At 57.5% G+C, this 115343-nt stretch carries 99 protein-coding genes, 1 tRNA gene, 1 other RNA gene and 2 pseudogenes; 43 read left to right on the top strand and 60 right to left on the bottom strand.

The annotated features are described in order from the left end of the window. The coding region (locus C4S72_RS14400; protein ID WP_200826787.1) for a 4Fe-4S dicluster domain-containing protein at window positions 1-204 on the top strand (204 nt) is incomplete at its 5' end. A gap of 139 nt (window positions 205-343) precedes the next feature. Beyond that, entirely contained in the window at window positions 344-1309 is a 966-nt protein-coding gene (locus C4S72_RS14405; protein ID WP_104003879.1) for a helix-turn-helix transcriptional regulator, read from the top strand. Between the two features lie 448 nt (window positions 1310-1757). Here the strand turns inward: C4S72_RS14405 and C4S72_RS14410 are convergent, their stop codons facing one another. Next, a complete protein-coding gene (locus C4S72_RS14410) occupies window positions 1758-2849 on the bottom strand; it encodes a porin (RefSeq protein ID WP_104004371.1) in 1092 nt (363 codons plus the stop codon). Window positions 2850-3185: 336 nt separating this feature from the next. Between C4S72_RS14410 and C4S72_RS14415 the strand changes: the two genes are divergently transcribed. After that, entirely contained in the window at window positions 3186-3608 is a 423-nt protein-coding gene (locus C4S72_RS14415) for a gamma-glutamylcyclotransferase family protein (RefSeq protein ID WP_104004372.1), read from the top strand. Window positions 3609-3673: 65 nt separating this feature from the next. On the opposite strand, the gene C4S72_RS14420 is transcribed toward C4S72_RS14415, so the two are convergent. Together C4S72_RS14420 and C4S72_RS14425 are read right to left on the bottom strand one after the other, a co-directional pair. Beyond that, window positions 3674-5521, bottom strand: coding sequence for an SLC13 family permease (locus C4S72_RS14420; RefSeq protein ID WP_104003880.1), 1848 nt, complete (start codon window positions 5519-5521; stop codon window positions 3674-3676). Window positions 5522-5932: 411 nt separating this feature from the next. Next, window positions 5933-7375 (bottom strand): NCS1 family nucleobase:cation symporter-1, encoded by a 1443-nt coding sequence (locus C4S72_RS14425; protein ID WP_200826788.1) that lies wholly within the window; start codon window positions 7373-7375, stop codon window positions 5933-5935. Window positions 7376-8074: 699 nt separating this feature from the next. Between C4S72_RS14425 and C4S72_RS14430 the strand changes: the two genes are divergently transcribed. The 3 genes from C4S72_RS14430 (at window position 8075) to C4S72_RS14440 (ending at window position 11826) form a co-directional block, all read left to right on the top strand. Beyond that, window positions 8075-8890: an amino acid kinase family protein gene (locus C4S72_RS14430; RefSeq protein ID WP_104003882.1), complete on the top strand. Its 816-nt coding sequence runs from the start codon at window positions 8075-8077 to the stop codon at window positions 8888-8890. An 11-nt stretch (window positions 8891-8901) separates the two neighbouring features. Continuing rightward, window positions 8902-9720 carry an amino acid kinase family protein gene (locus tag C4S72_RS14435; protein WP_200826789.1) on the top strand — a complete coding sequence of 273 codons (819 nt, stop codon included), beginning with the start codon at window positions 8902-8904 and terminating at the stop codon, window positions 9718-9720. A gap of 282 nt (window positions 9721-10002) precedes the next feature. Then, complete coding sequence (locus C4S72_RS14440; RefSeq protein ID WP_104003884.1) at window positions 10003-11826, top strand: ABCB family ABC transporter ATP-binding protein/permease; 1824 nt, start codon at window positions 10003-10005, stop codon at window positions 11824-11826. A gap of 269 nt (window positions 11827-12095) precedes the next feature. On the opposite strand, the gene C4S72_RS14445 is transcribed toward C4S72_RS14440, so the two are convergent. After that, window positions 12096-12290, bottom strand: a complete 195-nt coding sequence (locus C4S72_RS14445) for a hypothetical protein (RefSeq protein ID WP_104003885.1) — start codon at window positions 12288-12290, stop codon at window positions 12096-12098. Between the two features lie 599 nt (window positions 12291-12889). Between C4S72_RS14445 and C4S72_RS14450 the strand changes: the two genes are divergently transcribed. The 6 genes from C4S72_RS14450 (at window position 12890) to C4S72_RS14475 (ending at window position 18811) form a co-directional block, all read left to right on the top strand. Beyond that, window positions 12890-13897 carry a TRAP transporter substrate-binding protein gene (locus C4S72_RS14450; RefSeq protein ID WP_200826790.1) on the top strand — a complete coding sequence of 336 codons (1008 nt, stop codon included), beginning with the start codon at window positions 12890-12892 and terminating at the stop codon, window positions 13895-13897. A 117-nt stretch (window positions 13898-14014) separates the two neighbouring features. Then, window positions 14015-14548 carry a TRAP transporter small permease gene (locus C4S72_RS14455; RefSeq protein ID WP_104003886.1) on the top strand — a complete coding sequence of 178 codons (534 nt, stop codon included), beginning with the start codon at window positions 14015-14017 and terminating at the stop codon, window positions 14546-14548. Next, window positions 14538-15830 (top strand): TRAP transporter large permease, encoded by a 1293-nt coding sequence (locus C4S72_RS14460; protein ID WP_104003887.1) that lies wholly within the window; start codon window positions 14538-14540, stop codon window positions 15828-15830. The genes C4S72_RS14455 and C4S72_RS14460 overlap by 11 nt, the downstream gene beginning before the upstream one ends. Then, complete coding sequence (locus C4S72_RS14465; protein WP_104003888.1) at window positions 15830-16330, top strand: MarR family winged helix-turn-helix transcriptional regulator; 501 nt, start codon at window positions 15830-15832, stop codon at window positions 16328-16330. The genes C4S72_RS14460 and C4S72_RS14465 overlap by 1 nt, the downstream gene beginning before the upstream one ends. Then, complete coding sequence (locus tag C4S72_RS14470; protein ID WP_104003889.1) at window positions 16327-18198, top strand: AMP-binding protein; 1872 nt, start codon at window positions 16327-16329, stop codon at window positions 18196-18198. Before C4S72_RS14465 ends, C4S72_RS14470 begins: the two co-directional genes overlap by 4 nt. Beyond that, window positions 18185-18811: a glutathione S-transferase family protein gene (locus C4S72_RS14475; protein WP_104003890.1), complete on the top strand. Its 627-nt coding sequence runs from the start codon at window positions 18185-18187 to the stop codon at window positions 18809-18811. The genes C4S72_RS14470 and C4S72_RS14475 overlap by 14 nt, the downstream gene beginning before the upstream one ends. A 53-nt stretch (window positions 18812-18864) precedes the next feature. On the opposite strand, the gene C4S72_RS14480 is transcribed toward C4S72_RS14475, so the two are convergent. Beyond that, window positions 18865-19425 (bottom strand): DUF2889 domain-containing protein, encoded by a 561-nt coding sequence (locus C4S72_RS14480; protein ID WP_104003891.1) that lies wholly within the window; start codon window positions 19423-19425, stop codon window positions 18865-18867. A gap of 428 nt (window positions 19426-19853) precedes the next feature. Between C4S72_RS14480 and C4S72_RS14490 the strand changes: the two genes are divergently transcribed. Next, window positions 19854-20462, top strand: coding sequence for a TetR/AcrR family transcriptional regulator (locus tag C4S72_RS14490; RefSeq protein ID WP_200826791.1), 609 nt, complete (start codon window positions 19854-19856; stop codon window positions 20460-20462). Between the two features lie 42 nt (window positions 20463-20504). Here C4S72_RS14490 and C4S72_RS14495 read toward each other — a convergent pair whose 3' ends face one another. The 17 genes from C4S72_RS14495 to C4S72_RS14575 all read right to left on the bottom strand — a co-directional run bounded on the left by C4S72_RS14495 (window position 20505) and on the right by C4S72_RS14575 (window position 36287). Continuing rightward, window positions 20505-21452, bottom strand: coding sequence for a helix-turn-helix transcriptional regulator (locus C4S72_RS14495; protein WP_104003894.1), 948 nt, complete (start codon window positions 21450-21452; stop codon window positions 20505-20507). A gap of 58 nt (window positions 21453-21510) precedes the next feature. Then, complete coding sequence (locus tag C4S72_RS14500) at window positions 21511-22791, bottom strand: TRAP transporter large permease (protein ID WP_104003895.1); 1281 nt, start codon at window positions 22789-22791, stop codon at window positions 21511-21513. Window positions 22792-22809: 18 nt separating this feature from the next. Then, the gene (locus C4S72_RS14505; RefSeq protein WP_104003896.1) at window positions 22810-23286 is read right to left on the bottom strand and encodes a TRAP transporter small permease; all 477 of its coding nucleotides are present in this window, start codon (window positions 23284-23286) and stop codon (window positions 22810-22812) included. A 98-nt stretch (window positions 23287-23384) separates the two neighbouring features. Next, complete coding sequence (locus C4S72_RS14510) at window positions 23385-24413, bottom strand: TRAP transporter substrate-binding protein (RefSeq protein WP_104003897.1); 1029 nt, start codon at window positions 24411-24413, stop codon at window positions 23385-23387. Between the two features lie 250 nt (window positions 24414-24663). Next, window positions 24664-25656, bottom strand: a complete 993-nt coding sequence (locus tag C4S72_RS14515) for a 2Fe-2S iron-sulfur cluster-binding protein (protein ID WP_104003898.1) — start codon at window positions 25654-25656, stop codon at window positions 24664-24666. After that, on the bottom strand, window positions 25656-26684 hold the full coding sequence (gene dmpG, locus C4S72_RS14520) for a 4-hydroxy-2-oxovalerate aldolase (protein ID WP_104003899.1): 1029 nt from the start codon (window positions 26682-26684) through the stop codon (window positions 25656-25658). The genes C4S72_RS14515 and dmpG overlap by 1 nt, the downstream gene beginning before the upstream one ends. 24 nt (window positions 26685-26708) lie before the next feature. Further along, a complete protein-coding gene (locus C4S72_RS14525) occupies window positions 26709-27638 on the bottom strand; it encodes an acetaldehyde dehydrogenase (acetylating) (protein ID WP_104004374.1) in 930 nt (309 codons plus the stop codon). Between the two features lie 14 nt (window positions 27639-27652). Continuing rightward, window positions 27653-29482: a feruloyl-CoA synthase gene (locus tag C4S72_RS14530; protein WP_104003900.1), complete on the bottom strand. Its 1830-nt coding sequence runs from the start codon at window positions 29480-29482 to the stop codon at window positions 27653-27655. A 33-nt stretch (window positions 29483-29515) separates the two neighbouring features. Next, a complete protein-coding gene (locus tag C4S72_RS14535) occupies window positions 29516-30295 on the bottom strand; it encodes a 2-keto-4-pentenoate hydratase (protein ID WP_104003901.1) in 780 nt (259 codons plus the stop codon). After that, window positions 30295-31233 (bottom strand): NAD(P)H-dependent flavin oxidoreductase, encoded by a 939-nt coding sequence (locus tag C4S72_RS14540; protein WP_104003902.1) that lies wholly within the window; start codon window positions 31231-31233, stop codon window positions 30295-30297. The genes C4S72_RS14535 and C4S72_RS14540 overlap by 1 nt, the downstream gene beginning before the upstream one ends. A gap of 24 nt (window positions 31234-31257) precedes the next feature. Next, window positions 31258-32040 (bottom strand): 3-(cis-5,6-dihydroxycyclohexa-1,3-dien-1-yl)propanoate dehydrogenase, encoded by a 783-nt coding sequence (hcaB, locus tag C4S72_RS14545; protein ID WP_104003903.1) that lies wholly within the window; start codon window positions 32038-32040, stop codon window positions 31258-31260. Window positions 32041-32047: 7 nt separating this feature from the next. Beyond that, window positions 32048-32596: a 3-phenylpropionate/cinnamic acid dioxygenase subunit beta gene (locus tag C4S72_RS14550; protein ID WP_104003904.1), complete on the bottom strand. Its 549-nt coding sequence runs from the start codon at window positions 32594-32596 to the stop codon at window positions 32048-32050. 2 nt (window positions 32597-32598) lie between these two features. Further along, entirely contained in the window at window positions 32599-33945 is a 1347-nt protein-coding gene (locus C4S72_RS14555; protein WP_104003905.1) for an aromatic ring-hydroxylating oxygenase subunit alpha, read from the bottom strand. A 13-nt stretch (window positions 33946-33958) separates the two neighbouring features. After that, complete coding sequence (locus C4S72_RS14560; protein WP_104003906.1) at window positions 33959-34300, bottom strand: non-heme iron oxygenase ferredoxin subunit; 342 nt, start codon at window positions 34298-34300, stop codon at window positions 33959-33961. An 8-nt stretch (window positions 34301-34308) separates the two neighbouring features. Further along, entirely contained in the window at window positions 34309-35151 is an 843-nt protein-coding gene (locus tag C4S72_RS14565; protein WP_104003907.1) for a DODA-type extradiol aromatic ring-opening family dioxygenase, read from the bottom strand. A 6-nt stretch (window positions 35152-35157) separates the two neighbouring features. Then, window positions 35158-35442, bottom strand: coding sequence for an extradiol ring-cleavage dioxygenase (locus C4S72_RS14570; protein WP_104003908.1), 285 nt, complete (start codon window positions 35440-35442; stop codon window positions 35158-35160). Between the two features lie 5 nt (window positions 35443-35447). After that, window positions 35448-36287, bottom strand: coding sequence for an alpha/beta fold hydrolase (locus C4S72_RS14575; RefSeq protein ID WP_200826792.1), 840 nt, complete (start codon window positions 36285-36287; stop codon window positions 35448-35450). A gap of 273 nt (window positions 36288-36560) precedes the next feature. On the opposite strand from C4S72_RS14575, the gene C4S72_RS14580 reads away from it, so the two are divergent. Continuing rightward, complete coding sequence (locus tag C4S72_RS14580) at window positions 36561-37292, top strand: dienelactone hydrolase family protein (protein ID WP_160115524.1); 732 nt, start codon at window positions 36561-36563, stop codon at window positions 37290-37292. 162 nt (window positions 37293-37454) lie between these two features. Here C4S72_RS14580 and C4S72_RS14585 read toward each other — a convergent pair whose 3' ends face one another. The 3 genes from C4S72_RS14585 to C4S72_RS14595 all read right to left on the bottom strand — a co-directional run bounded on the left by C4S72_RS14585 (window position 37455) and on the right by C4S72_RS14595 (window position 39988). Next, window positions 37455-38336 carry an alpha/beta fold hydrolase gene (locus tag C4S72_RS14585; RefSeq protein ID WP_104003910.1) on the bottom strand — a complete coding sequence of 294 codons (882 nt, stop codon included), beginning with the start codon at window positions 38334-38336 and terminating at the stop codon, window positions 37455-37457. A gap of 184 nt (window positions 38337-38520) precedes the next feature. After that, window positions 38521-38757 (bottom strand): hypothetical protein, encoded by a 237-nt coding sequence (locus tag C4S72_RS14590; RefSeq protein ID WP_104003911.1) that lies wholly within the window; start codon window positions 38755-38757, stop codon window positions 38521-38523. 13 nt (window positions 38758-38770) lie between these two features. Next, window positions 38771-39988: a hypothetical protein gene (locus C4S72_RS14595; protein WP_200826793.1), complete on the bottom strand. Its 1218-nt coding sequence runs from the start codon at window positions 39986-39988 to the stop codon at window positions 38771-38773. Window positions 39989-40390: 402 nt separating this feature from the next. On the opposite strand from C4S72_RS14595, the pseudogene C4S72_RS14600 reads away from it, so the two are divergent. Together C4S72_RS14600 and C4S72_RS14605 are read left to right on the top strand one after the other, a co-directional pair. Beyond that, window positions 40391-42097 (top strand): annotated as a pseudogene (locus tag C4S72_RS14600) (amidohydrolase). A 223-nt stretch (window positions 42098-42320) separates the two neighbouring features. After that, complete coding sequence (locus tag C4S72_RS14605; protein ID WP_104003912.1) at window positions 42321-45596, top strand: SNF2-related protein; 3276 nt, start codon at window positions 42321-42323, stop codon at window positions 45594-45596. A gap of 129 nt (window positions 45597-45725) precedes the next feature. Here the strand turns inward: C4S72_RS14605 and C4S72_RS14610 are convergent, their stop codons facing one another. Genes C4S72_RS14610 through C4S72_RS14630 form a run of 5 tightly spaced genes read right to left on the bottom strand, consistent with a single transcriptional unit; the run spans window position 45726 to window position 51778 of the window. After that, on the bottom strand, window positions 45726-45956 hold the full coding sequence (locus C4S72_RS14610; protein ID WP_104003913.1) for a formate dehydrogenase subunit delta: 231 nt from the start codon (window positions 45954-45956) through the stop codon (window positions 45726-45728). After that, window positions 45956-46807: a formate dehydrogenase accessory sulfurtransferase FdhD gene (gene fdhD, locus C4S72_RS14615; protein WP_104003914.1), complete on the bottom strand. Its 852-nt coding sequence runs from the start codon at window positions 46805-46807 to the stop codon at window positions 45956-45958. Before fdhD ends, C4S72_RS14610 begins: the two co-directional genes overlap by 1 nt. Then, a complete protein-coding gene (fdhF, locus tag C4S72_RS14620; RefSeq protein WP_104003915.1) occupies window positions 46807-49677 on the bottom strand; it encodes a formate dehydrogenase subunit alpha in 2871 nt (956 codons plus the stop codon). The genes fdhD and fdhF overlap by 1 nt, the downstream gene beginning before the upstream one ends. 2 nt (window positions 49678-49679) lie before the next feature. Beyond that, on the bottom strand, window positions 49680-51269 hold the full coding sequence (locus C4S72_RS14625; RefSeq protein ID WP_104004377.1) for a formate dehydrogenase beta subunit: 1590 nt from the start codon (window positions 51267-51269) through the stop codon (window positions 49680-49682). A gap of 8 nt (window positions 51270-51277) precedes the next feature. Continuing rightward, complete coding sequence (locus C4S72_RS14630) at window positions 51278-51778, bottom strand: formate dehydrogenase subunit gamma (protein ID WP_104003916.1); 501 nt, start codon at window positions 51776-51778, stop codon at window positions 51278-51280. 114 nt (window positions 51779-51892) lie between these two features. On the opposite strand from C4S72_RS14630, the gene C4S72_RS14635 reads away from it, so the two are divergent. Then, window positions 51893-52984, top strand: coding sequence for a substrate-binding domain-containing protein (locus C4S72_RS14635; protein ID WP_104003917.1), 1092 nt, complete (start codon window positions 51893-51895; stop codon window positions 52982-52984). A 50-nt stretch (window positions 52985-53034) separates the two neighbouring features. Next, on the top strand, window positions 53035-53196 hold the full coding sequence (locus tag C4S72_RS25785) for a hypothetical protein (RefSeq protein WP_160115525.1): 162 nt from the start codon (window positions 53035-53037) through the stop codon (window positions 53194-53196). A gap of 136 nt (window positions 53197-53332) precedes the next feature. Here C4S72_RS25785 and C4S72_RS14640 read toward each other — a convergent pair whose 3' ends face one another. After that, the gene (locus C4S72_RS14640) at window positions 53333-54328 is read right to left on the bottom strand and encodes an LLM class flavin-dependent oxidoreductase (protein WP_104003918.1); all 996 of its coding nucleotides are present in this window, start codon (window positions 54326-54328) and stop codon (window positions 53333-53335) included. A gap of 158 nt (window positions 54329-54486) precedes the next feature. On the opposite strand from C4S72_RS14640, the gene C4S72_RS14645 reads away from it, so the two are divergent. Beyond that, window positions 54487-54885 (top strand): hypothetical protein, encoded by a 399-nt coding sequence (locus C4S72_RS14645; protein WP_104003919.1) that lies wholly within the window; start codon window positions 54487-54489, stop codon window positions 54883-54885. Window positions 54886-54946: 61 nt separating this feature from the next. Here the strand turns inward: C4S72_RS14645 and C4S72_RS14650 are convergent, their stop codons facing one another. Further along, window positions 54947-55126, bottom strand: coding sequence for a PLDc N-terminal domain-containing protein (locus tag C4S72_RS14650; RefSeq protein WP_104003920.1), 180 nt, complete (start codon window positions 55124-55126; stop codon window positions 54947-54949). Window positions 55127-55383: 257 nt separating this feature from the next. Here C4S72_RS14650 and C4S72_RS14655 point away from each other — a divergent pair, with 257 nt between their 5' ends. Together C4S72_RS14655 and C4S72_RS14660 are read left to right on the top strand one after the other, a co-directional pair. Next, the gene (locus C4S72_RS14655) at window positions 55384-56010 is read left to right on the top strand and encodes a YbhB/YbcL family Raf kinase inhibitor-like protein (RefSeq protein ID WP_104003921.1); all 627 of its coding nucleotides are present in this window, start codon (window positions 55384-55386) and stop codon (window positions 56008-56010) included. 98 nt (window positions 56011-56108) lie between these two features. Beyond that, window positions 56109-58628 (top strand): cation:proton antiporter, encoded by a 2520-nt coding sequence (locus C4S72_RS14660; protein WP_104003922.1) that lies wholly within the window; start codon window positions 56109-56111, stop codon window positions 58626-58628. A 15-nt stretch (window positions 58629-58643) separates the two neighbouring features. On the opposite strand, the gene C4S72_RS14665 is transcribed toward C4S72_RS14660, so the two are convergent. From C4S72_RS14665 to C4S72_RS14685, 5 genes are all read right to left on the bottom strand, one after another. Next, window positions 58644-60353 (bottom strand): GGDEF domain-containing protein, encoded by a 1710-nt coding sequence (locus C4S72_RS14665; RefSeq protein WP_146071913.1) that lies wholly within the window; start codon window positions 60351-60353, stop codon window positions 58644-58646. A 484-nt stretch (window positions 60354-60837) separates the two neighbouring features. Continuing rightward, window positions 60838-62166 (bottom strand): TRAP transporter large permease, encoded by a 1329-nt coding sequence (locus tag C4S72_RS14670; RefSeq protein ID WP_104003924.1) that lies wholly within the window; start codon window positions 62164-62166, stop codon window positions 60838-60840. Window positions 62167-62191: 25 nt separating this feature from the next. Then, entirely contained in the window at window positions 62192-62707 is a 516-nt protein-coding gene (locus tag C4S72_RS14675) for a TRAP transporter small permease (protein ID WP_104003925.1), read from the bottom strand. Window positions 62708-62721: 14 nt separating this feature from the next. Next, entirely contained in the window at window positions 62722-63759 is a 1038-nt protein-coding gene (locus C4S72_RS14680) for a TRAP transporter substrate-binding protein (protein ID WP_104003926.1), read from the bottom strand. 93 nt (window positions 63760-63852) lie between these two features. Next, window positions 63853-64239, bottom strand: coding sequence for a 5-carboxymethyl-2-hydroxymuconate Delta-isomerase (locus C4S72_RS14685; RefSeq protein ID WP_104003927.1), 387 nt, complete (start codon window positions 64237-64239; stop codon window positions 63853-63855). Window positions 64240-64558: 319 nt separating this feature from the next. Here C4S72_RS14685 and hpaH point away from each other — a divergent pair, with 319 nt between their 5' ends. The 6 genes from hpaH (at window position 64559) to hpaA (ending at window position 70291) form a co-directional block, all read left to right on the top strand. Next, complete coding sequence (gene hpaH, locus C4S72_RS14690) at window positions 64559-65362, top strand: 2-oxo-hept-4-ene-1,7-dioate hydratase (protein ID WP_104003928.1); 804 nt, start codon at window positions 64559-64561, stop codon at window positions 65360-65362. Between the two features lie 25 nt (window positions 65363-65387). Beyond that, window positions 65388-66194 (top strand): 4-hydroxy-2-oxoheptanedioate aldolase, encoded by an 807-nt coding sequence (gene hpaI, locus C4S72_RS14695; protein ID WP_104003929.1) that lies wholly within the window; start codon window positions 65388-65390, stop codon window positions 66192-66194. A gap of 30 nt (window positions 66195-66224) precedes the next feature. Continuing rightward, window positions 66225-66893, top strand: a complete 669-nt coding sequence (locus C4S72_RS14700) for a fumarylacetoacetate hydrolase family protein (protein WP_104003930.1) — start codon at window positions 66225-66227, stop codon at window positions 66891-66893. 2 nt (window positions 66894-66895) lie between these two features. Continuing rightward, window positions 66896-67678: a fumarylacetoacetate hydrolase family protein gene (locus tag C4S72_RS14705; RefSeq protein ID WP_104003931.1), complete on the top strand. Its 783-nt coding sequence runs from the start codon at window positions 66896-66898 to the stop codon at window positions 67676-67678. A 67-nt stretch (window positions 67679-67745) separates the two neighbouring features. Then, window positions 67746-69281 carry a 5-carboxymethyl-2-hydroxymuconate semialdehyde dehydrogenase gene (hpaE, locus tag C4S72_RS14710; protein WP_104003932.1) on the top strand — a complete coding sequence of 512 codons (1536 nt, stop codon included), beginning with the start codon at window positions 67746-67748 and terminating at the stop codon, window positions 69279-69281. A gap of 92 nt (window positions 69282-69373) precedes the next feature. Continuing rightward, window positions 69374-70291, top strand: coding sequence for a 4-hydroxyphenylacetate catabolism regulatory protein HpaA (gene hpaA / locus C4S72_RS14715; RefSeq protein ID WP_104003933.1), 918 nt, complete (start codon window positions 69374-69376; stop codon window positions 70289-70291). 115 nt (window positions 70292-70406) lie between these two features. On the opposite strand, the gene C4S72_RS14720 is transcribed toward hpaA, so the two are convergent. Together C4S72_RS14720 and C4S72_RS14725 are read right to left on the bottom strand one after the other, a co-directional pair. Continuing rightward, window positions 70407-71285, bottom strand: coding sequence for a transporter (locus C4S72_RS14720; RefSeq protein WP_104003934.1), 879 nt, complete (start codon window positions 71283-71285; stop codon window positions 70407-70409). Between the two features lie 311 nt (window positions 71286-71596). Continuing rightward, on the bottom strand, window positions 71597-72571 hold the full coding sequence (locus C4S72_RS14725) for a helix-turn-helix domain-containing protein (RefSeq protein WP_104003935.1): 975 nt from the start codon (window positions 72569-72571) through the stop codon (window positions 71597-71599). Between the two features lie 288 nt (window positions 72572-72859). On the opposite strand from C4S72_RS14725, the gene C4S72_RS14730 reads away from it, so the two are divergent. The 3 genes from C4S72_RS14730 to C4S72_RS14740 are packed head-to-tail and all read left to right on the top strand — an operon-like array spanning window position 72860 to window position 77159. Further along, entirely contained in the window at window positions 72860-74479 is a 1620-nt protein-coding gene (locus C4S72_RS14730; protein WP_104003936.1) for a GMC family oxidoreductase, read from the top strand. Further along, the gene (locus C4S72_RS14735; protein WP_104003937.1) at window positions 74476-75711 is read left to right on the top strand and encodes an MFS transporter; all 1236 of its coding nucleotides are present in this window, start codon (window positions 74476-74478) and stop codon (window positions 75709-75711) included. The genes C4S72_RS14730 and C4S72_RS14735 overlap by 4 nt, the downstream gene beginning before the upstream one ends. 38 nt (window positions 75712-75749) lie before the next feature. After that, complete coding sequence (locus C4S72_RS14740) at window positions 75750-77159, top strand: aldehyde dehydrogenase family protein (RefSeq protein WP_104003938.1); 1410 nt, start codon at window positions 75750-75752, stop codon at window positions 77157-77159. A 79-nt stretch (window positions 77160-77238) separates the two neighbouring features. Here C4S72_RS14740 and C4S72_RS14745 read toward each other — a convergent pair whose 3' ends face one another. Continuing rightward, window positions 77239-78015 carry a helix-turn-helix transcriptional regulator gene (locus C4S72_RS14745; RefSeq protein ID WP_104003939.1) on the bottom strand — a complete coding sequence of 259 codons (777 nt, stop codon included), beginning with the start codon at window positions 78013-78015 and terminating at the stop codon, window positions 77239-77241. Between the two features lie 188 nt (window positions 78016-78203). Between C4S72_RS14745 and C4S72_RS14750 the strand changes: the two genes are divergently transcribed. The 7 genes from C4S72_RS14750 (at window position 78204) to C4S72_RS14780 (ending at window position 86205) form a co-directional block, all read left to right on the top strand. Next, a complete protein-coding gene (locus C4S72_RS14750) occupies window positions 78204-79349 on the top strand; it encodes an aromatic ring-hydroxylating dioxygenase subunit alpha (protein ID WP_104003940.1) in 1146 nt (381 codons plus the stop codon). Between the two features lie 45 nt (window positions 79350-79394). Further along, a complete protein-coding gene (locus C4S72_RS14755; RefSeq protein WP_104003941.1) occupies window positions 79395-80447 on the top strand; it encodes a TRAP transporter substrate-binding protein in 1053 nt (350 codons plus the stop codon). Window positions 80448-80655: 208 nt separating this feature from the next. Continuing rightward, window positions 80656-81078, top strand: a complete 423-nt coding sequence (gene hpaR / locus C4S72_RS14760; RefSeq protein ID WP_104003942.1) for a homoprotocatechuate degradation operon regulator HpaR — start codon at window positions 80656-80658, stop codon at window positions 81076-81078. Window positions 81079-81279: 201 nt separating this feature from the next. Then, complete coding sequence (locus C4S72_RS14765) at window positions 81280-82710, top strand: aldehyde dehydrogenase family protein (protein WP_104003943.1); 1431 nt, start codon at window positions 81280-81282, stop codon at window positions 82708-82710. Between the two features lie 20 nt (window positions 82711-82730). Beyond that, on the top strand, window positions 82731-83948 hold the full coding sequence (locus C4S72_RS14770) for a multidrug effflux MFS transporter (protein ID WP_235009155.1): 1218 nt from the start codon (window positions 82731-82733) through the stop codon (window positions 83946-83948). Window positions 83949-83995: 47 nt separating this feature from the next. Further along, window positions 83996-84922, top strand: a complete 927-nt coding sequence (gene hpaD / locus C4S72_RS14775; protein ID WP_104003944.1) for a 3,4-dihydroxyphenylacetate 2,3-dioxygenase — start codon at window positions 83996-83998, stop codon at window positions 84920-84922. A 101-nt stretch (window positions 84923-85023) separates the two neighbouring features. After that, on the top strand, window positions 85024-86205 hold the full coding sequence (locus tag C4S72_RS14780; RefSeq protein WP_104003945.1) for a Bcr/CflA family multidrug efflux MFS transporter: 1182 nt from the start codon (window positions 85024-85026) through the stop codon (window positions 86203-86205). A gap of 569 nt (window positions 86206-86774) precedes the next feature. Here the strand turns inward: C4S72_RS14780 and C4S72_RS14785 are convergent. The 8 genes and pseudogenes from C4S72_RS14785 to C4S72_RS14815 all read right to left on the bottom strand — a co-directional run bounded on the left by C4S72_RS14785 (window position 86775) and on the right by C4S72_RS14815 (window position 95555). Continuing rightward, complete coding sequence (locus C4S72_RS14785; protein WP_104003946.1) at window positions 86775-87770, bottom strand: porin; 996 nt, start codon at window positions 87768-87770, stop codon at window positions 86775-86777. Window positions 87771-87907: 137 nt separating this feature from the next. Then, window positions 87908-89653: a SulP family inorganic anion transporter gene (locus C4S72_RS14790; RefSeq protein ID WP_200826796.1), complete on the bottom strand. Its 1746-nt coding sequence runs from the start codon at window positions 89651-89653 to the stop codon at window positions 87908-87910. Between the two features lie 64 nt (window positions 89654-89717). After that, the gene (locus C4S72_RS14795) at window positions 89718-90281 is read right to left on the bottom strand and encodes a hypothetical protein (protein ID WP_235009156.1); all 564 of its coding nucleotides are present in this window, start codon (window positions 90279-90281) and stop codon (window positions 89718-89720) included. A 66-nt stretch (window positions 90282-90347) separates the two neighbouring features. Then, window positions 90348-90503 (bottom strand): annotated as a pseudogene (locus C4S72_RS26230) (helix-turn-helix domain-containing protein); the annotation flags it as partial. A gap of 277 nt (window positions 90504-90780) precedes the next feature. Continuing rightward, a complete protein-coding gene (locus C4S72_RS14800) occupies window positions 90781-91236 on the bottom strand; it encodes a DUF3237 domain-containing protein (RefSeq protein ID WP_104003948.1) in 456 nt (151 codons plus the stop codon). A gap of 10 nt (window positions 91237-91246) precedes the next feature. Then, window positions 91247-92560, bottom strand: coding sequence for a sulfatase family protein (locus C4S72_RS14805; protein ID WP_104003949.1), 1314 nt, complete (start codon window positions 92558-92560; stop codon window positions 91247-91249). Then, window positions 92560-94503, bottom strand: a complete 1944-nt coding sequence (locus C4S72_RS14810) for a TRAP transporter permease (RefSeq protein WP_104003950.1) — start codon at window positions 94501-94503, stop codon at window positions 92560-92562. Before C4S72_RS14810 ends, C4S72_RS14805 begins: the two co-directional genes overlap by 1 nt. Before the next feature lie 59 nt (window positions 94504-94562). After that, window positions 94563-95555: a TAXI family TRAP transporter solute-binding subunit gene (locus C4S72_RS14815; RefSeq protein ID WP_104003951.1), complete on the bottom strand. Its 993-nt coding sequence runs from the start codon at window positions 95553-95555 to the stop codon at window positions 94563-94565. Window positions 95556-95679: 124 nt separating this feature from the next. Between C4S72_RS14815 and C4S72_RS14820 the strand changes: the two genes are divergently transcribed. The 3 genes from C4S72_RS14820 (at window position 95680) to C4S72_RS14830 (ending at window position 99137) form a co-directional block, all read left to right on the top strand. After that, on the top strand, window positions 95680-96609 hold the full coding sequence (locus C4S72_RS14820) for a LysR family transcriptional regulator (RefSeq protein WP_104003952.1): 930 nt from the start codon (window positions 95680-95682) through the stop codon (window positions 96607-96609). A 339-nt stretch (window positions 96610-96948) separates the two neighbouring features. Continuing rightward, window positions 96949-98115, top strand: coding sequence for a p-hydroxyphenylacetate 3-hydroxylase oxygenase component (locus C4S72_RS14825; RefSeq protein WP_104003953.1), 1167 nt, complete (start codon window positions 96949-96951; stop codon window positions 98113-98115). A 92-nt stretch (window positions 98116-98207) separates the two neighbouring features. Next, entirely contained in the window at window positions 98208-99137 is a 930-nt protein-coding gene (locus C4S72_RS14830) for a p-hydroxyphenylacetate 3-hydroxylase reductase component (protein ID WP_104003954.1), read from the top strand. Between the two features lie 221 nt (window positions 99138-99358). On the opposite strand, the gene C4S72_RS14835 is transcribed toward C4S72_RS14830, so the two are convergent. Both C4S72_RS14835 and C4S72_RS14840 read right to left on the bottom strand, forming a co-directional pair. Further along, a non-coding RNA gene (locus C4S72_RS14835) (RtT sRNA) lies at window positions 99359-99480 on the bottom strand. Between the two features lie 50 nt (window positions 99481-99530). Continuing rightward, window positions 99531-99618, bottom strand: a tRNA-Ser gene (locus C4S72_RS14840). Between the two features lie 292 nt (window positions 99619-99910). Here C4S72_RS14840 and C4S72_RS14845 point away from each other — a divergent pair. From C4S72_RS14845 to C4S72_RS14855, 3 genes are all read left to right on the top strand, one after another. Continuing rightward, the gene (locus C4S72_RS14845) at window positions 99911-100891 is read left to right on the top strand and encodes a calcium/sodium antiporter (RefSeq protein ID WP_104003955.1); all 981 of its coding nucleotides are present in this window, start codon (window positions 99911-99913) and stop codon (window positions 100889-100891) included. A 156-nt stretch (window positions 100892-101047) separates the two neighbouring features. Further along, window positions 101048-102004, top strand: a complete 957-nt coding sequence (gene corA / locus C4S72_RS14850; RefSeq protein WP_104003956.1) for a magnesium/cobalt transporter CorA — start codon at window positions 101048-101050, stop codon at window positions 102002-102004. Between the two features lie 219 nt (window positions 102005-102223). After that, window positions 102224-102787, top strand: coding sequence for a hypothetical protein (locus C4S72_RS14855; protein ID WP_104003957.1), 564 nt, complete (start codon window positions 102224-102226; stop codon window positions 102785-102787). 226 nt (window positions 102788-103013) lie between these two features. Here C4S72_RS14855 and C4S72_RS14860 read toward each other — a convergent pair whose 3' ends face one another. From C4S72_RS14860 to C4S72_RS14905, 10 genes are all read right to left on the bottom strand, one after another. Beyond that, window positions 103014-103334 carry a hypothetical protein gene (locus C4S72_RS14860; RefSeq protein ID WP_104003958.1) on the bottom strand — a complete coding sequence of 107 codons (321 nt, stop codon included), beginning with the start codon at window positions 103332-103334 and terminating at the stop codon, window positions 103014-103016. Next, on the bottom strand, window positions 103331-104338 hold the full coding sequence (locus tag C4S72_RS14865) for a GTP-binding protein (protein WP_104003959.1): 1008 nt from the start codon (window positions 104336-104338) through the stop codon (window positions 103331-103333). The genes C4S72_RS14860 and C4S72_RS14865 overlap by 4 nt, the downstream gene beginning before the upstream one ends. A gap of 786 nt (window positions 104339-105124) precedes the next feature. Beyond that, window positions 105125-106000 carry a bifunctional methylenetetrahydrofolate dehydrogenase/methenyltetrahydrofolate cyclohydrolase FolD gene (gene folD, locus C4S72_RS14870; RefSeq protein WP_104003960.1) on the bottom strand — a complete coding sequence of 292 codons (876 nt, stop codon included), beginning with the start codon at window positions 105998-106000 and terminating at the stop codon, window positions 105125-105127. 180 nt (window positions 106001-106180) lie between these two features. After that, window positions 106181-107206: an AbrB family transcriptional regulator gene (locus tag C4S72_RS14875; RefSeq protein ID WP_104003961.1), complete on the bottom strand. Its 1026-nt coding sequence runs from the start codon at window positions 107204-107206 to the stop codon at window positions 106181-106183. Window positions 107207-107400: 194 nt separating this feature from the next. Beyond that, entirely contained in the window at window positions 107401-108018 is a 618-nt protein-coding gene (locus C4S72_RS14880; protein WP_104003962.1) for a nucleotidyltransferase family protein, read from the bottom strand. Next, the gene (locus C4S72_RS14885; RefSeq protein WP_104003963.1) at window positions 108008-108988 is read right to left on the bottom strand and encodes an XdhC family protein; all 981 of its coding nucleotides are present in this window, start codon (window positions 108986-108988) and stop codon (window positions 108008-108010) included. The genes C4S72_RS14880 and C4S72_RS14885 overlap by 11 nt, the downstream gene beginning before the upstream one ends. 53 nt (window positions 108989-109041) lie before the next feature. Beyond that, window positions 109042-111417: a xanthine dehydrogenase family protein molybdopterin-binding subunit gene (locus C4S72_RS14890; RefSeq protein ID WP_200826797.1), complete on the bottom strand. Its 2376-nt coding sequence runs from the start codon at window positions 111415-111417 to the stop codon at window positions 109042-109044. Beyond that, entirely contained in the window at window positions 111414-111911 is a 498-nt protein-coding gene (locus C4S72_RS14895) for a (2Fe-2S)-binding protein (protein WP_104003964.1), read from the bottom strand. Before C4S72_RS14895 ends, C4S72_RS14890 begins: the two co-directional genes overlap by 4 nt. A gap of 429 nt (window positions 111912-112340) precedes the next feature. Further along, a complete protein-coding gene (locus C4S72_RS14900; protein WP_104003965.1) occupies window positions 112341-113894 on the bottom strand; it encodes a methyl-accepting chemotaxis protein in 1554 nt (517 codons plus the stop codon). 421 nt (window positions 113895-114315) lie between these two features. Next, entirely contained in the window at window positions 114316-115248 is a 933-nt protein-coding gene (locus C4S72_RS14905) for an AraC family transcriptional regulator (RefSeq protein ID WP_200826798.1), read from the bottom strand. Window positions 115249-115343: the final 95 nt, after the last annotated feature.

Raw genomic sequence — 115343 nt, forward strand, 5'->3', positions numbered from 1 at the left:
AACCTGCCGATCTTCGCAGAACCGGCGCAGCGCTACTGCCCGGCCGGGGTTTACGAGATCGTCGAAGAGGCATCAGGCCCGCGCTTCCAGATCAACGCACAGAACTGTGTGCACTGCAAAACCTGTGACATCAAGGACCCGGCCCAGAACATCACCTGGGTGGTACCCGAGGGAGCCGGCGGCCCCAACTATCCGAATATGTGATAGCTGGGGCGGTAAAATGAATAGCTCAGAAGCTGTTTAAAAAAATGTTACAGAGTTAAACTTTTATTAGATAAATAAAAATATCAAAACTAGCGTTTAAATTGATATTCATCTCATAACAATAATTAAGAGGTGAGAAATGACATTTTCCTTATCGCGGTTTGATCAGGAATTTATGGATGTTTCCGGGTTCGAGATATCCAATTTTCTCAAGAACAAAAGCTTTGCCGATCACCGCTTAATACAGCGCAGCAAGGGCTGCCCGAATGCTTCAAGCCTGAGGTACAAGGCGTTTGGGCCCTTGCAGATTGCAGAGTACACCAGCGGTAACGCTACGGAAGTACGCATCCCATCGCTGGATCACGCCTACCATCTGCAAATCGTGCTTTCCGGTGACGGCGTCTGTGCTTTTGATGGCCACAGTCTGCCCATGCAGGCCGGCGACTCGATCATGATGACCCCGGGGACCGAATACACCCTGGGCTACTCCAGCGATTGCATCCAGCTCAGCGTACGCATCCCGCTTGAATTCCTGCATCAGTCCGCACGGGAGTTCGGCTATTTCACCGCTGGCGGGCCAATCCGCTTTCTTCCGCGCAGCGTCAATGTACTGAACGGTGGGCCGATCAGGCACCTGCTGCGCGATATTCTCGAGTTTGATTGCACCGAAAGCAGTGAACGTGCCCAGCTGTACTATGCCAAGCTGCTGTGCAACGGCATTCTGCAAAGCCACGAAAGCGGCATCTGCCTTAATGATCGGGTCAACCCGTCCGAGCACCGTCACATCGCGCAGATTCGTAACTACGTGCTCGATCACCTGACAGAGGATATCGGCATTGGTGATCTGGTAGAGCTTTGCCGCATCAGCCGAAAATCCCTGTATAATCTGTTCGACAAAGAGACCGGGCAGACCCCGTCCACTTATATCCGCCAGTTAAAGCTCGAAACCATCTATACCGAGCTCAGCGGCGATGACCGCAATATCCGCAACGTTACCGAAGTAGCGCTGAAGTATGGCTTCACCAACCTGGGCCGCTTCTCCGCCCAGTATCGCGAACATATTGGCGAACTGCCATCCGAGACCCTGCGTCGGCAGAGCCACTGACTTTTTTTCATCAAGGCCAAGGATTGGCCACCCCTTTTTTATCCCTCCCCTTAACATCTCCTGCAGAATTAATGGCAAAAGCGATGACCCCGTGGCGATCATCCACCGAGGTTTGAACCACCACTGTGCCAGCTTCAATCGGCGCGAGAGCCCACCTTCCACCGGGGCTTTTCCCGTAGGAACGGCGCCCTGCTGCGATAACCGACTGGGGTTTTGAATCACAGCCGTGCCAGATTCAATCGGCGCGAGAGCCCACCTTCCACCGGGCCGTTTTCCCGTAGGAACGGCGCCCTGCTGCGATAACCGACTGGGGTGTTGAACCACCACCATGCCAGCTTCAATCAGCACCAGGCCGCACCTCCTAACGTATTTCCATCGGCTGCCAAATTTCAGGCAATAAAAAACCCGGGGAAGGGGTCCCGGGTTTTTTTAAGCGTTCTAAGTTAACTTAGAACTTGTACATCGCCATGATCTCAACCTGCTGACCAGCCGGACGCAGGGAGCTGCCTGCAGAGGTCGGCGGACGGTTAGCAGCGTTCTGGTCGCGGAATTCGATACCGAGATCCAGGTTTGGCAGGTAGGTGTAGATCAGGTTGACGGTAGTCAGCTTGAGGGTATCGTCATCCAGGCTGGAAGCCACTTCATCAGATTTAACCTGACCGTAACGCAGGTTACCACGCAGCTTCGGAGTGAACTTGTGGCTGATACCAGCGGAGAAGCCAGTCAGAGTAACCATGTCGCCGTTTGCGTCGACTTCCATCTGTGCATCAAGACCGCGGGAACCGTTGTAACCCCAGCCAGCGTAGATCGCAGCGCCTTCACCGGTGAAACCGCTCAGCGCCAGGCTAGTGCTGTCAGTCAGCTTGAGCTTACTGGCAACAGAGATAGCTGCACCAAAGTCAGACTCACCGTCGTTCACACCCGGAGAGGTATCTACTTCACGACCGGTCAGAGCTACGTTAAATGCATGACCACCTTCGGTACGGTAGGTGTATGCAGCCACCATATCCGGGTAATCAGCATCGTCGTACAGAGGATCCTGCAGGGTCAGACGGAAGCCTTTGTTGGCGTAATGCATTACCAGGTCAGGACGGATCGGGGCGCCGTTACCAGCGACGGTACCGATACCCAGACCGAAGAAGTTCAGCATTTCCACATCGAACGGGGCGTTCGCGAAGAACTGACCGTTCCAGGTCTGACCAACGGTGAAGTTATCAACGCTGATAGTCGCGTGACGCAGGCGCATCGCGTAGGAGCTGTCAGAGTCGTCGGTGTTGTTGTCCCAGAAGTCACCTTCGATAAAGCCACGGACCTTGTGACCTTCAATTTCACGTGCAGCGGAGAAGTTCAGACGAGTCTGACGTGCGCTGCCTTCGAAAGAGCTATCGCCGTTATCCGGATCGGTGAATACACCTTCAGCCTTGACGTAACCGCCGATGCTGAAAGTGGTGCCGTTGTATTCACCCAGTTCCAGTGCGGAAGCCTGAGAGGAGATACCGGCGACCATGACCGCCAGTGCCAGCTTATTACGAATCATCATCTGAGTTTGGCCCTCGTTATTATCGTTGTATGTTTCAACAGTAATATCCCAGAGGGCCAAAATCCGGGATATACAAATAGTGTAATCTTTGTACATTGATAAAACTTAGGGTCATTTTTGGAGTCATTTATTGGTCAAGCAGGACTATTTTCTAAATTTCTTATACCCCAAGGCAAATACCAAATAATGCAGCACCTCTTTTTTTTGAACTGGCAATAAGATTAAAGTAGAAATCGATTAAAAACTGAGAACGCTCCCAGCCTGCTACCTGGACTCGCAGCAACGGCCAAACGCCAAAATTTGGCTCTACCGACCCTGATCTGCGAAACTGGCGCCATGCTTTCTAAACCTATCCGCAAACTGTTTCTCGCCCTGGGCATCGTTACGCTGCTCGTCCCGGCATACCTCTGGTTCACCCTGCTCAGCCCCTGGGGTTACACAGCCCCCCCCGGACTTGCTCCTGTCTCGGCCGGACAGCACTCGGTGTTTGTCTACGGCACCCTGCGCTCTCCCCTGGTGCGCTGGCTGGTGATCGGGCGGAATCCGGAAACCCGCACCACGACACTGACCGGCTTTCGCAAGGAGGGGCTGGACCTGGAGACAGACTCAGGCTCCGGCGTTAACGGCGACCTTTTCCATGTCTCCGCCGATGAACTAAAGCGGCTGGATAGATACGAGCGGCTGGGTATCCGTTACAGGCGTGTGGAAATAGAACTTGGTGACGGCAGCCGGGCTTGGGTCTATCTCAGAATCCATTGAACGCGCTTCTGTGAGATAGACCCAAACCAAAGACGCTTCAGTAGATACGCTACTACGATGCTTAATCACAGCGGCCATACCCAGAACAGCAGAGGGATACTGATTACTGCGACCAGCAAAGAGACAGGTAACCCCAGCCGCCAATAGTCGCTGAAATGGAAGCCGCCAGGCCCCAGGATCAGCGTATTGTTCTGATGCCCGATCGGCGTGAGAAACGCGCAGGACGCACCGATCGCCACGGCCATCAGGAAGGCATCATCATTGACGCCGAGAGTCGCGGCGGTGCCCAGTGCGATGGGGCACATCGCAGCCGCAGTCGCGGCATTATTGACCACGCACGAGACCAGCATGGTAAGCACCAGGATCAAGCCGATCGCCACCAAAGCACTCCCCTGCGCCACATGCTCCATCAGTAATTCAGCGATCAGCGCGGCGGTGCCAGTCTTCTCAAGCACCGCTGCAACCGGCATCAGCGCCCCCAGCAATATGATCACCGGCCAGTCGATGGCATCGTAGACTGCGCGTAGCGGTAACGTGCGCATCACCATGGTTGCAAGAACACCCGCCGCAAATGCGATCGCCGTCGGTAAAACTGCGAAAGCAGCGGCCAACACCGAGGCCAGCATGATCAAAGACGCTGCCAGTGCCTTGCCGCGATCCGGAATACGTAACTCTCGCTCCGCCAGCGGCACGCAACCATTGTCTGCCGCAAAGTCACTCAGAGCTTCTTCCGCTCCCTGCATCAACAGCAGGTCACCCGGTCGGATTTTCAGGGTACGCAACCGTGTTTTCATCGGCGACCCTTCACGGGATACCGCCAGCAGGTTCAGGCCATAACGGGTGCGCAGCTGAATATCTCTCGCGGAACGCCCCTCAAGCCGTGATTCCGCGCGCACGACCAGCTCCATCATGGTCAAGCCTTCACCACTGTTTCGATCCGAGTCACGCTCTTCCTTGTCGGCACCCTCTTCCGCCTCTGCAGCATCATGCTCTGAGCTCTGCTGCTGTGACTCGCCCGCAGAGGATTCCGCCTCCTCCAGCTCCAGGCCCAGCGAACCGAGCACCCCGGCCAGCGCCTCGACATCGGCCTCGATGATCAGTATGTCGCCCGCTTGTATGCGACGCGCCGAGGTGGGGACGTTCACCCTGACCTCATTACGCACCAGACCGATAATCTGGGCGTCAACCTCCTCCAGTTCGGTCTCGATCTCGCCTAAGCGTTTTCCAGCCGCCTTGCTGCTGTCTCCAACCCGGGCTTCGGTAATATAAGCACCGGTCTCAAAACTCTCGCGGCCAGGTGGTTTACGCGCGGGCACCAGGCGCCAGCCCAACAGCGCTATAAACAGCACGCTAAGCAGCGCCACCGGCAAGCCAACCGCCGTGAAGTCGAACATGGAAAAATTGCTGCCAAGACTTTCATTTCGAAAGCCGGACACAATCAGGTTGGGGGGCGTACCTATTAATGTCGTCAGACCGCCAAGGATGGTGCCAAACGCCAGCGGCATCAACGTCTGGCCGGGCGTCAGATCCAGCCGTCCCGACAGTTGCATCGCTACAGGCATCAGCAACGCCATAGCACCGACGTTATTCATAAACCCTGACAACACCGCTCCGAGCAATGTCAGTGCGAACAGGCTCAGTGTCGCACCGGCTTTTTTCGGCAGCACGTGCCGCGCCAGCACATCGACCGCACCAGAGAACTGCAGCGCCCGGCTTAACACCAGAACGCAGGCCACCGTTACCACAGCGGGATGGGCAAAGCCGAGAAAGGCCTCATCGGCCTCGATTAGTCCAGTGACAACGCAAGCCAATAACGCACCACCGGCAACCATATCGTGGCGCCAACGGCCCCAGATGAACATCAGCATGGTTGCCAGCAGAATAATCACTATCAGCCACTGATCCTGGGTCAATTTAGCTCCTTATCTACCCAGCCCATAACGGGCGCTCAACACGCCACCTCACTTTGAGTCTTGCCTGCCTGGGCTGTCATCCAGCTCCACTTTCCCCTTAGAGCCGGGAGCGAGAACTCCTATGCTACCGACAGACATAAACTCAACAGCTGTCTTCAAAATAGCAGCTCATCACTAAATGTCTGGAGCAGACACCAGGCGGTTAGCAAAACATAGACTTGCAGCAAGTCGTCAGCAGCTCGTTACCAGGACGTAGCAGGACGCGCGCTATACCTTCATCAATATCCGGTCAGCGTGCAAAAACAGCAGCGGCAAGAAGCAGAAGCTCTGTCGGGCGAGAAAACGAAGAAGAGAAAAGAGGCAGCGCCCGGCTGAAACACCGGGCGCAAAATTGAAGATAGTGACCGGGACTCAGGCCGCTTTAGGCATCAACACCTTGTAAATCACACCACCCAACAGTGCACCCAGCAGCCAGGCGTAACCGGACAGATCGCTGAGCGCCGCCACCCAGACGGTCGCCACCGAGAATGTAGCACCAACGGCAAAGGCGATCAGGGCTGTACGGTTCCAGCCTTTCGAGTAGTAGTAGGCGCCTTGCGGATCATTGCTGTAAAGCTCAGCCACTTTCAGACGCTGCTGCTTAACCCAGTAGTAATCAACCACCATGATGCCGTACAACGGTGCCAGAGTAGCCCCCAGGGTGTTAACAAAGCCGCTGATACCCACCTCGCTGATAAAGCTGACCCAGAGGCCACCAATCACCAGGGCGAACAGAGAGGTGATCCAGCCGGCGCGCTTGAAGTCGAGCTTGGCGGGAGCCATGTTGGCGATACCGTTCACGGCAGGAATAAAGTTAGCCACCAGGTTGATGCCGACGGTGGCGGCGAAGAAGGTGATCGCAGCGATAATAGACAGAATAGTGCTGTCAGCCTTTTCGACGATCTCGGTCGGGTTAACGATCTTTTCGCCGTAGATCACTGCAGCACCAGCAGTAATCAGCAGTGCCAGCGCGGAGAATAGCACCATGTTCAGCGGCAGACCGGCCAGGTTCCCCTGCACCATCGACTTGGTGTCTTTAGAGTAGCGGGAGAAGTCACTGAAGTTGATCATCACCGCGGCGAAATAAGCCACCATGGTGCCCACTATCGCCACGAAACCTGATATCTCAGAGCTGAACGTCGGGTTTTCCGGTGCAAAGATAGTCTGCGCAGCTTCCCAGAGCTGACCGTCGGACTTCTGCCAGAGCACCACCAGCAACCCGATCATTACCGCATAAACGAAGGGACCGGCCACATTAAGGAAGGTGCCTACCCAGTTCATGCCATGGGAGAAAATCGCGATCTGAAACGCCCACACCAGCAGGAACGAGATCCAGCCCAGGGTAGTCAGACCCATGAAAGTGTCACCGCCGCTGTCTGCCCCGGTCAACGTGACAAGCAGCAGCTCCAGCGCAGTAGAGGCAAAGTAGGTTTGCGCGCCATACCAAAACACCGCGACCGTCGCCCTGAGGATCGCTGGCAGGCGGGCACCGCCCACACCCATGCTTGCGCGCGCCAGAACAGGGTAGGGAATACCGTGATCCACACCGGGCTTACCGGAGATATTGACCAGCACCATCACCAGCAGGCCGGCGGTAATCAATGCCGCAAACGCGGTGTAACCGGTTACGCCGTAAGAGATAAACAGCGATGCAACCAGTGAATAGCCAAACAGACTCTGGATGTCGTTGGCCCAGATATTAAACACCTCAAACCTTCCCCAGGTTCGTTCCTCCTTGGGAACGGGTGCCAGAGAGTCATTGTGCAGATCCATCTCAGATGAACTGGTGTTACCCCGGGACCGAGTATTTGTCATTGTGAAAGCTCTCTTCCGCCTTAGCGATGATGCTAATGTTTCAAAAAAGTAGTCACTGAAACAAATGCAACAAGCGCACCATTTTTGCACCAACGCTCAAATTAGCCCCTACAAACGACCTGTGCGGTGTCGCAAAGTGCAAAGACGACAAAAGCACGCACCGATACGATGCACTCAATGATTCCATGGCACCGCATTGGACCATCTTTGGTTCTAAACCAGCCCATTTACTGTGCAGCCAAATTCGACGCACTTCAGCCGATTGGCGGGTAACAAATCTAAGCCGGTGCTGCGGTATGCGTTACCGGGAGTAACTCTTATCTACAAAAGAGGGTGGAAAAGTAACCGTCAGGCGGGTATCAATGAGGCGCTGAGCATCAAACTATGCCCTAAAACAGATCATCAAAATCAGTGTAAAAATCAGACTAAAAAGAGCCGGGCCCATATATGAATCGAGCTGCATTATGTTATGAGCATGAATCACATTTACTTAGTAAGGGCTTTGTGATTATTTAGCTATTGTTACACGACGGTTTAACCGTTACTTGCGGCTCAAAAACCTATAACGCCCCGCCTCTAAAAAAACCTCTTATATATCAAGCTTCTGACACTTGAACAGCGGCGACAGCCATCGTTCCAGTCACGGCGTTTATGTGCCAGGGATCAGCCATCAAACACGTTCGTTAAAAGGAGGCCTGGATGGCCACTAGTACTACTGAAGAGCTCGAAGCCCTTCTTATGGAGCGGTCGCTAACCGACTCACAGCTCCTCGAGGCAGCCGAAGGCGCTGCCGATTTCCGTATCCTGCCCGATGCCAGCGTCATCAAGATTGGTGGCCAGAGCATGATCGATCGGGGCCGCGCCGGTCTTTATCCACTGCTGGATGAGGTCGCCGAAGTACGCAAGCAGCACAAGATGCTGATCGGCACCGGTGCCGGTACCCGCGCCCGCCACCTCTACTCAATCGCTGCGGGGCTGGGTTTACCAGCCGGTGTGCTGTCGCAACTGGGTTCATCCGTTGCCGACCAGAACGCCACTATTCTTGGCCAGCTGCTGGCCAAGGAAGGGATCCCCGTGGTCGACGGTGCGGGCCTGTCCACGGTGCCGCTGTCACTGACCGAGGTAAACGCCGTGATTTTCAGCGGCATGCCGCCGTACAAACTCTGGATGCGCCCTTCCGCTTCCGGCGTTATTCCGCCCTATCGCACCGATGCGGGCTGCTTCCTGCTCGCCGAACAGTTCGGCTGCAAACAGATGATCTACGTGAAGGATGAAAACGGCCTCTACACCGAGAATCCGAAAACCGCGACCAGCCCGACCTTTATTCCGAGGATTTCGGTGGATGAGATGAAGGAACGGGGGCTGCACGACTCGATCCTGGAGTTCCCGGTGCTGGACCTGCTGCAAGCTGCTCGACATATTCGCGAAGTTCAGGTGATCAACGGCCTGGTGCCGGGTAATCTGACCCGCGCCCTGGCCGGCGAACACGTCGGCACCATCATCACAGCGAGCTGAGGCCCATCATCATGACAACGAATACCATCAAGCATGTGCTTTCGCCGCTGGCACAGCAGACTTTGCAGAATAACGACCTGACCCGCCCGGTGGCCAACATCCAGCCGATCAAGCTGCTGCCCTGGCTGCAGGTCGTAAAAATTGGCGGCCGACTCATCGACCGGGGTGCAGAGGCGATCCTGCCGCTTGTCGAGGAACTGCGTAAGCTGCTGCCCGAGCACCGGTTGCTGATTCTGACCGGGGCCGGCGTGCGTGCCCGCCATGTTTACAGCGTTGGCCTGGATCTGGGCCTGCCGGTGGGCTCGCTGGCGCCGCTGGCCGCCAGCGAGGCGGGACAGAACGGTCATATCCTGGCGGCAATGCTCTCTTCGGAAGGTGTCTCCTACGTTGAGCACCCCACCGTGGCAGACCAGTTGGCAATCCACCTGCAGGCGGCACCTGCTGTCGTCGGCAGCGCCTTCCCGCCTTATCATCACCACGAGTTTCCGCACTCACGTATCCCGCGTCACCGCGGCGATACCGGTGCCTTCCTGCTGGCTGATGCGCTGGGTGCTGCGGGCCTCACTATCGTCGAGGATGTGGACGGGGTTTATGACTGCGATCCTAAAGGCGCCAACGGCAGCGAAGCCAAGCTGATCAAAGAAACCAGTGCAACGGCGCTGTACGAGTCCGATGGCTCCCTGCCGGTGGATCGAGACCTGGTTGACGTGATGCGCAACGCCAGCAACCTGAAGCGGGTCCAGGTCGTCAACGGCCTGGTTCCGGGGCGTATCACCGCCGCCTTGCGCGGCGAACACGTGGGCACTCTGATCCACTCAGGCAAAGCCTGATCGGAACTCCAAGCTTCCGTGCCCGGCGGTCATTTAGCCGCCGAGCCCGGGGCTTTTTCTTGAATCCCACCCAACGACTCCCCGGAATCCCGCCACACCTCATTGCCGCCGCAGCGCTGTAAACAAAGCAGACTTCCTGAACCTATAATCCTGAGAGTTAAGCTAAAAGAGACAGCGGTTTAGCTGTAGACTCGCCAAGCGTCACAATGACCGTCACATGAGTAAGCCCTCACCGTCTCGCTTTAGCCTTATCGCCCCGGTCAACCATACAGGAAGCAGTTCATGTCACGAGGCTCCCGCCGTCACCAGCACTCCCCATCCGCCAGCAGGGATCCGGCCGGACTGAACGAAGCCTGGGATGTGTTAAATACGATCTGGCCCTATCTGTGGGCGTTTCGTGCCCGCATGGGCATCGCCTTTGTGCTGTTGGTGCTGGCCAAGGTGGCCACGGTGACCATGCCCTGGGCGCTGAAACATATAGTCGACAGTCTCGATCGTACTCAGCACCAGATCATCGCCGTCCCGTTGTTGATGCTCGCGTTCTATGGATTGCTGCGATTCGGTTCGGTGTTTTTCAGCGAAGCTCGGGATGCCGTGTTCAGTCGTATCACCGAGCGTGCGATGCGGCGCATGGTGCTGCGGGTGTTCCGGCATCTGCATGCGCTGGAACTCGAGTTTCACCTGTCGCGCCAGACCGGCGGTATCTCAAGAGATATAGATAGGGGCGGCAACGGCTTCGGCTTTTTAATGCGGATGCTGGTGTTCAATATTGTGCCGACGCTGATCGAGATAACGATGGTCGCCGGCATCCTGCTGATCAACTTCAGCGCCTGGTACGCACTGATCATCCTGGTCAGCGTCGGCATCTATATCTATTTCACCATTACCACCACGGAATGGCGCAACCGGTTCGTGCGTGAGATGAACCAGCTCGACTCGGAAACCAACACCCGCGCCATCGACAGCCTGCTCAATTACGAGACGGTCAAATACTTCAATAACGAGCACTACGAGGCGGAGCGTTACGACGGCAACCTGGCCCGCTGGGAAAGCGCACGCCTGAAAACCCGCATGACGCTGATGCTGCTGAACAGCGGCCAGGCGCTGATCATCGCCACCGGCATGGCCTTGATGCTCTGGCTGGCGGCCCAGGATGTGGTTAACAACGAGATGACACTGGGCTCACTGGTGATGATCAACGCCTATATTCTGCAGCTGTTCATGCCGCTGAACTTTCTCGGCATGGTGTACCGGGAAATACGCCGGGCGTTGACCGATATCGAGAACATGTTCGGTCTGCTGAAAAAAGCGCCCAGCGTTAGTGACGAGCCCAATGCTCCAACGCTCAGAGTTACTGAAGGCGCCATAGAGTTCCGTAACGTGAATTTTGCCTACCATGCGGAGCGCCCGATTCTTAAGAACCTTAGTTTCAAGGTTAACCCGGGGGAGAAAGTCGCTGTGGTCGGACCCAGCGGCGCCGGCAAATCCACCCTGGCACGATTGCTATTTCGCTTTTATGACCTGCAGAACGGCGAGATCCTGATCGATAACCAGCCGATCAACCGCGTCAGCCAGCTAAGCCTCAGACAGGCGATCGGCGTAGTGCCCCAGGACACTGTGCTGTTTAACGATACGATCTTCAGTAACGTGGCTTATGGCCGGCCTGAAGCCGCGCCTGAAGAGGTCAACACCGCTATCAGGATGGCTAACCTGGACCGGTTTATTGAGGCGCTGCCCGAGGGGCCCGATACAAGAGTGGGCGAGCGTGGCCTCAAGGTCTCCGGCGGGGAAAAGCAGCGTATTGCCATCGCCCGGGTGATCCTGAAGAAACCGCCTATCCTGCTGTTCGACGAAGCCACCTCTGCGCTGGACAGCGCCACCGAAAAGGCGATTCTTTCATCCCTTAACAGCCTGGCGAAAAACCATACCAGCCTGGTGATAGCCCACCGGCTTTCGACCATCATCGATGCCGATCAGATTCTGGTAATGGATAGCGGAGAGATCATCGAACGCGGTACTCATCAGCAGCTGCTGACCATGAACGGACGCTATGCCGAGATGTGGCGGTTGCAGCAGGATAACGCTGAGGAATCGGCGCACAGCTAATGGCATGTTTTCATCCGGTTCCCGCAGAAAGTGCCATGACTCAGCGCCTGCAGGTTCAGATGTGAGATTTAACAGCTATCACTAACCAAACGCGGTTATCTAAAGCAGTTTCAGTGGATGTGAAAAGCAATTGTGTAAGATGGGGGTAAGGCTGGGTAAAGCGGAACTTATGGGGGTAGGCCCTGCGGTTATTATTATTGTTACCACCGCAGAAGATGTTGGGGAAAATCTCTTTTCAAAGGCCTCATGCATTAAAGCTTGGGGGTCGATCAGCTCTCGGTTCCCCAGGTGCTTAGCCAGGTTTCAACCTCTTTGGCCGCGGTCAGCTCCAGATCTGCCGACCGATTGTTCAGCACCGAAGTCAGGCTCGAACTGCCTGCCTGTACCGCGCCCTCAGCCTGCTGCTCAGCGTTCACGCTCTGTGATTCTTCCCGGCTCTCGGGAAATTGAAAAAGTGCGCCCATAGTTAAGTTTCCTCCTGGTTATAGAGTGCGCAATTAGACCATATAAGTAGAAAACAATACATATTTGCATCGCAATTAGCCGTCTGATTTTTAACCTGTGTCAATAAACCTTTGGTCGCTTCCCCTACAGACCGACACCCGCCCACCCGCCGGATTCGTCGTCGCTTAATCCAAGCAATGCGCAGCCGTTGCCAAGCGTTCAAGCCCTGATTCTTCCTGCTATGGCGACATATTCGCGCCTTAAGATATTGAGAAGCCGAAGAGAAAAAAGTTACCGGGCGGCATGCGCAACACTCATGTCGGAACGCTAAGCCATAGCTGCTGCCCCGGCTTTCAAATTTAGCGCTCAGCAAAGGAGGTAAGGCTTGAACGAAAGGATACACTTATGTATGTTGTTTGATGTCAAACAAGTTAATCCAATAAATATAAAAAGGATGACGTCATGACCCTAGAACACCCTGCCTCGCCACTGATGCATCTCACTACCTGCAGATGCGGCTACCCGCTTAGATCTGCCCTCAGCTAACCGATTAACTGAAGCTGCTCCAACGTACTGCTATATAAAAATAATGTGCCTCCAGGGCACCACGGAGTCTTTCATGCTGAAGAAAACCGCGCTCGCGCTTGCGTTGAATCTATCCATCGCCGCCATGGCGCAGGCTGAAACCCTGCGTTTATCCCACTGGGTACCTGCGACCCACCCGGTTCAGGTCACAGGCATTGAACCCTGGGCGAAGTCGATCGAAGAAGCGTCCGGTGGCGATCTTTCCATTCAGATCTTCCCGGCCCAGCAGATTGGCTCTGCGCCGGATCACTACGACATGGTGCGCGATGGCATTGTCGATATCAGCTGGACCAACCCTGGCTACAACGCCGGGCGCTTTCCGATCTACAGCCTGATTGAGATCCCCTTCCATATCTCCGGTGGAGCAGCCGGCGCCAAGGCGATCCATAGCTGGTACCAGGACTATGCCAAAAAAGAGATGAGTGACGTCTTCTTCTGCGCGGTAAACAGCCATGAGACCGGCGCCCTGCATTCGAAGAAGAAAATTACCCAACCCTCAGAACTGAGTGGGCTTAACATCCGCCCTGCACATGCCACCATGGCCCGCTTCGTCAGCAACCTGGGGGCTGCCCCTGTGCAGGTTCCGGCCCCTGAAGCCCGTGAAGCCATCGCCCGCGGTATAGCCGATGCGATCACCTTCCCCTGGGGTTCTATTTACGACTTCGGTATCGACAAGGAAGTGAAATATCACATGGACCTACCCATGTATGTTTCCGCCCAGGTACTGCTGTTCAACAAGGACAGCCTCAACGGCCTGAGCGAGCAGAATCGCCAGGTGATCTACGATCACTGCACACCGGACTGGTCACAGAAGATGTCTCAGGGATGGGTTGACGATGACCGTGCGGCCCGCGAGCAGATGATTGCAGATGAAGGCCACACCGTCACACGCCCCTCCGAAGAGGAGGAAGCCCTGTGGCGTGAAGCAGCAATACCAAGTCTGGATAAATGGAAGTCCGATGTCGCCGCGAGCGGTATCGATGCGGACAAAACCTACGAGGACTACCTCCAGTCGCTGCAAGAGAACAACGCAGACTACTAACTCTCAAGTACCCCCAGATACCTGTCAGGCCATACGACAGATAAACCAACAGTTAATCCAACAGGCAATCCAGCGGGCAGAGGCATTCCAGCCTCTGCCCCTGTCTGAGGATCTTTTATGAACAAGTTATTTGATAAAACCATTTCCGCCATCGAGGTGGTCGCGGCCATCCTGTTTGGTGCGGTGACGCTGCTCATCGTGCTTTCAGCCATCGGTCGCTACGGCTTTGCCACACCGATTCCGGACTCATTCGACCTCAGCCGCCTAGTGCTGGGTGTTGCCATCGTCTGGGGCTTCGCCAGCCTCGGATTTCGCGACAGCCACATCAAGGTCAGTATCACCTCCCATATCTTCAGCAAGCCAGTCACCCGCTGGATCGAGGTCTTTGCCTGGACGCTGCTGCTGATTTTTACCTCTGTGCTCGCCTGGAAAATGTTCGGCAAGTTCCTCAGCACCCACGCCAGCGGAGAAACTACCTTCGATCTGCGCATCCCGCTCTGGCCTTTTGTATTTGCGATCTGGCTCGGCCTGGTTGGCGCGATCATCACCACGCTCTATCGCATCATCCAGATCATGACCCGCAGTGACTTCTGCATTATCGAAAACTCAATCACCGGCAGCCGGGACGACGAGGTGCAAAATGACGTCTGAAGTGATTGCGATCAGCGGCTTTATCGCACTTTTTACGATGATGTTCTTCCGCGTTCCCATCGGCGTGGCCATGGGTATCGTAGGCGTCTGCGGTTTTGGCGCGGTGGTCGGCGTCAAACCGGCCATGAACCTTCTCTCACAGTCTCCACTGCGCACCATTACCGACTTCAACCTGACACTGATCCCCTTCTTTATTTTGATGGGGGTCCTCGCCACCAACTCAGGCATGTCCCGTGAACTGTTTCGCGCCGGCAACGCCTGGTTTGGCTGGATGAAGGGCGGACTCGGCCTGGCCAGCGTTGGCGCCTGCGGCGGGTTTGCGGCGATCTGCGGCTCCTCCGTCGCCACCGCGGCCACCATGACCAAGATCGCCTACCCGGAAATGAAAAAAGCTAACTACAGCGACGAGGTCGCCACCGGCGTTATCGCAGCCGGTGGCACCCTGGGCATACTGATCCCGCCGTCGGTGGTATTGGCTGTTTACGGCTTTATCACCGAGCAGGATGTGGGCGTACTGTTTATCGCAGGCCTGGTTCCGGGCCTGCTGGCCGTACTGCTTTATATGCTGGCGGTGCGCTTCTGGTATGGCCGCAGCCTGCCGGAAGGCAAAGCTTTTAGCTGGAAAGAGGGCTTTGCCTCGCTGAAAGGCGTCTGGGCCGTACTGCTGCTTTTTGTATGTGTGATCCTCGCGATCTATCTTGGCGTGGTAACCGCCACCGAAGCCGCCGCCACCGGTGCGTTTCTGACGGCGGTAATTGGCATTGCCCGCCGACGCATTAACCGCCGCTCCCTGCTGAACAGCCTGATTGAAGCCCTGCGCACGTCGGTGGCTATCTACACAATACTGATCGGCGCGATCCTGTTTGGCTACTTCCTGGCGATCACCCAGGTGCCGCAGGAGGTTGCCTCATCGCTGCTGGACCTGGGGCTCGGCCGCTTCGGCACGCTGCTGCTGATTCTGCTTTTGTTCCTGATCATGGGCTGCTTCCTGGACGCCATGGCGATGATCATTTTGATGGTGCCTATTGTCTTCCCGATCATTCAGCAACTGGGCTTCGATCCTATCTGGTTCGGCATCGTGGTTGTGATGACCGTGGAACTGGGGCTGATCACGCCACCGGTGGGGATGAACGTGTTCATCATCGACAACCTCACCAAGAACGTAAAAATTACCACCATCTTCAAAGGCGTGCTGCCGTTCGTACTGGTCGATGTGCTGCGCCTGGCGCTGATCGTGGCCTTTCCCGCTATCGTCCTCTTTCTGCCGGAGACCATGTCCTGATGGCTAAAACTGACACCAACGACAAGCTCTACGGCGAACGCCTGGACCCTTATGGCCCAAAGCGTCTGCATGATCTTGTCTCTTACCGGATCCGTCTGCTGCAGATCGCGGCGTTTAAATCCTTTGAGGGCGTGACCACCGGCTATGGCTCCATCCCTCGCTACTACGGCCTTTTGGAATTGCTGAGCAACAACCCCGGCGTCACTCACAACCGGCTCGCCGAGGCGGTGTATCTCGACAAATCCAGCCTGGTTTCGATTCTGGATATGCTGCAGAAGGAGGGCGTGATCAAACGCGAGCCCAGCGACACCGACCGCCGCGTCAAAAATCTGTTTATCACCCCAAAGGGGGCTGAGCTTCTTAACGATCTGAACCGCCATGTGACCGAGCACGAGTCGATGCTGATGGCCGGATTCAGTGATGAGGAGCGCAGCACCCTGGTAAACATGCTCGACAAAATCGATAACAACATCCGCAACAGTTGGGAGGAGCAGAAATGATAGCTGGCAGCACACCCATCCCCATGATTCGGGATATTGAAGCCCAAGGCCTGGATACCTACCTGGCTTGCCCCACCCCTTTCGAATTGATCGCTGCCAGTGCCGCAAAAACGCCCGACGCCCTGGCCATTCGCTACGTTCGTGAAACCAACCGACCGGACCGGGATGAGCTGATCAGCTACGCCGACCTGGTTGATCGTATTCAGCGCTATGCTGCGGTGTTCCGCGAGCGGGGCGTGGTGCCCGGCACCTCTGTGGCGATCCTCGGCCCACACACACCTAGCACCCAGATCGCACTTTGGGCGGCTGAACTGGCCGGCGCCGCGGCGCCGATCAACCCGATGCTCAAGGCCGACCATGTGGTCTCTATTCTGAAGGAAGCCAATGCGCGCTGTCTGCTGATCAGCCAGCCCGAAGGCGTGCCGGCCTTCTGGGATGAGCTGCACCAGGCACTCAAGGAGAACTCTGTCGATATCGAGCTGCTCTGTTGTGATAGCGAACAGCTGCTCAACGGCATCGATTGCTCACTGGAACAGGCCGCAGCTGACATCCCCTCTGGCACGACGCCTTTGGAGCCACGCCAGCCCGACGACCTGGCCGCCTACTACCACACCGGCGGCACCACGGGCACGCCCAAACTGGTCCAACACAACCATCGTAATGAAGCTCATGTCGCGGTGAGCTGTGCCCGCATGTTCGAGTTCAATGCCGACGATATTCTGGTCAACGGCTTTCCACTGTTCCATGTGGCAGGCGCCTTCGTCTATGGCCTGTCTACGCTGTCGGCAGGTGCCACGCTGTTGATCCCCGGCGCCCAGGGTATGCGTAACCGGGAGTTCCTCGGCAGCATATGGCAGCAGATTGAGGATTACGGCATTACCGCCATCGGTTGCGTACCCACGATTCTGTCGTCGATGGATGGTGTGGAACTTAACGCCGATATCTCATCGCTACGCATGCTGCTGACCGGCGGTTCTCCGCTACCGACAGAGCTCGCGGATGCTCTGGAGCAGAAGACCGGTAAACCGGTGCGCAATATCTTCGGTATGACCGAAAGCGCCGGCTGCATCGCCGTTGAGCCCCTGCATAAGGAACGCAAAGCCAAATCCTGCGGTTTTCCCCTGCCGTTCGTCGAGGCGCGGGTGGTCAAGCCCGATAATCCAATGGGACAGGGATCTGCCCTGGCTCCTGGTGAATCCGGACTGCTTATCATCAGAGGCCCCAATATTTCGGCCGGGTACAAGGATCCAAATGTCGCCGATGACAGTTTCCTTGACGATGGCTGGCTCTCTACCGGCGATATCGGCACCATGGATGAGGAGGGCCGGATATTTATTACCGGACGCAGTAAGGACATCATTATCCGCGGCGCCCACAATATCGACCCGCAACAGATAGAGAGCGCGCTGATCTCCCACCCCGCCGTCAGAGACGCGGCGGCGGTCGGCATGCCCGATACCTATGCCGGTGAGCTACCCGTTGCCTTCGTAACACTGGTCGCTGGAGCCGAGACTTCGCCTGAATCACTGATGGAACATATCAGCAGCATTATCGACGAGCCGGTCGCCATTCCTAAGGAGATCGTGATTCTTGAGGATATGCCGACCACCCAGGTGGGCAAGATTTTCAAACCCGCGCTGCGACGCATCGCCATCCGCCACGCCATCGACCTGATCGCCAGAGCGGCTGGTCTAAACGAGGAACAGTGCGAAGTCACCATCGATGACAAGCTGCGTACCCGCATATTTGTAGCTGCCGAGCATTTGGACTCTTTCAAAAAGAAACTGACCGGTATGCCGATCGATTACACAGTGACGCCCATAACAGTAACCCCGGTGAAGGAGTGCCTGACCGATGAACCCCGATAAGCTCGTGCTACATCACTGCCTGGGGTCACGCTCTACCCGTGTACTTTGGCTACTGAATGAAATCGAAGCTGATTTTGAGGTGGTTGAGCACGACTTCCCCCGGGGACTGCGTGATCCAGAGTTCAGAGCGGTATCTCCACTGGGGCGGGTGCCGGTGCTTGTCGATGGCGACCAGGTGCTCTGCGAGTCCGGCGCCATTATTCAGTACCTCTGTGAAACCCGTCAGCGCTGGGATCTTATGCCACAGATGGGCGAGGCGCTGAAGCCCGCCTGGCTGCAGTGGCTCCACTTCGCCGAAACACTGGCAACGCTGCCTGCTGCCCTGTTCCAGAACGAGGTATCAATCCCCGAAGCGGAGAGATCTCAGGCAATGCTGGAGCTTGACCGACGCCGACTCGGCAAGGCTTTGAACTATCTGGACGAGCAGTTGAAGGGACGCTCCTACCTGCTGGGCGAAAGCTTTTCCGCAGCCGATATAGCGGTGGGTTATTCGGTGTTCTTTTCCACCCGTTTCGCCTCACTTGAAGACTATCCCGATCTCGCCGAATGGTACTTACGGCTATCGCAGAGACCCGCGTTCAGGCAGTCATTTCCTGCCGAGGTCCCAGACTGAAGCACGGCCTGCTCAGATATAAAATTTGGGGCCGGTTAACCTGGCCCCGACTTTCAATGCTCACCTGATCGATGATCCGGCCAGTAGTACTCCACGGCCCGGCCCCCTTCTCGAAAACCGTGACAGGAGTTCAGCATCCGCTGCTTATCTTTATCCGAGCGCCCGTGACCCTCAATGTGATGAAGCTTGTACCCGTTGATGGTCTGAATAGCGGCAGTCGCCAGCACCGGCAGCAGTTCAGTCAGGTGGGTGCACCCAGAGACTCTTCCAATCGCAGCCCTGGCCTCATCCAGCCACCCGGAACCGATTCTTACACCAACCAACGCCTGATAGGGTGCCTCAGCACCAGGACAGTCCGAGTGAGGGGTATCGATCATGTTCGCCCGCACCTCTTTAATTAACAGACTCTCATCCACCACCAGCGTTAAGATCATGTGGTGCAGGTGATCTCCCACCGGAATATCACCGCGATCGGGCAGGTTGATAACATGGCTTTTCGTGTCGGCCAGCACAGCCTCAACCTCCCAAAGCCCATCCTCACGCAGATACCCTTTCACATCGATATTTCGATTATGCATCAACGCCCTGGCGACATTTTTTGATTGTTTGTGCATTTCTATTCCTTTATAAGCCAGTATTGATTCGCGTGTAACCTAGCACCTGGAAACATCAGGCATTTTATTAATAAACTAAAATCATGCTCGCAATTAAATATTAAATTATTTTTTGCGAAAATATCATTCAGAAAGGTTAAAACCGTACCTAAAATATAATAAATCATAAATACAGCCATAAATTTAAGATGGAAATCAATCATCCATATTAAAAATATTTTATATTTTCTTATATAATCTATTAATAAAACTCCAACTTAGCCGACATAATTATTGATAGAGCCCATCCAAAAGTGTATATTCGAGCATTGCGATTCTTGCAATTTTATGGATGAAAAATTCAACAATCGTACTTCATGGCTAAGCCCATCTCGGGCTTTAAGCCGACAACCAGTATTCGACAACGCTCTTCTGCTTCTGGGCTCACAATGACAACAAACAAACTCAGCCGCGACACCTGGATAAATGCCGCAATCAAGGTACTTGCCACAAGCGGCATCGATCAGGTTCGTGTGGACCAGTTGGCCAAGAAGCTCAAGATAACCCGTGGCAGCTTCTACCATCACTTCGACAGTCGTAAGGACCTGCTCGAGGGGATCCTGAAAAAATGGCGCCTGCGCGCCACCGAAGAGATCATAGACCGGCTGCAGCGAGGCGCCGCCAGCCCGCTTGAGCAGATCATCTACCTGATGAACCTGCCGGTGAAAGGCAGCAGCGCTGTCGAAGCCGCCTCTATCGAGATCTCGATCCGCGCCTGGGCCAGGCGCGATGCACTGGCGCGCGAATGTGTCGAAGAGGTGGACAACTATCGCCTCTCCTTTATCAAGGCGATCTTCAAAGAGCTGGGACATACCGATGTTCGTGCGGACGATCTGGCCAATCTGGTGTACGCCTACATCGTCTCTACCTCGCTGATCCACTTCGACAAAGACTACAAGCACCGTCAGGAGATGGCCGAACGTATTGCCGAATTCCTGGTCTCCAACTGCCCGTTGATGAAGTGCCCGAAGCGGGATGAACTGGCCAACAACTCTTAAATAAGATGCGACAAAAAGCGCCCCTTAGGCATCACCCTCTACCTAAGTAAGGGCGCTTCCCGTCAAACGTTTACGCATAGTCTGTGACGGCAGCTCACCGAAATACTCTTTATACTGCTGAGAAAAGCGGCCGGGATTACTGAATCCATATTTAAACGCCAGATTGGTGATATTTTCCCGGGTACTGCAGGTTGATATCTCCTTATGTGCAGCATAAACACGCACCTGCTTGAAATACTGCCCTGGTGTCATGCCGTAAAGGTCACCAAATATGGTGTAGATCTGTCGATCGCTTACACCAATATACTCAGCCAGAGCTTCAGCACTCAGGTCGCCGGTTATATTGCGCGAAATATACTCCTTGATGCTGCCGACATACTCGCCGCTGCTCGAGTCAATAAGCCTGCTCTTATGCGTAACGAAAGACTCAAGTATCAACATGCCGATAATCGCGTTGTAATGAACGCTTATCTTGTCAAACTCACCGTGTTCGGCCCGTGACAACAGCGCATCGATATAGCGGCCGATGTCGGAACTCCCACCAAAAGCCACTACCCCCTTTTCGATACTCAGACTAACGACGCTGGCCAGTATATCCATCTCAGCCAGCACCCGATTCATGCTTTCCCGGCCAAAGGAAACGAAATAGCAGAGTTCACTGGCGCTGAATGAGAGCTGCGCCCACTCTCCGGGCGACAGTAACACCGCCTGCCCGGCTACAAGTGTCTCGATGCACCCTGAACGCTCAAACCCCAACTCCCCGCTGCCGCTAAGCAGCAAAGTATAAGTTCTGGCACGTACGGTGAGCGCGTCGCTGGCCAGAGCCCCCTTGAGACACAGATGAGCAACATCACCCAGTTTACGGTAGCGAGCCTCCAAGCCGCGCCCACTGGGCGCGGCACTGATATCCAGACCCGCATACTGGCTCAGCATAGAGCGTAGAGAGTCGGCCGATACCGCTCCCCTTTTGTCAGCATTCTGGTTCAGCATAGAGATCCCTTTTTTGTTATGGCATCACCCGCGCAGGTCGATAGAAAACCTGGTTCAGTTAGCTGACCAGCACCAGGGAAACCGACGGAAACAGTACGATAATCGCCAACCGCAGCATGTCTGAGATTACAAAGGGGAACACACCCTTGAAGATCACTTTCAGGTCGATATCCGGCAGCACCGACTTCAATACGAAGACATTGAGCCCCACCGGCGGCGTGATCAGACTGATCTCGGTAGCCACAACAACCACAATGCCGAACCAGACCAGATCCATCCCCATGCTGCTTACCACCGGGTAGAACACAGGTACCGTCAGCAGCAACATGGAGATCGATTCCAGCACCGCCCCAAGCACCAGGTAGATCAGAATGATCACCAGCAGCACGCCGAGCAGACTGAAGCCCAGGCTTTCGATCCAGTCCACGATCACGAACGGGAAATTGGAGACGTTCACCAGGTTGGCGAAAATCAGCGAGCCAATCAGAATCGCGATCAGTGACACGCTGGTTGCGGCAGAGTCCTGCAGCGCCTCATGGATCTTTTTCAGATCGAAACGGCCACGCAGCGCGGTCAGCAGGATCGCTCCTACAACACCGACCGCCGCAGACTCGGTGGGAGAAAACAGGCCGAAATAGATACCGCCCAGCACCAGAGCCACCAGCATGGTGAACGCCCAGATCTGGCGTACCGCAGCAAATCGCTCTGACAGGGACTGCTTTTCACCGGAGGGACAGGATCCGGGTCGCACATAGGAGATCGCGATAATGGTCAGGCAGTACATCAGGATACCGAGCAAGCCCGGGATAATACCGGCAATAAACAGCTCACCGATATCGGTCTCGGTGATAATACCGTAGAACACCAGCGCGATGGAGGGCGGAATCAGTATCCCCAGGGTACCGCCGGCGGCGATGGTCCCGGTGGCCACATTCTGCGAATAGCCATAACGGATCATCGACGGATAGGCGATCTTCGACATGGTCGCCGCAGTGGCAAAGCTGGAACCACAGAAGGTGCTGAAACCACCGCAGGCGCCAACCGTGGTGATCGCCAGACCACCGCGCAGGTGGCCGATCAGGGCATAGGTTGCGGCGTAAAGCTCATCGGCAAGGCCTGACTTGGCAACGATATTACCCATCAGGATAAACAGCGGAATCACCGCGAATTCATAGGACAGCACCGTATCGGTGGCGATACTTCCAAGCTGGCTGAAAGCCGCCGGCCAGCCCTGGTAATAAGCCAGGCCAAACACACCCACCACACCGGTCGCCACAGCGATAGGCACCCGCAGGAACAGCAGCATAAACAGGACGACAAAAGAGATCAGCATTATCATTTTTTTAACCCACCACTCTTATTCTTCGCGCAGATGTCGCTGCGGCGCAGCCACTAACAGGCTGATCCAGGCGATCAACGCCAGAATCGCAATACCGAGAACCACCTTCCACTTGTAAACGCCCAGGAACAGGAACACGTCCCCGAACTTGTAAGACTCGTAAGACTGCATGAATACGGTCACCACCAGCGCGGTGAAGAAAGTGCATTCGATCAGATAAACCATCCAGAAAATAAAGCGCCCGAAACCGCCGAAGAAATATTTATCCAGCAGGTCAATCGTCACGTGGCTGCGTGTTTTATGGACGTGATAAAGCCCGGAATAGAACATCACCGCCAGCGAAATAGAGACCACCTCATAAGAGAAGCCAAGAGAAAAGTTGAAGATATTGCGCCCGATAACATCGACCACGATGATCAGCGCCATCAGCAGCGCAGCCAGCACGGCGACGTGGGAACAGAGACGCTCCAGAAGCTTTAGCACAGAGAAAGGCATAGGCGGCCTCTTTTATAGATCCGCAGAGGAAAATGTGAGTGGGTAAAAAGGGCTCCCTGCCCTGAGGCGCAGGGAGCTTCACAACTGCTTGGGGTTTACTACAGGGAGTCGATTTCGCTGCGGTAGAACTCCATCACCGTTTCACCATCGACGCCGTTCTCCTTGGCGACGTTAAACCACTCGGCGCGCTGAGGTGCAAAGGCCTTAGCCAGCGCATCCATCAGTTCGGGAGAAGCTTCACGATACTCGTCGCCCAGCTTGGCCTTGAGGAACTCGCGCCCTTTCAGGTCGTTTTCGTCCCAGAGCTTACCCATGCGTGCCGACAGCACCTCGCCGGAGATTTTCCGGATCGCGGCCTGGTCTTCCGGGCTGATCTGATCCCACTTGTCTTTGTTCATGATGATGAACGCCGAGTTGGAATAGAGACCGCCCGGAATGCGGGTCACATGATCCACATACTTATCGATCTTGAAGCCGGTCACGAACTCGTCAGAGAGCGCAGTGCCGTCGATAACGCCACGGGAGAGGAATTCACGCAGCTCCACCAGGGAACCGGAGATCGGCGATACACCCAGCTCCTGCAGAGCGTTGGACACCACCGGAGTCTGTACACGGATCTTCTTGCCGCTAAGGTCCTCTGGAGTGATTACCGCCTCATCCTTCATATGGATGTTGCCGCCTGAAGTCACGTGCATCGCCAGGGTAACGACGTCGCTCTGCATGCCGGTGGGCTCAAAGTACTGTTTGAAGGTACGCCAGTACGCAATGGAGCTTTTTTCAGCGTCGACGGTATCAAAAGGAAACTCGACCATTTCGGTCAGCGGGAAAGCGCCCGGCGTATAGCCGTGCGGTCCCCAGGCCACATCCGCGATACCGCTAGTGACCGCCTGGTAGTTGCGGTTCGGCGGTGCCAGAGGCTTGGCAGAGGGCTGGATTTTGACACGTCCTTCGGTAACGGTTTCGACCTGCCGGAAGAAGTCCAGCAGACCATCAACCTGGGACCAGTGGGAAGATGGGAACCACTGGTTGTATCTCAGCGTCAGGCTATCTTCCGCCAGTGCGTTACCACCGACGGTGAGTGTAATTGAAGCGCATAGAGCCGCGGCTAGGTTACGACATTTTTTCATGTCTATCCCTCATATTTATTATTTTCAAAGAGGCTTACTGCAATCAAAAAGATACAGTAATGTATCTTTTTTTCAACTCAATGTTTCGCGTTTTTATTACTACTTTATGTCTAAAAAAACGGCCAAATAACAACATGAATAAGCATCAATAAAAGACACTTATGAATGTTTTTATCAAAAACGTTATCCCGCACCGCAAAAATCCTTTTCAGCCATGCGGGAAGCTGCCTTGCCTTATTTAAAAGCAGGTTTAAAGAAAGGCATCACTATGGAAATTGGCCAGATCCAGACCGCATTTCTCCACGAAGTCCGTTCGCGCCGAGCTGACCACAATAGGCGCACCGCAGACATAGGCCTGGTGACCGGACATATCGGGGATATCGTCCACCACCGCCTGATGCACAAAGCCGGTCCGACCATCCCAGGAACCATCCTCTTCGGACAGCACCGGCACATAGGTCAGCCAGGAAAGCTCCCGCGCCCAATCCAGGCACATCTGGTGGTAATAGAGATCGGCCAGACGACGACCGCCCCAATAAAGCACCACCGGACGGGTGTTATCTTCACGCACCAGCTGCTCGATAATCGCCTTGATCGGCGCAAAACCGGTGCCACTGGCGGTCAGAATGATCGGCGTTTCACCCTCGCGGATGTAGAAGGTCCCGAACGGCCCTTCGGCGGTAAGAATCGCCTTGGCCTTAAGCTCATCGTAGATAAAGCCACTGACCACACCGCCCGGCATCTTGCGGATGTGCAGCTCGATCTGGCCGCTGTCATCGGTGGCTCCCACGGAATAGCTGCGCTTGTTGCCATCCTTCATCTGCAGATCTATGTACTGACCGGGCATACAGCGGAACTCGATACCGGGCGCCGGGCCAAGACGCAGCACCACCACATCATCCGACAGCACCTCTTTGACAAGCACACGGACCGGGAACTTCTGGATACTGATCCCTTCCAGTTCGGTGACTTCGGGAGCATCCACCACCAGATCGCTGCTTGGACGGGCCTGACACATTAGACCCGTCACACCTTCAAGATCGCTTTCGACCAGTTTGTCTTTCACCTCATCGGCATAAGCCACCCGGCCGGAGACGATGGTGGTGCGGCATTCGCCGCACTGGCCATCACGACAGCTGTGCTTGAGGGTGATGCCGGCCTTAAGGCCGGCCTCAAGTACACTCTGCCCCTCTTCGACACTGAAGCTTTTGCCGGAGGGCTCGACTCTGACTTCAACTGCCATCAGACCACCCCTTTCTGCTTCGCCATGGTCAGGGCCAGATCTTCGATCATGTCTTCCTGGCCACCCACGGTGCCACGACGACCCAGCTCTACCAGAATGTCACGGGCCGAGATGCCGTACTTCTTCTCCGCACGCTGAGCAAACAACAGGAAGGAGGAGTAAACACCAGCGTAACCCAGGGTCAGGGAGTCACGATCGACACGGATCGGCTGATCCATCATCGGCGTGATCAGGTCTTCCGCCACATCCATGATCTTGTAGAGATCGATACCGGTTTCGCAGCCCATGCGATCCAGTACCGCGCACAGCACCTCCAGCGGCGTATTACCGGCACCCGCCCCCAGGCCAGCGACGGAACCATCGATACGCGCCGCACCGGCTTCAATAGCCGCCAGCGAGTTGGCCACACCCATCGCCATGTTGTGGTGGCCGTGGAAGCCGATCTCGACGTTTTCCGGCAGCTCGGCACGCAGCAGACCGATCTTGGTGCTTACCTCATCCGGCAGCATGTAACCGGCGGAGTCGGTGCAGTAGATGCAGTTGGCGCCGTAGCCGACCATCAATTTGGCCTGCTCGAGGATTTTCTCGGCCGGCACCATGTGCGCCATCATCAGAAAGCCCACGGTGTCCATGTTCATTTCACGGGCGATGGTGATGTGCTGCTGGGAGACGTCCGCCTCGGTACAGTGGGTCGCCACACGAATGGTGGAGACACCCAGCTCCTTCGCCATTTTCAGGTGATCGACGGTGCCGATACCGGGCAGCAGCAGCGCCGAGATCTTGGCCTGTTTCATCTTCGGGATCACGGCGCCGAGGTACTCCTCATCGGAGTGTGCCGGGAAACCGTAGTTGACGGACGAGCCGCCCAGGCCGTCGCCGTGGGTGACTTCGATCAGCGGCATTCCCGCTTCATCCATCGCCGTGGCCACATCCACCATCTCTTGCAGGCTGATCTGATGGCGCTTCGCATGCATTCCGTCACGCAGGCTCATGTCGTGCAGACGGACTTTCTTACCTTGCAGATTCATTGTCTGTTCTCCTCCGTCCCAGGCTTATTTCGCGCCCGCCGGCAGTTCACGTTCCGGCAGATTGATAGCACCGTTCGCCGCTTCTTCAGCGAACATCTCAGCGGTACGCAGGCCCGCAGCGGTCATGATGTCCAGGTTACCGGCGTACTTCGGCAGGAAGTCGCCCAGGCCCTCTACTTCCATGAACATGGAGACGCGGTTGCCGTCGAAGACCGGGCCGTTAACCAGGCGATAGCCCGGCACGTATTTCTGCACCTCGGCTACCATCTGGTGAACCGACTCGGTGATAGCATCCTGGTTAGGTTCGCCTTCGGTCAGGCAGTGCACTGTGTCACGCATGATCAGCGGCGGCTCGGCCGGGTTGATGATGATGATCGCCTTACCCTTCTTGGCGCCGCCCACCTTCTCCACTGCGCCGGCAGTGGTACGGGTGAACTCGTCGATGTTCTGGCGGGTACCCGGGCCTACGGAACGGGAGGAAACCGTGGCGATGATCTCGCCGTATTCGACCGGCTGAACGCGGGAAACGGCTGCCACCATCGGGATCGTCGCCTGGCCACCGCAGGTCACCATGTTGACGTTCATCTCCAGGTTCTTGGCGTGCGCGGTCAGGTTGACCGGCGGTACACAGAACGGGCCGATCGCGGCCGGCGTCAGATCGACCATGATCACGCCCAGCTCGTTCAGCTTGCGGCTGTTTTCGGCATGGACATAGGCGGATGTGGCATCAAACGCGACACGGATATCGTCTTCGATCACCTTGTCCAAAATGCCATCGACGCCTTCGGCACAGGTTTTGATACCCATTTCACGGGCACGCTTGAGGCCTTCGGATTCAGGATCGATACCCACCATCCAGACCGGCTCGATCCACTCGGAGCGTTGCATTTTCATCAGCAGATCAGTGCCAATGTTGCCGGGGCCGATGATCACGGCATTAAGCTTCTTAGCCATATTGTTCTCACCCATTAATTGATGCTGATAACGCTCTCATGCACATCTGCGTCATAGAGCCGTTGCACATATTCGGCGCGCGTTTCTAGCAGCCGACGCTGATTCAGGTTGCTCTTATCGGTAACTTCACCCTGCTCGAGGGACGGCGGTGTCTCCAGGATCAGCGCACGGCAAACCCGCTGTGCCGAGCCTCTTGCCTGCTTCGCCATCACGACCAGTTCGTTCTCAAGTGCACTGCGCACCGCCGGATTCGCCATCAGTTGGCTTCCGGTCAGCGTGCCGTCCTTGTCGCCGGCCAGCTTGCGCATACCGGGACCCGGCACCAGCATCAGACCCAGGTAGTCCTTGTCGTGGCCGGTGACGACCGCATCGACCACCAGATCGCCCAGGTACTTGTGCACATTGGCGCGGATCGTAGCGACGCAGACCCAGGTACCGGTGCAGAGCTTGAAGTCTTCCGATACGCGACCATCGAAGATGATGCCCCGGGAGGCATCTTCCGGATCCACCAGACGCCCGGCATCACCGATGCGGTAGAAGCCCAGCTCATCAAAGGAAGCCGCGGTGGTTTCGGGGTCGTTGAGATACTCGCTGAACACGTTCGGCCCCTTGATCCGCATCTCCAGCTTGCTGCCGTTGGGCACAAAGCGGATCTGCACGCCGGGAAGTGGGATACCGATGTTGCCAGCCTTCTCAAGGCGCCAATGAACGTTGGTGTTGGCCGGCGCGGTCTCGGTGGAGCCCCATTCGGTAGTGAAGAACACGTCGTTACCGGTCTCTGCGCACATCTCCTTCAACTCATCCCAGATCGGGCCGGGCAGCGCTGCAGCGGCGTAGAACAGCATGTTGACGCTGGAGAAGAAGCTCTGCCTGAAGGCTTCATCTTCACGCAGGTAACCAAGCAGAACTTCAAAGCCCTTGGGCACGTTGAAGTAGAGGTTCGGCTTGATCTCCTTGAGATTGCGCACGCTCTCTTCGATCAGACCCGGTACCGGCTTGCCGTTATCGATATACAGCGTGCCGCCGTTTCTCAGCACCAGGTTGAAGTTATGGTTGGTACCGAAGGTGTGGCTCCACGGCAGCCAGTCGAGCACGCGCGGCGTATCGGTTTCGAGGAAGGTGTAATACTGCGCCACCATCTGCTGGTTGGAGCAGAGCATGCGCTGGGTATTGACCACCACCTTGGGGACGCCGGTGGAGCCGGAGGTCAGCATGTACTTGGCATGGCTTTCCGGCGTCAGCGCGCTGAAGCGCTCGGTTACCGCCTCGCTGGACGGCGTATTGAGCAGCTGCTCAAACGGCAGCACACCGTCGCTCTCCAGGTGATTGCGGGATGAGATAAATGTCTCGACGCCCTGGCAGGCAGCCAGCGCATCGGCGAACTGCAGCGCATCATCGGCGTAGACCGCACAGGGACGCAGCCGCTCAACGATCGACGTCAGCTTTTCGTGGGTTTTGGCCACCAGAGAGTACGCCACGGAGACAGAGGTCACCGGAATGCCGATATGCATGGCCGCCATCATGATCAGCGCGTGATCCACCGAGTTACCGGACAGGATCACCAGCGGACCACGGTCAGCCAGGCCCAAATTCAACAGCCCCTGGGCCACGCGATGCACGGAGTTGCGGAACTCTCGATAGCCCAGTGCGCGCCAGCCTTCTCCCTGGCGCTCGCCGATAAAGATCTGGTCGCCACGCTCTTCAGCCCAGCGCTCCAGCCAGTCGCCGACGCAACGCTCATACGGCTTGAGCTCGGTTTGCGACGCTACAATGAAGGAACCATCTGGCTCTTGGGTTACCGACGTTTGGGTAGCCGGCAGCGAAGCGTAGATATTTTCACCCATAACTTAACCCTTCTTTTTGTACTTGTGGGCTTCTCAGCGCGAAGTGAGTACCAGACGCTCGAGTCCTTCGAAGTCGAAAGCGATCTCACTGTTTGGCGTAATCGGCACCATCGGCGCCATGGCCCCAGACAGCACGATCTGTCCGCGCTTGACCGGCACATCCAGCTCGATGAGCTTTTTCACCAGCCAGTGAGTGGCGTACAGCGGATTACCGAGACAGGCCCGACCGACACCCTTGATCTCGCCCTGAGGCGCACTGATCGTCAGCGGCAGTTCGCCGAAGTCGACGCCGCGCGGGCTGAAGGTTTTGGTACCGATCATGTAACGCGCGGAGGATGCGTTATCCGCGATGGTATCGACGATGCCGATCTTCCAGTCGCGCACCACGGAATCAACGATCTCGATCACCGGGAAAAAGAAGTCGATCTCGGCCTGCAGCTCCATCAGCGTGAGGTCGCTACGGTCGATATCGTTTTTGAATGCGAAGCCGATTTCACCTTCGGCCTTGGGTGCGATCAGGCCGCTGGTATCAAGTACCTCGCCCTGGCGCAGCTCCATATCCGCGAACAGCACACCGTAGTCGGGCTGACCGACGCCGAGCTGCTCCTGAACCGCCTTGGAAGTGAGGCCGATCTTGTAGCCGACCACGCGACCGCCGTCATCAACGCGCGCGGCATTGACCAGCTTCTGAATAGCGTATGCATCATCCATATCGAAGTGGGGGTAAGCACCCGAGATGGGATCGATAGCGCAGGCTTCGGTTCTAGCTTTAATTATCTGCTGCGCAACAGCATTGAACTCTGAACTGGACATTAGAGGTACCTTTCTGACAGCTGGTTGACTCTCTGCAGGGACTCGACAAACTCCTTGTGCATCTCGTCGACGATGTCGAGGCAGCTCTTCACCTCTTTGGTCACGCCCACACCCTGGCCGGCGGACCAGACATCTTTCCAGGCCTTGTTGGCGGTGGAGATATCGCCGGAGAAGTCGATCACCTTGTCGTCGCCCTTGTCGTCCGGGGAGATGCCGCACTTCTCAAGGCTTGCGGTCATCCAGTTAGCCAGCACGCCGCTGACCGCCTTGGTTTCAACCACACCTTCCATGGCGGAATCGACCAGCATCTGTTTGTATTCGTCGCCAGCGAAGCTCTCATCGGCCGCGATAAAGCGGGTACCGGACACCACAAAGTCAGCGCCTGCTGCCAGCATCCCGCCGATATCATCACCGCGGGAGATGCAGCCAGCGATGCCCAGCGGCCCATCCCAGAACTCACGCACTTCGGCGATAAAGGCCAGCGGGTTATAACGGCCGGTATGGCCACCGGCGCCCTGGGTGACCAGAATCAGGCCATCGACACCGGCGGCGATCGATTTTTTCGCCATGGCCGGGGTGATGACATCGGCGTAAACCTGGCCGCCGTAGCCCTTCACCACCTCCATCACCCGAGCCGGGGAACCCAGCGCCGTGGATACGATGGAAGGCTGGTACTTGCGCACCAGTTCGATCTCACGATCGAAGCGGTCGTAGGTGGAGTGCACGATCATGTTGAACAGCCAGGGCAGTCCTTCACCGCTGAGCTCGGCGTGGATCTCGGACATCCACTCATCCAGGGTTTCAACGCTGCGCGCATTGGCCGCAGGCAGGCTGCCAACAACCCCGGCACGTGCTGCAGCGATGGCCAGCTGCGGCGACGATACGAGAAACATGGGTGCCACCAGCAGCGGCAGTCGGGTGGTATCGAAAATACTCATTATTGTTATGCTCCGGTTTATTTCTTATCTAGCGACCCAACCGCCGTCACTGTGAATGACGCAACCGGTGGTCATCGGTGACTGCTCGTTGGAGGCCAGAACAACATAGAAGGCTGTGTGATCAGCAGGCGACGCGATCCGCTTCAGCGGCACCGCATTAGCGGCATTATCGCGGAAGCCCTGGATATGGTTCAGCGGCTGCGCCCGGTCGGAGATTCCTTCCACCGATTTCATCTCGGTGTCGGTCGCTCCCGGAGATACGCCGTTCACCCTGACATCCGGCGCCATCTCGTAGGCCAACTGCTTGATCAGGCCGACCACTGCGTGTTTCGCGGTCACGTAAAGAATACCGCCACCGCCGGGATAGAAGCCGGAGTTGGACACGGTGAGCACCACCGCTCCCTTACTCTTTTTCAGCTCGGCCATCGCGGCACGAACACCGTTCATGTAGCCCATCACGTTAACGTGGAACAGCTTGTCGAAGCTCTCTTCCAGCTGTTCCGGCGCGATCTTGCGCAGCGGTACGAAGTAGTCGAACAGCGCCGCATTGCCGACAAAGATATCCAGCTTACCGAACGCAGCGACCGCTTCGGCCACTGCGCGCTCGTTATCTTCGTAACGGGTTACATCACCGTGCACCGCGATCAGCTCATCCGGGTAGGCGGCTTTCAGCGATTCCAGCTTCTCGGCGTTGATATCGAATACCGCGACCTTGGCGCCCTCAGCGATATAACGCTCCACCACGGCGCGACCGATGCCATCAGCACCACCCGAGACGAGCGCAACTTTGCTTTCTAGCGTTTTCATAGCGCCCTCACAGGAAGGTGTTGATGTTTTTGCAGCTCAGGGTCGCGTTCGGGATCAGGATCAGGCGTTTCTTCAGCTTGAAGCTGCCGCCCTCCTCTACCAGCACGTCGGTACGGCGCCCGTAGATGACATACTCTTCATCCATGCCGCGGCTACGCACGCTCTGAAACACCGAGTGGACCAGGTATTCACCGTCGGTTTCGCCGTAGTACACCTCGATATTGGAGACCTGGTGCACATTACGGGTACCCGGGTTTTCCGCCCAGGCGGAAGGCTGCTGGAAGCGCGCCACACGGCGCTGCAGGTCACGCAGCTTGTCGTCGAAGTAAGCCATGTGATCGCTGGCGTAGAAACCGTGCTCAAGCAGGTTTTCACGGCGACGGTTTTCGATGCCCGGCATCCAGTAGTGGACATCCTCGTGCATCAGCGCCAGCCATTCGTCGAACTTTTCCTCATCCAGCAGGCGGTACTCGCGAGCCAGGAAACAGGACACCTTGTGGTGCTGCTCCATGGATACCGGGCGCAGCTCAACCTGAGTCTCAGTCTGGTTTGCCATGATTATTCAACCTCCGCCTTGCCAACGTTACGATCCGGGATCTCCGACCAGCTCTTCGCATTCAGATGGTCGTACCAGTGCTGGTAGTAGGCACGGGCGTTCGCTTCGTTCAGCTGGCCCTTGTAGACGTTGCCCGGCAGATCGGTCTGTCGCTCAAGGGTGTTCATGCCCAGGCCGATATAGAGATCCTGAGCACCGGTCACCTTGCCCTTGGAGGTCTTGGTGCAGTATTCCCAGTTCTCGCCATCGTCCATCTCGAACACGCCGGTGGGCGAGAAGGTCATCATTGCGCCCTTGCGCCACTTCTCTTTGATATCGTCCGGAGCGCTCTTGTTGACCAGCACCCAGCTGAACAGCTCGATCTTGTTCGGACCGCGCGGCTGCCAGACACGGATGGTGTTCTGCCCCGCCAGGAAGGAGAAGTTCGGGAAGATGGTGCAGGAGGACACCGACGCGACCATGTTGGAGCGGAACTCGCCCAGACGCTCTGCCACAGACGGCTTGATGGTATGGACATACTTGTTCAGCGCACTCTCACCGAGTACCGCCACGTTACCGACGGTATCCAGGGCAAATTCGTAGCCGTGGCCGTTCCAGTTAACGGAGTAGGACTCTTCAAAATCGCTGACCTTGGCCACCGCACCGCCGAGCATGGCACGGGCTGCGGAGTCGTGGGTCCAGCCGGCGTGCAGGATATCGCCGACGAAGTTCTCCGCCGCGATCTTCCAGTTACATTCATAGGTAGAGCGGATGCAGCCACCGGCAAACTCGGTGCCGCCTTCCTGGTTGTCGAACAGCGCATCCAGGTACCAGGTCATCGGACCGAGGTACTCTTTCAGGGTCGGTGCTTCCGGATCGAAGGTGGCGAACACCAGCCCCTTCCAGGAATCGACCTGGGCAACTTCCTTCAGACCCCATTTGGACTTGTCGAAGTCGCTGGCTTCATAGATGCCGGACTCATGCTGACCCACCAGGTTACCGGCGGTGTTAAATGACCAGCCGTGGTAGTTGCAGATAAAGCCACGGGTGCTGCCGGACTCGGCGAAGCAGACCTTGTTGCCACGGTGCGGGCAGGCGTTAAGGAAAACCTTGATGCCACCATCTTTCTGGCGCACGACGATCACTTCGTCTTCACCCATGGTGGTGGTGATGTAGTCACCGGTCTTCGGAATCTGTGATTCGTGGGCGACAAACAGCCAGCAGCGGGCGAAGATTTTCTCCAGCTCCTGCTCGTAAATCGCCTTATCAGAGAAGATCTTGCCGGAGATACGGCCGTTCTCGATATCACAGAATTCGCTCAGATTTTCCAGGCTATCCGTAACGTCTACGGTTTTTATTATGTTGCTCATCAGTCTCTATCCTCTAACCTTTGGCAATCAGAGCCGCATCCGCCGCTTCGACGAGGGCGTAGATTTCATCGCCTTCCACCTCAACCGGGTAGGTGCGCAGATCGATTTCACAGGGGAAACCCATCGCCTTGCCGGTGGGAATATGGAACTGGCCCCAATGCACCGGGCAGACAATCAGATCATCTTCCACATCGCCTTCCGCCAGTGATGCCGTTGCGTGGGTGCACAGATCCGCCGTTGCGTAGTACTGACCACCGAGGTTGTAAACCGCGATATCACCGTGCTCGCTGTTATCGATTTTCTTAACTTCGTTTTCCGCCAGGTCAGATACCTTGCAGAGAAATACCTTATCCATCTCGCCCCTCACGCTACCTTGAGTTCAATGAATCCGAGCCCGGTCACCCACTCCGGCACCGGCTGGTATTCGACCAGATCGGTACTCACCGGATTGACGGCCGCCATGGCACACAGAAAGTTGCGGATCTCCATCGCACCGTTACCACCCTCTTCTAGAATCTCTTCATTGCTCAGAGAGGCCAGGCCATCCATATCCAGGCTGCAGCAGCTGTCGATCACGCGACGGTCGAACGCTTCGTTGACCTTGCCGGACTCCTTGGTACCGACCCAGTGACTGATGCCGCCACTACCGATCACCGCAACCTTGTCATCACCGGCGAAGGCTTCAATCGCCGCATTCATCTGCGCACCCAGCTCACGGGAACGCTCGGTGGTGATGTAGGGGTCCACCGCGCTGGCCAGATACACCGGGATCGCCGCGATGCTGCGACCGCTCAACTCTTCCGCCCGGCGCACGATCAACTGGTGCGGAATAGAGAAAGAGTGATCGGTGGTGAAAGAGCGGGCTACGGACCAGTCAAAACCGTTCTCTGCACCGTGCTCGGCGATAGCCGTCGCCAGCGCTTCGTTGTTCTCGATCTGGCCACGCTTGAGGCCAGGAAGCTGATCCAGCGGACCTTCCAGGTGACCGGTCGCGATGCAGTACTTCGGCAGGCAGGTAGTGCCAAACAGCATGTAGTGATCGTTGCCGACGATGATCACGGTGGTTGCACCACTATCCGCCAGACGCTGAGCGCAGGTTTCAAACGCGCCCCATACCTTTTCGGCTTTGTCTGCGGGCGCCGCATCACCGGCGACAAACATGACCGGATCATGCGGCACCAAAAATCCGCCAACTATCTGTGCCATATCTGCTTACCCCTTGATTGACGCTGAGTACTCGGATTCAGAGCCGAGCTTTTTGTTATAAGAAGACATCTGTCGATCGGGAGACATCTCGATCCAGTAACCCATTGTCAGCATCGGATTCACGCCAACCTCCTGGAGCTTTTTGACGTCAAACTCCAGGATCATGCGGACATCCTCGGCATCCAACGGGAAGCGGCCGAGGAACTTTTCCGGGTTTTCTTTGAATTTTTCTTTTGAGAACCGGTCGATCGACAGGCTCCACAACACCCGTTCCAATACATCTCGTTTCATCAGACTTACCCGCCAATAAAGCTGGTTACGATATTGAGAAACTTCTGTTTCTGTTCCGTCTGCACCCAGTGACCGCACTGTGCAAACACGAAAAGGTCGGCATTGGGAATGTTCTCTGCCAGGGCAAGGCCACACTGCAGCGGCACCACGCCATCCTGACGACCGTGCAGAACCAGGGTCTGGGCCTTAATGTTGCGAACTGCCTTTTCCGGGAACGCCTTGACCATGGTTTCGCCATCTTCAGACGGCTGAGGAATCAGCTTGCGCAGCGCTTCCTGGGCACCGGCACGGGCGCTGGCCTCGTAGCGGGACTGCACCAGTTCATCGGTGATCAGGCTCTTGTCGTAGGGGAAGAGCTCCATCAGCGCACGCATGTTCTCGACGGACGGCTCATACAGCCAGGCGCCAGCCAGGCCCTTGGTCTGTACGAAAGTACCTGCCGGAGTACCCAGCAGCACCAGCTTGTCGAGGCGTTCAGGGTTGAACAGCGCAAGGCCGAGGCCCACAGCACCACCGAAGGAGTTACCCACCAGGGAGGCACGATCGATACCCAGCGCATCCATGAACTCAACCAGGTGGTTCACCCAGAACTTGATGTCGTACTCGGTACCGTCTTTGAACTCGGTAAAACCGAAGCCGGCGATGTCCGGAACGATGACGTGAAAGTTCTCGGCCAACTGGTCCATGACACCACTCCAGTTGGTCCAGCCTGAAACGCCGGGGCCTGAACCATGCAGCAACAGCAGGGGCGCACCCTGGCCACATTCGAAGTAGGCAGTCTCATGACCCGCTGCCTGAACGTACTTGCGATCCGCTTCGACCATCTCTTCCTCCACACTCAACATACACAACTGTATGGCGAATATAATCACCCTATTGATGTGCGTCAATGCCTAGAGGTTTTCGAAAAAACGGTCAGACGGGCGCTTTAAAAACAACGGAAAACCACAAATAAATCTTTATATATCAAATACTTGATAAAAAACAAAAGAACTCATCAGGCTGTATTTTTCTCACCTAATAGATGAATTTTTTTATTTATTTTTTTATCCTGGCCAGACATCCACTGCAAAAGTCCGACAAAAAATACACAGATGTAGCGGGTTAAGGAGATTGTTTTGAGAACATCTATCAGTCGCACCGTCCATACAGGACTGCATTCTCATGAATTTTTCGCAACCGATGGAAAGACGAGAACTCTCGCCCTGATCTTTCCCACCTGGGCGGGTATCAGCGCATTTGAAAGGGCAGTCGCGAAGCGTCTTAACGGCATGGGGCTGGATGCGGTCATTGTCGACTACCACGGCAGTCGCACAGATCTCACCTCCATGGAGGGACGCCAAGAGGCGATGCAAAACCTGGTGGCGGACTTCGAAGCGTTGCGCCAGCATCTGCAGACACTGAAGTCAGAGATCGAGCGGGAGCTTGGCGCCTACGAGAACAAACTTAGCCTGGGCTATTGCCTCGGCGGGCTCTGCACCCTGCAACTCGGGCTTATCGATAGCGAGCTGCGCGCCTCGATCAGCTTCCACGGCCTGCTCTCTTTCCCGAAAGACCTGCCCGCCCTGACGAGCGGATGCCGCTTTTTGATCCTGAACGGCAGCGCCGACCCAATGGTGACGCGCCAGGAGATCGCAGAGACCCTGGACTACTTCGATCAAAACCAGCTCGACATGTCGTTTATCAGCTTCAGCGGAACCGCACATTCGTTCGCAATACCTGGCTCGAACAACCCTGCGGCCGGAGTCTCATACAGCCCTCTCGCGGACCGGCGTTCCTGGCGACTGGCAACCGATCTGATTGCAGAGGTCAGCGAAGCCAACAAGGCCAGTGAAGGAAAAGACGCTTAAGAGGAACCTTCAAGCAGACAGGAGGCGCCACAAATGATCAAGGCCCCAAATACGGCGTACGCTGAGGCCCCGCTTAAACATAAAGTAGGGCCAGGTACGCCTGAAAAGCTGATTTTTTCGCAGGGGTGAAGCACTGCCAGGCAGGGCCAAAACGACAGGGAGTTAACTGAAAAACGCCCGCAGTGCCCGGGCCGTCTCTTCCGGCGCCTCTTCGGGCACAAAGTGACCTGCAGGTAACGCCTCGCCACACAAGTCTTTTGCCCAACGCGCCCAGATCTCCAGCGGCGATGCCTTGCCGACCGCTCCTGCAGCGCCCCAGAGCGCCAGCACCGGCATTTCGAGCTGCCCTTTAGCGAGACTTTCCTGGTCGTGTAAACGGTCAAACAACCAGGCTGCACGGTAGTCGTCGCAGCCCGCTCGAACCACAGCAGGATTCCGGTTACTCAGCAGGTAATCTTCCAGCGCTTCCTCATCGAACTTGAAGCCAGGTTTAACCCAGCGCTGCATCAGGGCGAGCGCAAAACGGTCAGCACGTCCCTCGAGCAGCATCTCCGGCAATGGATAGGGCTGCGCCAGAAAACTCCAGTGAAACATCCCCATAAACGCCTCGCCGCTGGCTGCAAACAGATCCAGCGTGGGTATGATATCGATAACGGCAAGCCGCTTGACCGCCTCCGGATAATCAAACGCCAGCCGGTAAGCCACCCTGGCGCCGCGGTCATGCCCGGCAACATGAAAGGAATCAAAGCCAAGATGCCGCATGGTCGCAAGCTGATCCCGCGCCATCTGCCGTTTGCAGTAAAGCTCCGGTCTGGTCTCATCCAGGGGCTTCTCGGAACGGCCATAACCGCGCAGATCGGGGATCACCAGTGTAAAAGAGCGGGCCAGAACAGGCGCCACTTTCTTCCAGATCATCCGCGTCTGCGGATAGCCGTGCAGCAGCAGTAGCGGCGGCCCCTCTCCGCCCACCAGAGCATCTACGGTTATCCCATCACCAGGTACCTGCACCCGCTCGAAGCCTGCAATCACGCCATCCATTTCCATACGCCCTCCTGAGTATTTTTTCTTACAGGCTAGAGAAATCAGGCCGGCGATCTATACGCTGAGTGAAAGGTTCAGACAGTGAAAAATGGCACATTTCTGAAAACGCAGGATCACCACTGAGGAGGAATTGCACAGACCGGAAAATTCGGGACCAGGGGGTTGGTAAGCGGATCGCAAAGCCACCTTACTGCGAGGTGGCTTTCTCGATAGCGGCCGCTCTTTTTTCCGCTTCTTCGTTCATGTACTCGTTCATCTGCGCACCAAACTCCTTGACCTGCTGAGGTGTCGTCGGCACTTGCGGAGCATCCGGGGATGAAAGCGCGTCGGCCGTTTCGGATGGCTGCACAACACCGGGACCGACCTGCTTGTAAACGAGCAGACCCACCAGCAATACGGCGATCAGTAGGATAACCAGTCTCATCAGCTCTCTCCTGCTAAGGATTCATTACCCTGAAGTTCTCTTGAGCCTTTTCCTCACGTAGATCGATCAGCATCCGCTCGACCCTGCTTCCGCCCACACCGATACGTTGCGGCTCTGTGACTCCGCCCAACATCTGGGCCGCCTGCTGAAATTCGGCCCGAGCAAACTGACTGATCGCCCATACCAATTGCAGCGCAAGATCACGATTACTGCTCGCCTCTTTCTCACGAATAAGCGCCGCACAGCCATCCAGTCCGGCAAGGTTTCCTGTCGCCGCGTAAATACCCGCCACATGCAAGGCAATAAACGGATGCGCCAGCATTCCTTCGAACCGCGCTGCCAGCTCCGCTACCGCTGGAGTCAGCGGCGAGGCTTCTCCCGTTTTCAGATAATCGCGCAGTAAAAAGCCGCCGCAGTCGGCCAGTGTCAGTACCGGGCCGCAGGTGGTGGTTTCCGGGGCGCTGTAACGCTGGTAGCGCTCCCAGGCTTCATCCCGCTTACCCACCTGCCATTCGGCCAATGCCAGATGCCACTGCAGGTGCCCATACAGGGCGCCACCCTCTGCGGTCGCTTTATGCCGATCAAGCCAGGTATGAATAAGAGTCTCGGCCTCATCCGGCACACCCAGATCATGCAGAATGTGAGAATAGCCGTGGATGGTGTAGAGGGAATGAGGCCGCCGTTTCAGCGCCCGCTCCTGAACCTCCCGCCCCTGCGCCGGATCTCCCGCTTCACTGATGGCAAAACCCAAACGCGCCAGGAACGCCCAGTCATCACCCAACGTCGTCTCGGAAGCTTGAAGAATATTTAGAACCCGGGTCAGTTTTTCCGGGCCACCATAGAAAATCAGGTAGCCGGATAGCTGGGAGATGATCAGCAGATCGCCGGGATTAGCAGCAACATAGGCCTCGGTTTGCGCAAGGTTTGCGTAAGGATCGGTCAGCAAACCGATCAGGGCTTCGATATGAGCCCGCTCCCAGGGCGCCGCCTGTTGGGCCAGGAACTGGGCCTTGGCGCGCAGGTCATCAGCCGCAGGATCGTTTCCGTCCTTTGCAAGCATGTAGCGGGCGGTCATAGCCAGTGCGAAACCCGGATCCTGCTCCAGCGCCCTATCGAGCAGCTCTTTAGCGCCGGACTCGGAGCCCAGAATCCGATCTACGGCATCCAGATAATCCTGCGCCGCCTGCTCCGACTCGGTAGTGATCGCCATACCGGTACGCGGATCGTTCATACTTCGAACCTCTGCAGTTAAAGACCAACAGGATGTTAATTGGCTGTACTGGATAGCAGTGTAGTTCCCGTATAGCGGACCGACACCGAGCTGCCACGCCTTTTCAGTGGATTGAGTCCTACCTGCGCAGCAATAAGAGCAACCACTTCAACGCCGCTCCCCATCCTATTTCGACAGGCCTTTTACCTTAACTTCAGGTCAGACGCCCGTTTTCCATAAAAAACATAGGAGTTTGAGTAAAAAGCAATTTTTGGCCTTTCTGCTGATCTTGTCTAAGTTTCATAGGACCCATCATGGAGGACACCCCGCATGGTCAGCAAAGCGTACGCCCCCCTTCTTCTCGGCACTGGTCTTTTCCTTTCCGGCATAGCAGCGGCACAAGACACCGCAGATACCATCTATATGGGTGGTTCCATCCTGACAATCAACGACGCTCAACCCACCGCTGAGGCCGTAGCCGTAAAAGATGGCCAGATTCTAGCAGTCGGTGACCTGGCCGATGTCACCTCGTTTCAGACCGACGCTACTCAACTGATCGACCTGGAAGGCCGTGCACTGCTGCCAGGTTTTGTCGACAGCCATGGTCATGTGGTGATGGGCGGCATTCAGGCCCTGTCAGCTAACCTGCTTGCGCCGCCGGATGGCAAAGTTACCGATATCGCCAGCCTGTAGCAGAGCCTGCGTAACTGGGCTGAAACCAATGCCGAGGCGGTCAAACAGATCGAAATGATCATCGGTTTCGGCTACGACAACGCCCAGCTCAAGGAGCTCAGGCACCCTACCCGCGAGGACTTGGACGCCGTATCCGCCGAATACCCGATAATGATCGTGCACCAGTCAGGCCATCTGGGTGTGGCGAATTCGAAAGCGCTGGAGATGGCCGGCATCAACGCATCCACGGAGAATCCCGCCGGTGGTGTCATTCGCAGGGATAGTAACGGCGAGCCAAACGGCGTGCTGGAAGAGTACGCTTTTTTCACAACGCTGGTGCCGATGCTGTCTGAACTCGGCCCCGAGGGACTCCAGGCCTTTGCCGCGGCCGGTGCAAAGATGTGGGCACAGTTCGGCTATACCACCGCCCAGGATGGCCGCTCTTCCGGCAGCGTCGTTGAGGCGCTGAAAGCGGTAGACCAGGCCGGCAAGCTGCCGATCGACGTTATCGCCTTTCCCGACGTTCTCGAAGCCAAAGACTCCCTGGAAGCCAATGTTTCAAACGACTATACGGGCCATGTTCGGGTGGGCGGCTGCAAACTGACCATTGATGGCTCTCCCCAGGGGTTCACCGCCCTGCGTGACCGCCCCTATTACGACCCCGTGGGCGACTACCCGGAAGGTTATGCCGGCTACGCTGCGGTGACCATGGAGCAGGTACAGGATGCGGTGAACTGGTGCTATCAACATGATATGCAGGTGATCACCCATGCTAATGGCGAGGGCGCATCCGATATGCTGATCGATGCATTGAAGAGTGCGCAGCAGACCTATGGCGACCCGGGTAACCGCCCGGTGCTGATTCACGGTCAGTTCCTGCGTGAGGACCAGGTGGACAGCTACAAGGAGCTGGGCGTGTTTATGTCGCTGTTCCCGATGCACACCTTCTACTGGGGCGACTGGCACCGGGACCACACCGTCGGCCCGGTTAACGCCGAGAACATCTCGCCGACCGGCTGGGTACGTGCACGCGATATGATGTTCGGCTCCCACCATGACGCCCCCGTAGCCTTCCCCGACAGCATGCGAATACTCGATGCCACCGTTACCCGCCGAACCCGTTCCGGCGATATCCTGGGGCCTACGCAACGCGTTGACGTGATGACAGCACTCAAGGCGATGACCCTCTGGCCCGCCTGGCAGCAGTTTGAGGAAAACAGCAAGGGCAGCATCGAGAAAGGCAAGGTCGCCGACTTTGTCATCCTGTCTGCAGACCCGACCGCCATCGACCCGGAAACCCTGGATCAACTCCAGGTACTCATGACCATCAAGGATGGCGAAGTTGTCTATCAGGCCAATGGCGAGATGGCCGCGAACGCACTGCGACGCCCCCCGTTGATTGCGGACCAGGAAAACGCACATCACCTGCTGGACGCCTGGCACCAGGGAGTCAACTGAGCTGGGCCGTTCATTAACCACCCCATAACGAAAAAGGCCGCATAACGCGGCCTTTTTAGTGCACTCGATTTGCAGAGCGGATTAGCCCAAGTTCGTTATCTGATATCGCGTCAATCAGATCAATTGCTTATAGTTCATAACGTTATTGTTTACCGCAAAAGCCCCGCAGGCTACAAGCCCATCGCCTGTTTAATGGATAGAGGGAAACTCTAGCAGGAACGCTATGACACAATATGACTGGCTAAATGAAGATACTGTTCCATCCGAGGAAAGCCTGAACGGCTACCCATCAGCGCTACGCATGCCGCATAACTTCAACCGGAATACGGTAAAAGAAGTACTGAACGGCTTCCTGCTGCGCTCCAACCGTCCGTTTATCATCACCGGCTACACCTCGCTCAAACAGCTGGTTAACTTTATCAGCGAACTGCCAGACAGCTCCTATTTCCAGTTGCTTCTGGGTAATGAACCCAGCCTCTCCAGCGCCAATGCCTATAAACCGATACAGCAATCCTACCCCGAAGAGGTTGAGGCCTACTGGCTGAGCCAGGGGCTCTCACTCCGTCAAAGTCTGGCGCTGGTCAGAACTCTGCAAAAATTTGAGCTGCAAAGAGTGGAGGCTCAGTATCTCGACCTCCCCCATCGTATGCTGCACGCCAAGATCTACTTGGCGGAGGATCATGCAGCGATCGGATCATCGAACTTCTCGTTGAATGGTTTGACACGGAATATCGAAGGGAATGTCTGCTTTAAAAAGCTTGATGATGAACAAAAGAAAAATAGTTGTCCTCGCCGCAAAGACGAGACTGATCGCTATAGCGAGGTCCGCCAGTTTGCCGAAACCCTCTGGGAGGATAAACGCGCCGTCGATTATACCGATACCCTTTATGAGCTACTGAGAAAACTGCTACGTACTGCGACCTGGCCTGAATCCCTGGCACGCGCCTGTGCCGAACTACTGGAAGGACACTGGGCGGACCAGTATATCGACTCTATTACACCGATTAAGAACACGACAATCTGGCCCGCACAACGCCAGGGCGTCGCCCAGGCGCTGTGCGTTCTCGATCAACTAGGGAGTGTGTTACTTGCCGATGCCACCGGCTCAGGCAAAACCCGCCTAGGGTCGGTGCTACTGCGTGCGGTCCACGACCGGATATGGAAAAAGGGCCGCGCCCGGAACAGTGCATACACGACGCTGATCTGTCCACCGGGTGTGCGGCATAACTGGCTGCAAGAAACGACACTGCATGGTCTGCAGATACAACCCTACTCTCAGGGGCTCCTCAGTGGAAGCAAGGATAAAGGGGATGCGCAGTTGGTCGACCTGTCACTGAAACAGTCTCAGATTCTCTGTGTCGATGAAGCCCATAACTACCTGAACGAAAGCTCCAACCGCACCCGTTTTCTGCTTCGCAACATGGCCGATCATGTCATCCTGCAAACGGCTACACCGATCAACAAGGGACAGAGCGATTTGCTCTCGCTGATCAATATTTTAGGCGCTGACAACTTCGACCCGGCCAGTATCAAAGCCTTCAACCATTATCTGCAAAAAGCTAACAAAGACCCTGCGCTGAAGGAAGAGCACCTTAAAAAACTAAAAAAGGAGATCAGTCGTTTTACTATCCGGCGCACAAAGGCGGATTTCAACGCGCTAATCGATCGCGCACCGCTCGACTATACCGATGAATACCAACGTCCGTGCCGTTACCCTAAACATAATCCCTGCTCTTTCTCCACAGGAGAGTCTGATCAGGCGATCTCAATTGCCGAAGAGGTCCGCAGGCTGGCTCAGAGCCTGACAGGCATCGGCTACATCAAACGAAAAATCGCCGTTCCGCAGCATCTGAAAGATCAGTTTTCGACCAAGGAGCTGATCGACTGGCGCCTAGCCATCGCAAAGGCTGCAGCGATTTATCAGATAATGTCCCACCTTCGCTCCTCAAGAAAAGCCGCCCTGGCCCACATCGAAGGGGGAATGGAGCCGCACGCAGATCACAAAGGAATCATTCACGAACTGAAGAAAGCAGCAGGCACCCCACCGGGGTGCGCTGCCGAGATAGCGGAAAACGATATTCCGGCCTGGATCCATGATTCCAAGGCCCACAAATCCGCGTCGCTTGAAGAGCTGCAAAGATACGAAGAGATTTGCCACCTATTGAACCGCATGGATGCCAGCCGCGAATCGACAAAAGCCAGAGTACTGACAGATCTGATACAGCGGAATGGCCATCAAATCGTATTGGCATTCGACCGACACCCGGTCACTCTATTCAATCTCAAGGCGCATATAACCGAGATTGCCCCCGATATTGAAGTCATCATCGCCACCGGGAAAGTCGGAAATAAGCTCAAAATTCAACTCGAAGAACGGCTGAAGCCTAAACCCTGCGAGGAAGATAAACACCCGCTGATCGTACTGTGCTCGGACGCCATGTCCGAAGGACTCAACTTCCAAAGAGCTTCGGCCGTTGTAAACCTGGATATGCCCTCTGTTGTGCGCCTGCTCGAACAGCGTGTGGGACGCATAGACCGTATGAACAGTCTTCACGAGCGTATCGATGTTTACTGGCCGGATGATTCCAAGGCCTTTGCCCTGAGATCCGATGACAAGCTGATCGAACGCCATGGCACGGTAGAAACTCTGCTCGGCTCAAATGTTCCTCTGCCTGACATTCTAAAACGCCAGGGTAGCCAGCCCGAAGATTACCGCGCTATCGTTGATGAACACGCCAGGCATGCGGATGACTGGGATGAAATAGAGGACGCTTTCACGACTGTCAGAGCGTTAATTGGTTCTGAAGGTCTGGTTGATCAAGCTCAGTACGAACAGATCGCAAAACACGAGAGCGAAATTCAGGTTCAGCTCACCATCATCAATGACCCCAAACCCTGGGTCTTCTTCTGCATCAAAGGCAGTGACTTCAGCGCACCCAAATGGGTAATGTTTGAAGATGGTCAGCCGGGATTCCTCACGGACTTCGAGCAGATCTCGCAAAAACTATTGGCTCGACTCAAGGGGCTGCCCGCACAGTCCGAACCGATCGACCCCGAGACGCAGAAGCTGCTGGATGGCTACCTGGACAGAGTCGCCAGCATGGAAAGAACACTTCTCCCAAAGCGAAAGCAGGTCGCCCTGACGGAGATGGAAGCCGTGCTCAAGGCCTATCGTCAGGATGAGTCACTGGGGCGGCTTGATCGCGAGTACCTGGATATCTGGCTTAGGGTACTTTCCTCACCGCTGAGCCGGGAAGCATCCATTGACTGGAGCAGCATTGCCGATCACTGGCTGGATCTGATCAGACCACACTGGTATGCAGAGCTTGAATCAGGAAGGCGAAAGCGGGCGATTCTGCTCAGAGACATTCGCACAAGGTTAATCGAAGATCCCATACCCATTCAGAAAATAAGGGCAGCACTGCCGGCTGTACCTTATGCCAAAGCGATAGAGAGCAGGATTGTTGCCTGCATTATTACGAAGGCAGAGTCAGATTGAAATATGGATAGGCTGCAAACAGCCAGCTCTGTCATCCAAACAAGCATCAGAGAAGAATGTCAATCTAATCCAGTTTTAAAGCAAAAAGGCCGCAATTGCGGCCTTTACAATGTACTTGAGTCGATTGGATCAAGCTGCCTGGCTAAGCAGCTTTTCAGCTGCCAGCTTGGCAGCCGGGTGCAGCTCTTCGCCGCCCTGCTCTGTGTACTCGCCCAGCATCTGCTTCATCCGGCGTGACCAGAACTTCTGAACATGGCCGGCGATCATCTCTGCAACGGCGTTTTCATCGCCGGCGCTGATGTTGTTGATAGCGATCTGGTTGATCATCTGGACCAGTCGGTCCATTTCACTCTGCGACATTATTTTGCTCTCGCTAAGCTAATTTGTTCTTCGGTTATACCGCTCTGAGCGGCCGCGCTGGTGGTATAGACCACGTGGCGTCCGGTGCGGGCAAAGCCTACCAGGTTCATACCGGCCATCGATGCATGCTCCACGGCCAGTGCGGTAGGGGCCGATACGGCCACCAGCGTCGAGATACCCATGGCATTGCACTTGTTGACCATCTCGTAACTGGCACGGCTGGAGATCAGGACGAAGCTATCCTCATTAGCAGGATAATCATCGCGATCTTCTGCACGGGCGCCGATCAGCTTGTCCAGTGCGTTATGACGACCCACATCTTCTCTGAGCAGCAGGATATTGCCACCCAGATCACACAGAGCCGCGCCATGCACCGCGCCGGTGACGGACTGCAGCGGCTGATTCTGCCGCAGCTGCGCCAGGGCGTTTTCAATGCTCTCACCGTCTGGCAACGCCAGTGCCGGCACAGGCTTGGGCGTGGCCACCGCCTGCTGCAGCGACTCGGCACCGCAGAGGCCGCAGCCGGTGCGCCCGGCCAGGTTACGGCGATGCTCCTTGAGCTTTGCAAAGCACTCGCTGGCGATCTCGATATGCAGCTCGATGCCCAGTTTCTGCGGTACCTGCTCCACACCGTAGAGTTGCTCCGGCCGCTCGATGATCCCTTCCGACAGGCTGAAACCCAGCGCAAAGTCTTCCAGGTCCATCGGGCTTGCCATCATCACCACATGGGAGAGGCCGTTGTAAACCAATGCTACCGCGACCTCTTCCGCCAGCAGGTCCTGAGCCGTTACCGACTCAGTACCCCGACGCTGCGTGACCCTGAACGCTTTGCGGCCCGGGTTGGCGCTCATTACTGAGCTTCCGCCGCCGCGGCAGCCGCTTCCTTGAGGAAGCTCTGCTGACGTTCGTGGTTGTCGTGGAAGTTCTTCTGCCATTCAGACGGCTGAGTCACTTTCTCGACCTGCACCGCGGTCACCTTGTACTCCGGACAGTTGGTTGCCCAGTCGGAGTTATCGGTAGTGATCACGTTGGCGCCACTGTGTGGGTGGTGGAAGGTGGTGTAGACCACGCCCGGCTGCATGCGCTCGCTGACGAGGGCGCGCAGTACGGTATGACCTGCACGGCTGGAGATACCCAGCCAGTCGCCATCCTTGATACCACGCTCTTCGGCGTCGTGCGGATGCACTTCCAAGATATCCTCGTCATGCCAGGCCTGGTTGTCGGTACGACGGGTCTGTGCACCGACGTTGTACTGGCTGAGAATACGGCCGGTGGTCAGCAGCAGCGGGTAGCGGCGGCTTGAGCGCTCGGTGGTAGCCACGAACTCGGTAATCGCGAAGTGAGCCTTGCCATCGCCGATCGGGAAGTTTTCCACGTGCATGATCGGTGAACCCACCGGATGCTCGTCGTTACACGGCCACTGCAGGCTGCCTTCCTGTTCCAGTTTTTCGTAGCTGACGTTCTTGAAGCTCGGCGTCAGGCTGGCGATCTCGTCCATGATCTCGGACGGATGACTGTAGTTCATCGGGTAGCCCAGGGCGTTGGACAGCTCGACGGTCACTTCCCAGTCTTCCTTACCGGCGATCGGCGGCATCACCTTGCGAACGCGGTTGATACGGCGCTCGGCGTTGGTGAAGGTGCCGTTCTTCTCAAGGAAGGTGGAGCCCGGCAGCAGCACGTGTGCGAACTTGGCGGTCTCGTTAAGGAAGATATCCTGCACGATCAGGCAGTCCAGCGCGCGCAGCGCCTGTTCGACGTGCTGGGTGTTCGGGTCGGACTGAGCGATATCCTCGCCCTGTACGTACATGGCGCGGAATTGACCGGCGATAGCGGCATCGAACATGTTCGGGATACGCAGGCCCGGCTCATGATCGATCTCCACACCCCAGACCGCTTCAAAGCGGCCACGGGCAACCGGATCAGCCACGTGCTGGTAGCCCGGCAACTCGTGCGGGAAGGAGCCCATATCGCAGGATCCCTGCACGTTGTTCTGACCACGCAACGGGTTAACACCCACACCTTCACGGCCGATGTTGCCGGTGGCCAGCGCCAGGTTGGCGATACCCATCACCATGGTGGAACCCTGGCTGTGCTCGGTCACGCCCAGACCGTAATAGATCGCGGCGTTGCCGGCGGTCGCGTAGGTACGTGCAGCCTGACGGATGTCGGCAGCAGCCACACCGGTTACCGCTTCCATATGCTCTGGTGAATGACGCTCGTCGGAGATGAAGTCACGCCATTTGCTGTAGGCATCGCCTTCACAGCGGCTGGCAATGAATTCCTTGTCTTCCAGACCTTCGGTAACCACCACGTGTGCCAGGGCGTTGACCAGGGCCACGTTGGTACCCGGGCGCAGCGGCAGGTGCATGGAGTCGTTCAGGTGCGGCGTATCCAGCAGGTCGATATGACGCGGGTCCGCCACGATCAGGCTGGCGCCTTCACGCAGGCGACGGCGCATCAGAGAACCGAATACCGGGTGCGCGTCAGTCGGGTTGGCACCGATCACCAGCACGCAGTCGGACTGCATCACGGAATCGAACGTCTGGGTACCGGCGGACTCACCCAGAGTCTGCTTCAGACCATAGCCGGTGGGGCTGTGGCAGACGCGGGCACAGGTATCGGTGTTGTTGTTACCGAAACCGGCACGGATCAGTTTCTGTACCAGGTAGGTTTCTTCGTTGGTGCAGCGAGATGAGGTGATACCACCGATACTCTCGCGACCGTGTTCAGCCTGGATCTCTTTCAGGCGACGAGCGGCGAAGCCAATAGCCTCTTCCCAGCTGACCTCTTTCCACGGCTGATCGATAGAATCACGGATCATCGGCGCGCGGATACGGTCTTTGTGAGTCGCGTAACCAAAGGCGAAACGGCCCTTGACGCAGGAATGCCCGTGGTTCGCTTCACCGCCCTTGTAAGGCACCATGCGGACGACCTGATCGCCCTTCATTTCGGCCTTGAACGAGCAGCCCACACCGCAGTATGCGCAGGTAGTGACAACGCTGTGCTCCGGCTGCCCCATCTCGATGACGGAGTTTTCCATCAGCGTGGCAGTCGGGCAGGCCTGGACACAGGCACCGCAGGAAACACACTCGGAGTCGAGGAAGTCTTCGTTCTGACCGGCAGCGACCTTGGAGTCGAAACCGCGGCCATCGATGGTCAGTGCGAAGGTACCCTGAACTTCGGAGCAGGCACGCACGCAGCGTGAGCAGACGATGCACTTGCTGGCATCGAAGGTGAAGTACGGGTTGGAGGTATCTTTCGGCGCATCCAGATGGTTCTCGCCATCAAAGCCGTAGCGCACTTCACGCAGGCCGACAGCACCCGCCATATCCTGCAGCTCGCAATCGCCGTTGGCAGGACAGGTCAAACAGTCCAGCGGGTGATCGGAGATGTACAGCTCCATGATGTTACGACGTAGCTTGGCGAGCTTTTCGTTCTGGGTGGTCACCTTCATGCCGGCTTCGGCCGGCGTGGTGCAGGACGCCGGCGTGCCGCGACGACCTTCGATCTGCACTGCGCAGATACGGCAGGAACCGAAAGACTCCAGGTTATCGGTGGCACACAGCTTCGGAATGTTGATATCGGCCAGCGCGGCAGCGCGCATGACAGAGGTGCCTTCCGGCACGCTGATCTCAACGCCGTCGATCTCCAGGGTCACCAGTTTTTCGCTCAGTGACGCCGGGGTACCGTAGTCTTTGTTCGGATCAAAATGCTGCAACATGATCAGGCCTCCTCCAGCACGCTGTTAAGGTGCTCACTGGTTGAGTGTTTAACGAAGTCTTCCCCAAAGTGCTTAACCGCACTCTGAACCGGGAAGGGAGTCATGCCGCCCATGGCACAAAGAGAACCGTCCAGCATGGTCTCGCAGAGATCGGAAAGCAGTTCCAGATTGGCATCCACATTCTGACCGGCGTGGATACGGTCGATCACCTCGACGCCGCGGGTAGAGCCGATACGGCAGGGAGTGCACTTACCGCAGGACTCGGCAACGCAGAACTCCATGGAGAAACGCGCCTGCTCGCCCATGTCGACGGTATCATCGAACATGACCACGCCACCGTGACCGAGCACGGCGCCGACCTTGGCAAACTCTTCATAATCCAGCGGTGTATCCCACTGACTTTCCGGCAGGTAAGCACCCAGCGGGCCACCGACCTGGACCGCGCGCAGCGGACGTCCGTTACGGGTGCCACCAGCGAAATCAAACATCAACTCACGCAGAGTCGGGCCGAACGCCAGCTCAACCAGACCGCCCTGCTTCACATTACCAGCCACCTGGAACGGCAGCGTACCGCGTGAACGACCCATACCGCAGTCAGCGTAGGCCTGGGCACCCTTGTCGAGGATGAACGGCACCGCCGCCAGGGACAGTACGTTATTGACCACGGTGGGCTGACCGAACAGGCCGACGATGGCCGGCAGCGGCGGCTTGGCGCGGACCAGACCGCGCTTGCCTTCGAGGCTTTCCAGCAGCGAGGTTTCTTCACCACAGATGTAGGCGCCAGCACCGACACGCACTTCCAGATCGAAGTGGCGACCACTGCCGAGAATATCTTCACCCAGCAGGTTGTTGGCGTAGGCGCTTTCGATGGCCGCATTCAGGTTCTTGTCGGCCAGCGGGTATTCGGAGCGCAGGTAGATGTAACCCTGGGTTGCGCCCACGGCTAGACCGGCGATGGTCATGCCTTCGATCAGCATGAACGGATCGCACTCCATCACCAGGCGGTCGGCGAAGGTACCGGAGTCACCTTCGTCAGCGTTGCAGACGATGTATTTCTGCTTCTGCTGCTCCGGGGAGTTAGCATCCAGTACGGTCTGCCACTTGATGCCGGTGGGGAACGCTGCACCGCCACGGCCACGCAGGCCGGAGGCTTTCACCGCATCAACGATGCCCTGGGCTTCCAGTTTCAGTGCGTTACGCAGACCCTTGTAGCCATCATGGGCTTCATAATCGCTCAGCGACAGCGGATCGGTAACACCGGCTCGGCTAAAGGTCAGGCGCTGCTGACGCTTCAGGTAGGGAATCTCTTCAACCAGACCTACAGCCAGCGGATGAGCGGTTTCACCGCTCCAGAACTCGGCCGCGAACAGGGAGTCCACGTCTTTCACCGTCACCGGGCCATAGCCGAAACGACCTTCCGGCGTATCCACTTCAATCAGCGGATCCAGCCAGTAGAGTGCACGGGTGCCGTTGCGCACGATCTCGAGCTCAACGCCCTGCTCTTTTGCCGTCGCTTCGATAACGCGGGCAACGCGATCCGCACCCAGGGCTTTCGCCGTGGTGTCGGAAGGAATATAGATACGGGTAGCCATCGCAGCACTCATGACAACACCTCCAGCCGTTCGGTACGCAGGCCGTCGACCAGTTCGTCGAAGCTCTCCGGTGTCATGCGGGCGTAGATTTCATCACCTACGCGCACTGAAGCGCCGCAGGAGCAGTTGCCCAGGCAGTAAACCGGCTCCAGCGTAATCGCACGGTCAGCGGTTGTGCCATGGTAATCCACTCCCAGAGAGGATTTTGCATGGGCTTCCAGCGCGCGGGAACCCTGCGCCTGGCAGGCCTCAGCACGGCAGATCTCCACCACATGACGCCCTGGCTGATGGGTCCGGAAGTGATGATAAAAGCTGATCACGCCGTGTACTTCAGCACGGGACAGCTTCAGCGCGGGTGCAATCAGTGCCACCGCCTCTTCCGGCACGTAGGCGAAACGGTTCTGAATTGCATGAAGAATCGGAAGCAGCGCTCCCGGCTTTGACTTAAGCTCATCGATGATGGCTTGCGCAGCTGTCGGCTCCCAGCTAACGCTTCCCGGTGTATTCATTGTTATTCCTCCAACCGCCAAATATGAACCACACTGCATATTTTGACGGATGTATTGCTCTTATAGTGGCGGTCAAATTACCATCAGGGGCAGATATTCCAAATATGAAAAACAATGCCTATTTCAAAAACAGCGCATAAAATCGATATCGTTCCGACCTGGTCTTTTCGTGATGATCAGGGTCGCACACTCGACCCTCAGCTATTTATCCTGCTGCGACATATAGAGAAGGATAAAAAGCTCACCAGCGCCGCCGCCAAGGCCGGAATCTCCTATCGCCACGCCTGGAACCAACTCAACAAGTGGGCCGATTTTTTCGGCACCCCACTGGTGGAGCTGGAGAAAGGCCGCGGCGCTCGCCTCACCGCGCTGGGCGATAAACTGCTTTGGGCGGAGAAACGCGTTATTGCCCGCCTGGAACCCCAGCTGGACAACATCACCTCCGAGCTCAACCTGGAACTTTCCCGATTACTAGAGGGTAGTAGGCCAAGCCTGCGTTTGCATGCCAGTCACGGTTACGCCGTGGAACTGCTGCCGCGCTTCGCCCAGGGGTTTGAACTGGATCTGCAGTATCGCCATGGTCAGGAGGCACTGGCGTCTCTCGCCAGAGAGCAGTGCGATATGGCGGGCTTTCACCTGCCGGTGGAAGCGATCGATTCACAGATGCGGGCCCAGGCGCAGAAACTGCTCAAGCCTCGCGCCCATCGCATTATCCGCTTTATCACCCGTCAGCAGGGGTTGATGGTACAGCCGGGCAACCCGCTCAATATCACCTCGATCAACGATCTGGCCCGGGAGGATATCCGCTTTATCAACCGCGAACCGGGCTCAGGCACGCGGCAGCTGCTGGAAGCGCTGATGCATCGCGCATCGATTGAGGTCAACGAGTGGCTCGACAGCAGCGGCGTGGAGTACACCCACTCTGCAATCGCTGCCCATGTGGCCGCCGGCATGGCCGATACGGGGTTTGGTGTACAGGCCGCCGCCAGCCAATTCGGGCTCGACTTTATCCCGCTGGCGCAAGAGCAGTACCTGCTCGCCTGCCATCAGCGCACCCTGGGTATGCCCGCCGTCAAGACTCTGCTGAGCAACCTGCAAAGCGAAGCCTTCAGCAACGAGGTCGATAAACTCCCCGGCTACAGGGCAGAGCAAAGCGGGGAAATCTGCATGCCGGATGAGATTCTTTCCGGCGAATCCGGCATCTGATTGCTAGGCTTGGAGAAAACACGCGACCACACGGCATAGGAGAGACCCGGATGATCTACCTGACCGCGCTACTGTTTCTCGCAGGCTTAGGCATAGAGTTCGCCGGCCTGCTCGGTATGGGCTGGAGCTGGATTATCGGCGGAGCCGCCATCACCCTCATTGGCGGGGTGTTTTGGGGAATTGCGCCACGGGGTAATGAAATGGAGCATTGAGCTCTGTCTTGAACACAAAAGGTAGGAGGCGCGCCCTCGCGCCGATGGAACCCGGCACAGCAGTTATTTAAAACGCCGGTGGTTAATCGCGACGGGGGCGTCGCTCCTACGAATCAGCTTTAATCTTTCAGCGACATCAGCCCTTCAACGACATCAAAATAGAAACCGCTTCCTGGCGCTGCTGCTGATCGTAAATATCGTTGGTAAACATCAGCTCGTTCACCGGGTAGGTCTCGATAATTTTCGACAGCTTCGACCTGAGAGTCTCGGGGCCACCACTCACCTGCAACCCAAGAAAATCCTCCACACCGGCGCGCTCGCGCGGGTTCCAGAGATCATCCATCGACTCGACGGGCGGTCGCAGCCAGAGCGGATCACCGCGCAACAGCGCCAGAATACGCTGTTTAGAACTGGTGCCGATAAAGCGCGCCTCTTCGTCGCTGTTCGCTGCAATTAACGGCAAACAGAGAATCGCATAGGGCTCTGGCATCGCTTCAGAGGGCGTGAAGTTGGCGTGATACAGCTCCAGCGCATCGCGGGCATAGCGCGGAGAGAAATGCCCCGCAAAGGCGTAAGGCAGACTTTTCGCCGCCGCCAGATGAGCGCTGAACATGCTGGAACCGAGAATCCAGATATCAACCTGACTCCCCTCGCCCGGTACCGCGTGTACACGGGCATCGGGATCAACAGGACCCAGAAGCTTCTGCAGCTGCTCCACTTCCTGTGGGAACTGCTCAGCGCGCATATCGTCACGGCGCAGTGCCCTTGAGGTCAGAGGATCCGTACCCGGTGCGCGCCCAAGGCCCAGGTCGATACGGCCCGGGTAGAGCGCATCCAGGGTACCGAACTGCTCGGCAACCACCAGCGGCGGATGGTTTGGCAGCATGATGCCGCCGGAGCCGACACGCATCCGCTCGGTGCAGCCAGCCACTGCACCTATCAGTACCGAGGTAGCGGAGCTGGCGATACCGCGCATGTTGTGGTGTTCCGCCAGCCAGAATCGATGCACGCCGCTCTGGTCTGCGTGGCGTGCGAACTCGAGAGTGCCTTTCAGCGTATCCCCGGCCGTATCGCCGAGCCGCATGGGCGCCAGCTCAAGCAGGGAGAAAGGCGTTTCTTGCAGTAAATTCATGGCTCGTATCCTTATCTTAGGCTGCCATGATGCCATATCGAAAAAATACGATAAACATCAGCCGCGATACTGGCTCCCCAAGATTTTATGACCCAGACTCCAGACAGGCGCTCAAGCGATGCGTCGAAAAGAGGAAAGCCGCAGGCAAGGAGATCAGCATGAACGAGTGGATGAATCCCTGGTGGTGGATGGTCAACTCCCCTCTCAGCGGGGATGTAGACCAGTCGATTGCGCCGGTGACCCAGTGGTTTTCACCGCAGGTGGATGTCACCCTGGCGAGCAACCCGAAACTTGAATCGCTGATCACCCGCAGAGTCGCCAGCTACGGCAGCCAGTTGGGCACGCTCACCGACGCGGTGCTTGAGTTAGTGGAAGGGAAAGATTCAGAGTCGGCACAAAAGCTCAGGGAGCTGGCGGCAAAAATAGAAGAGGAGAAACAGCGTCTGCTGCTCAAGTCAGTCGGCGATCTGAAAACCTCGCTCAACGCTCTGAAGCAGAACAACCCCGAAGTCTTCGACCAACTGCTCGCAGACATCGGGGCGGAGCCGATTAAATGACAAAAATACGCAGTAGCATCTCGTAACTGGGTACTCGCTTCTGTGTCCTGGTTTTGTGGTACTAGCCTTTGGGCCCGAACAGGAACCAGAGCAACAGACCCAGCAACGGCAACAGCAGAATCACGACGATCCAAAGTACTTTGGCTCCAGTGGTCGCGTTGCTCTGTACCGTTTTAACAATAGCCAGCACATCCAGTACCAGCAGAATCAAACCAAACAGTCCTGAAACTTCTACACCCATGTTGATCCCTCTTATGCAGTTTCTGACGTTTACTTCGGGTTTCTCTGTTACCGGTTTTTAGACTAACACGCTGACCGACAGGTTCAATCGACCGCAAAAAGATCGATCCTGATCAGTATCTCGCCTATATTACAAACACTTATCCGGGTTACGACAAACCGACGCAGATGCTACATTAGCTAAGCAGCCTGCGGCGCGCTCGCGCAGGAACTCTACCCAAACGCTTCAAGGACCCGAGAACTTTAGGTGGATAATTCATGAAGATCTTCAGTAATAGTTTCAACAACGGTGAAACCATTCCCAGCCGTTACTGTTTTGCGCGCATCGATCCGGATACCCACGTGACCCTGGCGGAAAATCTCAACCCGCACCTTATCTGGAGCGAGTTTCCCGAAGGCACCAAGTCCTTCGCCCTGATCTGCCACGATCCGGATGCGCCCAGCGTTGCCGACGATGCCAACCAGGAGGGACGCACCATTCCCGCCAGCCTGCCGCGGGCCGATTTCTATCACTGGGTGCTGTTCAATATCCCGGCATCGGTCACCGAGATTACCGAGGGCAGCCAATGCAGTAGCGTTACCGCCAAGGGCAAGGCTGGCCCCGATGCGCCCGGCGGTATGAGCCACGGCATCAACTCTTATACCCAGTGGTTCGCCGGCGACGCCGATATGGAAGGCAGCTACTTTGGTTACGACGGCCCCTGCCCGCCCTGGAACGATGAGATCCCGCACCACTACGTGTTCAGCATTTACGCGCTGGATGTGGAGAGCATCGACGCGCAACCCGGTGTTGATGGTGAAACCCTCTACGAAGAGCTTGAGATCCATATTCTCGATGGCGCCGCCATCACCGGCACCTATACACTGAACCCGTCCGTCGCCTGAATAACGGATGCCGGCCCGGTAACGGCCGGGTCGTGACTGTCGGTCCGCCACCCCTTCCGGGTGGCGACATGCTCTGAGGAATACCGGCATTGGAAGCTATGCACCCTGTTCCGCAGCTGGTGGCTGTGATTTTTGTGTTGCTGCTGACCGCCCTGAGCGTAAACCTGCTGGCCCGGCGCAGCGGCCTTCCCTACACGGTGCTACTGGTGCTGGTCGGTATCGGCATCAGCTTTCTCAGCGACAATGTACCATCGCTGGCGAATATGGAATCGGCGCTGAGTATTTCGCCCGACCTGATTCTGTTTGTATTTCTCCCTACCCTGATTTTCGAGTCGAGCTATAACCTCGACACCGCGCTGCTTAGGCGCAACAGCGTACAGATTCTCGCTCTGGCGATACCGGGACTGCTGCTCTCCACCGGATTGATCGGCGTGATCATCTGGCAGGCGCTGGATATCGGCCTGGTCGCCTCACTGTTGCTGGGCGCTATTCTCAGCGCCACCGACCCCGTCGCCGTAATCGCGCTGTTCCGTCAGGTAGGCGCGCCGGGCCGGCTATCGACGCTGATCGAGGGCGAGAGCCTCTTCAACGACGCCACCGCCCTCGTGGTTTCAAAAATCCTGCTCAGCATTCTGGCCGTCGGCGCCATCTCTGGCCCCCAGTTGGCGGGCGGTGTGGTCGACTTTTTCGTCCTCTTTGCCGGCGGCCTCGCCTTCGGCGTGGCACTGGGCTATATCTGCGGACTGTTTATCGGCTGGCTTGATTCCAACCCGGTGTTCGAGATCAGCCTGACCATCGCTGCCGCTTACCTGGCCTTTCTGATCGCCGAAGAGGTGCTGCATATCAGTGGCGTTATGGCCACGCTGGGCGCCGGCCTGCTGCTCGGTTCCTGGGGACGGCTGCGCATCAGCGCCTCGGTTCAGGACTCTCTGGGGCACTTCTGGGACGTGCTTTCCTTCGTCTCCAACGCACTGCTGTTCCTGCTGCTGGGGATGCAGGTCGACCTGCTGGAGCTGGCCCGCTCCTGGGACCTAATTCTCTGGGTGGTGCTGGCGATGCTGGTATCGCGAGCGATCGTGATTTTCGCACTGCTGCCTCTGTTTGACCGCCTGCCCGGCGTTAAACCTGTGGGATTTGGCTACCGCTTCATCATGTTCTGGGGCGGACTGCGCGGCGCCATCGCACTGGCTATCGTGCTCAGCCTCACCGACTACCCGTTCAAGGATCTTTTCGTCGCCCTGGTGACCGGCGCAGTGCTGTTTACCCTGTTGGTCCAGGGCCTGACAATAAAACCTGTGCTGTCGCTACTGGGCCTCGACAAAGCCTCGCTAGCCGACCGGCTGGCCCTGTTTGAACGCGACCTGGAAGCGCACCAGCTCGCCATCGAGCGACTGCCGGCGTTGCAGAAAGGCGGTATGTTCTCGAGCCGCATCGCGCATCGTCTGAGTCTTAGAAGCCGCCAGGCGATCAGCAAGGCAAAGCGCAAGATCAAGCGTTTCAGGCAGCGTGAACTGGGTCACGACGAAGAGCTGAACCTGTTTTTCCTGCGCGCCCTGGCGGAAGAGAAAAGCCACTACCAGCAGATGTTTGATGCCGGCCATATCAGCGAAGGCAGCATGCGTCGCCTGCTACTGGTACTGGATCATCAGATCGACACCCTGAAATACGGCAACGGCTTTGAAGATATCAATGGTCATCGCCACTACGAGTTTATCGAGCACTGGCTGTTCCGGCTGATCGGCGACCGCACACCGCTGCAGCCGATGGTTGAGCGCCTGCGCATCAGTCATATCAACCGCTATTACGAGGTGGTCTGGGGGCATTTCCAGGGCAGCCGACACGTACTTAACTCGCTGGAGCAACTGGCGCAGCTGGAATCGACGCCCAGGGATATCGTTGACCAGGTACTGGAGCGTTTCCGCCATTGGAATAACCTGGCCTCCGATAAACTGCACCGGCTCAATCAGGACTTCCCCGAACTGGCGCGCCTGCTTCAGGAGCGCCTGGGTAAACGAATCGTACTGCTGGCTGAAATAGATACCACCCGGGAGCAAGCCAGGCTCGGCACCCTGGCAAAGGGGGCAGCGGAACAGATCGAGGTTTCGCTCCAGCGCCAGCTGAAAGGGCTGCGTGGACTGCCAATTCCGCAACTGGATGATGACCCTGCCAAACTACTGCGCCGGGTGCCTCTGTTCAGCCGCCTTTCGCAACCCGAGCTGGAAAAGATAGCCAGCCATTGCGAGGCACTGACGCTGGAGAAACATGACCAGTTGATTCAGCAGGGCAGCCGCAGTGACCGCCTGTATATCGTCAGCCGGGGAATTATCCGCCTGCACAGCACGTGTAACGCCAGCGAGCAGCACTTGAGCACCCTGATCGCGGGAGACTCCTTCGGCGAATCGGCTCTGATGGGAGAACTGCGCGCACCGGACACCTCAATGGTGGCACAGACGCCGGCCCGGCTTTATACCCTGAGTCGCGAGCACCTGAACCAGCTGATGGCGGCAAATCCGGAGATGGCGAGCAGGCTGAGGCGCAGCGATGCCCGTCAGCGGCAGATACATGGGATTGAAGCAGCGTCGACGGCAACGGCACCGGGGGATCGGGATCGGGGATAGACGAGAACTGGCCGCTCAGCCAGCCTCGTATGCAGCCTCGATCACCCGGTCACGCCCTTCCCGCTTGGCTTTGTAGAGCGCCTCATCCGCTTTAGCGAACAGGTTATCGACCCGCGACACGCTGCCAGGCCAACTGGCCACGCCCACTGACAGGGTAATACGTGGCAAGGCGCGTCCATCCAGGGTTATATCATTCTCTGCCACTGCACGGCGCAGCTCTTCCGCACGCGCCACCGCATCCATGCTGCTTGCTCCCGGCATCAGCACGACAAACTCTTCACCGCCGTAGCGACAGGCCAGATCGCTCTGACGGAACGCCTGCTTCATCTTGATACCAACCTGGCGCAGCGCCTCATCACCCGCCGCATGTCCCTGGGTGTCGTTAAAGTGCTTGAACTGATCGATATCGCAGATCAGCAAAGACAGCGGGCAACCCTGACGCTTGGAGCGGGAGGCCTCACGCATGAAAGACTCATCGAAGAAACGCCGGTTTTTCAACTTGGTCAGCGGATCCTCATAGGAGAGCAGCTCAAGCTCTGCGGTACGCTCCTTGACCTGTCGATCCAGGGATTCGTTCAGGCTCTTGAGCTCGCGCTGAGTCTGGTTGAAATGGATCACCGCTATCAGCACCACAACCACAGAGAACGCCAGCGACCCCCAGGGAATGGGCACCTTCACCCAGGGCAGGAACTTATGCGCTACGCCCATATCCACCAGCAGCAGCGCCGCGAACAGACCATAGCTGGCAAGCACCGCCCACTGCTGACGACTGAAACCTGACAGCCCCCTGAGCGCGGGCAAAAACAGCAGCACCAACGACACCGCAAACAAAAAATCAAAGGCGGGATAGGTATTGCTCAGCTCAATAATGCCGGCCAGGCTGCCACCGATCGCCAGCACGATATAAGCCACCGATACCCAGCGCACCACTCGATAGAGACGTACCGAGCGATCCTTGAACCAGGTTTCCATCAGCAGGGCCATCGCCACCGGCATCAGGAAATAACCCAGGGCGCCGACGTAATCCCAGAGCAGCGGTGCATTCAACAGCACCTGGGACACCGGGCTGCCGGGGATCACCATCCCGGCCGCACTTAACGAATAAAGCGCGACCGAGATAAACATGCGCCGTTCGGTCTGCATGCAGGCCAGAATCACCGCCAGCAGAGCGATCACCAGGCTGAAGACACCAACGATAATCCCCTCCAGCGACTCGTTGATCACCGAGGAGATCAACTCGCTACGCTCGGTAATTTTGATCTCGCCCCAGAGGCCGATGTTCTTGTAATCGGAGAAGATACGCAGGTAGAGCGGTTTACCGAGACTATCCGCCGGCAGCTCCATCATGTGCCAGGGCCAGCCCTCAAATGTGCCCCTGCCCTGTTCGTCGAAATGGCCATAGCTGTAAATCGTGCGGCCATCGACATAAGCCTCGACGATCAGGTCGACACTGGAGATATAGAGCACCGGATCACGCCAGTTGCCCTCCGGCAGCTGCACGCGGAACCAGATATTTTCTTTATCCGCCCGGTCAGGCGGATCGGCAGGGAAATGGATGGCATGCCAGTTTTGCAGCTCAGGTTCCTGAGTCCATAGCGGAACCCCGTTGCTATCAAACGGAGAATCACCCCAACGATAGGACCAGCCACTATCAAGTTTGACTGTGTCTGCAGCGACCCAGGCAGACAGGAAGAGCAGAGGAAACAGCAGCAACCTTATCAGCACAACGCGACCCGATATTCCGGGGCAAGGCCCCAACTAAGGATAAACCGACCCGGCACCTCCCTTGCCGCGCCGATGGTAACTTCAGCACTCATGCTAACTCTATCCAAGGGCCACTGTAGTCGCCATGTTTTTATGAAGAAATCTGACGGACCGGCCAGATAAAATGTTACTTATATGCAACAAATTATATCAATGCAAGTTCTATTAATTAACAAACGAATATGTCAGCTGATCAGCCGCTATCAGCCCGTTGAGAACCCCTCTACAGACCCAGCGGATGATGAGATTAAGACGCGATTTTATTACGCCTGGGGAGCTCCAGGAATGAAAGCCAGGAAGGATAGTCAGTAACAGGAAATCAGTAACAGAAAGTCAGGAACGAAAACAGAGCCGGGAAGCCATAAAACTGGTACTACGCCAGCTTTAGCAACCTTCGACAAACGCTGGCCACTGCATGACGCAGGCAGCCAGCGTTTAACCGAAATCAGCGGTACAGCAACTCTGGGAGGAACAGAGAGATCGGCACGGCAAACACGATAAGCGCCAGGCGAACGATGTCTGCGCACCAGAAAGGAGTCACCCCCTTGAAGATAGTGCCGGTCTTCACATCACGCAGCACCGCACTGAGAACGAAGACGTTCATCCCCACCGGCGGAGTGATCAGACTGATCTCGGTGACAACCACCACCACGATACCGAACCAGACCAGATCAAAGCCCAGGCTCTGCACCAACGGATAGAACACCGGCACCGTCAGCAGCATCATCGACAGACTTTCGAACACCATCCCCAGCACAATATAGATACCCAGTATCGCCAGGATCACCACGATCGGCGATACATCGAGCCCGGTCACGAAGTTCAGCAGCGCATCCGGCAGACCCGCGCGGTTGATGAAGTCGGAGAAGATCAGCGCACCGATCAGCACGGCAAACAGCATCGCCGAGGTGCGAACCGTATCGGTCAGGGTGTCGAAAAGGCCGGCCAGCGTCAGGGAACGGCGTGCCAGCGCGATCAGAAAGGCACCACCGGCGCCGATGCCGGCCGCTTCCGTCGGCGTGAAGATCCCCATGTAGATGCCGCCCATCACCACGGTGAACAGCAGCAGCACACCCCAAACGCCCTTCAGCGCCTGGATTCGCTCGGGCCAGGACATTTTCTCCCCTGCCGGGCCGTGGCTCGGGTTACGCATCACCACGTAGCGCACAGCAGCCAGGTAGAGCAGTATGCCAAGCAGCCCGGGCAAAAAGCCGGCAGCGAACAGCTCGCGAATACTGGTTTCGGTCAGCAGACCATAGATCACCAGAATGACGCTGGGCGGAATCAGGATACCCAGGGTACCGCCGGCCGCAATCGAGGCGGTGGCCAGGGCATCGGAATAACCGTATTTACGCATCGGCGGCATCGCCACCTTCGCCATGGTGGCAGAGGTGGCCAGGCTGGAGCCGCAGATAGCGGAGAAACCACCGCAGGCCACCACGGTCGCCATCGACAGGCCACCCTTGCGGTGGCCGAGAAAGGCGTTGGATACGTGATAGAGCTCATGGGACAGGCCTGAACGTGTCACCAGGTTACCCATCAGGATAAACAGCGGAATCACCGACAGGCTGTATTCCTGCACGGTATCGATGACGCGGTAGGAGGCCATCGACAGAACACCGTTCCAGCGAAAATCGGTCAGATTACCCAGTTCCAGCCCCTGCAGCGCAGCGAAGCCGAAAAAGCCGACCAGCCCCATACCGAAGGCGATGGGCATCCTGACGATGATGATAAGAAAAAGAAGTACGGCGAAGCCGATCAATACGACAGACATAGTCAGCTACCTTTAAGGCTTCGAGTTATTTGGCAGTGTTAGCAAAGATGCGATAGATCCCGTAGCTGATCATGCCCAGGGCCGTGAACCAGCTCATCACCGCAATGTATTCGACGATGTAGCCCGTGGGTATGCCGAGATACTCGGTCACAACGCCACGTCGCAGCGAACGCTCCGCCAACTCGAAGATGCGCACACCGAGAAAGTACATGGAGCTGGAGATCACCAGTGCCGCGAACAGCGCGAGGGCTTTTACCATCCTGCCGCCGATCACCCGGTCGAAGATATCGACCACCACATGGCCACCACGCCAGGTCACGATCGGCATCGCAGCAAACAGCATGATGGCCAGACCGATCTCGGTCAGCTCGGTGGCGCCATCGAGAGAGTTTGAGAACAGATAGCGACCCGCCACATCGACACAGGTGATCGCCATCAGCAGAAACAGCACAACCGCGGCAACCAGTTCGAGGGCGAAGGCCAGCCATTTGACCGGCCCCACCTCTTCGTAGCGGCTGTTAACCCAGCTAGCCAGAGACATATTCACCCCCTCGACTACTTGGCGTTTTCGTAATCGCGCGCGTTCTTCCACAGGTAATCGATCGCTTCCTGCGCATCGACACCGCGGTCCGCCACACTCTCAACCCACTCTTGCTTCATCCCCTTGATCATGGAGAAGAACTCCTGACTCATCGGGTCGCTCTCTTTCAGCTCGATCAGGTTGACGCCGTTCTCCTGGGCCACCTTGTAGCCTGCGGCATCGATGCCATCCCAGGCCTTACCGGCCATCTGTGACAGTTTTTCACCAGAGACACTGAGGATCGCATCACGATCTTTCGGATCGAGCTCTTCGAGGAAGTAAGGGTCGATAAAGATGGAGAAGCTGCCCAGGTACATGCCGCCCGGAATCATGGTCACGTTAGGGGCCACCTCGCTCAGACGCAGCGCTTTCTGCTCACCCATCGGCATAAACACGCCATCGATCACGCCCTGCTGCAGCATCTCGTAAACCTTCGGTGCGGGAGCCGCCACCGGAGTGATCCCCATGCGCTCGCCGAGGGCGCTTTGCACCCCACCGCCGATACGGATCTTCTTGCCCTTGATCTGATCCCAGGAGGTGATCGGCTCTTTGGAGTGGATATAACCTGGGCCATGGGTAAACATGCCGATCACCTTGAGGCCGGCAAACTCATCCGCCTGCTCAAAGTACTTTTCATAGGTGCGCCAGAGCGCTACGGATGCGGCCTCCGCACTGACACCGAGGCCCGGCTGCTCAACCGCCTGAGGCAGTTCGAAACGACCCGGTACATAGCCGTGGTAGCTGAAACTGGCGTTGATAACGCCATCTTCAACCAGCTGGAACAGGGTTTTCGGGTGACCGAGCCCCTCTTCCACCTCAACACGCACGCGCCCTTCGGTTGCTTCCTCAACCCACTTGGCCCAGGTAGGCCATACCGTTTCGTTCTGGGGGTTAGTCGGCGGCAGCCAGGTGCCAACACGCAGCACCGTCTCCGACCAGGCGCTGGATGACAGGGTCAACGCTCCCACCGCGAGAGCCATTTTCACTTTGGACAACATATTTTTATTGTTCATGTTCGCACCTTTCTCCTGAGCGGAGTTATTTTTATTAATATATTAACTATTTGATTATTATAATTTCCCTGCAGGCAGACTGGCCGCCTACAGCTAATCCTTCACAAACAAAGGATGGATATTGTTTTTGTTGAACTTGAGTACCGGGTCCAGCTCGGTCATCTCAAAGGAGAGCTGGCAGTAGCTGTTGTCGGTGATCGGCGTCATCCAGTCACAGAGGATCTCAAACACCCGTGCGGCCACCTCTTTCTTCAGCGCCATGTCGCGCCCATGACCGATCTTCAGATTCAGGTTCAGGAAAGCAAAGTCATCGCGACCGTCGGCGACGCGAAAATCGTTACAGCGGATGGCCCGGCTACGCACGCCACCTATAGGGAAGGCACCGGTAGACACAACATACTCATGCAGCGACTTGAACAGCGGCTGAAAGTCCAGGCGATCATGCAGGTTACCGGAGTACTCGACGATAAAGTGGGGCATCGTTAGCGACTTCCCTTATTGTTTTTTTAAGTTGTTATGGAGCGCCGTCAGCGGCTGTTGGGGTACAACGCTGAACATCTGCCCAGCAATCTAATTAACATATTAACTTATGTCAACTTGGCACTTGACCTCTGACCCGAGGAATACAAAATCAGATCGAACGTTGACATTAGTTAAGATGTTAAGTAAAAATTGTTTCACTGATTGGTGATCAGCAACGAATCACCAGGCGCCATTGGTTAATAAGTTAACTAGTTGAGACGCAGTTCGGGAGCCAGCAACAACGCAGCTCCCACCAAACCAGAAGGTTAGACCGAGCATGTTGACACAAGAACAGATAAAAACAGCGGCAGAACGTCTTTACCAGGCAGAACAGAACCGCAAACAGATTCCGGCACTGACACTACAGCACCCCGAACTGGATATGGGCGATGCCTACGCCATCCAGAAAGCCTGGGTCGATCAGAAGAAAGCCAACGGCCGCTCCGTGATCGGTTACAAGGTTGGCCTGACCTCCCGCGCCATGCAGATGGCGGTCAATATCGATGAGCCCGACTACGGTGTGCTGCTCGATGACATGCTGTTTGAGGATGGCGCCACCCTGAAAGCCTCGGACTTTCTTGATCCGCGCATCGAGGTGGAGCTGGCCTTTGTTCTGAATAAGCCGCTGTTTGGTGAAAATGTCAGCATCTTCGACGTCTATAACGCCACCGACTACGTCATCCCGTCGCTGGAGCTGATCGCTGCCCGCTGCATGCGCACCGACCCGGAAACCGGCTACACCCGCAAAGTGTTCGACACCATCTCTGACAATGCGGCCAACGCCGGCATCATCCTCGGCGGCCGCCCGATCAAGCCCACCGAAATGGATCTGCGCTGGGCCGGCGCCGCGCTCTACCTCAACGGGCAGATTGAAGAGACCGGCCTGGCCTGTGGCGTTCTCGGCCACCCGGCCAAGGGGATCAGCTGGGTCTGCAAACGTTTCGCGCCCCACGGCGTGGGCCTGGAACCCGGCCAGATCATCCTTGCCGGTTCCTTTACCCGCCCGGTTCCGGTCAAGGCCGGCGATACCGTACATGCCGATTTCGGCCCCTTGGGCGGTATCGGCCTGCGCTTCGAATAAGACCCAAGGTACAAGGAACATCTCCATGGAACTGCCCAAAAACAGATTCAAGCAGGGCCTCGCAAGCGGGAATACCCAGTACGGGCTCTGGCTTGGCCTGCCGGATAACAGCGCTGCAGAGATCGCCGCTGTCGCCGGTTTCGACTGGCTGCTGATCGATGGCGAACACGCCCCCTTCGACCTGCGCACCATCATGTCACACCTGCAGGCGATCGCTCCCTACGACACGGCGCCGATCGTCCGCTGCGTCGAGGGCGATACCGCACTGATCAAACAGCTGCTCGATATCGGCGTACAGACCCTGCTGGTGCCGATGGTGGAAACCGCCGAGCAGGCCGTTCAGCTGGTGCAGGCGGTGCGCTACCCGCCGCAGGGTATCCGCGGTCTGGGCACTTCACTGGCACGGGCGGCTCGCTGGAACCAGATTCCCGGCTACCTGAAAAAAGCCAATGACGAGATCTGCCTGATCGTGCAGGTGGAAACCGCCAGCGCCATGGAAAACCTGGATGCCATCCTGGAAGTGGACGGTGTAGACGGCGTCTTCATCGGCCCGTCCGACCTGTCCGCCTCCATGGGATATATCGGCGACGCCGGTAACCCGGCGGTAGTCGAAGCGATCAATAGTGGACTCAACAAGATCCGCGCCGCGGGCAAATACGCAGGCCTGCTCTGCCTCGACCCCTCCCTAGCCGAAAGCTATGTGCAGGAAGGCGCCAACTTTGTCGGCGTTGGCGTCGACACCATGATCCTGGCTAACGAGACCCGCAAGCTGGCGCAGCGCTTTAAAGAAGGCGCCCCGGTAAAAGACGAAAAACCTCAGGCCGGCTACTGATTAGCGGCTATCACAACGAGAAGGTTAACAATGACTGCGAATACCCTGGTCAACAGCAAGCTGGTCTGTGTCGCACTGAATGACAAAGCTCAGCTGGCTGCACTCGAGGGCGCCTTCAACGAAGCGCCCTATAAAAAGCCCCCTACCCAGCCGGTGCTCTACTACAAGCCGCGCAACACCTGGAGCGTTAACGGCGCCGAAATCGAGTGGGCGAAGGATTTCGATGGCGTGGATGTGCCAGCCATGGCGGTCGGCGCCAGCCTCGGTGTGGTGATCGGCAAGGAAATCTGCCGGGTATCCGCAGAGGACGCACTCGATTACGTCGTCGGCTACACCCTCGTCAGCGATTTCTCGCTGCCGGAGGAGAGCTACTATCGGCCGGACATCAAGGGCAAGTGTCTGGATGGCTCGGCGCCGGTCGGCCCGACGATCGTTCCCGCTGACCAGATCAGCAATCCCGATGCGCTGCGCGTCACCCTCAGCGTCAACGGGCACCTGAGAAGTAACTTTGAACTCTCCGGCATGCAGCGCGGTGTGGCGGAGCTGATCAGTATCATCTCCCACATCATGACGCTGCAGCCGGGCGAGATGATCGCCGTTGGCTTCGCCGGTGACCGAGTTGCGGTTGCCAAGGGTGACAGGGTGGATGCGCAGATCGAGGGTGTCGGCACCCTGACAAATACTCTGGGAGGTGCATGAACATGAGACACGCACGCATCATTTTTGAAGGCCGAGAGCTGGATATCGATATCTCCGCCGACGACCGCATCACCACCGCCGAAGGCGAGGTGCTGAACGTCGCACTGGATTCAGACCAGATCACCTGGCTGGTGCCGGTGAAGGAACCGGGCACCATCTTCGCGCTGGGCATCAACTATGCCGATCACGCCAGCGAGCTGGCGTTCGAGCCGCCGAAAGAGCCGCTGGTATTCATCAAGCACGCCAACACGCTGACCGGCCACAAGCAGGTGAGCTACCGCCCCGACAACATCGACTATCAGCACTACGAGTGCGAACTGGTAGCGGTGATCGGCAAAAGCGGCAAGAACATCAAGCGTGAAGACGCCCTGGATTACGTGGCCGGTTACACCGTCTGCAACGACTTTGCGATCCGCGATTATCTCGAGAACTACTACCGCCCCAACCTGCGCGTAAAGAGCCGTGACTCTCTGCTGCCGATGGGGCCCTGGATCGTTGATACCGCGGATATCGCTGATGCCAACGCGCTGAAGCTGACCACCACCGTTAACGGCAAGGTCACTCAGGACGGCAGCACCAAGGACATGATCTTTAACGTGCCCTTCATCATCGAATACCTCAGCAAGATCATGACCCTGAACCCGGGTGACATGATCTGCACCGGTACACCGCACGGCATCGTTGACTGCCAGCCGGGTGATACCGTGGTTTGCAGCATCGAAGATATCTGCTCACTCGAGACCCGCATGGTCAGCGAGCAGGAATACTACGGCGACAAATACTAAGAATAAAACCCGTCCCGGGCGCCGCACCAAGCGCGGCACCGGGATCATAGAGAACGGGAGACACACGATGAGCGATACCCTGGATACCAACCTGGCCCGCGCGCAGCAGTACCTGGAGCGTTTCAAGAACAACACCACCGGTCACTTCATCAACGGTGAGTTCACCCTGGGCACCGGCGGCAGCGAATATGAGAACTACACGCCGACCGACAACAGCTCCATCGGCAAGATCATGGCCGGCTCCGTGGCCGATATGGACGCCGCCTGCGAAGCCGCCGAGAGCGCCTTTGAAGTGTGGTCCTCTCTGCCGGGCGCAGAGCGCAAGCGTCTGCTGAACAAGTTCGCCGACCGCCTGGTTGAGCGCGCCGACGAAATCGCCCTGGTTGAGTCCATGGACTGCGGTCAGGCGATCCGCTTCATGAAACAGGCCGCCGTGCGCGGTGCCGCCAACTTCCGCTTCTTCGCCGACAAGGCGCCGGAAGCGCAGAACGGCCTGGCGCTGCACCAGGACGAGCACACCAACTACACCCTGCGCAAGGCGATCGGCCCGGTCGGTATCATCACCCCCTGGAACACGCCGTTCATGCTCTCCACCTGGAAGATCGCGCCGGCACTGGCTGCTGGTTGCACCGTGGTGCACAAGCCGGCCGAACTGACCCCGCTGAGCGCCTACATCCTGGCCGAGATCGCCGAAGAAGTGCTGCCCAAGGGCGTCTGGAACATGGTTAACGGCTTCGGCGAAACCGCCGGCAAACGCATGACCGAACACCCCGCCATCAAGGCAGTAGCACTGGTGGGTGAATCTGCCACCGGTTCCCACATCATGCGCCAGGGTGCCGATACGCTGAAGCGGATGCACTTCGAGCTGGGCGGCAAGAACCCGGTGATCGTGTTTGACGATGCCGATTTCGAACGCGCCCTGGATGCCGTGGTATTCATGATCTACAGCCTCAACGGCCAGCGTTGCACCTCTTCCAGCCGTCTGCTGATCCAGAGCGGCATCCGTGACCGCTTCATGGACGCATTGGAACAGCGTGTCCGTAACCTGAAGGTCGGTCACTCCCTGGACCCGAACACCGAAGTGGGCCCGCTGGTGGCCACCGAGCACTACAACAAGGTGCTGAGCTACTTCGATATCGCTAAGGAAGATGGCGCCAATATCGCCGTCGGCGGCAAGCGCATCGCCGAAGCTCGCGGCACCATCGATCCGGCCGGCAACTACCTGGAACCGACTCTGTTCACCGGTGCCAACAACAAGATGCGCATCGCCCAGGAAGAGATCTTTGGCCCGGTGCTGACCGCTATCTCCTTCGATACCGAAGAGGAAGCGATCGCTATCGCCAACGATACCCAGTACGGTCTGTCCGGTTACATCTGGACCGAGAACACCGGTCGCGCCATGCGCATGGCCAAGCACGTCGAAGCGGGCATGCTCTGGGTGAACTCCGAGAACAACCGCAACCTGCCCTCTCCGTTCGGCGGTATCAAGATGTCCGGCATTGGCCGCGACGGCGGCGACTGGAGCTTCGACTTCTACATGGAAACCAAGAACGTCTGCATCGCGCACGGTACCCATCGCGTACCGCTGCTCGGCAAGGGCTAACTGCCGAGTCGATCTGCTAGACTGACCTTGTAGACTAAAACGGAGCCGTCCTGAGTGGCGGCTCCGTCTCTTTATCCCACATACCTGCCCTGATGTCAGACGCCTCACCCATAACAAAAAACAGCGAGTGGATCCCGAATATCATTCTGGGCCACGACTACGACAAACGGTATCTGGATGCCCTGGTTCATTACGATGAACTGGACAACCTGGCGGTTTTCTTCGGTCGTGATATGCCGGTACACCGCCATTCGCAATATATGCAGATCCACTACATCGACCGTGGTGCGATCAACTTCCATATCGATGACAAGCTTTACCAGGTCAACGGCCCGGCCTGCTTTCTGACCCCCGCCTCGGTTCCCCACTCTTTTCAGACCCAACAGGACGCCCGCGGCCATGTGCTGACCGTGCATCAGTCCCTAGTGTGGCAATTGATGAAAGATGGGCTGGAGCAGGAGCTGGAGTGCGATTTAAGCCTCGGTATCTGCATCGCTCAGGACAACCTGAACAGCGAACAGCTCGACCAATGGGACCTGCTGTCCGAAACGCTGCAAAACATCCGCACCGAGTGGTCGGAGAGCCTGGTGGCCAAGGGGCTGGTGATGGATTCACTGGTGCGCCTGCTGATTATCCGCGTGGCACGCCTCGCCGATAAACGCACCGAGAGCCAGGCCATCAACAACGACGACCTGAAGCTGTTTCACCGTTTTTCCGACCTGATCGAAGAGCATTTCAAGCAGCACTGGCAGCTGCCCCAGTACACCGAAAACCTGGGTGTTTCCGAGAGCCGCCTTAATCAGCTGTGCCAGCGGATCTCCAACCGCTCGCCGAAGAAACTGATTCATGACCGGATCATTCAGGAGAGTAAACGCCTGCTTACCTTCAGCCCGCTGACCAGCAACGAGATCTCGTTCGAACTCGGTTTTACCGACCCCGCCTACTTTTCACGCTTCTTTAAAAAGCACACCGGCATCACCGCACTGAACTACCGCAAGCAGCAGAAATAGCGCTTACAGCTATCGGGCGGTAGCGGTTTACGAAGGGAGTTTCAGAGGAGAATTTCAGGGGTTAGGTATTCAGGGCTGGCGAGCTTTACAGACCACACCAGCCCGGAAGTCGGTCTTAGAACGGAATCACCATGCGCAGGGTTGCGCCATCCACGGCGATACCGTTATCGACACTGAGGTCGCGGGTATATTCAACCTGCATCTGCAGCGACTTGTTCAGCCAATGGGTGTAACCGATGCTGGCGGTATCGGTATCCATTTTCGAATCAGCCAGGGTCGTGCCATTGAGCGACTCTTCACCACCGATCTGTTTCGCGTAACGCCCCCAGATATAACCGGCAGGGCTGACGTCGTAGGAGAGCATCGCAGAGAGCCGGTAGGCCTCATCCTTGGCCAGGGTGTTATTGCCCAGGAAATCATCGTTATCGCCGTACCACTGCACCTCACCGATCACATCGAGATAGAGGTTATCGGTCAGCGCTTTTACGTAACCGGCCTGGAGCACGAAGCTGTAGCGGTTAGCGCCCACGTTAACGGCCTGGTCCTTGTCGTACTCGCCGGTGGGCACGTAGAGAAACGGCGTAATACCGAACCACTGCTTGTTCTTGTCATCGGCGACCGGCCAGAACGTAGAACCAAAGAAGATATCGCCGACACCGCTGCTATCCTGGCCCTGGATGCCCACATCAAGATCAACGACGGGGATGATAATCTGCGGATCCGCCGGCATACCGAAGATTTCGGTAAAGTGGATCAGACGCTCGATCACCGCGTTGGCCTCCAGATCGCCGTTGCTGGCCACCTTGTCACCATCCACGTAGACATCGTCGCCGGAGCGGTGATCAAAATAGGTGACCGACAGATTCACACCGGCAGGCGCGGGAATATAGTCGCGGGGATGAACTGTTTCAGCGATTGCGAAAGCCTGCTGGCAGAGCAGCATAGAACCAGCCGCCAGGGCAGCCGGAAGCAATTTTCTGGCGTAGAAACTCATCTTATTAATTATCCTGTTCTGATTATTATTGGACCTCAACCCCAATGGGAACCCGAGCGTGCAGAAACAAACCCGCCGTCGAAAAGGTTTGTCTTTCAGACGCTTATCCAGCGCTGCAACGTCGATGCCCTTGGGTATCACTGCAGCAACAGACTACAAAAGCGGGCCAGGCATCGCTTGACTCGCATCGCCAGAGGCTTGACTCAGATAGGCAACAATCACACGGGGATCTAAAAGGATGTGCTGAAAAGAGTTAACGGGTAAGGCTGAACACTCAGGCGCTCAGCCTTACCCGCTAAAAGAGGGGTCTATCAGACGGCGTCACGCATCGACTTGCGGGTTTCAACCGGGCTTTCGCCATAATGCGCCTTATAGCGGCGACTGAAGTGAGAGGCGTCGTTGAAGCCCCATTTAAAGGCGATTTCACTGACACTGCGGTTGGATAAGGACGGGGTAATTATCTCTTTCCGACACTGCTCCAGGCGCTGCTTCCAGATGTAGTTTTGCACGCTGATGCCGTTGTCGGCGAAGGTGCGGTGCAGCCTGCGGGTCGAGGTGTTCAGCTCTTTTGCCAGGCGCACGGAGCTCAGCGACTCATCCTGCAGATGCTGCTGAATATAGCGACAGCAGAGACGCCAGAAATCCAGATCCCTGTCGCCGGAGCAGATATTGGAGATCAGCGCGCCGATATTCTCCAGCATCTCATCCGCGGCAGAGAGCTGCCGACCACCATCGATACTCGGCGCTACGAGCGTATCAAGCAGTTCAAACAGCTTCGCACAGCTGGTATCGGAAAAGCGTGTATCCCGGTGCAGATGCAGCAGATCGCCGCGCTTCCAGTCACGCAGGTACTGCCGGGCGATAATCTCGGGCAGATCCATCACCACCATTTCCATATCGGCCGGGAAACCCTGGCCATAGGGCATCCGCGTATCGTAGAGGATGATATCTCCCGGGGAGTGCTGCACACACTGAGTGCCCTGGTAGGAGAAACCATCGCCGCCACGCATAAAACAGAGAAACACCGAATGTCGGTCATCCCCGGCGATATCCGCCTGACTACGCTGGATTGAGTGAGTGTTGGCTCTGATCTGGTTCAGCCTGAGACGATCCAGGTCCAGATGTCGGAGTGAGGCGTTGATGCCCGTCTTCTCTTCGCTCGGGCAATCCACCTTTATCAGCCGGTCATTGACCTGGTTGAGCCAGAAACTGCGTCGTTCGACCGCCGGGATATCGTGGGTCGATACCCACCCCTTCGCGGATGCCGCCGCTATCAAGTTATCCATGCCGCCCCCGTATTTTTTTTATGTGAGAGGTTAGCGCAACTAATTGGCAGCAGACCGGAACGATCTGCTAGTGAACATGTTAACTATTTTTCTATCGCTGTAAATAGGCCTGAAGGATGAACCTTTCACTGGCCGGATATGCGGCAAAAGGAAAACCGGCTTCACTGAGGCAAGCCGAGGGCACGATCAGTCAAGCAGCGGAGAGGCGGCATTTGTAGCTTATTAACACAGACTCAGAGGGTTCGATCCGTTCGGCCCGCCGTTCAAAAATAATAAAGAGAGAATGCTATGAATCAGCCAGATTACGTCGTCGTCGGTGGCGGCTCTTCCGGGTGCGTGGTTGCACACCGTCTAACCCTGGCCGGTAAAAAGGTCCTGCTGCTTGAAGATGGCCCGCCCGATAACAGTCAGTTCATTCACATGCCCGCCACCTTCATCAAGGTGATCGGCAGCAAACGCACCGTGGTCTACGAAAGTGATCCTCAGCCCGCCGCTAACGGCCGTGTATCCTACGTGCCCCAGGGACGCACCCTCGGTGGCGGCAGCTCGGTCAACGCGATGATCTATATCCGCGGCCAGCGCCAGGACTACGATGACTGGGAGCAGCAGGGCTGCACCGGCTGGGGCTGGGATCAGGTTCTGCCCGCCTTCCGCAAGGCCGAAGGCCATATGCGCCTTGGCGGAGAACTACACGGCACCGACGGCCCGCTGCGAGTCAGCGATACCCGCTTCCGCCATCCGCTCAGCCTCGCCTTCGTCAAGGCCGCACAGGAGTGCGGCCTGAAGTACAACGATGACTTCAACGGCGAAGACCAGTCCGGCGTCGGCTTTTACCACACCACCACCTTTAACGGGCAGCGCGGCAGCACCGCCAGCACCTATCTCGCCGCAGCGAAAAAGATGCCGAACCTGGAAGTTCAGACTGGCTGCTATGTGCACAAGCTGCTGTTCGATGACAACAAGCGAGTCACCGGCGTGGTGTACCGCAACGGCGAAGGCAAGATTGTCACCGTCTCCGTCAATGAAGAGGTGATCCTCTGTGCCGGCGCCCTGGCAACACCAAAGATCCTGATGCTATCCGGCATCGGCCCGGCTGAAGAGCTCTCCAAGCATGGCATTCAGCCGCTGGCGGTCAGAGAGCAGCTGGGGCAGAACTTCCAGGATCACCTGGAGGTATCCGTGTATGGACGCACCCGCAAGCCGATCAGTTTGCTCGGCAACGATCAGGGTCTGAAGGCGCTCAAGCACGGTATCGAGTGGAAACTGTTCCGCCATGGTCTGCTGACCTCCAACGTGGTGGAGTCCGGCTGCTTTGTCGACACCAATGGCGAAGGCCGCCCGGATATCCAGTTTCATGTGCTGCCCACCCTGGTTGGCGACGTGGACCGTGAGCCGCTCGCAGGTCACGGCATCTCGCTGAACCCCTGCTTCCTGAGGCCCAAATCCCGCGGTTCGGTACGTCTGCGCAGTGCCAACCCGGATGATCCTATGCAGTTCGACAGCGGTGCGCTTTCGGAGCAGGCCGATGTGGATGCGCTGGTACGCGGTGTTCGCCTGGCCCGCAAGATTCTGCGCTCTCCGGCTCTGGCCGAGGTGATCGAGCAGGAGCTCAAACCCTCACCGGAGGCGGAAATTTCCGACGCCGAGATCGAGGCACATGTACGCAGCCACGCGAAAACCGTGTACCACCCGGTCGGCACCTGCCGTATGGGATCGGACCCCGAAGCGGTGGTCTCCCCTACCCTGGCGGTCAACGGCGTCAGCGGCGTACGTATTGCCGATGCGTCGATCATGCCAACACTGGTATCCGGCAACACCAACGCGCCGGTGGTAATGATCGCCGAACGCTGCGCTGAGTTTGTGCTTGAAGAGGCCAAAGCCAAAACCAACAGTGGAGTAGCAGCATGAAGGTCAATACCTACGAAAACCGCCTGTTGATCGTGCTGTTTGTCTGCTTTGGCTTCGTGTTTTTCGATCGCCTGGCGCTCTCGTTCCTGTTCCCGTTTATCTCGGAAGAGCTGAACCTGAATAACTCACACCTGGGGATGCTCTCCTCAACACTCGCGCTGATGTGGGCGATCTCGGGCGCGACGCTCGGTCATTACGCCGATAAAAAGGAATCGAAAAAGCTGATTCTGATTATCTCGGTGCTAGCCTTTACCCTGTTCTCCGCACTCTCCGGCATGGTGACCTCGTTTATCACCCTGCTGCTGTTCCGCGCCCTGATGGGTGTGGCCGAGGGGCCGGTACTGCCGATCTCCCAGAGCCTGCTGGCAGCGGCTTCCACGCCAAAACGCCGCGGCCTGAACATGGGCCTGGTCAACGCGTCAGCGCCAGGCCTGATCGGTGCGGTTATCGCACCGCCAGTACTGATCTGGCTCGCCACCACCTACGGCTGGCGCAGTGCGTTCTATGCCACCATTATCCCCGGCCTGATCATCGCGGTGCTGATCGCCCTGTTTGTGCGCAACAAGCATGCGCATAAAGATATCGCTGAACGCCATGCCAAGGAGCCGCACGCCAGCTACATGAGCCTGCTGAAGAACCGCAACATTCTGCTCTGTGTGCTGATCTCCTGCTTCTATATCTCCTGGTTCATCACTCTGATCAGCTTTACTCCTACCTACCTGATGCAGGTGAAGGGATATAGCCCTGAGACCATGGGCGGCATCATGGGCAGCCTGGGTGTGGCCTGGATGGCCTGGGGCTTTATCATCTCGGCGCTCTCGGATCGCTTCGGGCGCAAACCGATGTTGATCCTGTTCTCGCTGATCGCCACCGCCTGTCCGATGGTGCTGCTCTACGTGGACTCTCCCAGCGCCATGCTGCCGCTGGTCTTCCTGACCTACACGGGTCTGGGCTGCTTCACCCTGTTCATGGCCACCATCCCGGCGGAAACCGTGTCCGCAGCCCGCGTGGCAACGGCACTCGGTCTGATCATGGGCGTAGGCGAGCTGTTTGGCGGCTTCGTAACGCCGACCATCGCCGGTTTCGCCGCCGACAAGTATGGCCTGCAGATCGTGATGTGGATCGCGGCGGCCGGCTCTCTGATGGCGACCCTGCTGGCCTGCTTCCTGACCGAAACCGCGCCGGTGAAAAAACGCACCGATGAAGAAGCCCGCCTGGCAGTAATGAGCTGAGCGCCGGCATCCACGGCAAGTTAATGAAGGAGCACTCAATGAACACCTGCACTCTTTTTATCAATGGCGACAGGCTGAGCGGACAGGCCGATGCCTTCAGCGTGATCAACCCTGCCACCGAACAGCCGTTCGCCCAAGGGCAATACGCCTCAGTTGAACAGCTGGACCAGGCCGTGGCCGCAGCACGCCAGGCGTTTACAAGCTGGCGTCAGGTCCCCGACGCTGAGCGCACCGCCCTGCTGCACAAGATCGCCGATGCGATCGAGGCCAATGCCGATGAGCTGGCCCGCATCATCGTTCAGGAGCAGGGAAAACCCCTGTTCCTGGCCCAGGTCGAGGTCGGCGGCGCCGTGGCCTGGACCCGCTACAATGCCGACCTTGAGATTCCGGTTGAGGTGATCGAGGACAGCGAACACAAGCGGGTCGAGGGGCACCGCAAGCCACTGGGTGTGGTGGCCTCCATCACGCCCTGGAACTGGCCGTTGATGATCGCCATCTGGCATATCATTCCGGCGCTGCGCACTGGCAACACAGTGGTCTGCAAACCCTCGGGGCTGACGCCGCTGAACACCCTGCGTCTGGTTGAGTTGATCAACGAGGCACTGCCCGCCGGCGTGGTCAACCTGGTCACCGGCGAGCGCGAGATCGGCGAGGCGATCAGCCGCCACGCCGCTATCGACAAGGTGATTTTCACCGGCTCTACCCCCACCGGTCAGAACATCATGAGCAATGCGGCCGGCAACCTGAAACGCCTGACCCTGGAGCTTGGCGGTAACGATGCGGCGATCGTACTGCCCGGCACCGATATCGATGCGGTCGCCGAAGGGATCTTCCAGAGCGCCTTCCTCAACATGGGCCAGACCTGTGCCGCGCTGAAACGCCTCTATGTGCATGACAGCCTGCACGATGCGCTCTGCGACAAACTGGCCGCCCTGTCTGAAGCCCAGGTGCTGGATAACGGTCTCAACGAGGGCGTCACCTTTGGCCCGGTGCAGAACGCCAGGCAGCTGGGTGTGGTCAGCGAGCTGGTGGAAGACGCCAGGGCACAGGGCGCACGGATTCTCTGCGGCGGCCAGGCACTGGAGCGAGACGGCTATTTTTACCCGCCCACTATCGTAACCGATGTCAGCAACGGAATACGCCTTGTTGATGAGGAGCAGTTTGGCCCCGCCCTGCCGGTGATCCGCTACCAGGACCTGGACGAAGCGATCGCGATGGCCAACGACTGCGGCTATGGCCTTGGCGGCTCGGTCTGGGGGCCGGATCTGGAACAGGCCAACCAGGTCGCGCGCCAGCTGGAGTGCGGTACGGTGTGGATCAACGGCCATGCGGAAGTGCTGCCGCACGTGCCCTTTGGCGGCTGCAAGCTCTCAGGTATGGGAGTGGAGTTTGGCATCGACGGTCTGCTGGAATATACCCAGCTGCAGATCATCAACTGTAACCGCTAGAGCTGTCTCTTCACCTCCCCCTTTAACTGCCCCTTCAGTTATCCCTTTAGTTATCCCTTTAGTTAAAGCGGCTGCCCGCTTAAAACGGCAGCCGCCCCTCCACCACCAGCGCAAACAGCTGGTTCTGCGTGCCTATACCGATCTTCTCGTACAGATGGCGACGATGGGTCAGCACGGTGTTGACGCTGATACCCAGATCCAGCGCTATGGCCTCCGAGTTATAGCCGAGCACGATACGCGCGCCCACATCGAGCTCGCGTGCGGTCAGCAGATCGCCGCAGGCGCCCTGCAGACGCGACATCACCCAGGGAAAATCAAAGGTCACCTGCTGCTGACCGGCGAAGGTGATGTGACGCTCCAGAATCGCCGCCAACACGGCGCCGTTTTCCTCCAGCGGCTGGGCGTTCAGCGCGCGGCGTGACGGCTCATGCAGCCTGTAGAGGTTGAGGCAGAAGGGCTGACCATTACTGACACCCATAAAAGCGATCTTTTCGCGGATTCCGCAACGATCCATCAACTGGTGGCGGTATTCCCGGTCATCCAGCTCCTCAACCTGCTGCTGGCGGATCTGTATGCCGATCTTGCGCTCACGTCCCTGCAGGCAGGCCAGGTTGGGATCACGCTCGTAATACACCTCGTCATAAAGGCGTCGGCATTCCTGCGCCAGCCCGGTATGGATCTGGCCGGCAGAGAACAGAGTGTAGGGATTTTTCTTGAATGAGGGATAGGAGACGAGGACACAGTGATCCGCACCCGTCAGGCGGTGCATGCTATGGCTCAGCGCCTGATCAAAGCGGCGCTGACCGACGCTGGCGATCAGTTGATCAACCGGCCACTGCTGGGATGTTGAAGTCATCTAACGGCCTTAGTGCAGTTGTTATTTTTATAGGCGCCACGCTGATTCCTGGCGCAGACAGGCCCTCGCAGTATTGCATGCGCCGTTGCTAATTTCGAGCCTCACAATATCTTGTGAGTGTCCTCCCCCCTGCCCTCCGCTAACGTGCTCCTAACGGCTGATCAATAAAAAGAATAGAGGAGAGCCCCATGTCACTGACACGAGTCCAGCGTAACGCCCAGAAGGCCGGACGCAGCCTCGCCAACCGCGAAACCCCTTTTATCTACAACGAATGGTACGTGGTCGCGCTGAGCCGCGAGCTGAGCCGCGAGCTGACGCCGCGCACCGTGCTGGGCCGCCAGATCGTCATGTTCCGCAAGGAGGATGGCACGCCGGTGGCTCTGGATAACCGCTGCGGCCACCGCTCATTTCCGTTGTCACGCAGCACTCTCGACGGCGATACAGTGGTCTGCGGCTATCACGGCCTGCGCTACAACGACCAGGGCGTCTGCGTCGAAGTGCCTTCACAGTGCAACTGCGCCGGCATCTCGATCCGCAGTTACCCGCTGCATCAGCAGGGGCCGATCATCTGGATCTGGATGGGTGAGCCGGAAGAAGCGGACCTGAGCAAGATCCCGGCGATGCCTATGCTCGAAGAGGGCTGGGTTACCTCCGAAGACTACATGCCGCTCAAGGCCAGCTACGTCTACCTGCACGAAAACCTGCTGGACCTGACCCACCTGAGCTTCCTGCACGCCAACACCTTTGGTACCCCCGACTATGCCCGCGCCGAGTTCGATACCGATATCGGTGAGGATCGCTTCCTGCTCAAACGCTATGTAGTCCCCACGCGCCTGCCCCCAGTCTGGGCCAAGCCGACGGGGCTTGAAGGTAAGGACGCGGCACGTATCACCACCTCGGACTTCGTCTCCCCGGCGCTGCATATTGTCCATGCCGAGTTCTACGACGTGTCGCTGAGCGAGGCGGAGCGACCGGACCAGCGCATCAAGACCGCACATATTCCGACCCCGGAAACCGCCACTTCAACTCACTATTTCGTAGTCCACGGCCGCAACTTTGCGCGGGAGGAAAACGAGGTCACCGAGTTTATGCATGAACAGCTGATGGCGGCCTTCAACGAAGACGTAGTCGGACTTGAAGCCATGGAGGAGTTACTGGCATCACGCAGTGACGATGACGATTTCTTTGAAATATCGCTGAAAGCGGATTCCGCCAGCCTCTCCATGCGCCGCTACCTGAAACGACGCGCCGAGGCGGAAGCCGCCGAGCGTGAAGCAGATTCCCAGGCTAATCCCCAGACCCAGGTCGCCAAGCCTGTGCAGGCCCTGGCCTGAACCCAGCAGACATCATCGTAAAACAACAATAAAAAGGTAATCACTATGCTGAACAAGACGAGCCTGACCACCGCCCTGGCCACACTGACATTAACGGCGAGCCTTGGCGCCTATGCCGAGCAGCCGATCGTTATGCATGTTGCCACCGCAGGTCCTCCGGGCCATGTGCAGAACAGCGTCGTGTTCCCCACCTGGGGCAAATGGATTGAAGAGGCCACCGAGGGTCGGGTCAAGATCAAGCTTGAGTATGGTCTGGGCGACCAGAGCTCCTACTTCACCCTGGTGGAAGATGGCGTTGCGGACGCCACCTGGAGCTTCCACGGCTATGTGCCGGGGCGTTTCCGCCTCACCGAAATGGTGGAACTGCCAAACCTGGGTGTGAATGCTGAAGCAGCCTCTGCCGCCTACTGGGATGTGTACCAGCAGTATTTCGCCGATGCCGGAGAACACTCGGGTGTTGAACTGATGGGGCTATTCACCCATGGGCCGGGGCAGATCTTCAGCAAACGGCCGCTGGAATCACTGGCGGATCTCAAGGGTCAGAAGATACGCCTGGGCGGCGGTATCCAGCAGGAGCTCGGCGAACGCCTGGGCGTAACCGCGGTCAGCGCACCGGGGCCGAAGGTCTATGAGCTGATGCAGCAGGGGATCGTCGACGGCGTGTTTATGCCCGCCGCCAGCGAAAAAGACTTCCGTCTCGCTGAGGTCGCACCCCACTTGACTCTGATGCCAGGAGGCCTGTACCTGGGCAGCTTTGCCATCGTCGCCAACGAGGATTTCCTCGATCAGCTGTCAGACAAAGATCGCCAGGCGATCATGGATGTGTCCGGCGCGCGACTCTCGGCGCTGGCCGGCAAGGCCTGGGATCAGTCCGATAAAAACGGCCTCGCCGAGGCGGAGAAATACCAGGTAACCATCCAGCAGGTTGGCGCGGATGATCCCATGGTCAGCGAGTTTCGTCAGCTCACCGCCGATCTGGATCAGCAGTGGATCGATAGCGTCAGCGATATTGATGTAGACGCACAGGCAGCGCTGAAGGCGTTCCGCGATGCAGCCCAGGCCTACCAGGCTAAACAGAGCGCCACCGCATCGCGCTGATAAAGCTCATCGACAGAGGCCAAAAGCGACACGCCCAGGCCTCTGTCTTCTGCCTGGATGCCACTTCGGGAAGAGCACAGCTTCGGGCTAAAACAACGTCCGCAAGTATGGACATTAGTTAATATATTAATAACAATACCGACCGTTATATATGAATGAAATATCCCCTGTCCGCCTTCGGACCTGGCCACCGGTACGGTATCCATCTATGCGTAAATTCGACGACTCGATCCCCCTGAAACTGCTGAAAGCGCGCGAAGTGACCATGGGCTTCTTCCGCCCGATTCTTCAGGAGATACCGATGACCGAGCAGCAGTGGCGGGTGATCCGGGCGCTGAACGAGCATGAAGAGCTCGAGTCCAAGCAGCTTGCGGACCTGTGCTGCATCCTCAGCCCAAGCCTTACCGGCATCATCAATCGTCTTGAGCAGCAGGGCTACATCAAGCGACGCAAGTCGCCGGAAGACCAGCGCCGTACACTGATCAGCCTCACCGACAAGGCCAAGAGCATGTTTGCGGAACTGAGTCCGCGCCTGGAACAGCGCTACCGGGATCTGGCCGCCCAGCTGACGCCGGAAGACCTGCAGACCCTGCACACGCTGCTGACGAAAGTCTGTCAGATTAAACCCTGAGCTTTCCCTGCGCTCTTCGATTTAAGCGCATCCGATCTACATGTTGACATTAGTTAACATGTTATCTAAAGTCTTTACTTAACATATTAACTATAAGAAGTCTTTGGGTGACAGCAGGAAAAAATATGCGCTTATTCCCTGAATAATTGCGCCTGTATTTTCCTTTACACCTCCCGCGACGACTTGCCGGAGAGAGTTCACATGCTTAACGCGACCTACCCCTATTTCCTGGCTAACGAAGCCCAGGCTCCTAACCAGGATCTGGCCGTTTATGACAAGTACTCTGGAGAGGTTGCAACCCGCGTAGCCCTCGCCGACGCCGACGCCATCGACCAGGCGATCGCCGCCGCCGATGCTGCCGCCGAACCCATGCGTAAGCTCCCGGCTTACAAGCGTCAGGCGATACTGAATCACTGCGTAAAACGCTTCGAGGAGCGCTTCGAAGAGCTGGCCGAAGCCCTGTGTATCGAAGCCGGCAAGCCGATCAAGGATGCCCGCGGCGAAGTGACTCGCCTGATCGATACCTTCCGCATCGCCGCTGAAGAAGCGGTGCGCATCGGTGGCGAAGTGATCCCCATGGATATAAGTCCCCGCGCCGAAGGCTACACCGGCATGTGGAAGCGGGTGCCGATCGGGCCCTGTTCATTTATCTCACCGTTTAACTTCCCGCTGAACCTGGCGGCACACAAGGTGGCCCCGGCCATCGCAGCAGGCTGCCCTTTTGTCCTCAAACCGGCCAGCCTTACGCCGATCGGCGCATTGATCATCGGTGAGATCCTGGCGGAAACAGATCTGCCTAAGGGCGCTTTTTCTGTTCTGCCCTGCCGTCGCGATGGCGCCGACCTGTTTACCACTGACGACCGTCTCAAGCTGCTCAGCTTTACCGGATCGCCGGAAGTGGGTTGGGATCTCAAGGCCCGTGCCGGCAAAAAGCCGGTGGTACTGGAGCTGGGCGGTAACGCCGCCTGTATCGTCGACGAAGGCACGGATATCGACGATGCCGTCACCCGTATCGTCTTCGGCGCCTACTACCAATCCGGCCAGAGCTGCATCAGCGTGCAGCGCATCATCGTGCATGAAAGCCTCTACGCTGAAGTGCGCGAGAAGCTCACCGCTGCGGTCAATGCGCTCAAGAGCGGCGATCCGAAAAACGAAGATACCTTTATCGGTCCGATGATCTCCGATAAGGAAGCCACCCGCCTGCATAACTGGGTGGTCGATGCGCTGGAAAAAGGCGCAACCCTGCTGGCCGGCGGTGAACGTAATGGCGCCATGCTGCAGGCGACACTGCTGGAGAATGTGCAGAAGCATGCCGACGTGAATACCCAGGAAGCGTTCGGCCCGGTGGCGATCCTGTCCAGCTTCCGCGACTTCGATGCGGCACTGAAAGAGGTCAACAACTCCGACTTCGGCCTGCAGGCCGGTATCTTCACCCGCGACATCTACAAGATCCAGAAAGCCTGGGATGAGCTTGAGGTCGGCGGCGTTGTGATCGGCGATGTGCCCTCGTGGCGCGTCGACCATATGCCCTACGGTGGCGTGAAGGACAGCGGCCTTGGACGCGAGGGCGTGCGCTACGCCATCGAAGATATGACCGAGCTGCGCCTGCTGGTTATCCGCGACCCCAACTAAGTCGAACCAAGAGCGCCGCTATGACCGCCGCTATGACCACCACTACGGCCGCACCTGCACCCTCCATCGCGCTGATGACGTTGATCGCCATGGCTAGCCCCCTGGCGCTCAACCTGTTTGTCCCTGCGATGCCGGATGCGGCCCGCGAGTTGCAAACAGACATCGGGGTGATTCAGCTGAGCTTTACCGCTTATCTGTTCACCCTGGCGTTCGGGCAACTGCTGTCCGGCCCTCTGGCGGATCACTTCGGCCGTCGTCCGGTCCTGCTCGTGGGCCTTTGCCTGCATACGCTGGGTAGCCTGCTCGCAGCCTTCGCACCGGATGTTGTCACGCTGATCGGCGGTCGCGTACTTCAGGCGCTTGGCGGTAGCGCCGCGATGGTGCTGGCCAGGACGATCATTATCGACATCTACGGCCGCGAGGGCGCCGCCGCTCGCATGGGCTACATCGTCATGGCGATTGCCATCGCCCAGTCTCTGGCACCCACCATCGGTGGTTACCTGAACCTCTGGGCCGGATCGAGCAGCGTCTTTTTTGTCTCGCTGGCCATGGGCAGTGTCGCCTTCCTGATGGCCGCGCTTCGACTGCCGGAAACCTGCACTAAAAAAAGCGACAGCCTGGAGCTGAAGGCGGTGATCGAGCGCTATGCCGCGGTTTTCAACTCCGCCGGCTATATCGGTTATGCGCTGTCGACGACCTGTATCGCGGCCGCTTTTTACATGTTTGTCGGTACTGCGCCTTATATCGTCGACCGCCTCGGCGGCAACTCGGCCGAGTTCGGTACCTGGTTCCTGACGGTATCGCTGGCGTTCATGGCGGGCAGTTTCCTCTCCACCCGGCTGGCAAAACGCGCCAGCGTCGATCAGGTGGTATTGATGGGGAATCTGCTCTCGCTGACCGGCGGCTTCACGCTGCTCTGTTTTACCCTGGCTGACGTCCTCAACTACCCCGCCCTGTTCCTGCCGATGGCGCTGGTAACCCTGGGCCGCGGACTGAGCCAACCCAACGCGCAATCGGCGGCCATCAGCTGTTCGCCCACCTCGGCGGCCACGGCGTCCGGCCTGATGGGCTTTATCCAGTTACTCGCCGGCGCGGCGATCGCACAGCTGATGCCACTGTTACTCGGTGAAACAGTACTGCCGATCGCAGCCTGTATCTGTCTGGCACCCGTGGCGGCACTGTTCGCCCATTCCCTGGCGATGAAACATCAGGGTAACCTTGGTCACCAGGCCCGTTAGCAACTGCTCAATTACAATAAACCTACTAAGAATAAGAGGAATTTTTCATGGGCAAACTGGCACTCGTCGCAAAGATAACGCATGTCCCCTCCATGTACCTATCGGAGCTCGACGGTCCCCAGAAAGGCAGCCGTCAGTCCGCCATCGATGGTCATAAGGAGATCGACCGACGTTGTCGTGAACTGGGCGTAGACACCATTGTCGTGTTCGATACCCACTGGCTGGTAAACGCTAACTATCACATCAACTGCGCGCCTCACTGGGCCGGCAACTACACCAGTAACGAGCTGCCCCACTTCATCTCCAACATGGAGTTTGAGATCGACGGCAACCCGGAGCTGGGCCGCATTCTCGCCCAGGAGTGCAACAAGCAGGGTGTGGAAACCCTGGCCCATGACAACACCACGCTGGATCCGGAATACGGCACCCTGGTACCGATGCGCTACATGAACCAGGACCGCCACTACAAGGTGATCTCCGTGTCCGCCCTGTGCAGCGTGCACTACCTTAACGATTCCGCCCGCCTCGGTTGGGCGATGCGCAAGGCGATCGAAGAGCACTACGACGGCACCGTCGCTTTCTTCGCCAGCGGCTCCCTGTCACACCGCTTTGCCCAGAACGGCCAGGCACCCGAGTTCGCCAACAAGATCTGGAGCCCCTTCCTTGAGACCCTGGACCATGAAGTGGTCGAAATGTGGAAGCGCGGCGACTGGAAAACCTTCTGCGATATGCTGCCGGAATACGCTGCCAAGGGTCATGGCGAAGGCTTCATGCATGATACTGCGATGATGCTGGGCGCCCTGGGTTGGTCCGATTACGACCAGCCGGCCGAGATCATCACCCCCTATTTCGGCAGCTCCGGCACTGGCCAGATCAACGCGATCTTCCCGGTGACCGATCAGTCCGGCGACGCAGTCCCCGGGCCTCAGGCTTCCATTACCAGGGAATTTGCAGCGGGGGCAAGCCGCCTCTGAGTAAGCACTGACCAGGCAGTTGCTTGCGAGCATCTGGCTCGCTTTATTGTGTATGGTAGAAGGGCCCGCATTCGCGGGCCCTGTCTTTGCCGGGGAATGGCATGAAAGTAATCGCAAACCCTCACCGTCTTATCGTTCTACTTGCAGCACTCCAGGCATTTGGCCCCCTTTCGATCGATCTCTACCTCCCCGGTTTACCGCTGATTGCTGAAGATCTCTCCAGCAGCGAATCGGAGATTCAGCTAACCATCAGTATGTTTCTGGTGGGCCTGTTTATCGGCATGCTGTTCTACGGCCCTCTCTCCGACAAATATGGCCGCAGACGCCTGCTGCTGGGTGGCATGACGCTCTACGTGCTTGCCAGCCTCGGCTGCGCCTTGGCCGCCGATGCCAGCCAGCTCGTCCTATTCCGGCTGATCCAGGCGCTTGGCGGTGCGGCCGCAGCGGTAATCGGCAGAACACTGGTACGTGATCTCTTTCCCGTGAATGAAGCCGCCCGGGTGCTCTCGCTGATGCACCTGGTCACGATGATCGCGACCCTGGTCGCACCTCTGCTGGGCGGTTATCTGCTGATTTTGCTGGGGTGGCGCTCGCTGTTTATCACGCTGGTACTCTTTTCCGCGATCACCCTCGCCTTTACCGCCTGGAAGGTGCCTGAAACCAACGTCGGCGCCTCCCGCAATGCCAGTATTGCCAGCGTGTTTGGTGCCTATTTCCGCATCGCCCGCCACCGGATCGCCATCGGTTATATCCTCTGCATGTCGCTGACCTTTTCCGGCATGTTCGCCTATATCACCTCGTCGCCGTTTATCTATATCGGCTATTTCGGTCTTGAACCTCAGCTGTACGCCTGGCTGTTCAGCCTGAATATCGCGGGGGTAATCTTTTTCGTCACGCTTAACGCACGCTTCGTCAGACATGTCGGCACCCAACCGCTACTGTTCGCGGGCACGATTTGCGCCGCTCTGTCCGGTATTCTGCTGATGGTCGGAGGCCTGTTCGAGGTGGGAGGCCTGGCGCTGATCGTGATCGGCCTGCTTGGCTTTATCGGTGTCACCGGCGTGATCGGTTCCAACTGCATGGCCAGCCTGCTGTCGCACTATCCGCAACAGGCGGGTGCTGCGGCCGGCTTGGGTATCTCGGTTCAGTTCGGCCTGGGAGCGCTAACCAGCACCCTGGCCAGCGCCATTCACGACGGTACGCCCATGCCGATGACCCTGCTGATCGGCTGCTGCGGTTTGGGCGCTCTCGGGGCACTGATGCTGACGCGGGAAAAGCGCTGAGCTGACAGGGAAATAAAAATCCACCTGCATGGCAGGTGGCTTTGCATCAAGCTCCCTATAAGGGAGCCTGGATAAACCTACCGACGAATGCCGGGATCACACAAATCCGAATCCTTTTTTAGGCCGGTCTCGGCTGCTGGCGAGCAAAGAGACTTGTGCGGACAAGTCCCTTTGCAATCCCAAACCGCCCCTAAGGCTTGGTCGGCTACGCCGACTTCCCTGCGCTTCTCGTCTGAAAGAGCGGGACAGGCTTTCCCTCAACATAAGTCGCAGCGTTGCTGCTCAAACAGCCTGTCCCTTATCTCTCTTTCAGCCTGTGATGCTCGGCTGCACCAAAGGGGATGGATTGCTGCGCTCAGATAGCCACTAGACATCGAGCCCCGTTATCGATACGTCACGAGAAAGGCATAGCCTCGACTAAACGATCACCACCTCCATGGGAGGTGGTTTAAGAGCGACAACAAACCACAAAAAATGCCACCAGGTCCGGGCCAGGTGGCGTTTTTTTGTGACGGGCCCGATGTTGAAGGGGTTAAGCAGCGAGCCCTAAATCCGTTACGGGGAAAGCATCAGAACTTAATATTAACCCCGACGGCGAAGTTGTCCGGAGTGATATCGTAGCTGCCCGCCTCAGCCCAAGCCGCCACATTGGCGTTGAAGGTTTTCTTCACCTGCACCACGACACCATCGTTGTCGTTGGCATCCACATCGGAGTCCTTATTGAAATAACCAAGGGCGGCAGAGTAGCCGTTGCTGAAGTGATAGCGCCCGGTCAGACCGTAGGAATCATAGTCGCCGGCGGGGCCAAAGGTATCGGTATTGATCTCGTAGGTGGCGCCCAGGTCCAGGTTGGAGAAACGGTAGCCGGCGCTGAAGGCGGCACGCTTATAATCGTCATCGGCCCCGGCCATCGCCTCATCGGCGATAACGAGACCGGCGCCAAGGTGCAGCGCGCCGTCATCATAGATAAGACGGAAGGATTTAACATCGATCTCGTTATCGTTGGCTTCACGTACCGAGAGGGCGGATGCGGTAAACTTGATGTTGTAGAAGGCGGGTGTCACGTACGCCAGGATATCCTGTCCCTCGTCGGCCTGACCAAAAATTCCCGCCATTCCGGTCGGCGTGACTTTGCCTGAGTGAGTCTCGTTGTACTCGAATATATTGATATTGCTGTAGAGGTCACGCAGCTGGCCGCTGGCTCCGCGGGGTGCCAGGACGAAGGTGCCGTACTGGGTCGGGAAGATCACCTTGGCATCTTTGACGTGGATATCCGATTCGCCAGCGCTGCCGCCGGTGTCTTCACTGTTGATCGCATCGGAGACATCCACATTGAGGACGTAGAGCATTTTAAACTCATCAAGTTTAACCAGACCTTTTAAGCCAAACTCCGCCTCGAATGCTTCAGGATCATAATCCTTGTCCTCAACATTGAGTACGCCGAGGCTTGTAAACATGGTGAACTCAGGCAGGGGAATTTCCGGCTTCGCCGCATTCGCAGCATTAGCACCAAGGACAGCTGTAAACAGTGCGGAAAGCGTCAGACCGGTAAACTTGTTTTTCATTGGCACAACCTCTTGGAAGGTAATTTAAATTATTGTTGTACCAATATATTAATTTATCTAAATGCTTTTAAAATCGTATATTTCACTCTGTAAAATGATATTTATATTTTTATTAAATTATTATCAGGCAATTAATATTAACAAGGACATTCCCTGTAAATATTTTTATCACAATTAACGCACCGGATTTTATCCAGCCTGTTTTCACAGGCGGATATCGCTTTATCCGTTGTATCGAAAAAGCGCTCAACGCCGATATGTTCAAGAAAGTCTCTCTGCTTCAGCTCATCAACGACGGTCCCTTTCAATGAGCTGATAAACAGCTGAACCCCCTTCCCCTCCATGTAACGACACTCCTGCGCCAGGTACTCCATGCCGGCCAGATCGATGAAGTTTATCCCTTTACCATTGAGGATCAGGCACCTGATCTCCGGTGAGGTGTCGACCACTGCACGCAGTGAGGTTTGCACATGATTGATTGAACCGAAATAGAGCGAGCCATCCACCCGCGCGATCCGCAACTGCGGGCACTGCGGTTGCTGGTAGCGCTCCACATTGCGCAGCAATCGCCGCCCTTCCCTGCCGATGGGCGCCACCGCAATCACTCGCGGCTGGGAGGTACGCATCAGGTAGCTGACCAGGGAGGTGAGAATCCCCATATAGATAGCAAACTCCAGCTCAACCAGCAGCGTAGCCAGCAACGTGACCGACAGAATCAGGACTTCGCTGCGACCGGCCTTGAAGATACCGCGGATATGTTTGAAGTCGATCAGGTTCCAGGCGATCAGCAGTATCGATCCTGCCATGGCGGGCAGCGGCAGATAGGCGGTCAGTGACGGCAGGGTCAGGATGATCAGAGCCAGCCCCAGCGCCGCGAAAACGGCTGCCAACGGAGTACGTGCGCCTGCATCATAGTTCGCACCGGAGCGTGTAAACGAGCCGGAGCCGGCATAACAGGAGAAGAAACTGCCGACGATGTTGGAGAGCCCCTGACCGATAAACTCCTGGTTGCCATCGATCCTCTGATGCGAACGCAGGGCTATGGCGCGGGCGATGGAAACCGCTTCGATCAGCCCCAGCATCGCCAGGGCGAACGCACCCGAAGCCAGCGACTGCACCTGTTCAAACGACAGGTTCGGCAGCGCAAACTGCGGCAGCGTGCCGGGCAGAGCCCCCACCAACTCGACTCCCCTGGCCGCACCATCGATCCAGTAACAGAGCAGGCTTCCCGCCAGCATCCCCAGCAGCAGATGAGGCAAACGGCGGTTTATCTTTCTCACCACAAGCGCGACAACCAGAGTGACAAGGCCAACGCCCAGTGAGTAGGGGTTCAGAGCCGAGATCCGCTCAGTGATCTGAACGATCCCGCCGACAAACGAGGCTCCACCTTCAACAGCGATACCGGTGAGATATTTTAACTGACTGGCCGCTATCAGCAGCGCGGCGCCGGCCGTAAAACCGATCACAACGGTGTGGGAGATAAAGTTCACCAGGTTACCCAGGCGCAACAGGCCTAGCGCCAGCTGCATCAGCCCGGCCAGCAGCGTGATTGCCAGAACGGTACCGACGTAATGCTCAACACCCATTCCCTGAGAGTGGGCACTAGCCACACTCATCACGACAATCGAAATTGCCGCTGCCGGGCCGGAGATCATATGGTGAGAGGAGCCGAACAGGCTGGCCACTATGGCGGTCACTATGGCGGTATATAGCCCGTATTCCGGCGGTAATCCGGCGATAAACGCGTAGGCCACGCCCTGGGGCAATACCAGTATCGCACCGGTGAGGCCCGCGATCAGATCAGCGCCCAGCGTGGACCGGTTGCTCTGCTTGAGCCAGATCAGGAAAGGCAGGCGCCCGGACAGTTTAATCACCGCACTCATTTACTATATCTCACCCTTGAGTAACACCGCCCTGCTTACAAAAAGGGCCCGCTCCTTTATCTATTCAAGCCGGGACCCGACTGGCTATATCTCCGGCAGCACGCTGCGCAATCGGATAGAGATCCCGCTCTGGAATCGGCACGTTTCTGGGCTTGTCATCCAGGCAGGCAACCGCCATACAGGCGACCAGTTCGCCCGCGATGAGGATAGGTACGGCCAGCTCTTCAGCCGCCTTATTACCTCCACTCAGCATACCTCCACCCAGCTGCACCGAGGGCGCAGCATAAAGGGCGTAGCCCCGCTTGCGCGTGGACTCGATCATCTGCGGCAGCCAGAGCCGGTCCCGTGCTAACAGCAGCGACTCTCGTCCACCCGCGGGGCCCAACTCCTGCAACAGGCAGCTGCGCTCCTGCTCACCGCAAAAAGCCAGATAGCACTGTCCTGCTGCCGAAAAGAGCATCGAGCGGTCAGCCTGCCCCGCCTGGTCTCCCTGCGGGTGCGGTGCACTCCAGAGCACCGACATCTGTAATTCGTGCCGGGCGTATACCACCAGCGAAAGGCGATGTGCGCGCGAAAGCTCCTGAAAGATATCGGCTGCAGATGCGCGAATCGACGCGAGCCTTGTCATATCACTGCGCTGGGACTCCCGGGGAAAAGAAAGCGAATATTGAGAGCCCGTGTCCACTCTATTTACCCAACCGGCAGTTTCCAGTGTTTTAAGAATACGTAGCAACGTGGATTTATTAATATCGGTTGCCCTGTGCAGCTCCGCGAGCGATGAAGTACGCCGCTTGTGCAACTCATCCAAAACCCGCATTCCTCTTGCAAGTGAATCTATTATTTTTGTCATTATTTTCACCCCAAAACGGATATATAAAGCGTTTTCTTTTTAACAAAAGTCCCTGCCCATAAAACGCAGTGCTACGGCAACTCTCTCAGTCAATAATCCTTGAGGAAAAATGGTAAAAAAGTCGGCCCGCCTGAATAGCCCCGCAATAAATCCCACTGACCTCTCAGGGAATATCGCCTTGGCTAACAGGCAAAAGAGTGGTGAGCTCTTCAAGGCCGACAATTGGTGCTGAGGTCCAACCCTCTTTACGCTCGGGGCTCATGCGCAGCCCCAAGATTCACAACACTTCAAACAGTTGCAGCTCTACCTCTTCCGGCCGGCGAATACCGGTGCCGATAAACAGCCGCTCGGTGATCCACGACAGCGCCGGCGAGGTTGTCTCAAACCAGGGCGTACAGCGGAAATAGATCTCCGCCGGGTCTACTGGCTCGCCCCGGATGAGGCGGTCGGTCACTTCAGGTGCTGCCACGCGGATCGCCCGGTTGTGCACATAGATGTGATCACCGGCGTCGGTTTCGATCACGTAACGGGCATCCAGGTCCGCCATGCGCGGTGTCAGGATCAACTGGTGATCAGCGCCACCGGCCAGTACACGACCGGTCCATCCGTCGCCTTTAACGCTGCCACCCAGAATCGGAATCAGGCGACGCTGCCCATGCTGCGCCTTGCCCACTTCCTGGGGCTGGTCGACCTGGATTTTCAATTCAGCAAAGTGTTTCAGTTCCGGATACATCCATTACTCCTTAACGTTGTGGCATGTCGGCGGTGCTATAAACCAGGCTCACGGTGGCGTCACTGGGGATCGCCGGCATGGTTTCATTCCAGGCAAGCCACTGGTTACGCATCGCTTCCAGGCGCTCAGGCTGCAAACGCCCCTGGTTTGCACGCTCCCGGGCATCGTTGGTGATGTTGAACAGATATTCGTGCTCATCGACCTTCAGGTATTTCCAGTCGCCAAGGCGCAGCGCACGCTGATCCCGGTGCTTCATGCGCCAGTAGAGCGGCCGCTCGAAGCCTTCGCTCTCGCCGGTCAGCACCGGCATCAGGGAGACGCCGTCAACCGGGTACTCGGGGTCGATCTCGCCGTTGCCCGCCTCAAGCAGGGTACGTGACCAGTCCATGGTCATGCAGTGCTGCATGCTGACGGTGCCGGGCTTGACTGCTTTCGGCCAGCGCACGATCCAGGGCACGCGGATGCCACCCTCGGTCAGGTCCATCTTGCCGCCCACCAGCGGCCAGCTGTCGGAGAAGCGCTCACCGCCGTTATCACTGGTGAACACGATCAGCGTGTCTTCGCTCAGACCATGCTGTTCCAGCGCTTCCATGATGCGGCCGATACCCTCATCCATGTGATGGATCATGCGGCGATAGGTGTGAATGTTGCCGCCCTCCAGGTGATAGAGGGTGGTGATCTTGTCGGCCAGCTCCTCATCGTCGCGGGTCTCCCAGGGCCAATGAGGCGCGGTGTAGTGAAGGCTGAGGAAGAACGGCTTCTGATCAGCTGCATCGGCGCGGCGGTGCACGAACTCTACCGCCCGGTCCGACAGCAGATCGGTCAGATAGCCGATCTCTTCATGCTCCTCTTCATTGATCCAGAGATCATGATCGCCCTTGCCGCTGCGGTGGCTGAAGTAGTCGACACCACCGGCCATGATGCCGTAGAACTCGTCATAACCTGAGCGACGCGGGCCGAAATGCGGCGGATAACCCAGGTGCCATTTACCGATCAGCCCGGTGTGGTAGCCAGCCTTCTGCAGCTGAGACGGCAGCGTCGGAATATGCGGCGGCAGACCCAGGGTGTCGCTGCCCTTGCTGCGGCTGTTTATCGGCTCTTCCAGCGCGCCGCGCAGGCGATACTGGTACGCCATGCTCATCAGCGCAAAGCGGGTCGGCGAGCAGACCGGCGAGTTGGAATAACCTTCAAGGAACAGCATCCCCTCTTCCGCCAGCTTGTCGATGTTCGGAGAAACCTGGCCAAACTGGGCCTCACGCCCGCCGTAGCAGCCCAGGTCTGCATAGCCAAGATCATCAGCGACGATATAAATGATGTTAGTCATCAGCCAGTTACCTTCATTCGATACAGTTTGCAGTCAGAGCGGCGATGCCATAGCACCAATACCAATGTCAGGCCCACACCGATCTGATCCATGAACATGCCCGGGGCAAAGAGGAAGCAGGCAGCCACCAGGCGGAGCAAAATTTCAGCAAGCTTGAGTGCACGTTTATCAAAACCACTCAGCGCACTCGCTACGAGCAGGATGCCAATCACGAGCTTCACCAGCAGCCAGAGCCAGGACAGCAGCGAAAATTCCACACCGGCATCAGCTACGGTCAGCAACAGCGGGTTAAAGGCGAAGGTGAACGGGATCGCAAAGATCATGATCCCCACCTTGGATGCCTGGAACGAGGTACCGATAGGGCCGCCACCCGAGATACTCGCCGCCGCAAAAGCCGCGATCGCAACCGGAGGTGTGATCGCCGAAGCCACCGCGATAAAGAACACAAACATATGTGCGGTCAGCGGCTCCAGACCCAGCTGCTGCATAGCCGGAATCGCGATGGTGGCTACCGTCACATACGCCGGCAGTGTCGGCATGCCCATGCCGAGCACGATGCAGCAGAACGCGGCGACCACCAGGGAGAGCAGCAGTGAATCGGACACCATGCTGCTGAGCAGAATGCCGAACTTCAGCGGTACACCGGTCACCGACAGCGCCGAGATCACAATACTGACCGCAGCAATCGCCATCAGCAGTTGGGAGAAGGTCTTACCGCCGGCACAGAGGCTCTTGATCAGCTTGACCGGTTGTTGACGCACTTCCGGGTTGATAAAGCTGAGCGGGAACAGCAGCGCCAGCGCAGAGATGGAGGCACCGGAGGGTGACAGCCCCATAATCAGCAGCGCAACGATCAGCCCCAGCGGAACAAAAATCAGCAGCAGGTTCAGGTAGTCCTGGCGCGTTGGCTGTTCAACGCCGTTATCGGCCGTGTCCTCTGCCTTGATGCCCAGACGACGGGACTCGAACACGATCATCGCAAACAGGCTGCCGTAGTAGGCGATCGCCGGCACCAGCACCGCAATGATAATGGTGAGGTAACTGACACCCACGAAGTCCGCCATCACCAGCGCTGCCGCGCCCATGATGGGCGGCATGATCTGGCCGCCAGTCGAAGCCGCCGCTTCAACGGCGCCGGCGAAATTGGGGGTGAAACCACGCTTCTTGATCATCGGGATGGTCACGACGCCGGTACCCACAACGTTGCCCACCGCACTGCCGGAGACCGTGCCAAAAAGGCCGGATGAGAGCACCGCAGCGTGGGCAGGACCACCGGCGGTATGGCGCATCCAGGAGAATGCGATACGGATCATCGAGTCGCCCGCGCCCACACCCTCAAGCACCGCGCCAAGGATAATGAACGGGAACACCGTAGTGATCACGATGGAGAAGGTGCTGCCGAGGATGCCAGAGTCCAGGCTGTAGAGCAGGTTCTGCGCCAGCGTTTCGGTCACCCCCATATTCACGGTCTGAAGCAGGCCCGGCCAGTGATGCCCGGTAGCCATGTAGGCGATGCCGAAAATACCCAGCAGCGCTACCGGGATACCCCAGATGCGCCAGCAGAAGAACAGCGCTCCGGCCGCTGCGATCAGCGCGATCCACATCTCGTGGGCACCGAACAGGAACATCGCCTCATCGAGCTTGCTGCTCACCTGGTAGAACGACCAGCAGGACCAGAGCATGCCGAGACCGCAGATCGCCGCCATCACCGACAGGATGCGATCACCGAGCGAACCGCTGGAGCCACGAATCACGCCCAGGGTGACCACCAGGATGCAGAGTGCGAAAAAGCTTGCCCGGAAGAACACCATCTCGAAGGGTCCGAGTCGGAAATCACCGATGGCGGGCATCACATTTGCCAGGCCGTAAACGGTTACTGCCAGGCAAAGGGCTGACGTCAGCCAGTACAGCGTACGGCTGGTAAAGGATTTCAAGGAAACCATGTTAACTCCCTCAGCCAGGGCAACGGCGTCGCCCCGAACTGGTCAGATGCGTGACGAAATTATTCGCTCGGCGGCAGAAGCTCTGCGGGGATTTCGATACCGACTTCCTTGTAATAACGCACGGCACCGGGATGCAGTGGCGCATTCAGTCCATCAAAGGGGCCGGTTTTCGGCAGCAGCCTCAGCAGAGAATTGGTTTCTGCCACGGCTGCGCGGTTTTCCATGTAGGTTTTGGTCAGCTGGTAAGCAATGTCGTCGGAAAGATCCTTGCGTGACGCCATCATCATCAGCGTGCCCCAGGTCGTAACTGGTTTCTCATTGGTCTGGCCGGCGTAAGTGCCCGGCTCGATCACCACCTTGGTCAGGCCCCAGCCCTTGGGTGGGACGGTATCTTCCTCCAGCGTCAGAAAGTAAACATCGCGGGAGAGGCTCAACTCTGTGAGCACCTGAGAGCCAAGACCAAAGGCGCCGATATAGACGTCATACTGGCCATCCTGGAAGCCCTGGTTCGCGGCTCCCCAGGGCGCCTTGACCGGCTCATACTCACCCTCTTCCAGGCCACCTTCCTTGGTCAGCGCTATCAGCTGCTTATTCGCGGCACCCGCCGGCGGGCCGATATAGATCCGTTTATCTTTCGCATCAGCCCAGGTCTTGATGCCAGAGTCGGCCCAGACGATCGGATGGAAGGGGCTGCCGGGGATGGCAAAAAGTGCACGAACATCTTTTGACAGAGTCACGGCTTTATCGCCAAGGCCAGCATAGGGGCCCGAGCCGTTGGAAAGGGCGTTATACGCCAGAGGAGGAACAATCGCCGTATCGAGAGTGCCCTGGCCAAGCTTGAGCAGGGATTTCGTCAACGTCTGATTCAAAATCAGCTGCAGGTCCACGCCATCGGCGGCCCAGTGAGACGCCATCGCCTGGGGGATTACTGAAAGTACGCTGGCCGAGCCGGTAGTCTCCATAGCAACCTGCTCTGCCTGGGCTACATTGACTGCGAGACCGGCCACAACAGCACAGAAACTATTACGCACCCATCGGGAAGGGATTTTCATATCGACTCCATTTTGTATTTGTTTTGATCGACATCAATTAATCTACCGACGCACTTTCCATGTGTACAATGAAGTTTTGCCAAACCAAACCGACAAAAATGAATAACAAGAAGAGAAAGCAGCCGTGGAAGCCAAACACCTGATCTACCTGTCGACCATTCTTGAGAAAGGTTCGATCAGCGCCGCCGCCGAATATCTGGCCGTGGCTCAGCCCACCCTCACCCGGGCCATGGCCACCCTGGAGATGCAGGCCGGCACCCAGCTGTTCAGCCGCAGCCGCTACGGCGTCAGCGGTACTCCCATTGGCGAAGCGCTGGCCCGTGAAGGCAAGGCGATTATCCGCACCATGGAAATTGCCAAGGAGCAGCTATCGCGCTATCAGCTTGGCTTGAAGAAGGAGCTGCGGATTGCGGCGGGGCCGCTGATTGGGCTTGCGGTGATTCCCGATATTATCGAGCGCGTCACCGCCGAAGCGCCCAATAACGCGGTGACGATCCGCAGCGCACGCCCGGCGGTGGCACTGGATGAACTGCTGGACGACCAGCACGATGTGGTCATCGCCCCAGCCCCCCACGACCGACCCATCAGCGGCGTGCTGCGCCGCCAGATCGCGGAAGATGTAATCGGCGTTTACTGCAGCGAAAAGCATCCTCTGGCGAAGAAGAAAAAGCTCAATATCAGCGACTTTGAATCCGCCGACTGGCTGACCCTGGGGCTGGCGAGCCCGTTCGAACGCCAGGTACTTGAACTGCTCCTGTCGGGCGGGATCAAGCATCTGCGCACCAAGGTAGCGTTCAAGAACGACGCCGCCATGCTGATCAAAATGCTGGCTCGCGGCCGTCATCTCGCGGTGCTGCCACGGCTGCCATTGACCGCCATCGGCCCCGACTACGGCCTGGTTGAACTCAAAGTGGACCTGGGTGCCGTGGTACACCGCAACCTTTACCTCTGGACCCGTGAAGAGGTGGTCGACCACCCCGCCTATATCACCTTTCTCGCCGTGGTCACCGAGATCTTTGCCGACCTGGAACGCGCCAGTTTCCAGTCCCGTTAAACACCCTGAAAAATCCAAAGAGACGATTATTTAATATATTTACTAAGTACCGGGTTTCCGTAACCCCCGGATTTTCGCTGCTGTGACTGTTTCTCCGAGATAGGCTGTGCAACTCGCGCCAGGCTTGTTCGCATCGGCTTTTCTCACCCCTCCTGAAGCCGGCACACAAAAAAAGCCGGATGCCGGCACCAAAAAAACAGAAAAGTACAATCTTTAACCTGTTTATTACATTTTCAACACAACACCCCGCCGTAATAATGATTCCAACAGGTCGCTGCTGCCGCTGCTTACCCCTTAGGCCGCGCCGCACCCTCTCTAAAAACAATAAGAGATCAGACAATGAAACAGCCCAACCCTATGCTGGAAAAGCTTCAGGAAATCCTGCCCGCTATTCGTGAAAACGCCTCCAAGGCCGAAGAGCTTCGCCGCGTACCGGAAGAAAATATCGCCATGCTGCACGGCATAGGCCTGAACCGCGCGTTCCTGCCGAAAGCCTATGGCGGTCTCGAAATGTCCCTGCCGGAATTTACCGAATGCATCGCCGCCCTGGCGGGCGCCTGCTGCTCCACCGCCTGGGCCTATAGCCTGCTGTGCACCCATAACCATCAGATGGCGATGTTCGGAAAGCAGGCTCAGGAAGAGTTCTGGGGTGAAAACCCGGATGTCGTTGCCTCCAGCTCCATCGCACCTTTTGGCCGATACGAGGAAACCGAAGGCGGCATCACCTTCACCGGCGACATGAAGTGGAGCTCCGGCGTGGACTACGCCGACTGGATCATCGTCGGCCTGAACCGCATGGTGAACGACGAGAAGATCTACAGCTTCGCCGTGATACCCAAGGCCGATTTTCAGATTATCGATGACTGGTTCTCCGCTGGCATGCAGGGCTCCGGCACCAAGACCGCGCGTATCGAGGGCGTCTTCATTCCGGAACACCGCATCCAGGCGGCCAAGGATATGATGGAAGGCCGCCACGTGGGCCGCTCCCTCTACCCGGACAGCAAGATCTACCACACGCCCTACCGCCCCTACTTCGCCTGCGGCTTCGCAGCCATGAGCCTGGGTGTTGCCGAGCGCATGGTAGAGGTGTTCCGCGAGGTTACCCAGAACCGCGTACGTGCCTACACCGGCGCCAAAGTAGGCGGTTCTATCCCGCCGATGCTGCGTATCGCCGAATCCTATCAGCAGGTGTGCGCCGCCCGCGCCTACCTGGAAAAAACCTGGCAGGAGCATAAAGAGTACGGTGAGCGCCATGAATACCCCGACCGCTACACCCTGGCTCACTGGCGCACCAACCAGGCCTACGCCATCAAGATGTGTGTTGAAGCGGTTAACCGCCTCTGGGCCGTAATGGGTGGCTCTAACTGGTACCTGGAGCGCGAAGGCCAGCGACTGTGGCGCGAATCCAATATGACCGCCGCTCACGCCTACACAGACTACGACGTCTGCGCCCAGATCATCGGCCGCGAACTGCTGGGCCTGGAACCGGACCCGACGCTGCTCTGATCACAGCAGCCTGCCCCTCGCCCTTATAAAAATAACGGAGGTGAGCCGGATGCTGCCGGCTCCACGTCCCAGCCAAGATTTCAGGATCAGATATGAACACTCAGGTTTCATCCTTCGACTCGAAAGCCTTTCGCCGCGCCCTGGGTAATTTCGCCACCGGCATCACCGTCATCACCGCCACCGCACCGAATGGCGAAAAGGTCGGCGTAACCGCCAACAGCTTCAACTCCGTGTCACTGGATCCGGCGTTGATTCTGTGGAGCATCGACAAACGCTCAGGTAGCTTCAAGGTGTTCGAGCAGGCCAGCCACTTCGCCGTGAATATCCTGGCAGCCGATCAGATCGAACTCTCCAACCACTTCGCCCGCTCCAGCGATGACAAGTTCGCAGGCATAGAATATGGCTCCGGCGCAGGCCAAGCTGCCATACTGCCAGACTGTGCCGCAGTCTTTGAGTGCGAGAAATATGAGATCATCGAAGGCGGCGATCACTGGATACTAATCGGCAAGGTCGTTGCGTTCGAAGATATCGGTCGCGCACCGCTGGTCTACCATCAGGGCAGCTACTCCGTGGTCATGCCACACCAGCGCCCGGCGACCAGCGAAGACGAAGCACCCGGTATGAAAGTGCTGGAAGGCCGCCTCAATAACAACTTCTACTACCTGATGACCCAGGCTGTACGCGCCTACCAGAACGACTACCAGCCGCTGCAGCTCTCCACCGGCCTGCAGACCAGCGAAGCACGCATGCTGATCGTGCTGGAGCAGGATCGAAAACTCTGCATCGACGACCTGCTCGCTGAGGTCAACATGCCACGCCAGGAGATCGAGCACGCCGCCGAAATCCTGCAGCGCAAGGGGTTGGTGAGCCTGGCCGACAACTGCTACCGAATCACGCCAAAAGGAATGCAGCAGGCGGAAACACTCTGGGACCTGGCCGCCCAGGAGCAGGAGAAGGTGTTCAGCCAGTTTAGCGACAGCGAACTCAACGCCTTCCGCAAGGTGCTGACGGCGATTATGTAAGCCCTGCTAACGCCAGCGGAGAAACAAGAAAGCCCTGTCATGGCATGACGGGGCTTTTTAATGAGATGCGACTAGAGAGCGACTATTACGCCGTGTTAGCCGGCTCCGGCGCGGCAACTCTCAAGGTAGTTGTCTCCCTACGCCCGCCGCCAACCCTGGTCGAGTTGCTTAGACCTAGAAACGACGAAGCCCCGTCACAGCGTGACGGGGCTTCTGAATGATGGCGGTCAGGGAGGGATTACTCGCGCCCCTTCGGGGCCGCCGTCGCTAGCTCCGGCGTTGTCTCGCTCCGCTCGACTCGAACCCTGTTCGAGGGTTCTCACCCTCCCTGTCGAGTTGCTTAGACCTAGAAACGACGAAGCCCCGTCACAGCGTGACGGGGCTTCTGAATGATGGCGGTCAGGGAGGGATTCGAACCCTCGATGCCTTTCGACATACACACTTTCCAGGCGTGCTCCTTCGGCCACTCGGACACCTGACCTTTATCCCCTGAATCTCGCTTTTTGAGGGCGGCGACTCAAGTGGCTGCGCATTCTATCAGACTGATTTGAAAGAACAAGCGCTGATTTAAACTTTTTTCAAATCGCCTGCTTCCGACCCAAATTCAGGGGTTTGAAAACAGCCTAAAAGCGGGCCGGACAGATCGAAAAATACTGATACACAGGTCGAAAAATTCGTGCCCCCGGTTGCTGCCCGGCCCCTGAGAGGAGATCCTCTTAGCTGGTATAGTAGCGCGCTTGGTTTCCAACGATTTTTTTTCCGGGAGTGGATAGATGTTACTGGCAATTCTGGCCGTGATTGTGGGTTTGGCGCTGCTTGTCTGGAGCGCTGACAGGTTTGTGGATGGAGCCGCCGCCACGGCCAAGCACCTGGGGATGCCGACGCTGTTGATCGGTATGGTGATCATCGGTTTTGGTACCTCCGCGCCGGAGATGGTGGTCTCTGCGCTGGCTTCCTTGCAGGGCAACCCGGGCCTTGCCCTGGGTAACGGCTACGGTTCCAACATCACCAATATCGCGCTGATTCTTGGTGTAACCGCCCTGCTCTGCCCCATCGCCGTTCACTCCCAGATTCTGCGTAAAGAATTGCCGGTACTGGCAGCAGTGACACTGCTCGCCGGTTATCAGTTAATCGACGGCCAGATCAGCCGCATGGATGCAATTGTCTTGCTACTGGTGTTCGCACTCGCCATGGGCTGGTCGATCTGGCTCGGTATGAAGCAACGCGGCGACTCGCTGGGCGATGACTTCGAGCATGAGATGCAGGAAGAGCTGATGCCGATGAAAAAGGCGCTCATGTGGCTGTTTATCGGTCTTCTGCTGCTCGTCGCCAGCTCTCGTCTGCTGGTTTGGGGAGCGGTAGATATCGCCTCAGCACTGGGTGTCAGTGATCTGATTATCGGTTTGACCGTGGTGGCCATCGGCACCTCTCTGCCGGAGCTTGCCTCCTCCATCGCTGCGGTACGCAAGAACGAGCATGATCTGGCACTGGGTAACGTGATCGGCTCCAACATGTTCAATACCCTGGCGGTGGTCGGTATCGCCGGTGCGATCCAGCCGATGGCGGTGGAGTCGAGCGTGCTCTATCGCGACTGGGTGGTGATGGCTGCGCTGACCTTCTCCCTGTTCATTCTCGGTTACGGCATACGCAAGGCGGGCCATATCAACCGTCTGGAAGGGGGCGTTCTTGTCCTGGCCTACGCAGGGTATACTGGTTACCTGATTTATACCGTTGTAGAAACCGCCCTCGGCTAACAGGATGTTGAAAAACTATCTGCGTTGCCGAACGCTGCGTTAAAAACAGGCTCAAAGTGCTCATTTAGTTCACTAAACTCCGCCTTTTCGCCTGTTTTTGCCTTGCCTCGGCTACCTCGAAAACGATTTTCAAAACCCTGTAAGGAGCCCTCCAGCATGATGCGAGCCTATTCGATCGAACAGGAACATTTGGTCGAATGCGAACTGGAGCCCCAAACCGCCGCGTCAACGCTACGAGAGGTCGCCTGGATCGACCTCCAGGAGCCGAATGACGAGGAGCGCTGGCTGGTGGAGTCGCTCTATCCGGAGAGCCTCCCCGAGGCACACGAGGTGGAGGAGATCGAGTCCAGCGCCCGCTACTTTATTGAGGGCACGGATATCCATGTCCACTCGCTGTTTCTCTACCAGTCCGAAGGACGCCATCAAACTTGCACGGTGGCGTTCACGCTGAAGAAAGACCGCCTGCTCAGCATCCGCGATACGGAGCTGGCGGACTTCCGTCTGATGCGCCTGCGCGCCCGGCGCGGCTGGATCGAAACCCAGTCACCCTTGCAGGTGCTGACCTCTCTGCTGGACCAGAAGGTAGATAACCTGGCGGACCAGCTGGAAGACCTGCACCGTGGCCTGGAGTCAGTCAGTACCCTGGTGCTGGAAAAGCGTGACAGCGCCGAGATGGAAGGCTCGCTGGATCGCCTCTCCCGGCTGGAAGACAGCAACGGTAAGATGCGCCTGGTGCTGATGGATACCCAGCGCTCTATCTCCTTTCTGCTGCGCCATATCCGTGAGTTTCCGCAGGAGCAGGAAAGCTGCCGCGAACTGCTGCGCGACCTGGATACGCTGATGTCCCACGCCAATTTCATGTTCGAGAAGATCAACTTCCTGATGGATGCGGCGCTGGGCTTTATCAATATTCAACAGAACCAGATCATCAAGACCTTCTCCATCGCCGCCGTGGTGTTCCTGCCACCGACCCTGGTAGCCAGTATCTACGGCATGAACTTCGAGCATATGCCGGAGCTGGAGTGGCTGCTCGGTTATCCCTGGGCGCTGGGGCTGATGGTGCTCTCCGGCATCGCGCCTTACTGGTACTTCAAACGCAAGGGCTGGCTCTGATTCAGGAGCCGGTCCACCCGCCTTACCCGCCATTTTGGGCGGGCTGCGACAAGCCCGTCGCAATATCTGTGGCAAAGACAACAAATCACCGCTCATCCAGCCTTGGCGCTTTCGCGACAATTCTCTTTACCCCACTGATTATTAAGTAGTTTTATTAAAACATCAGATGCGGTCACGTTCTTGCTATCTCTACGTGGCAATCGAATGAGGATGACGACGATGTTGTTAAAGAGCTATGACGAACAGTCGCTGCTGTTCAACACCAACTTTTTGGAAACCACCAGCAGCGATGGATTCGCCTATCGCGGCGAGCTGGTGATCGAGGAAGGCGAAGTCGCGGACGCTCAGGGTCGCCGCAAACCGCCCGTGTCTCTGCTGCTTGGCGCTGTTCTGCTGGAACAGGATGAAAAGCTGAAACTGCTAGTGGGCCTGCTGAACGACCTGAGTCTGGTTGAAGCCCTGCTGGAAAAATATGGCAAGGACCTGGCCGACGATATGGCAGCCATGATCTTCACGCGCAACATCGGCGAACCGATGCTGCTCGAAACCGACGGCAAACAGATTGTACTGATGCCGCTGGACGAAGGGATTCCCTGGAACGAAGCGATTGACGAGCTGGCTCTGGAAAAGAGCGACTTCAAGGGCCAGTCATCCGGCGACAAGCTGGTCACGCTGTACAAAGAGATGAAAGGCTTCAAACCGCGTGGCGCCGACACTGTGTTGCTGGAAGAGGCGCTGAACCGGACTATCGAAGTTAAGCAGTCGGCTCGCGGTCCGGTCTAAAAGCCGCCGCAAAGAAAAGTAAGTAGAGAGCACCGAGCGAGGGTCCCGTCGGGTGGAGGCGGGACACTCGCTCTTTTTATTTAGCAGGAGGCACGACCCCCTGCCGATTGAAGCCGGCACGGCGGTACATCAAAACCCGGCGGTTGATCGCGACGGGGGCGTCGCTCCTACTTGAAACCAGCCCGGTAGGAGGCGCGCCTCGCGCCGATCAGGGCCGGGCCTAAACTCAGGCCTCGACCTTCGGCTTCAGCAGGTAGATGTGATCCCTGACCAGGGAAACGTTGGTGTTCTTGTCAGACATGCAGATCAGCACCCGCTGATCCTGCAGCATAAAGCCGCTGAGACGTTTGCCACCGATCTCCAGATGAGCCTCATCATGTTTGGTACGCAGCTTGGTGACGTTCTGAAACACGTAGCTGAACGCCTTTTTCGCTACGGTCTCATGATTACGGCTGACAAAGGTCGATACGCTGATCTCGGCACCCTGCAGGATACAGCTGCTTTCGATCACGCCGGGCTTGTCGATCTGTCCTAGCAATTCCTTCATTCTCCACTCCACTGCAACAGATCCATTGCCTGCTGTTTCACTACGGAAAGACTCAGCTCTTTTTCGGAACAGAGTCCCAGCGCCTGACGCTCCTCGACGAATACCGACAGGGTCTCGTGCTCGGGCCCGCAGAGCACCAGGTTATCGATATGCCCAAGGAAAGCGACCTTTTGCTCCAGTGCAGAGACCAGATTCACCATCGACTTCAACATCGCCTGGTTTTGCATGCTGCTGATATTGGTTTCCAGCACCTTGCGATCCGCACCCAGGTGCATGGCGCCGGTAATACCACGGGTATTCATCGCCGCATCCATCAGTGAAACCGCATTGAACAGCTTAATCTCGGCCGGCTTTTTCTCCTGCTCGATCTGTTCCTGCTGTTCAGACTCCGACGCCTCGCAGCTCTGATCTTCGATCACCGGCGGACGGTGCTCCATCAGGCGCTTACCCAGCTCGTCCCAGTCGACGCTCGGTTCGCGCTCAGCCAACACCGCCTTGATCACCTCCAGCACCGAGTCCGGGTAGCGTGCGTCGATAAACAGGACCGTGGTAAAGATCCCCATGTTCTTCAGCTCATTCATGTAATAAGCATGATCGGGGTGGGCCTGCTGGTCGGAGTGAGTGACCGCGATGATCAGCTGACGCTGCACCAGGTAGTCACGAAACTCATCCAGGTAAAACTTGATGTCCTTGAACGGGTCGTTACGGGTGTTATCGACGAGCAGCACCAGCGCCTTGGCATCGTGTACCAGGTCGCTCATCATCAGTTGCCACATAAAGCGGAAGCGTTCCTGCCCCGGTGTTCCGTAGAGATGCAGCCTGGCGCTGTCTGACATCTCAAGTACGCCGTAGTCCATGGCGATGGTGGTCTTCTGTTTCCGCCGGATCGCCGAGTCGCTGACACTGGCATCGGTATCGATGGTTTCGATATCACTCAGTGAGCGGATCGCCGTGGTCTTGCCGGAGCAAACCGAACCGGTAAAAAGTATTTTGTAGTCAGCCATTTCGCTTCCTCATTTCATCGCTCACTGCCCTGCTCGCGAACGGCGTTCGGATCTGGGCTGGCCGGGGGACAGGAACTTCGGGATGAAACGTCTGTTTTGAACGTTTCCCGATTCTTAGCGTAAACCGCACAGGTTTCAAGCCCGCGGATCAGATAAGTTGCATATAAAAGGCCCCAAGCCCGGGTCACGCAACCGTGCATTGATCGGCAGCAATAGCTAAGAGTTTAGGAGAACCCTGGTAAAGCGTTTACACCTGCTCTAAAAAAGCAGCCTCGGACTCGGACCCTGGGTCCGCCCGGGCAGTAAAAATCCACCGACACTACAGATGACTTTACATCAAGCTACCTATTAAGAGAGCCTGGATAAACCTTCTGACGAATGCCGGGACCACCCATATGTGTGTCCTTTTCAACTCTGGTTTCGGCTGCTGCCGAGCAAAGAGACTTGTGCGGACAAGTCCCTTTGCAATCCCAAACCGCCCCTATGGTTTGGTCGGCTACGCCGACTACCCTGTGCTTCTCGTCTGAAAGAGCGGGACAGGAAACTCGCAGCGTTGCTGCTCAAACAGCCTGTCCCTTATCTCTCTTTCAGTCTGCGATGCTCGGCTGCACCAAAGGGGATGGATTGCTGCGCTCAGATGGCTATGAGGCATCGAGCCCCGTTATCTTTACGGCACGAGAAAGGCATAACCTCGACTAAACAATCACCACCTTCATAAGAGGTGGTTTGCGAGCGACAACAAAAAAGCGCCTTGCGGCGCTTTTCGTCAACGGAAAGGCAGTTAGATTACTGCGCTTCCATCGCCTCGCAGGCTTCCAGGGTGTTCTGCAGCAGGCAGGCGATGGTCATCGGACCTACACCACCCGGAACCGGAGTGATCGCAGAAACACGGTCGTAGGCAGCATCGAAGTCCACGTCGCCCACCAGCTTGCCGGTGTCGAGACGGTTGATGCCCACATCGATCACCACGGCGCCCTCTTTGAGCCATTCACCCTTGATGAACTTGGGAATGCCTACAGCGGCGATGACGATATCCGCCTGGGCCAGCTCGGCCGGCAGATCCTGGGTTTTGGAGTGGCAGACGGTCACGGTAGCACGCTCCATCAGCAGCTCCAGCGCTACCGGGCGACCAACGATGTTGGACGCACCGACGATGACCGCTTTCTTGCCCATCGGCTCAATGCCGTAGGCCTTGAGCAGACGCATGCAGCCGTAAGGGGTGCAGGGGCGCAGAGTCGGGGCTTTGCCCGCCAGGCGACCCAGGTTGTAAGGGTGGAAACCATCCACATCTTTCTTCGGATCGATGCGCTCGATGACAGACTGCACATTGATCTGCTTCGGCAGCGGCAGCTGTACCAGGATACCGTGGATCTCTGGATCGGCGTTCAGCGTATCGATCAGCGCCAGCAGTTCACTCTCGGAGGTGTCCACTTCCAGACGATAGTTACGGGAGAGAAAGCCAACCTCTTCGCAGGCTTTGACCTTGCTGCCCACATAAACCTTGGATGCAGGATCCTCGCCCACCAGAACCACGGCCAGACCCGGAGCCGGCAGCCCCTTGTCAGTACGCGCCTTCACCTTGCCGGCGATCTCCTTGCGCAACTCGGCGGCTACTGCCTTGCCATCGATACGTTTATCCACAGTCGTCTGTGCTTCGCTCACACCTCTCTCCCCGGGGTCAGGATTCCCCGCGCCACAAGTGAATGCCCGCAGTAAAAACGGGCCGATATTGGCGCGCAATTCTACAGGGAACGGCGCCCGGTCGCACCTTTGTTTGTCCAATCAGGATTTAGAGTTTGTCCAGTCAGGATTCTGAATCGACAGATGCAGCGACAAAGCTGCTCAACTCGAGGCCTTTAATGACGGGCCTGCAACCCAGCGAAACAGCAACGGCAGCGCAAAACACATAACCAGCACACGCACCAATTGGTGGGTCGCCACAAACACCGGATCCACATCGGTACTGAACGCTATAGCCACCATCACCTCGATGCCGCCCGGCATGTAGGAGAGCAGCGCCTGCAGCAGCGGCACATCGAATCCGAGGTGCAGTACCATCGCAAAGCAGCCACAGGTGGTCAGCGCCAGCGCCAGGCCACCCAGGGCACCCATAAAGGTATTGCGCAACAGCGCCAGGTCCAGCCCCGCCATGCGCACCGCGATCGCCGTGCCCAGAACCGCCAGCACGCCATTAAACCACTGCGGCGGTATATGCAGATCCAGCCCGAACAGGAACTTCAGCACCAGGGTAGTAAACAGCGCGCCGGTGAGCATGCCTGCGGGAATACGCAGCCGTCGTGCACACCAGCCTCCTACGAAAGCGCAGGCAAAAACCAGCGCCAGCAGCGGGTAGTCCGGCTGCAACTGCACAAGCTCTTCCGTGGACCGCTGCGTAATGGGGAACGCTAGGGGCAAGGCAGTCACCAGGAAAAACAGTCTCACGCTGTGCACCAGCGCGATACGTTTCACATCAAGCCCCGCCTGAACCGCAAACAGCATCACCACGGCCAGGTTACCGGGCACCGAGCTCAGCACCGCATCCGTGTCGCTCCAACGGCAACGGTAGCGATAAAAACTGAACAGCATCGCCACCAGCACAGCCAGCATCAGCGTCATCAGCAGCAAGGTGGAGGACCAGTCCACCAGGTGATCGACAATATCGGCATCGATACCACTGGCGATGGACACCCCCAGAAACAGCGAGATGATCGACGTGGTCATGGATGGCATCCTGACGTCGACTCGAGCGGCTATGGCGAGCAGAACCGCCAGCATGGCGCCCAGCAGCCAGGGAGAAGGCAGATGTAATAGCGTGGCCAGCCAGCCACCGGTCACACCGATAGCCAGGGTTTTGAGAATCGTCAGCATGATTGATCGCTAAAACAGCGGCGGCAGCCGCTCTTGGCGGGTCGCCTGAACTCTGGAAAAACAGAAACACCCGGGCGGAATGCCCGAACGGGAGTGTCCAAACAGGAATGAGAGTATATCGCGTTTATTCGATTAATTCCCGCTGCTGGCGAGAAATACAGGGCTGTTCAGCCGCCCTGACACCGAGTCAGCGGCTAATGTGAAAGCTGGGCGAGCTGTTCCGGCGTATCGATATCCGCCACAACGCCGCCGTCATCCAGATCGATATAAAGCAGACAATCAGCATTCGCTTTGAGCAGGGTCCGGCCACCCTCATCGCCGCTCAGACCGCCAAGCTCACCCCAGAAGTCACGCCCGAACAGCACCGGATGACCCGGCTGATCGCGATAGCGGGGACGAACGATCTGTCCGCGACTGGCAGCGTCTATCAGAGCCGTGAGTGTATCGGCATGAATAGCGGGCATATCGCCCAGCATAATGGCGAGGCTGTCCACATCGGCAAAGGCGGCATCATCGGCCACCGCCCGCACCGCATCGGCAATGCTGGCGCCTAGCCCGTCTGCCGCGGCAGGCGCGCGCAGTACCCTGAGGTGCTCGGGAATTCCCAGCGCAACGACATCATCCTCCGGCCGGATCACCACTGCCAGTTGATAGCTGGCACCGGTTGGGCTGCTCAGCTGCGACAGAGTCGCCGCCAGTAAGCTGCGCCCATCAGCCAGAATCGCCGTGCGCTTGTCGGTGATGCCAAAACGGCGGGAAAAACCCGCCGCCATTACCAGCACCAGCACCCTGGGTCGGTGTTCAGAGGTCATTACGATCTCTGCCGCGCTGCACGCGAAGCACATCGGCCATCACCGCCAGTGCGATCTCCGCCGGGGTTTTACTGCCCAGCGCCAGGCCGATCGGCATATGAATCCGCTCCACCTGGTCGGCACTCAAGCCGCCGGTTGAGAGCAGCCGGGCCGCGCGTTTGTCGGAGGTAAGCCGCGACCCCATAACGCCGATATAAAACGCATCGGTGCGCACCGCTTCGATCATGGCCAGATCATCGATACGCGGATCATGGGTCATCGCCACCACCGCGGTCTGCTGATGGCAGTTGCCTGGCTTGGCGATAAACATCGACGGCAGGGTCTTCTCCAGCCGCACATTCTCCAGATCGAAGTCTCGATACTCCTCTTCACGGGGCTCACAGACGATCACCTCGTAGCCAAGACTCACCGCGAACTCGGCACAGGGCCGGGCAACGCTGGACAGGCCAGCGATGATCAACCGCAGCGAAGGCCCCATACGAACGCTGACACCATCGGCCGCAACCTCCACACGATCGCCACCGGCATTGTCCAGCGGTGACAGGGAATAGGAACCATCGGCCAGGGATACGCGACGCAGCCTCTGCTCACGGCCACGCATCACCGCCGCCAGCTCGGCCAGATGGCGGCGGTTGCCGTCATCCGGTTCGAGCCGTTCGATCAGTACATCCAGAATGCCGCCACAGGGCAGCTGAATCTGTGGCCGATCATCCTCTCGACGCTGGCCGTACCTTTCGGTACGGACGCGCTGATGGAACTCGCCCGCCTGCAGCCGTTCGAGAAAGTCTTCCTCGACACAGCCACCGGACAGCGAGCCCAGATGCCGGCCATCGGCCCTGGCCACCATGATGGAGCCAGGTTCCCGCGGCGACGAGCCAAAGGTGGATAGCACCGTACATAGCCAGACCGTCTCCCCGACGTTAAGCCACTCCTGTGCCTGCTCCACCACCTGTAGATCGAGATGCTGCATTAAACGCTTCGATTAACCTCTCTACTTAGCTGCTTACTGAGCTATCTGGCTGTTTAGCCTTTCAGCTGATCAGCCACAGGCAGACTGCGGATACGCTTGCCGGATGCGGCAAAGATCGCATTACACAGCGCCGGCGCCACCGGCGGCAGACCAGGTTCGCCCACACCACCCATCGGAATATCCATGCTGTTGTTCACGGCATGGCAGTGGATCTCCTTCGGTACCTGGTTGATGCGTGGCACCAGGTAGGTATCGAAGTTGTTCTGCTGGATCACACCGTCCTTCGCGGTAATCTCGGTCATCATCGCAATCCCGGTTCCCATGACGCAGGCGCCCTCGAGCTGAGCGGCCACGCGATCCGGGTTGACCTGCGGCCCACAGTCGAAAGCGATATCGGCACGGTGAATGATCACCTCGCCGGCGTCGGTCACCTCAACATCCATTACCACGGCACAGTAGGATACGAAGCTCTGGTGCACCGCGAGGCCGAGACCGCGGTTAGCCGGCATCTCTTTGCCCCAGCCCGCTTCCTTGGTGGCACGCTCGATTACGGCACGGTAGCGGGCGGTGTTGATCGGGTATTTAGCCGGATCTTCACCGTAGTTGAACACCTCACCCTGACTGAGCGGATCGATCTTGCGATCCGGGCCCAGCAGCTCCAGCAGGAACTCCTTGTGGTCGCGACCCGCCTGGTGCGCCAGCTCGGAAATAAAGCTCTGGATCGCGAAGGCGTGCGGGATGTTGTAAACGGAACGGAACCAGCCGATACGGATATGCCCTTCCGCTTCACCACTTTCCTGCTGAATCGACGGAATATCGTAAGGCATGCTGCGGATGCCCATGCCCAGCTCCATGGCTGACTGGTGCTCCGCATTGGGCGCAAACACAGAAGCGATACTCGGCGCCAGGGAGCGGTGCAGCCAGCCGCTGACCTTGCCCTGGTCATCGAAATACGCTTCCAGATGCTCCAGCGCTACGGTATGGAAGAAGCCGTTATGCAGGTCATCTTCACGGGTCCACTGCACACGCACCGGACGTCCGTCCATTGCCTTGGACAGATCCGCCGCTTCGAACACGTAGTCCGGCTTGGCTTTACGGCCAAAACCGCCGCCCATCAGACCGCACTGCACGATCACCTTTTCCGGCTCCAGGCCGAGGCGCTTGGCCACGCCGTCGCGGGCCGCCTGAGGGTTCTGCACCGAAGTCCATACATCGGCGCTGTCGCCGTTGATGCGCACAATGGCAGCCATGGGTTCCATCGGCGCCTGGGCCATGTGCGGCGCGTAGTAATTGACGCTGAGCGCATCGGCCGCAGACGCTTTGGCAGCGGCGATATCACCGGTGGAACGGGCCACCTCGCCCGGCTCCTGGGAACGCTTCTCCAGCAGTTCGCGGAAGGCCTTGGAGTCATAACTGGCGTTAGCGCCGGCAGGTTCGTTATCCCACTCGATGCTCAGCGCCTGGCGGCCCTTGATCGCCGCCCAGGTGTTTTCCGCCAGTACGGCAACGCCGCCCATCGGCTCGAAACCGGAAGGCTGGGTTGCGGTCGGCATTGCCATCACCTTGACCACACCCGGCACGGCCAGCGCGGCGCTGTCATCGAAAGACTTCACCGCGGCGCCGTAGGATGGCGGGCGCGCGATTACGGCGTAAAGCATGCCGTCCCAGCTGACATCGGCCGCATACTGCGCCCGGCCGGTGAGGATATCCATGCCGTCTGCCGCCAGCGGTTGCTTGCTCTCGCCCTGCGGAAACTCCTCGGGCTGACGCATGATATAGCGCCACTGATCCGGGGACTTGAGTGCTAGGGTATCGCGATCCGGCACCGGCAGCTCTGCCGCTGCTGTAGCCAGTTCGCCAAAGGTGAGGGAGCGCTGGGTCGGTGTGTGCATCACCAGGTGTACGCCAGCCTTACATTCGCTGACTGGAACACCCCACTGCTTGGCGGCAGCCTGCTCCAGCATGGTCCGCGCAGCAGCGCCGGCACGGCGCAGCGAATCAAACCACTGACGCATGGAGCGCGAGCCGTCGGTATTCTGGTTGCCGTAGATCTCTTCATGGGCGATCGCCTGTTTAACGACCACCTGGTCCCAGTCGGCGCCCAGCTCGTCCGCCATCACCATGGCGACGCTGGTGCGGATCCCCTGGCCCATTTCGCCACGGTGGTTGATCAGGGTAACGGTGCCATCGGGCTCGATGCTGATAAACACATCGGGATCGTCCACCACGCCGTGCGGCATGGCGTCGCCACCGAACTTCTGCTCTTCCGCGAAAGCGGGCGTCCAGCGCGCGGCAATCACCAGTGCGCCGGCGGCGGTCAGCCCCTTAAGGAATCCACGGCGGCTGACGTTGGCCAGCTGTACATCTCCGCTTTCAGCCTGGTCGAATTTGCGCGAAAACAACTTCTGCGAAAACATTGAGCTGCTCATGCCTTCACCTCCGTAAACAGTGACTCATCGATAGCGGCAACGCCGTTTTCGGAAGCGCGTTTGATCGCTTTACGGATGCGGGGATAGGTACCGCAACGGCAGATGTTGCCGCTCATGCCACTGTCGATCTGCTCATCGGACGGGTTCGGATGATTTCTCAAAAGAGATACAGCGCTCATCACCTGGCCACTCTGGCAGTAACCGCACTGAGCCACGGCCTCGTCCATCCAGGCCTGCTGTACGGCCTGTCCGACCGGGTCGCTTTCCATCGCTTCAATAGTGGTGATCTGTTTGCCCTGGGCCTGGGAGATCGGTGTCAGGCAGGAGCGGATCGGGCTGCCATCAAGATGCACGGTACAAGCACCGCACATCGCCAGGCCGCAACCGAAACGGGTACCGGTCAGTTTCAAGGTATCGCGCAGGACCCACAGAATCGGTGTATCCGCTGGCACATCCAGCGATCGGGGTTCGCCATTAACTGTAACTTCTATCATCGGTTCGCTCCTTCGCGTCCTACCCCAACAGGGCAGGCTGACAGACTTTTTAATTAAATGGTTCTTATCGACCTTTGGGTACGTGGGTACCGTTATCCCGGACCACTCACCACAATGTAGACCAGCGCGCTCAAGCTTGTCGCTGACGGCCACACCCGTCGGCGCCAAAACATACATCACAGGCACACATTACTTCGTGGGTAACAAATTAGTGTAGACGGGTCACCGATTGAACCTACGATTCTCGCTATTTATTGCCTATTCGTGCAGCGAGCACCTGGGGAGCGGCAGCCACCCTCATAAAACCTGGAACCTTTTCCGAGGGAGCATCGAGATCAAAAGTGAGAAGAAAAGCGGCACCAGCAACCGGGGGAAGAAATAAAACGCGGCCCACCGCCCGGCATCTGTCGCAGCGATGGACCTGCCAAACTACTTAAATCTCAGCACCAGCTCATGCAGCTCAGCGGCGATATCACCGTTGCGCTGGGCGCTGGCGGTGGACTGCTCACCCTGCTGCTGATTGCTGCGGGCAAGGCTGGATACCTGCGTCACCTGGCCATTTATCTGGTCAGATACCTGCGCCTGCTCCTCAACGGCAGCCGCCATCTGCATCGCCATCTGGGCGATATCGCTGACCGAACTCTGAATACGGTGCAGCGTCTGCTCCGCGGTGACCATCTGCCGGGCACCATCTTCTGCAGCACTATTACCCTGCGCGGCAATACTGACGGCCCGTTCGGCACGCTGGTTCAATGATTCGATAATGCCGTGGATCTCCCGGGTTGAATCCTGGGTGCGCAGCGCCAGGTTTCTTACCTCTTCAGCCACCACGGCGAACCCCCGACCATGATTGCCCGCCCTGGCAGCTTCGATGGCGGCGTTCAGGGCCAGCAGGTTGGTCTGCTCGGCAATCACTTCGATAATGCGCGTAGCATCGGTAATCACCCGCGTCTCGTTGGCCAGTTCATTCACCGACTCACTGATATTCAGCACGGTGGACTTCAGATTATCAATCGCCTCGCTGGCCTGACTAACCACCCGGCTGCCGTCGCTGGCAAAGCGGCTCGTCTCTTCGGATCGCGCCGCGGTCTCCTGGACGTTGGACGATACCTCAGCGATGGTACCCGACATCTCGCCGATCGCCTCGGCGATCCGGTCGGTCTCCCTGCCCTGCTCGATCAGGGTCTGCTGTGTTTTCTGGGCGATCTCCAGGCCCCGCGCCGATTCCCGGTGCACTTCGTCGGCACACTCACCCAGCCGGGTCAGCACCGCATCCAGGTGTGCCTGCTGCGCCAGCACCGCTACCCTGATGCGGCCAAGCTCCAGGCCATCATCGGTAAACGAGAGCGCCGCCAGATCGTCGCTAAAAACATTTCCCATGGAGCCGACCACCGAAGCCCTCACCCGGGTGCGCTCCATCCGGTTCCAGACGGCATATGCCAGGGCCCCGCAGGCCAACACCATCTCTGCTGCCAGTCTCTGCCCGGTATAGAAAAGCAGGGCGGCCAGCAGGAACACTGCGGTCAAAAAGCAGGAGCTGGAAGAAGGCAGCAAACGGCCAGCGGATGGTATCTTGCCCTGGTTGAGCTTGGTGTAGAGCTTTTCGGCCCGGCCAACATCCTGGCGCGAGGGGCTGGAGCGAACCGACTCGTAGCCGATAACCTTGCCCCGCTCCATCACCGGCGTGATGTACGCACTCACCCAGTAATAGTCGCCGTTTTTGCAGCGATTCTTCACCATCCCCATCCAGGGTTTACCGGCTTTCAGATAACCCCACATGGCCTGGAATGCTGCAGGCGGCATATCCGGATGACGCACAATGTTATGCGCCTGCCCCACCAGCTCTTCGCGGGAAAAGCCACTTACATCGACAAATGCCTGATTACAGTGGGTAATACGACCTTTCAGGTCGGTGGAGGAGATTAGCTTTATATCGGGGCTAAAGGTAACTTCGCGGTGGGTAACGGGAAGGTTCTGTTTCATGCTCGCATCTTAATGGTAATTCCGCAGCAGCAACTCCGGGTGACACACGCGAAGCGTTCCCTGCTTCTGCGACTACTGTGTGCCGCGATACTGCACCGGACCAGACCCAGCAACTCTCCCTATGAGTGACTCCGATAAAGGAGTCAGCCTGAAACGGAAAGCCTATGCCAGCTAGCATCTCTGCGAATGAGCGTTAAAGGCGGGGCTTTAACGCTTTCCAATCTCGATGCTCGCTGCCTATTTTTTAACCTTAAGCGATTGAAACTTAAGATAAAACTGGCGCCTGAAAAATTGGCGCGACAGATTAATAAAATAGTCACAAAAAAACCACAGAAACAACACAGAATCCCCTGCATTAGCAAAGGGATATCTGCGACTACTGTTTGCTGCGCCTGCTCTATCGATAAAGCAGTGCCAGCGTTTAAGCGACCGCCGACCGGCTGCGCAACGCTTCAATATCGCGTCGCGGCGGCGCACCGAACAGGCGGCTGTATTCACGGCTGAACTGTGACGGACTCTCGTAGCCCACCTGAAACGCAGCGCCCGCTGCATCTATACCGTCACTGAGCATCAACCGACGCGCTTCGTTCAACCGCAGCCATTTCTGATACTGCAACGGGCTTTTGGCGGTGAGTTGGCGGAAATAGTGATGCAGACTCGAGGTACTCATCTGCACATGCGCCGCCAGGTCATCGATCCGCAGAGGCTGGTCGTAGTTGCTTTTCAGCCAGTCGATGGCTCGGCCGATACGCTGGCTCTGGCTGCCGGCCGATACGATCTGCCATAGGCGCGCGGACAGATCACTCTGCAACAGGCGGTAATGAATCTCACGCTGAATCAGGGGCGCCAGCACGGCAACATCATCCGGCGCGGAGTGAAGTCTGAGCAGCCGGCCAAAGGGTTCAAGCAGCTCTGGCGTCATCGTCCCCAGATAGGCGCCCGCCTCACTGGCGCGCTCACGCACGGGCGAGAGCTTATTCTGCGCGATCAACTCAGCGATGATGTTCATATCAAGCCTGAACACCAACCCCAGGGATGGTGTTTCCGGAGACGCCTCAAGCACCTGGGACTTGGCCGGCAGGTCCAGCGAGGTTATCAGGAACTGCCTGGTGTTGTAGACATAGCCCTTATCACCGATCAGTAATTGCTTCGCACCCTGCACTACCATCACGATGCTCGGCTCGACCATACAGTCGCAGGGGTCAGTGGCGGCCTCACGGCGAAATAACGCGAGGTTGTTGATACGGGTTGGAACATCCTCCTGCCCTACCGTCAGCCGGTCAATGATCGGCACCAGTTCGGCATGAATTGCCTCTAGCGCCGGGCCTGCCGGCGTTTCGTTGTGCTGTTTCATACTTTCAACCTCCCGAATCATTCACACCCCCAAGCCCCGCTTCGGGGCTGCCTACACCCAGTACATTTTCCACAAGTTTGCAGAATCAGGCAAGG

Source organism: Marinobacterium lutimaris, assembly GCF_900108065.1.
Taxonomy (GTDB): domain Bacteria; phylum Pseudomonadota; class Gammaproteobacteria; order Pseudomonadales; family Balneatricaceae; genus Marinobacterium_D; species Marinobacterium_D lutimaris.

Coding starts and splice junctions, on each gene's coding strand:
- C4S72_RS14625 (WP_104004377.1), bottom strand. CDS start 51,269: ATGGCTACCCGTATCTATATTCCTTCCGACACCACGGCGAAAGCCCTG.
- C4S72_RS14740 (WP_104003938.1), top strand. CDS start 75,750: ATGAACACCTGCACTCTTTTTATCAATGGCGACAGGCTGAGCGGACAG.
- hpaD (WP_104003944.1), top strand. CDS start 83,996: ATGGGCAAACTGGCACTCGTCGCAAAGATAACGCATGTCCCCTCCATG.
- C4S72_RS14845 (WP_104003955.1), top strand. CDS start 99,911: ATGTTACTGGCAATTCTGGCCGTGATTGTGGGTTTGGCGCTGCTTGTC.
- C4S72_RS14455 (WP_104003886.1), top strand. CDS start 14,015: ATGAACAAGTTATTTGATAAAACCATTTCCGCCATCGAGGTGGTCGCG.
- C4S72_RS14900 (WP_104003965.1), bottom strand. CDS start 113,894: ATGAAACAGAACCTTCCCGTTACCCACCGCGAAGTTACCTTTAGCCCC.
- C4S72_RS14780 (WP_104003945.1), top strand. CDS start 85,024: ATGAAAGTAATCGCAAACCCTCACCGTCTTATCGTTCTACTTGCAGCA.
- C4S72_RS14480 (WP_104003891.1), bottom strand. CDS start 19,425: ATGCACAAACAATCAAAAAATGTCGCCAGGGCGTTGATGCATAATCGA.
- C4S72_RS14655 (WP_104003921.1), top strand. CDS start 55,384: ATGAAGATCTTCAGTAATAGTTTCAACAACGGTGAAACCATTCCCAGC.
- C4S72_RS14805 (WP_104003949.1), bottom strand. CDS start 92,560: ATGACTAACATCATTTATATCGTCGCTGATGATCTTGGCTATGCAGAC.
- C4S72_RS14565 (WP_104003907.1), bottom strand. CDS start 35,151: ATGGCACAGATAGTTGGCGGATTTTTGGTGCCGCATGATCCGGTCATG.
- C4S72_RS14495 (WP_104003894.1), bottom strand. CDS start 21,452: ATGCTGAACCAGAATGCTGACAAAAGGGGAGCGGTATCGGCCGACTCT.
- hcaB (WP_104003903.1), bottom strand. CDS start 32,040: ATGAAAACGCTAGAAAGCAAAGTTGCGCTCGTCTCGGGTGGTGCTGAT.
- C4S72_RS14470 (WP_104003889.1), top strand. CDS start 16,327: ATGATAGCTGGCAGCACACCCATCCCCATGATTCGGGATATTGAAGCC.
- C4S72_RS14510 (WP_104003897.1), bottom strand. CDS start 24,413: ATGAAAAAATGTCGTAACCTAGCCGCGGCTCTATGCGCTTCAATTACA.
- C4S72_RS14875 (WP_104003961.1), bottom strand. CDS start 107,206: ATGCTGACGATTCTCAAAACCCTGGCTATCGGTGTGACCGGTGGCTGG.
- hpaA (WP_104003933.1), top strand. CDS start 69,374: ATGTCAGACGCCTCACCCATAACAAAAAACAGCGAGTGGATCCCGAAT.
- C4S72_RS14855 (WP_104003957.1), top strand. CDS start 102,224: ATGTTGTTAAAGAGCTATGACGAACAGTCGCTGCTGTTCAACACCAAC.
- C4S72_RS14405 (WP_104003879.1), top strand. CDS start 344: ATGACATTTTCCTTATCGCGGTTTGATCAGGAATTTATGGATGTTTCC.
- C4S72_RS14460 (WP_104003887.1), top strand. CDS start 14,538: ATGACGTCTGAAGTGATTGCGATCAGCGGCTTTATCGCACTTTTTACG.
- fdhD (WP_104003914.1), bottom strand. CDS start 46,807: ATGAGCGCCAACCCGGGCCGCAAAGCGTTCAGGGTCACGCAGCGTCGG.
- hpaR (WP_104003942.1), top strand. CDS start 80,656: ATGCGTAAATTCGACGACTCGATCCCCCTGAAACTGCTGAAAGCGCGC.
- C4S72_RS25785 (WP_160115525.1), top strand. CDS start 53,035: ATGATCTACCTGACCGCGCTACTGTTTCTCGCAGGCTTAGGCATAGAG.
- C4S72_RS14750 (WP_104003940.1), top strand. CDS start 78,204: ATGTCACTGACACGAGTCCAGCGTAACGCCCAGAAGGCCGGACGCAGC.
- C4S72_RS14895 (WP_104003964.1), bottom strand. CDS start 111,911: ATGATAGAAGTTACAGTTAATGGCGAACCCCGATCGCTGGATGTGCCA.
- C4S72_RS14425 (WP_200826788.1), bottom strand. CDS start 7,375: ATGACAAATACTCGGTCCCGGGGTAACACCAGTTCATCTGAGATGGAT.
- C4S72_RS14860 (WP_104003958.1), bottom strand. CDS start 103,334: ATGAAGGAATTGCTAGGACAGATCGACAAGCCCGGCGTGATCGAAAGC.
- C4S72_RS14595 (WP_200826793.1), bottom strand. CDS start 39,988: ATGAACGATCCGCGTACCGGTATGGCGATCACTACCGAGTCGGAGCAG.
- C4S72_RS14635 (WP_104003917.1), top strand. CDS start 51,893: ATGCCTATTTCAAAAACAGCGCATAAAATCGATATCGTTCCGACCTGG.
- hpaH (WP_104003928.1), top strand. CDS start 64,559: ATGTTGACACAAGAACAGATAAAAACAGCGGCAGAACGTCTTTACCAG.
- C4S72_RS14410 (WP_104004371.1), bottom strand. CDS start 2,849: ATGATGATTCGTAATAAGCTGGCACTGGCGGTCATGGTCGCCGGTATC.
- C4S72_RS14605 (WP_104003912.1), top strand. CDS start 42,321: ATGACACAATATGACTGGCTAAATGAAGATACTGTTCCATCCGAGGAA.
- C4S72_RS14505 (WP_104003896.1), bottom strand. CDS start 23,286: ATGCCTTTCTCTGTGCTAAAGCTTCTGGAGCGTCTCTGTTCCCACGTC.
- C4S72_RS14540 (WP_104003902.1), bottom strand. CDS start 31,233: ATGAGTATTTTCGATACCACCCGACTGCCGCTGCTGGTGGCACCCATG.
- C4S72_RS14730 (WP_104003936.1), top strand. CDS start 72,860: ATGAATCAGCCAGATTACGTCGTCGTCGGTGGCGGCTCTTCCGGGTGC.
- C4S72_RS14725 (WP_104003935.1), bottom strand. CDS start 72,571: ATGGATAACTTGATAGCGGCGGCATCCGCGAAGGGGTGGGTATCGACC.
- C4S72_RS14550 (WP_104003904.1), bottom strand. CDS start 32,596: ATGGCAAACCAGACTGAGACTCAGGTTGAGCTGCGCCCGGTATCCATG.
- C4S72_RS14880 (WP_104003962.1), bottom strand. CDS start 108,018: ATGACCTCTGAACACCGACCCAGGGTGCTGGTGCTGGTAATGGCGGCG.
- C4S72_RS14430 (WP_104003882.1), top strand. CDS start 8,075: ATGGCCACTAGTACTACTGAAGAGCTCGAAGCCCTTCTTATGGAGCGG.
- C4S72_RS14560 (WP_104003906.1), bottom strand. CDS start 34,300: ATGGATAAGGTATTTCTCTGCAAGGTATCTGACCTGGCGGAAAACGAA.
- C4S72_RS14675 (WP_104003925.1), bottom strand. CDS start 62,707: ATGTCTCTGGCTAGCTGGGTTAACAGCCGCTACGAAGAGGTGGGGCCG.
- C4S72_RS14435 (WP_200826789.1), top strand. CDS start 8,902: ATGACAACGAATACCATCAAGCATGTGCTTTCGCCGCTGGCACAGCAG.
- C4S72_RS14745 (WP_104003939.1), bottom strand. CDS start 78,015: ATGACTTCAACATCCCAGCAGTGGCCGGTTGATCAACTGATCGCCAGC.
- dmpG (WP_104003899.1), bottom strand. CDS start 26,684: ATGAATCTGCAAGGTAAGAAAGTCCGTCTGCACGACATGAGCCTGCGT.
- C4S72_RS14475 (WP_104003890.1), top strand. CDS start 18,185: ATGAACCCCGATAAGCTCGTGCTACATCACTGCCTGGGGTCACGCTCT.
- C4S72_RS14490 (WP_200826791.1), top strand. CDS start 19,854: ATGACAACAAACAAACTCAGCCGCGACACCTGGATAAATGCCGCAATC.
- C4S72_RS14415 (WP_104004372.1), top strand. CDS start 3,186: ATGCTTTCTAAACCTATCCGCAAACTGTTTCTCGCCCTGGGCATCGTT.
- C4S72_RS14890 (WP_200826797.1), bottom strand. CDS start 111,417: ATGAGCAGCTCAATGTTTTCGCAGAAGTTGTTTTCGCGCAAATTCGAC.
- C4S72_RS14825 (WP_104003953.1), top strand. CDS start 96,949: ATGAAACAGCCCAACCCTATGCTGGAAAAGCTTCAGGAAATCCTGCCC.
- C4S72_RS14630 (WP_104003916.1), bottom strand. CDS start 51,778: ATGAATACACCGGGAAGCGTTAGCTGGGAGCCGACAGCTGCGCAAGCC.
- C4S72_RS14570 (WP_104003908.1), bottom strand. CDS start 35,442: ATGAAACGAGATGTATTGGAACGGGTGTTGTGGAGCCTGTCGATCGAC.
- hpaE (WP_104003932.1), top strand. CDS start 67,746: ATGAGCGATACCCTGGATACCAACCTGGCCCGCGCGCAGCAGTACCTG.
- C4S72_RS14685 (WP_104003927.1), bottom strand. CDS start 64,239: ATGCCCCACTTTATCGTCGAGTACTCCGGTAACCTGCATGATCGCCTG.
- C4S72_RS14465 (WP_104003888.1), top strand. CDS start 15,830: ATGGCTAAAACTGACACCAACGACAAGCTCTACGGCGAACGCCTGGAC.
- C4S72_RS14680 (WP_104003926.1), bottom strand. CDS start 63,759: ATGAACAATAAAAATATGTTGTCCAAAGTGAAAATGGCTCTCGCGGTG.
- C4S72_RS14640 (WP_104003918.1), bottom strand. CDS start 54,328: ATGAATTTACTGCAAGAAACGCCTTTCTCCCTGCTTGAGCTGGCGCCC.
- fdhF (WP_104003915.1), bottom strand. CDS start 49,677: ATGTTGCAGCATTTTGATCCGAACAAAGACTACGGTACCCCGGCGTCA.
- C4S72_RS14500 (WP_104003895.1), bottom strand. CDS start 22,791: ATGATAATGCTGATCTCTTTTGTCGTCCTGTTTATGCTGCTGTTCCTG.
- C4S72_RS14705 (WP_104003931.1), top strand. CDS start 66,896: ATGAGACACGCACGCATCATTTTTGAAGGCCGAGAGCTGGATATCGAT.
- C4S72_RS14585 (WP_104003910.1), bottom strand. CDS start 38,336: ATGGAAATGGATGGCGTGATTGCAGGCTTCGAGCGGGTGCAGGTACCT.
- C4S72_RS14670 (WP_104003924.1), bottom strand. CDS start 62,166: ATGTCTGTCGTATTGATCGGCTTCGCCGTACTTCTTTTTCTTATCATC.
- C4S72_RS14610 (WP_104003913.1), bottom strand. CDS start 45,956: ATGTCGCAGAGTGAAATGGACCGACTGGTCCAGATGATCAACCAGATC.
- C4S72_RS14865 (WP_104003959.1), bottom strand. CDS start 104,338: ATGGCTGACTACAAAATACTTTTTACCGGTTCGGTTTGCTCCGGCAAG.
- C4S72_RS14830 (WP_104003954.1), top strand. CDS start 98,208: ATGAACACTCAGGTTTCATCCTTCGACTCGAAAGCCTTTCGCCGCGCC.
- C4S72_RS14650 (WP_104003920.1), bottom strand. CDS start 55,126: ATGGGTGTAGAAGTTTCAGGACTGTTTGGTTTGATTCTGCTGGTACTG.
- corA (WP_104003956.1), top strand. CDS start 101,048: ATGATGCGAGCCTATTCGATCGAACAGGAACATTTGGTCGAATGCGAA.
- C4S72_RS14790 (WP_200826796.1), bottom strand. CDS start 89,653: ATGAGTGCGGTGATTAAACTGTCCGGGCGCCTGCCTTTCCTGATCTGG.
- C4S72_RS14795 (WP_235009156.1), bottom strand. CDS start 90,281: ATGACAAGGCTCGCGTCGATTCGCGCATCTGCAGCCGATATCTTTCAG.
- C4S72_RS14720 (WP_104003934.1), bottom strand. CDS start 71,285: ATGAGTTTCTACGCCAGAAAATTGCTTCCGGCTGCCCTGGCGGCTGGT.
- C4S72_RS14590 (WP_104003911.1), bottom strand. CDS start 38,757: ATGAGACTGGTTATCCTACTGATCGCCGTATTGCTGGTGGGTCTGCTC.
- C4S72_RS14810 (WP_104003950.1), bottom strand. CDS start 94,503: ATGGTTTCCTTGAAATCCTTTACCAGCCGTACGCTGTACTGGCTGACG.
- C4S72_RS14645 (WP_104003919.1), top strand. CDS start 54,487: ATGAACGAGTGGATGAATCCCTGGTGGTGGATGGTCAACTCCCCTCTC.
- C4S72_RS14575 (WP_200826792.1), bottom strand. CDS start 36,287: ATGTTGAGTGTGGAGGAAGAGATGGTCGAAGCGGATCGCAAGTACGTT.
- C4S72_RS14450 (WP_200826790.1), top strand. CDS start 12,890: ATGCTGAAGAAAACCGCGCTCGCGCTTGCGTTGAATCTATCCATCGCC.
- C4S72_RS14535 (WP_104003901.1), bottom strand. CDS start 30,295: ATGTCCAGTTCAGAGTTCAATGCTGTTGCGCAGCAGATAATTAAAGCT.
- C4S72_RS14905 (WP_200826798.1), bottom strand. CDS start 115,248: ATGAAACAGCACAACGAAACGCCGGCAGGCCCGGCGCTAGAGGCAATT.
- C4S72_RS14515 (WP_104003898.1), bottom strand. CDS start 25,656: ATGGCAGTTGAAGTCAGAGTCGAGCCCTCCGGCAAAAGCTTCAGTGTC.
- C4S72_RS14755 (WP_104003941.1), top strand. CDS start 79,395: ATGCTGAACAAGACGAGCCTGACCACCGCCCTGGCCACACTGACATTA.
- C4S72_RS14800 (WP_104003948.1), bottom strand. CDS start 91,236: ATGTATCCGGAACTGAAACACTTTGCTGAATTGAAAATCCAGGTCGAC.
- C4S72_RS14445 (WP_104003885.1), bottom strand. CDS start 12,290: ATGGGCGCACTTTTTCAATTTCCCGAGAGCCGGGAAGAATCACAGAGC.
- C4S72_RS14700 (WP_104003930.1), top strand. CDS start 66,225: ATGACTGCGAATACCCTGGTCAACAGCAAGCTGGTCTGTGTCGCACTG.
- C4S72_RS14660 (WP_104003922.1), top strand. CDS start 56,109: ATGCACCCTGTTCCGCAGCTGGTGGCTGTGATTTTTGTGTTGCTGCTG.
- C4S72_RS14440 (WP_104003884.1), top strand. CDS start 10,003: ATGTCACGAGGCTCCCGCCGTCACCAGCACTCCCCATCCGCCAGCAGG.
- C4S72_RS14735 (WP_104003937.1), top strand. CDS start 74,476: ATGAAGGTCAATACCTACGAAAACCGCCTGTTGATCGTGCTGTTTGTC.
- C4S72_RS14885 (WP_104003963.1), bottom strand. CDS start 108,988: ATGCAGCATCTCGATCTACAGGTGGTGGAGCAGGCACAGGAGTGGCTT.
- hpaI (WP_104003929.1), top strand. CDS start 65,388: ATGGAACTGCCCAAAAACAGATTCAAGCAGGGCCTCGCAAGCGGGAAT.
- C4S72_RS14765 (WP_104003943.1), top strand. CDS start 81,280: ATGCTTAACGCGACCTACCCCTATTTCCTGGCTAACGAAGCCCAGGCT.
- C4S72_RS14785 (WP_104003946.1), bottom strand. CDS start 87,770: ATGAAAAACAAGTTTACCGGTCTGACGCTTTCCGCACTGTTTACAGCT.
- C4S72_RS14815 (WP_104003951.1), bottom strand. CDS start 95,555: ATGAAAATCCCTTCCCGATGGGTGCGTAATAGTTTCTGTGCTGTTGTG.
- C4S72_RS14530 (WP_104003900.1), bottom strand. CDS start 29,482: ATGGGTGAAAATATCTACGCTTCGCTGCCGGCTACCCAAACGTCGGTA.
- C4S72_RS14555 (WP_104003905.1), bottom strand. CDS start 33,945: ATGAGCAACATAATAAAAACCGTAGACGTTACGGATAGCCTGGAAAAT.
- C4S72_RS14770 (WP_235009155.1), top strand. CDS start 82,731: ATGACCGCCGCTATGACCACCACTACGGCCGCACCTGCACCCTCCATC.
- C4S72_RS14525 (WP_104004374.1), bottom strand. CDS start 27,638: ATGGCTAAGAAGCTTAATGCCGTGATCATCGGCCCCGGCAACATTGGC.